We start from the raw sequence: 113,954 nt of genomic DNA, 5'->3' as shown, positions 1-113,954 counted from the left end.
CACGGAGTCCGGCGAACCGGTCGGCACACGCACGGCTACGGTACGGTTGTCGATGCCCCAGCTCGGCGAATTCGGTACATAGAACTGCGCGCCGAAGCGACGGTACGAGTTGACGTTCGGGCAAAGGAACGCCATCTGCGCCGGCAGGGTCTCGAGCACACCGCCGATCGCGTGACGCAGCGCGGCGTTCTGCTCGGGATCCTCGCTGGCAAAGATGTTGTTGCCTTCTTTGTCGAGAATCGAAATGTGGACGTGCAGACCGTTACCCGCCTGGCCAGGATACGGCTTGGCCATGAAGGTGGTGTCCATCTCGTGGTCGTAGGCGATGTTTTTCACCAGACGCTTGAGCAGGACGGCGTAGTCGCAAGCCTTGATCGGGTCGGCCACGTGGTGCAGGTTGACCTCGAACTGCGCCGGGGCGCTTTCCTTGACGATGGCGTCAGCCGGGATGCCCTGCTCTTTCGCGCCTTCGAGGATGTCTTGCAGGCAGTCCACGTATTCGTCGAGGTCGTCGATCAGGTACACCTGAGTCGACATCGGACGCTTGCCGGACACCGGCGAACGTGGCGACTGAGGCCGACCGTTCACGTTGTCCTGGTCGATCAGGTAGAACTCCAGTTCGAACGCGGCGCAGATGGTCAGGCCCATTTCGTCGAACTTGCGTACCACGTTAGCCAGCACTTCACGCGGATCGGCGAAGAACGGCTGTCCTTCGAGTTCGTGCATGGTCATTAACAGTTGCGCAGTTGGGCGCTTCTGCCATGGCTCGATGCTCAGGGTGCCGGGGATTGGGTAGCAGATCCGGTCGGAGTCGCCGATGTCCAGACCCAGGCCGGTGCTTTCCACCGTAGAACCATTGATATCCAGAGCAAACAGAGATGCCGGCAGGTTAATGCCTTTTTCGTAAACCTTATGAAGACTGGTGCGTTCGATGCGCTTGCCGCGCACCACACCGTTCATATCCGCAATCAGAAGGTCGACGTACAAAACCTCAGGATATTTCTTAAGGAATGCGTTTGCTTCGTTGAGTTGAACGGTACGCAGAGGGACCGACATGATGCACCTATTTAGCTGTTAATTATTATGTTCACTACCCTTTCACGAGCCCAGTCAATCCGAAAGGCAAAGTGAAGTCAATAGCGAACACTCAGCCTTTCAGCGTTTATTTTCGGGCCTTTCAGCGGCACGAGAGTGCCACATCACCCCTGAAACACGCGTAAATCCTCAACTTCAGACGTATGGCGTTTAGAATTTTTTACATGAGAGTTGTTAATTAAAATCAACAAGGCTAAGCTCCGGAAAAGCTCGTTCAAGTGTGAAACTTCGAGGTGATAAAAATGGCACTCAAGCCATTGATCGGCGTTACAGCATGCGTCAAACAGATTGGTCTGCACCCCTACCACGTCAGCGGCGACAAGTACTTGCGTGCTGTCAGCGTTGCGGCGCTAGGGCTGCCCGTCGTCATTCCTTCCCTGGCTGAACTGACCGAAATCGATGATCTGCTCCCGCAGCTCGACGGTCTGTTGCTGACCGGCTCGCCGTCGAATGTGGAACCCTTCCACTATCAAGGCCCCGACAGCGCTCCCGGCACGGAACACGATCCCCAGCGGGATCGCACCACCCTTCCCCTGATTCGCGCAGCGATTGCGGCTGGCGTTCCGGTGCTCGGCATCTGCCGGGGCTTTCAGGAGATGAACGTGGCGTTCGGTGGCAGTCTGCATCAGAAGGTCCATGAACTGCCTGGCTTCCTCGATCATCGCGAAGCCAACCATCCGGACCTGGCGGTGCAATACGCACCGGCGCATGCCGTTAATGTGCAGCCGGGTGGCGTGTTCGAGGCACTGGATCTGCCAGCCGAGTTTCAGGTCAATTCGATTCACAGCCAGGGCATCGACAGACTCGCCCCCGGCCTGCGTGCCGAAGCGCTCGCGCCGGATGGATTGATCGAAGCGGTCTCGGTCGAACGCAGCAAGGCTTTTGCCCTCGGCGTGCAATGGCACCCGGAATGGCAGGTTCTGTCGAATCCTCCTTATTTGAGAATTTTCCAGGCGTTTGGCGAAGCGTGCCGGCAACGAGCGGCGCTGCGTAACTCACGCTGACGACTCAATACCCGCATTCAACGATTTCACTGCCCCCGTGGGCCAGTCGGGCGCGCCTGTGTGCGCCCGCCCCTCACGACAACAACACACTGCAATAACAACAAGCACTACCAGGCAGCCAGGACGGCGGCGCCGAATAAGCCCGAGCGGAGTGTCCGTCAGGCATGCGCAATACCCTGTAGGAGCGAAGCTTGCTCGCGAAAGCGGTACATCAGGCAACGAATATGTCGACTGACACTCCGTCTTCGCGGGCAAGCCTCGCTCCTACAGGGAACCGCATTCCGATTGACCCGCACTGCACTGCTCGGGTTTGCAATCAACTATTAAGTCAGGCCGCGTTGGCCCGGCGAATGAAACCTGTTGGGAGTTTCACATGGCAAACGCCTCCAGCATCTACCGGAAGGCTCTTGAAGGTCACCAGGCACCGAAAAAGGTGTTAGTGAAAATCGACCGCGTCACCAAGAAATTCGACGAAACCACCGCTGTGGACGATGTGTCCCTGGAGATCTATCAGGGCGAAATCTTTGCCCTGCTCGGTGGCTCCGGTTCCGGTAAATCGACGCTGCTGCGCATGCTCGCCGGCTTCGAGCGCCCGACCGAAGGCCGCATTCTGCTGGACGGTGTCGACATCACCGACATGCCGCCCTACGAGCGGCCGATCAACATGATGTTCCAGTCGTATGCACTGTTCCCGCACATGACCGTCGCACAGAACATCGCCTTCGGCCTCAAGCAGGACCGTTTGCCCGCTGCCGAAATCGACGCCCGTGTTGAAGAGATGCTGCGCCTGGTGCACATGACTCAGTACGCCAAACGCAAACCCCATCAGTTGTCCGGTGGTCAGCGTCAGCGTGTGGCATTGGCTCGCTCCCTGGCCAAGCGTCCGAAACTGCTGTTGCTCGACGAACCAATGGGCGCGCTGGACAAGAAACTGCGTTCGCAGATGCAGTTGGAACTGGTAGAAATCATCGAGCGCGTCGGCGTGACCTGCGTGATGGTGACCCACGACCAGGAAGAGGCCATGACCATGGCCGAGCGCATCGCGATCATGCACCTGGGCTGGATTGCCCAGATCGGCAGCCCGGTCGACATTTATGAAGCACCGGTCAGCCGTATGGTCTGCGAGTTCATCGGCCATTCGAACGCCTTCGACGGCACCGTCGTGGAAGACCTGGAAGGTCACGCGATCATCCACAGCCCGGACCTGGAACAGAAGATCTACGTCGGTCACGGCGTCAGCACTTCGGTGCAGGACAAGTCGATCACCTACGCCATCCGCCCGGAAAAAATGCTGGTCAGCACCACCCAGCCGGACACGCGCTACAACTGGTCCAGTGGCAAGGTGCACGACATCGCCTACCTCGGTGGTCACTCGGTGTTCTACGTCGAGCTGCCTGGCGGCAAAATCGTGCAGTCGTTCATGGCTAACGCCGAACGCCGCGGTGCACGTCCGACCTGGAACGATCCGGTCTTCGTGTGGTGGGAAGACGACAGCGGCGTGGTACTGCGCGCATGAGAACCTTCAATCAGCAATTCCTGCGCCTGGTGCCCAGCGGACGAAAACTCGTCATCGGCATTCCGTTCCTGTGGCTGTGTCTGTTCTTCCTGTTGCCGTTCTTCCTGGTGATGAAGATCAGCTTTTCGGAAGCGGCCCTGGCCATTCCGCCCTACTCGGAGATCTACACTTATGCCGAGCAGAAATTCCAGCTGCTCCTGAACATCGGCAACTACACCTTGCTGGGCGAAGATGAGCTGTACCTCTCCGCCTATCTGGGTTCGTTGAAGGTCGCGCTGTTCAGCACATTGATGTGCCTGGTGGTCGGTTTCCCGATGGCCTACGCCATTACCAAGGCGAGCAAGGAAGCGCAAAACGTCCTGATGCTGCTGATCATGATGCCGACCTGGACCGCTATCCTGATCCGCGTTTATGCGTGGATGGGCATCCTCAGCAACAACGGTTTGCTCAACGCGTTCCTGATGTGGACCGGGCTGACATCGCACCCGATCGAGATCCTCAACACCAACACCGCCGTGTATATCGGCGTGGTGTATGCGTATCTGCCGTTCATGATCCTGCCGCTGTATGCCAACCTGGTGAAGCACGATCAAAGCCTGCTGGAAGCCGCGTCGGACCTGGGTTCGAGCACCTTCAACAGTTTCTGGAAAATCACCGTGCCGCTGGCCAAGAACGGCATCATCGCCGGTTGCATGCTGGTGTTCATTCCAGTGGTCGGTGAGTTCGTGATTCCTGAGCTGCTGGGTGGCCCGGAAACCCTGATGATCGGCCGTGTGTTGTGGCAAGAGTTCTTCAACAACCGCGACTGGCCGGTGGCGTCTGCCCTGGCGGTGGTGATGCTGTTGATCCTGATTGTGCCGATTCTGCTGTTCAACCGCAGCCAGGCCAAAGAGATGGAGGCACGGGGATGAAACGTTTCGGATTTTCAAAGTTGATGCTGGTGCTTGGCCTGTCGTTCATCTACATGCCGATGCTGATTCTGGTGATCTATTCGTTCAACGCCTCGAAACTGGTAACGGTATGGGGCGGCTGGTCGGTGAAGTGGTACGTCGGCCTGCTCGACAACACGCAACTGATGGGCTCGGTGGGACGTTCGCTGGAAATCGCCTGCTACACGGCAGTGGCAGCGGTGGCACTGGGTACGCTGGCGGCATTCGTGCTGACGCGCGTTACCCGCTTCAAGGGTCGTACGCTGTTCGGTGGCCTGGTGACTGCGCCGCTGGTAATGCCCGAAGTGATTACCGGTCTGTCGCTGTTGCTGCTGTTCGTCGCGATGGCGCAGTTGATCGGCTGGCCAATGGAACGCGGCATCGTGACGATCTGGATCGCTCACACCACGTTTTGTGCCGCTTACGTTGCAGTGGTAGTCTCCGCCCGCCTTCGCGAGCTGGACCTGTCCATCGAAGAAGCGGCCATGGACCTGGGCGCGAAGCCGTTCAAGGTGTTCTTCCTGATCACCATCCCGATGATCGCGCCATCCCTGGCGGCCGGCGGCATGATGTCGTTCGCCCTGTCGCTGGATGACCTGGTGCTGGCGAGCTTCGTGTCCGGTCCGGGTTCCACGACCCTGCCGATGGAAGTGTTCTCGGCGGTACGTCTGGGCGTGAAGCCTGAGATCAACGCCGTGGCCAGCCTGATCCTGTTGGCGGTATCGATCGTGACCTTCATGGTCTGGTACTTCAGCCGCCGTGCCGAAGCCACCCGTAAACGTGCGATCCAGGAAGCCATGGACCAGACCGCCAGCGAATCCTGGCAGCAACCTAAAAAGCAAATACTGGAAGCCACCGCCTAATGTAGGAGCTGCCGCAGGCTGCGATCTTTTGATCTCGCTTCTTAAAATCAAAAGATCGCAGCCTCGTTTCACTCGACAGCTCCTACAAGATGAGAGGCTTGTGTTCACTGCAATTGCTTTGCGTATTTGAATAAAAAAGAAATGGAGTTGTACCGATGAAAATGTTTGGCAGGACTCTGCTGACACTGTCCTTATTGGGCGCGATCACCACCGGCGCCCAGGCCAATGACAAGGTTCTGCGTGTCTACAACTGGTCGGATTACATTGCCCCGGACACCGTCAAGAAGTTCGAAGACGAGACCGGCATCCAGGTGACCTACGATGTATTCGACAGCAACGAAACCCTTGAGGCACGCCTGCTAGCGGGCAAATCCGGTTACGACATCGTTGTGCCGTCCAACAGTTTCCTGGCCAAGCAGGTCAAGGCCGGCGTTTACCAGACACTGGACAAATCCAAGCTGTCGAACTGGAAAAACCTCAATACCGTGCTGTTGAAAAACGCTTCCGCCAGCGACCCGGATAACGCCCACGCCTTCCCGTACATGTGGGGCTCGATCGGTATCGGCTTCAACCCGGAGAAGGTCAAGGAAGTGCTTGGCGCCAACGCCCCGACCAATTCCTGGGACCTGCTGTTCAAACCGGAAAACGCTGAAAAACTGAAAGCCTGCGGCATCAGTTTCCTCGATTCGCCAACTGAAATGCTCCCGGCCGCCCTGCACTACCTGGGCTACCCGGTGAACGATCAGGACAAGCAACACATTGCCGAAGCCGAAGCGTTGTTCATGAAGATTCGCCCGTACGTGGCGTACTTCCATTCGTCGAAGTACATCTCTGACCTGGCCAACGGCAACATCTGCGTGGCTGTCGGTTACTCCGGCGACGTCCTGCAGGCCAAGGCCCGCGCCCTTGAAGCCGGCGACAAAGTGAAGATCGACTACAGCATTCCGAAAGAAGGCGCCGGCAGTTTCTACGACATGGTCGCCATCCCACGGGACGCCACCAACGTCGAGAACGCCTACCTGTTCATGAACTTCCTGATGCGCCCGGACATCATCGCCGAGATCACCAACAGCATCGGTTACAGCAACGCCAACGCCGCCGCTACGCCGCTGGTGGATGAAGCGATTCGCAACGAACCGGGCTCCTATCCTTCAGAGGAAGTGATGGCGACTTTGTATGCCATTCCTGACATGCCGATTGGTGTGCAACGGGTGATGACCCGGGGCTGGACCAAGGTAAAACTCGGCAAGTAACCCTGCACCTGTAGGAGCTGCCGCAGGCTGCGAGCTTTTGATCTTGTTTTTAAAAGCAACGTCAAAAGATCGCAGCCTGCGGCAGCTCCTACAGGGAGTGAAAAAACCTTTTGTTCATGCAGCGCCTTACCACCGCTGCATTGCTCACCTGGCTCCTCGGTTAAGGTGAAGTTTGGCGCCCTCGGGCGCCTTTTTTTGTTTGGGCTTACGCAGTGCCCAGCGGCCAATCGGCCAGTGCCCGATAGCGGCCCTTGTGCGATTCGAACAGGGTGAAGCGATCGGCGCGCAGGAAAAACTCCGGCGGTTCCGAGGCTTCCGGAACCGGTGCCCGATAGTCTCGGGCCAGGGTCACGTGCGGACGAAATTCCCGTGGCGCATCTTCCAATCCGAACGGCAGCAAGGCCTGCTCAAGGTCATACACCAGGCGCAATAACCCTGGCGGTGCCTGCTCCGGCGCCAGTACCAACACCCCGGCCCGGTGCCACACATCCATTCGATCAAGCACCACCGTCATGCGGGCAGCCGGCGTGCGCACAGACGCCGCAGCCGCGCAAATGTCGGCAATCTGCGCAGCGCCCACTGAGCCCAAGAACTTCAGCGTCAGGTGAAAGTTCTCCGCCGGCACCGGCCGCCCGCTGCGCAGTTGCAAGGCGCTGCGCCACTGGGCGATGGCCTTGCGCTGCGCGGGTACACAGTCCAGCGCAAAAAACAGCCGTTTGAACGGCTCACGGGATTCGTCAGTCATGCATGACACCTCTGCGGGATCACCTGTAGGAGCGAAGCTTGCTCGCGAAAGCGGTTTTGCATCATGCAGAAGTGCTGAATGTTCCACCGCTTTCGCGAGCAAGCTTCGCTCCTGCAAGGATCGCGTACATGGCGCATTTCTGGCAGCTCCCGGCATGCAAGTTATAGTTGAGGCTAGCGAATTATTCGGAGGGGGCCATGCGACAGATCATCAGCAAGGAACCATGGTGGGCCGCGCCGCCCAAGCCTGGCCAGGACGAGTTCGAGCTGGAATGGGGCTGGCTGGTGCATTACAGCGAAGGCGAACCGCGTTTCGAGTTCATCCGAGAGCGGCCGACGGACAGCGAGATCCGCAATCGCAAGAGCTGCAGGATCACTCCGGCGTCGGAGTGATCCCGGGGTTCGCATCAGGCTTTGACGAACATCTCAAAACCGCCGAACACCATGCGCTGACCGTCAAATGGCATCGGATTGACGTCCGGCTTCATGCGTTGGTCTTGCATCATTTTTTCCATCCCGGCATTGCGGGTGGCCTTGTCCGGCCAGATGATCCAGCCGAACACCACGGTTTCGTCTTCCTTGAGTTTCACCGACATCGGGAACGACGTGACCTTGCCCTCCGGCACGTCATCCCCCCAGCACTCGGCCAGACTCAACGCGCCGTTTTCCTTGAAAATCACCGCTGCGATTTCGGCGTGCTTCTTGAATTTTTCGCGGTTGGCGGTGGGTACGGCAGCGATAAAACCATCTACATAGGACATGGGTATTCTCCTTGGGTCACGGGTTGATCTGCTGGTTAGTCGATTCCGTCGGGCTCCAATCGACAGATTCCCCGCTCGAACCGACCGGCGGTGCGGCACTCTGCGCCAGGTTCCCTTCGATCTGCGCCGCCATGTACAACGTCCCCGCCATGACTCCGGTTCTCGGGTCTTGCACGAGCTTCAACCAGGCTTTGTCGAACGTGTTGCCCAGGCTGCTGCGAATCAGCGCTTCGCTGTCCGGTCGGTCGCTGGCCTGAATCAATGCGCGTATCCCCGCCACCCCCACGGTAATCAAGCCGCCAGCGAGTTTGCCTGCTGCCGCCGCCACCGCACTGGCCGCACCACGCGGGGCCATTTCGGCTTCCATTCGTTGGCTGGCGCGCTTGGCCACCGGCGCCATGGCGGTGTCGGTCGAGCCGACACCTTTATCGCCACCAGCCGTGTGGATCTTGTCGATCAGCGCCGCGTACGCCGGCAATGTGTTCAGGGATTCGGTGTGCACGACCTGATACAGCGACGCGTCCCGGGGCGGTGGCGGTCCGAGGGCAATCGCGGGGATTTTCTGGATGCGGCCATTGAGTTGGGCCATCGGCACGCCATGGCGCTGGGAGATCTTCTGCAATTCTTCCTTGAGAATGTCGACGTAGAACGCCGCTGCGAGGCTGAGGATCGCATCCGGGTCAATTTCCACTGCGGCAGGTGCCAACACCTTTTCCTGGTATTGCTCCAGCAGATAAGCGGCCAGACGCTTTTCCGAAGCATCCTGCTCGCCCTTGGCACTGATGGTGTACCAACTGACCTTCATCGACAGCCATTCCTGGGTCCAGTAACTGCTGAACCATGGGATGAAGTTCTGTTCGGTCAGCTCGTAGACCCGCGTGCGCCAGTAGTCCATAGCGCCTCGGGCGTAGATTCTGGTCTGCTCGGTGGCCGATTGCGACGCCTCGACAATCTCCCGATCGACTTGCTGCCAGGTACTCGGGGAAATCATGACTTGCGGCACTTCCACCGGCGCGCGCGGTGCCGTGACGCAGCCCGCCAACACCACCAGCACGGCGACGATCAGCGAACGCAGGTTCAAGATCGCGGTTTCCCAAGTCTGTTCCGGACAGGATGTCCGGCGTTCAAAAGGTCCTGATTTGAGTATAGGTGCCAGTATTTTTCGGTGCTTTTCCGGGCCCCTTCGCGGGAAAGCCTCGCTCCTACAGGCGCATGTGCGTCCACAGATCCGGTGAACGACACAATAGCTGTAGGAGCATGGCTTGCCCGCGAAGGGGCCCGGAAGAATACCGACAAAAACGACCATCACTTGCGTCGATATTCACCATCGCCACGAATGCCTTCCGCCCACCTACCGTCAGCGTAGGATCGACCTCAACCCAATACGAAACCCTGTAGCGGAGGGTCGAATCATGCTTATCCATCTCCTGACCTGTCTGGCCCTGACGGCCTTCACGTTGAGCGTGTTTGGCTGGTTCGTCCTTTCCGAGGAGCGCACGTCATGTTCAACGCAATAACCCTGTCCGTGAGCTTCCCGGTGTTCGGCAGCAACTATTACTCGCAACCTTTTGAGTCTCGTAAAGTGTTGACCCTGGTGTTCGACAAAAAATTCGCCGCGATGCTGATTCCAGCCGCCGACAACCACTTCAACAATGAAGTGGTCGGGCTCAATGATCAGTTCCGGTTCTTGAACGATGTGCTGGCGGAGCACCTGCTGGCGACCGAAGTCGCCTCTACCGGCCGCCGCAATCAATATTTCTGAGCATTAGCGACTTTCCTGAGCCGTGGCGGTTGCCCGATCAATGGCGATGAAGTCCCCCACCTGCTCCATGAATTCACGGCTGTCAGTGAGCATCTGTTGCCAGTCGGTAGGGAATCGAACATTCAACGGCAGTTGATCGATTCTCCAGCGCGCTGGCAGCGGGCGATCAAACCGGGCAGCAACCTGCAAGCCCATTTCGCTGGCAGCGAACGGCCCGCGTAACACCGTCGGCGTGCGACCGGCGCTGTCCACTGCCTGGACAACATGGGCATTGAGCCAGTCACCATTGGGCATGCGCACACGCAGCGGCTGACCAATGCCGGCGTAGGTGATGTTCAGCGGCTCCAGATAGATCCACAACAGCGGGTCCTCCTGTCGCTCAATGCGCATCAGTAGCGTCCCGGCACCGACGTTTTCGCCGGGGTTGACCAACACTTCTGCAACCCGCCCGCTCTGCGCGGCTTTAACCGGCAACGCGGCGAGGCGCGTCTTCAACCATTGTTGTTCGGCGTTCTGTTGAGTCACCTCACGCTGCTCGCTGACCGGCGCCTGACTGGCCAGTTGCTCACGACGCTCGAACGCCAGCAAATCGGCTCGAAAGCTGTCGAGTTCGGACTTGGCCGCCAGCACTTCACCCGGAGAGACAGCGCCTCGTAACACAAGGTCTTCAAGTACCCTTATGTGCTCTTGCGCCCTGCCTATGCGCGTGCGGAGCAACTGGCGCTCGCTGCCGCCCAATTTGTTGACGGCCGGTTTCGCTGGACTGGTCGGCATCGCCGCCAGTTGCGATAGCCGGGCGCGCCATTCGGGGTTGTCGAGATTGACCAGTGGCTGATCGACCCGCACCTGATCACCGGTAATGACCAACAGTTGTTCGACCCGACCGGCATCCCGTGCGCGCACTTCAAGAATCGGCAAGCGCAACTGCGCCGGCGCGTCAATCATCAACATGCCGTAGGCCAACTTGCCGCCCAGCCAGATCAAAGGGCTCGCAACCAAAAACAGGATCAGATACCAGCGCACGCGAAACGCCGTGCGCTTGCCCGGCGCGTAGAGCACGCTCAAACCCTGCTCCTGAGTCGGGCTCAGTTCCTTACGACTATCAAAACGAATCTTCATAACCGTTCACCGTTTTGGAAAGTCTTGCCAGGCTTGCCAGTCAATGCCGGCAATGCCCAAGGGTTGCAGTTGATCCCGCCAGGCGCTGTTCTGGTGTTGCAACTGCTCGGTTGACGCGCCGGCCCAGCTTTCCGTGGCCTCCAGTTGCGGCTCGGTGCTTTGCGCCAGGCGAAATTGCAGATCAGGCCAGCGCCTGGCGATTTGTTCTGCCAGTTGCGCGCTGTTTTTTGGATTGCGGGTGTAAATCATCAGGCTGACCTGACGCACGCCTGCGTCGGGAAGCGCACAGGGCACGCAGGTTTGGCCGGCCTTCTTTTCGGCGAACCAGCGATGATGACTGGAAATCTCGACCGGCCATGGGCTCTCCCGGGCGGCCATGCGCAAGGTCTCGAGCCAGTCTTTCAAGTGCTGATCCGGGACGGGTACACCCAGTTGCTCGACCTCCAGGTCGAGGTGCAGGCTGATGAAGGCAAGGCCCTTGAGTTTGGTCAGCAAGTCTGTGAGCTGGTGGCGCTCCTGCGGCTCGATCCAGCTTGGGTCGCCCAGCAACAGGCTGACTTGCACCCCGCTGCGCTTCGCGTCCTGAAGCAGTTGCTCCAGGCGTTGGCGCGTGGTGGCAAGGTCCTTGATCTGTGCGGCCTTGAGACCGAGGTAAATCTTGTCCATCCCGGCGCTGCGCAGCGCCTCAAGCTCGGCCGGCCGCTGTTCGGGATCGAGCAACGCTTCGCTGTCCCACACATAGCTGGCCTGGGACCATTTCCCCGACGGCGCGGCCTGGAGCATCACGGGTTGTACCACCAGCAACAGGGCCAGAAGTATCGATCGCATATCAAAACCTCGTGGCTCGCTTAAGCACCCACCACGGTGCCATCGAACTTTCCTCATGCCCGCGCCGGAACATCTCGTTGAGCATGGCGACCACGCTCCAGCAGCGCAGGAGCAGCATGAACAGCGGGAAGAACGGCACCAACAACCCCAGGGTCATGTCCTGTCGAGGACGATCGGAGACCATCAACAACATGGCGCAGAACATCAGCACGGTGATCGTCAGGTACAACGCATAAATCAGGGAAAACAGAAACAGCAGCGTCGTGCCCGGCAGGATAAAAATCGCCAGCAAGGTGTAGCTGAAGATGATGAACGGCAGCACCAACTGGAAGAAGAAACCCGTGACCAGAATCATCAGGAAGGTTTTCCAGCCCAATAATTTCGGGTCGATGTTGCGGTTGTGCTTCCTGATGTAGAGGAAAAACAGGTCCCCGTCCCAGCGCAAACGCTGCATCAGAAACTGACCGAGCGTCGCCGGTGCATCGGTATGACCAATCGCCTCGGGTTCGAAGGGGATCTTCAGGTCATGGCGCTTGAAGTAACTCTTGATGCGCAACGTCAGGTCCAGGTCCTCGGCGGTGTGGGTATTCCAGCCACCGATCTTCACCAGGAAACTGCGACGGAATGCCCCGAAGGCACCCGAGACGTTGTTGACCAGGTTCCATTCGGCCAAACCGATTTTCGACATATGAATCGACAGCAGGTATTCCAGCGCCTGCATGGCCGTCACCCAGGAACTCCAGACATTGCGCACCCGCAGGCTACCGGCAACCGCAGGCACTGAAGGGTCCTCGAAATGCCGCACGATGGCGCTGACCATGTTGTTATCGAACGAGGTATCACCATCGAGCGCCATCACGATTTCACCGCCGGCAAGCGACAGCCCGGCGTTCAATGAAGACACCCGCCCGCCTCGCTGCCATTTGGCAATCGGGCGCAAATGGCGCCGGGGATACAACTGCGGGTCCACGTTGAAACTGCGCACGGCAGCCAGCGTCGACTGGTTCACCGTGGCGCCGTCCACCACCGGAATCATCTCGATGTGGCCGCAATAGGTCTGCTCGCACAAGCTCAGCAGCGTGGTCTGGACGTCCATGCCTTCGCTGTAGCACGTGATGATGCAAGAAACCTTGGGTCGATAAACACTGATCTTCGGCACTCGCGTACGTCGGCGGGCGAACCAGCGCAGAACGCCCAGCATCACCATGATCATCATGGGCAGTTCAAAAATCAGAAACGACGGGAAAAGCATGAAGAACAAGCGGCTCAAGCCATCCGGCCCGACCAGCCCGCCGAACGCGTTGTAGAGAAGTTCCAGTAAAGGCGTCATCACACCAACTCACCGGCCAAACGGGCCAGCAATAGTTCACCATCTTCCTGGTCGAGAAGATCGTGGGGCGCGGTGATGCTGACGACACGCAGGGAAATGTCGCTGACCTCCGGTGCCGAGAACAGCTCGGCGACCCGGCTCAAGCGTTGTTTGACGCATTCCAGTCCCTTGCCATCGGTATGCGGCAGCATGATCCAGAAAAACTCTTCGGTACTTCGCGAGCAGCGGTCCGTTGTCCTGACGGTTTCCTCCAGTCGATCGGCGACGCTATCAATGAAGGCATGCCCGCGTTGCTCACCCAAGTGCGACAAGGTGCCGGCCAGGTTGACGAAGCGCAGGCCGATCAGCGAAAAGGCAGGATCGGGGTGGCGGCGCACGACCTGTATCTGCCAGCTCAGCAGATCATAGAAATCCTTGCCGCCCAGCAGGTTGAGTCGACCAAAGTGCTGACCCGATTGATCACTGAACTCCTGGCGACAGCGGAAGCGCCCGGCCTCGGCCAGGCGGAAATCCCGTACCTCGCGTACCCGTAACTTGTCAGGCGTATGCGACAGGCCACAGTCCAGGCAGCGCGCCTGCACTTCGGCATCGACAAAAAACGCCTGGCATGACCGACAACGATAGTTCTCCATCGGGCGGTCATAATCGGTGCCAATGTGGCGAAGGCGGTTCAGACAATTGGGGCACAACAACACCCCGTCCTTGAGAAAGGATTCCTGCGGTCCGACATGACCACACGTGAAGCAGTGCAGCGACGGTTGCCGCGAAATGTCCAGGGCGTGACATTCGGCACACACGTCGATGTAGTTGAGCCGGCCGGAACCACAATCCGAACAGAGCCGCACGCGATCGACCAGCACGCCCTCTTCCAGCCAGTCCTGCTGTGCCATGAGGCTAAGCCACGCAAACGAGTTGATCTGCTCGTTATCAGCCAGTGCGTCGAGCAATGGATAGCGATAATGCTGCGGCACTTGCGGGTCTCGCAGGGCATAGATGTGCGCGTGGTCGCGCAACCACAGCCAGGCCAGCACACGGCTCTCAAAACGCTCGGGGCCGCTACCGCGCTCGAACAACCTGAAGCGTTCTCGCCATGCGCCCCAGAAATTTTTTATTTCACTGGCGTTGACCGGGCACGCGCCATCGCCCAAGGCCTCACACCAACCATCCTGGTCGCGACAACAGTAAATGAGGGTGTAACGGTAAGAAGAGGCCGAGCGCAACTTTCGCAGCACCCTCCCCGCATAGGCAGCGGGCAAATCCAGCAATACGACATCAAATGCGACGGCAGCCAACAAGCTGCCCAAATCGGCAAAATGTTCAAATTCTGGAAGATCCAGGTTTGGCACTCTATTACCGAGTATCGCAATCCGCGGAGTTGAGGTTGGCATGACGCACGTCCTCTACAGACAGACAAGTGCGGTTAATTGGAGTAACCAACACTAGCACCGCCTCAGAAAATCGCGCAGGTAATTATAAGTTTATTTTGATATTTAAAACGGCACACTTTATGACCAGCTTCAACTGTCCAAATGGCGACGACAACCCCATGAAACCCAAGAAAAAAGATCACCAACAAAAAATATGTTTTTGTTTAAATTCAATTACTTAAATAGTATTTAGCTTAAATAAACACAACTATCAGCCCTAACATTCAATTGCCACTATTTGATAGCCTTGGGCCAGTTTTAGACATTTGCGACATATTGCCACTTACAGAAAAGTTCTTTCGCTGACCGCAATACATTTTCAATTATCGAAAGTTCAAATTATTTTTATAGCAAAACACCCCGTCAATATTCCTAAAAAAACAAAAGCCACCCCCCACAAGTAGTTACATCAGCTTAACAACAACTGTACCAATATTGATCACTTCAAGGATTAAATCAAACCTGTGATTTCCCGATAATTCGTTATTGCGCACAAACATCACGAAGGCAACCACGTAACCAGCGATGTGCCGGATCGGCATCCAGGCGCGGATGCCAGAGCATCGCGACGGTGAAGGTCGGCAACGGCAACCCAAGGTCAAAACTGTGCATACCGACTCGCAGATTGGCGGTGTGGCGCTCCGGTACGCTGGCGATCAACTCGGTAGATCGGGCAAGTGCCAGCGCTGTCGAGAAACCCGCGACAATGGTCGAAACCTGGCGCTCCAGCCCAAGCGCTGCAAGCGCTTCATCTATCGGCCCTTTGTCCCGTCCACGGCGGGACACGCTGATGTGACTGCCCGCCGCATAACGCTCAGGCGTGATCTCTTCATGACAAAGAGGATGGCCGTTGCGCACCACGCCAATGAAGCGGTCGCGGAACAAACCTTGAGTCCGCAGCTCCGGGCTGGTGCCCTTCCCGACTACGCCGGTTTCCAGATCGACAGTGCCGTCACGCAGCGACGTGCTGTCCTTGTCCGGTTTGTGCACGAAACGCAAGCGCACACCCGGCGCTTGTTCGGCGATGCGCGCAATCAGTTGTGCTGCAAAATTTTCGACAAAGCCTTCGCTGGTACGCAGGGTGAAGGTGCGCACCAATTGCATGAGGTCGGGTTGCTCGGCCGGACGCAATACCGCCTCGACTTCCTGCACCAGTTGACTGACCCGTTCGCGCAACTCAAGTGCTCGCGGGGTCGGCACCAATCCGCGCCCGGCCCTGACCAGCAGCGGGTCCCCCGTGGTTTCGCGCAATCGCGCCAGCGCCCGGCTCATTGCCGACGGGCTCAGGCCCAAGCGTTTAGCGGCGCGCGCCACGCTGCCTTCAGCCAGCAACACATCAAGGGTGATCAGCAAGTTGAAATCGGGAATGAGCATGCATTGCCCCTGAATTTTTTGATATGGCGTTCTACACACGTATTACGTGCAAACGGTGCGCCTACCGCCATGTTAGGTGTGGGCGTAGATTTCTGATAGCTCCAATCGGGAGTGGCCGCAAAAGAGGCACGGCATGACAACTACACCGACAGCTATAGAACCTGCGCAACGCACACGCTCAATCAGATGGGCGCTGGCCAGTCTGTCGCTCTCGATGTTGTTGTCCTCCCTCGGCACCAGCATCGCCAACGTGGGCTTGCCCACGCTGGCTCAGGTGTTCGAAGCGTCCTTTCAGCAGGTGCAGTGGGTTGTCCTGGCGTATCTGCTGGCGATCACCGCGCTGATCGTCAGCGTTGGCCGGCTCGGTGACCTGTTGGGTCGGCGGCGTCTGCTCCTGTCCGGGATCGGCCTGTTCACGCTGGCATCGGCATTGTGTGGCCTGGCGCCAACCCTCGGATGGCTGGTTGGTGCCCGAGCGCTGCAAGGCCTTGGCGCGGCAATCATGATGGCCCTGACCCTGGCGTTCGTTGGCGAGACAGTGAGCAAGGACAAAACCGGTAGCGCCATGGGCTTGCTCGGGACGATGTCGGCGATGGGCACGGCGATGGGGCCATCGTTTGGCGGACTGCTGGTGGCGGGATTCGGCTGGCGGGCGATTTTCCTGATCACCGTACCGTTAGGTTTGCTGACGTTACTGCTCGCGCATCGCTTCTTGCCTGTCGATCGTCAGAAGGCGAAAACCGAACGTACCGGTTTCGACCCGTTGGGCACCCTGCTGCTGGCGCTGACACTCGGCGCTTATGCGCTGGCCATGACCCTCGGGCGCGGTCATTTCGGCCCGCTGAACATCGGCCTGTTGCTCGCAGCTTGCATGGGTATCGTCTTGTTTGTCCGGGTTGAGAAACGCGTCGCTGCACCGTTGATACGCCTGGCGATGTTCCGTGACCGCCAGTTGAGCGGCAGCCTCGCCATGAGTCTGCTGGTGGCAGCCGTGATGATGGCGACGCTGGTAGTCGGGCCGTTCTATCTGTCGCAGGCGCTTGGATTGGACGCCGTTGAAGTCGGGCTGGTGTTGTCCGTCGGACCCTTGGTTGCCGCATTGACCGGGGTGCCAGCCGGGCGCATTGCTGACCGTTTCGGCGCGCGGCGCATGACCTTAACCGGCCTCATCGCCATCGCACTGGGCTGCATCATGTTGTCGACGCTGCCGAGAGCGGTCGGTATCGTCGGCTACCTTACGCCGATGGTCATCATCACCCTCGGTTATGCAGTGTTTCAGACGGCCAATAACACGGCAGTCATGGCCGATGTTCCGCCGGATCAACGGGGCGTGGTTTCCGGTCTGCTCAATCTGTCGCGCAACCTGGGGCTGATCACTGGCGCATCGGCATTGGGGGCGGTTTTCGCCCTGGCCTGCGCGGCGGTCGACATCAATACTGCGCACCCGCAGGCCGTTGCCAACGGCCTGCGCATGACCTTTGTGGTCGCGTCGGGGCTGATTGGCATCGCCTGTCTTGTCGCGGTGATCTGCGGGCGGAACCAGCGGGTCTGAAATTATTTTCAGTGTTGCTGATACCTTTTCGGCCGTCGTTCGGTGTGTAGAGGAATTCACATTTTTCCTTTGCATCCGCAGGCATTGCCGAATGACATCCCGATCGCTCCCGCCCCTTTCCAATCTCAGTCCGACCCGCATTCCTTTGAGCGCCCTGAGCCTGGCCGTTGCCCTGTGCGCCATGGCCCCGATGCATGATTCGCTGGCGGCCGATGTCGCGCAAAGCGCTGCGGTGCACAGCTACGCTATCGGCCCCGGTTCGCTGTCCAGCGTACTGGCACAGTTCGCGGTGACGTCGGGCGTGCTGTTGTCGTTCGATGCCGACTTGCTCAACGATAAAACCAGCCAGGGCATGAATGGCAGCTACACCGTGCAGTCCGGTTTTGCCCAACTGCTCCAGGGCAGCGGCTATTCGTTGGTCAGTACGGGGGCCGATAGCTACACCGTGGCGCCACAGGTCAGCAACGGCGCGGCACTTGAATTGGGGGCAACCACGGTCAGCGGCGTGAGCAACGAAACGGTGGACACCTACGCCGGTGGCCAGGTGGCACGTACGGCGCGTCTGGGTGTGCTGGGCAATCGCAGTATCAATGACGTGCCGTTCAGCGTCGTCAGCTACACCGCCAAGACCATCGAGGATCAGCAAGCCAGAACCGTGGGCGATGTGTTGCTCAACGACGCTTCGGTGCGTCAGTCCGCCGGTTTCGGCAACTTCTCCCAAGTGTTCACCATTCGCGGACTACCGCTGACCACCGACGACATCTCGTTCAACGGCCTGTACGGTGTGCTGCCACGTCAGATCATCACCACCGAGGCGCTGGAACGGGTCGAGCTGTTTAAAGGCCCGAATGCGTTTATCAACGGTGTAGCGCCAGGCGGCAGCGGCATTGGCGGCAGCGTCAACCTGGTGCCCAAACGCGCTCAAGACACTCCTACCCGCAGCGTGACCCTGGATTACGCCAGTGACAGTCAGGTGGGTGGGCACATCGACCTCGGCCAGCGCTTTGGCGAAGACAACCGCTTCGGCGCACGGGTCAACCTCGCGCAACACGGCGGCGACACGGCCATCGATGACGAAAACGAACACTCGCAATTGGTCGCCGTCGGGCTGGATTTTCGCGGTGATCGCCTGCGCGTCTCCACCGATCTGGGCTATCAGAAACAGCGCATCAACAACGGTCGCTCGGTGGTCTACCCAACCGGCACCAAAGTTCCGGACGCGCCATCGGCCAAGGACAATTACGCCCAGGACTGGACCTGGTCGCAGCTCGAAGACACCTACGGCATGGTCAACGGCGAATACGACCTCAACGACAACTGGACCGCCTACGCCGGCGGTGGCGCCAAGCACACCCGGGAAAACGGCGAATACTCGTCGCTGTACGTGAACAACGACGGCAGCGGCAAAGTCGGCTTTCTCTACTCGCCCCATGACGAAGACAACAAAAGCGCCATCGCTGGTTTGAACGGCCATTTCAACACTGGCCCGGTCACCCACCAGATGAACTTCGGCTTGTCGGGCACCTGGGGCGAACAACGCTCGGCGTTTGAAGCGATCCTGGTGGCCAACCGCGTCAACGGCAATCTGTATAACCCAGTGCAAGTGCCGCGACCGACCAAGACCTACTTCGGCAGCGACATCCACGACCCCCGCATCGTCGGCAAAAACCAAGTCAAAAGTGTGGCGGCTTCCGACACCCTGGGCTTCATCGACGACCGCGTCCTCCTGACCCTCGGCGTGCGCCGTCAAACCATCGAAGTCGACGGCTGGAACACCACCAGCGGCGCGCGCACGGCCAATTACGAGGAGTCGATCACCACGCCTGTTTATGGTTTGGTGGTCAAGCCGTGGGACCACGTGTCGTTCTATGCCAACCGCATCGAAGGCCTGCAACAAGGCCCGACTTCACCGTCCACCGGCGTGACCAACCCCAACGAAGTGTTCGCCCCCAACCGCAGCAAGCAGACCGAAGCCGGGGTCAAGCTGGATTGGGACAGCTTCGGCGCGACGCTGGGTGTGTATCGCATCGAGCAACCGAACAGCTCGACCTCGACCGTCTCGGGCGCACGACTGCCAACCTTCAGTGTTGACGGCGAACAAGTGAACAAAGGTGTGGAGTTGAACCTGTTCGGTGAACCGATCGATGGCCTGCGCTTTTTGACCGGGGCGACCTGGATGAACACCGAGCAGAAGAAAACCTCGAACGGCGTCAACGATGGCAACCGCGCCGCCGGCGTGCCGCGCTTCCAGTACAACCTCGGTGCCGACTGGGACGTTCCAGGCATTCAAGGCGCGGCGCTCAGCGGTCGCATGCTGCGCACCGGCGGTGAGTACGTGAACGCGGCCAACAGCCTGAGCATCCCGGCCTGGACCCGCGTCGACCTCGGCGCCCGTTATGGCTTTAAGGCCGACGACAACTACATCACCCTGCGCGCCAACGTCGAGAACGTGGCGAACAAGGCGTATTGGTCCTCGGCATCGACCGCCAACAATTATCTGACCCAGGGCGAACCACGGACGCTGAAGTTGTCGGCGACGGTGGATTTCTGAGCGTCAGTCACCACGCAAGCTACGCCGATCAACGGGTTAGGGCGTAGCAGCGCGTGCCCTTGAACATTGTCACTCACGCCATCAACAGGCTTTTAAGAACATCAGGCCTCATCTCCCGCGAAAGGAGATTCCCTTGCGTGATTGCAAAATCACGCTCGGTTCGCAACTGATTACTGTACTGCAACCTCCGACCGCTGCGCATGTAGCTGGCGGGCAGCGGAAAATCTCGAGCGTCATCGGTATCCGTAACCCGTTCGAATGTAAAAAGTCCGCTGCTGCGATTGATAAAGCAGGCTGGCAGACCCACAGGATCAATGATGCATACATGCTGACGATCAAGCTTGGGAGCGTGAAAAACATAGTCTAACCAGTCGCACATCTGCTCCCAACGCGGATGCACGTGTTCCTCTGCTGACTCTGGCGTAATGCCCAACATTTTCTGTATCAAGGAACGGGGTACAACATAACTGATTGAACGACCTTCCCGTACATAGAGGCAAATTTGAAGTAGCTCATAACAGCGCCCGAGAACGCCAGCAGCCACCGCTGCACAATGAAGAGGCCGGTCCTGCGGGCAGGGAGCCCTGGGTAACACCGCACCGTCTCGAATGAGTTCTCGAAAGAGAGCGACGGGTAAGTAACTACGAACCAGTAGCTCGGGATCGACAGTCGCTTTTCGTTCCGCCCGGACTAAATCGCCGATGGCCTTGGCGACGCAAACCCCGTTAGGCAACCCCCCTCCGTCACTTTCAACCCATTGCAGAACTCTGTCCCATGGCTGCCCCATTGGCACACCGAGAAAATACAACCCGATGCATGCACCTGCGAGCAATTCCACGTACAGATGATCCGCTTCCTCTACAGTAATTTGCTCTCCAACATCCCTTAATTGTTCACTGCGCTGGCTTAACAGCGTCCGTGTAGCCGCCATAAAAATATCAGCCATTTTTTCTGGATCCCTTCCCTGAACCGACAATTGGCTACGAATGATCAGCGCGATAGGAGGAGCATCTTCGTTGCGAAGAAATTTGGGCACGATCACTTGATGAACGACATCAGCCAGACACTCCAGGGACTCAAAGAAAATCTTCATTGCAGTACCTTCGCAAGCAAATATTCCGGTTCAAAACGAGAAGTATCAATATCTCCAGTTTTAACTTGAGACTCTCCGATGACCTCGAGAAACCCCTCTAACAACTTCACACACCTCTTTTTCGCCGTTGCGTCGTCTAGTCCTACATTGAACCGAGATTTCTCTTTGCACCACTCATCCCCTCCCAACTGAGCGATAATAGATTCAAGACTAAACATCTTTATCTTTTTTTCGTCGGTTTTTTTCATGGCAACTCTGGCGATCAAAGCACATATATACTCTTCAGCATCCTGACCTCGCGATGCCGTCTCTCTTACTTCACGGCGCGCCCACTCAACCACACGACCGTCCTTATCTCCCATTTCATATGTCAGTTCCCTGACCCTGAGCCGATCTGGAAATTCACCAATAATTTGAAACACCGCATTATCAATTACATGAACCCATAAAGATGTGTACGCGGTGACAATACGATAATTGAAAACCTTGTCATTCTGACGCTGCAACAGTTGAAGCTTACGCAAGACCATCCAGTACCACACCAGGCCTATGAAATTATGAAACTCTTCGGCCTTGTTTGCCCCCCTGCCATCCATATAAGGAAGTTGTATTGGTGATACGATCAGCACATTCTCTCTGTTACCTCTTTGCAAAGCAGTAAAAAGTCCAAGTTGCTGACTGTTGACAATACTGTCCCATTCACCTGTGGCCCACCACGCTTTGTCGATTTCGAAGTGATGATAAAAGGCGTAAATCCCCCGATCACTTGCCGAAGAGTCTGGGTCCGCGAATGCTCTGTAGATTTGCTTTTGCCCTTCCGCCGTTCCCAGCGCATTCTGAATACTGCCCACCGCTTCTTGAATATCGTTAACTTGGTTATCCAACTCCAACTTAACTTTATTTAATTCCTCCACCTGTTTGTCAAGTGAGTCTTTCTGGCTCTCGAGCGAGGCAAAATGCTCACCCGCAACATAGATTGCGGCAATAGCCATTACCAGCACGGCCGAGTCCGGGTGGTGATGCATTACTTGCGTCGCAAAAAAAGCCAACGCCGGCAATAAAAAAAACACGCAGACGACAAACAACTGCGATCCAAATACCCGCCTTAACTTCTCTGACTTTACTTTAGATGTAGAAACACTCAATTTACCCGAGGCAAAATCATTTGCAACCAAATGAGAAAGAAATGCAAGCGCAGTAATGCCGACAGAGATAAAGGCAAGTACAATGCTGGCGGACGCACTTACATGTTCTTCAGATACATTACGATGTTCGGCGAGAATATTTGCAAGAACCCCTAACGGTTCGCCACCGCCATCTTTATTCTCACTGACTTTTAGTTTATCCGGACTGTGCAGAACAGAACCATCTGTTGAGAGAGTCGTGTGATTACTGAACGCACCACCCTCCTGAACTCCGTACCCATACACGCCACACAACGCCAGCGTTAAGACCCAGATAACAACCGTACCCATCAATCGTAATCGTCGATAGTTCTTCACGATTAAACCTCCGGATTGCGACTATCCAATGCGAACGCCATCACCCTTACCGACGAAAATCGCGCAGCACTTGAGGGAAACCCGCACTTAAAACTTAACATTGCCGAATACGACCGGATTTCAGTGTAGTTCACGAACCTTTATACGCCGGGCGTTCGAAAGCACCTGCCAGATTTTTTCACAATAGACATTATTATTTTGTGGAATATCGTCTCTACAACTTTACATCAGGCAAAACAAAAGCCCGATTAGTGTTTCATCGCTGAGAAAAAACAAAATTAGAAAACTGCGAAAACCCTAAAAAACCAGACCATTCATTAGCGAAGTTATGCGAAAAAGGAAAAACAAACAGCCATTATTTATACAAAACAGGTGGCCTTTATTTGATCTTGCCGGAGTGACGGAGTGATTAGGGCCCGCCCTCAAACACCTGAGGGCAGGCTCCTCGTTCATGACTCAATGCGGAGCGCGGTGAATGGTCTTGAGCAAGTCTTCAGGGCTGATGTAACCCACGACTGGCTGCACGCTGCCCGGTTGCGGCAGGTCAAGGATGTGGCCCTTCATCTTGCCGATTACGTGCATTTCACAAGGCTTGCAGTCGAATTTCAACGTCAGCACTTCATCGCCGTGAATCAGTTGCATCGGCGCAACCTTGGTGCGCACGCCGGTGACGCCTTTGGCCTGTTTCGGGCAGAGATTGAAGGAGAAACGCAGGCAGTGCTTGGTGATCATCACCGGCACTTCGCCGGTTTCTTCATGCGCCTCGTAGGCCGCGTCGATCAGCTTGACGCCGTGCCGATGGTAGAAATCGCGGGCCTTCTGGTTATAGACGTTGGCCAGGAACGACAGGTGCGATTCCGGGTACACCGGCGGTGGGCTGGTTTCGGCTTTGCGGCCGCCTCGTGGGTGAGCGGCGATGCGGGCCGCCGTCAACGCTTCAATCACCTCGCGGCGCAAGGCCTTGAGCTGTGAGTTGGGAATGAAGTAGGCCTGCGGCGCGTCGAGCTCGATGTTTGTGGCGTGGTACTCGGTGGTGCCTAATTGACCGAGCAGATCGTGCAATTGCTCCAACGCTTGTTCCGGCTTGTTGGCCGCACCGAAAGGACCGTCCAGCACAACGCTGGCGTTGATGCCCTCCTCGCTGCTGGCGGTCAGTTCCAGGCGTTCTTCGCGCAGACGTACTGCCCAGGAAAGGCCGATCCGGCGTTCGGCGGACGTCTTGACCAGCGCCTGCGCCCAGTTGTGATCCAGGTTGCGGCTCAGCGGATGGTTGGGCCGTAGCTGGTGCAGGCCTTTGGGCATTTCGTTGGGTTCGACGCGATAGCGGTAGCGCTTTTCGCCATCCTCTTCGAATTCGCCTTTAGGTTCGGCGATGTTGGTCCGCCAGCCCACGACCTCGCGCTTGACCAGCACATTGAGGCCGTCGCCGTTGGACAACGGTTCGTGGGTGACCACCAACAGGTCGCGCTTGCCGACTTTTTCCACCACGCCCACCGGCAGGCCGGTGAAGGTCGGCGAGTCGAAGGCACCGATGTCGATCTTGCGGTCGCTGACGAAGTAGTCAGTGCTGCCACGGTGGAAGGTCTTGTCCGGGTCAGGCACGAAGAAGTGCGCGGTGCGGCCGCTGGACGCGCGGGCCAGGTCCGGGCGGTCTTCAAGGACGTCGTCCAGGCGCTGGCGGTAGTAGGCCGTGATGTTTTTCACATAGGCCATGTCCTTGTAGCGCCCTTCGATCTTGAACGAGCGCACGCCGGCTTCCACCAGGGCGCGGATGTTGGCGCTCTGGTTGTTGTCTTTCATCGACAGCAGGTGTTTTTCGAAGGCGACGACGCGACCCTGATCGTCTTTCAGGGTGTACGGCAGACGGCAAGCCTGGGAGCAATCGCCACGGTTGGCACTGCGGCCAGTGTGCGCATGGGAAATATTGCACTGCCCGGAAAAGGCTACGCACAACGCGCCGTGAATGAAAAACTCAATCGCCGCGTCAGTTTCGTCGGCGATGGCGTGAATCTCTTGCAGATTCAGCTCGCGGGCCAGTACCAATTGCGAGAAGCCGGCCTGGTCGAGGAACTTCGCTCGCTCAAGCGTGCGGATGTCGGTCTGGGTGCTGGCGTGCAGCTCGATCGGCGGAATGTCCAGTTCCATCACACCCAGGTCCTGGACGATCAGCGCATCGACACCGGCATCGTACAGTTGGTGGATCAGCTGGCGGGCCGGCTCCAGCTCGTTGTCGTGCAGGATCGTGTTGATCGTGGTGAACACCCGCGCGTGGTAACGATGGGCGAACTCCACCAACCGGGCGATATCGCTGACTTCGTTGCAGGCGTTGTGGCGGGCGCCGAAGCTCGGGCCACCAAGGTACACGGCGTCAGCGCCATGCAGGATGGCCTCGCGGGCGATGGCGACGTCGCGGGCGGGGCTGAGCAATTCCAGGTGATGCTTGGGTAGGGACATTTTTTTTAGTCTGGCTTGTCACGGTCAAGGCACGCATTGTAGCGGCGAAACACCGGACCGGCATCCGGGTGCTGCCCGGTGGTGCCTGAGGAAGCTGGATTGACCAAAATCCTTGTGGGAGCGAGCCTGCTCACGATAGCGTCGGTTCAGTCACCCTTTATGCTGGATGTGCTGGCGCCTTCGCGAGCAGGCTCGCTCCTACGGGTGTAAAAACCGCTGAATTCAGGCTTTTGCCGCCATCGCAGTGACTTCCACCCGCATACCTTCAACCGCCAGAGCGGCCACGCCAACGGCGGCGCGCACTGGCCACGGCTTGGCGAAGAAGCGTTTGTATACTTCGTTGAAGGCGGCGCGGTCGGCCATGTCGGTGAGGTAGATGGTCAGGTGCAGGACGCGATCCATGGAACTGCCGGCACGCTCCAGTGCAACTTTCAGCGCCTGCAGGGTGCATTCGCTTTGCAGGGTAATGTCGCCAAGCTCCAGGCTGCCGTCGGCGTGGGTAGGGATCTGCGTGGAGACCAGCAGGCCACCGAAACCGGCAACGTCGGAAGAGATGGAGTCCGCGTCGGGATCGGGCAGAAAGGAGATGTCTTGATTTGCCATGGGGGAACTCTTGCTTGAGAAGGTAAAAGGGCCGTCGTGATTTCGGCGGCCAGTTTACCGGCTCATCGTCAGGCCGTCCTTGAATGAGCGAATTGATCCATGAGTTGCACGAATTCCGCACCCGGCAGCGGCACCGAGAAGAAGTTGCCCTGCCCGATTTCGTAGCCCTGAGCCTTGAGAATGTCGCGCTGAACGGCGCTCTCAATGCCTTCGGCTACAACCTTCAAGGAAAGTCCCTTGCCGATGCCGATGACGGACTCGCTCAAGGCGCGGCAAGAGGCGTCATGTTCCAGATCGTCCACAAAACTCTTGTCCAGCTTCAGCTCGCTGATAGGCAGATGCCGCAAATAACCGAGGCTGGAATAGCCTGTGCCGAAATCATCAATGGCCAGCCGCACGCCCAGCGCATGCAGGTCGCGGATAGTTTTGTCGGTCCCCGGACTGTTACAAAGCAGTACGCCCTCGGTCACTTCCACGCACAAGTCACTGGGCCGCAAGCCGCAGCGCCGCAATTGCCCGGCAATCAGTTCTGCGAGGTTGAGGTTGTGAAAGTTGATGGGCGACAGGTTGATCGACAAGGACGGGATTGCCAGCCCTTGCTGACGCCACTCGGCGAGCTGGTCACAGGCTTCTTGCAGCACCCATTGACTCAAGTCGTTGATCAGCCCGCACTCCTCGGCAAGCGGCACGAATTGCGTGGGCGAGATGTCGCCCAGTGTCGGGTGTGTCCAACGGGCCAGCGCCTCGACGCCAACCAGGCAGCCGCTGGCGAGATCGATTTGTGGCTGATAGAACAGACGCAGGCTTTCGCTGGCCAGGGAATTGCGCAGTGCCGTTTCCAGCACCAACCGATTTTGCGCGATGCGGTTCATGTCTTCGACATAGAAACTGAAGCTGCCGCGTTCAGTGCGTTTGGCCTGGTACATCGCAATATCGGCGCGGTGCAGCAGGCTCTCCATGTCCTGGCCGTCCGCCGGGAACAGACTGATACCAATGCTGGCCGAAACAACGACCGAGGTGCCGGCAATCGTGGTCGGGCGGCTCAGGAGCGTCATCAACCGCTCAAGAAAATTCGTCAGCTGTGTCGCGTTCATTCGTGGCAGGACCAACACGAATTCATCACCGGACAGACGGCCGACCAGGTCAGACTCGCGCAACACGCTGCGCAGCCGTTGCGCCATGACGCGCAGTAATGCATCTCCCGAGGCATGCCCCAGCGCATCATTGATTTGCTTGAAGCGGTCCAGATCAATAAACAGCACGGCCAGCTCGGCCTGCTCCCGTGCCATTTCGACAATGCTGCGCTGCGCCTGGGCCAACAGGAAGCTGCGGTTTGGCAGGCCGGTCAAGGCATCGTAAAAGGCCATTCTGCGGATGGATTCCCGTGCTTCCTCGCGCTCCAGCGCCAACATGCACAGGTGCGTGCCGGCGGTGACCAGGTGAGCATGCAGGGGATCGGGCCCACGGCTTTCCCTGAAATAGAGGGCAAACGTCGCCGCGATGCGCCCGGAGCCATTGCGCACAGGCATGGACCAACACGCTTGCAAACCGGACTTCTGCGCCAGGAATTTGTAGTCGGCCCAGAGTGGGTCGTTATTGATGTCGGTCACCAACACTGGCTCGCCGCGATAGGCCGCCGTACCGCAGGACCCCGCCACCGGACCGATGGACAGCCCTTCGATGGCCCGGGAATAGTCCGTCGGCAAACCCGGGCTGGCCAAGGGATGCAGAATCCCTTCCGGGTCCACACTCAGCACCGAAACAATCACTTCGGGAGCAATGCGCTCAATTTCATGGCACAGCAAGGTCAGCACATTTTCCAGGGATTCCTCTTTGAGCAGTGCGCCAATGACCTTGTCCTGTAACACCTCATGCAGTTTTGACTGCGTGATGTCGGTCAGCACGATCACAAAATTCTCGACCTGGCCTTGTGCGTCGAAAACCGGTGTCGAAGAGACATGCACCCACAGCCGCTGCCCGTTGCGCTTACTGATCAGTGCGCTGAATTCGTGAGGTTGGCCACAGAGGATTTTGTCCAGCCCCGGCTCCGCGTGTGTTTCCGTCCGCGCGTCAGACACAAAAAACATCATCGGCGATTGGCCGATCACTTCTTCACGGGAATAACCCAGCAACTGAACCAGGCCGTCATTCACGTAGATGAGTTGCGACTGGGTGTCGACGATGCACGTCGCCGAATGGCTGGCATTGACCGACATCGACAGCAGCCGGTGCTCGATGTCTTGCAAGCGCAGTTGCGTGACATCCTTGAGGAACGCCGCGTAGAGGGTTCGGTCTTGCATCGCGATTTTCGAAACGGTCATCACGCCCCAGCGTTCCTGAGCATCCTTGCGCACGATCCGCACATCCCGGCTGATGCCTGCGATCTTGCTGACGCCGCCTTCCTGGTTGATGCTGACGAAACCATCGTGGTGCAGGCTCAGGGCCTGGGGAACCAGTGAATTGACATCACTGCCCAGCACTTCTATGCGCGAGCAGCCCCAAAATCGCTCGGCCGCGGCATTGAAAAACACCACCAGATTGTGATCATCCACAACCACAACAGCATCGATAGCCTGCTCCAGTGTCTGCACAAAAAAGTCTTGCGCCTCTTCGCCACTCGTCAGCTCGACTCTTGTGTTCATCGTTGCCACTTTTATCCATGCAGCCACGGCCTTTCGTCCATAAAAGCCAGTGGGACGCCATAAGACCCCTCATGACCGGAGGGGACCTATCATCGAAGCAACATTTGATGCCTGAGACTCAGGATAGCCTCGAAGCGCAAAAATCACAGGTCAGGTGACCTCCTCGACCTTTTCTGTACGGCTCTTCTTCGCGCCTCCATTCCAGCGCGTCAAAATGACTCGAACGGCCTTGTTCCAGACATAACCCACCGCAATGCCACCGATGATGGCAATCACCACCGCGAGCGCCGGCTGGTCAGAGAGGCGACGGGCCACGGACTGAAACTGAAAATGCGTCAGATAAATAAACAGTGTCGATGCCGCTATTGAAGCGAGACCTCGCGCGAGGATGCCTGGCACCGGAATAGACTTGATCCAGATCAGCGCGAGAATGGCCGGCACGCCTACATCGACGTATTCGCTCATTCCAGGTATGGACGGCAGCCCATGGCCGTAGATTTGCAGAAGGTCTCGCCCCAGGATCACAACAACTGCCACCGCGCTGGCGACCCACTTCTGGGCATTTGAATGGGCATAGTGGATTGCCATGCCCAGCACCATGATCGCCAGGTAATACTGCGGCACTCGGTTGTCGAGTACTGAGGCATCGAACACATAGGCATTAATCAAGATGTCTGCGACGGCCAAAGCACAGGACGCCGTGATCAAGGATCGAAACGGATTCGAAACTATTATTTTTCTAACCCGCTCAAACGACAATGCGAAGCCAATGATGACGATCATTTGCAACAGCACTTCAATGTACCAATAGGTAAAGCTGCCGATGACGCTCGGCGGATACCAATTGGAAATCATCAATAATGATTGCCAATGAAACGTGTCGAACAGCACCTGAGTCAGCGCCGTATACAGGATTGTCGGCACCGCGATCGTGGCAATGGACTTGCCAAGCGTACGTGCATCACCGCGTTCATTAATGGCTTGAAACTGGAATCTCGCCAGGCTGATACCTGACACGACAAATAACACTGCCGTCTCGCCGAAAAACGGCCAATTCTGAAAAACATGAAAATGCCCGACAACGATAAGCACGATAGAAAACACGCGCAGCAACACGGGCAGTTCCATTGCCCGAACGGCAAATCTTGATGGTTTGGTGGTGTTTACCCGTTCACACAGTTCACGAACCGGCATGACTTCCCATTGATCCGGGAGATGCCCGATAAGCTGCTCAAGGACCATGGACGCCTGAACGAACGAGAGCGAATCCCCACCCAGTTCCACGAACGACAGATTTGTGTCGATATGCGGGACTTCGAGTATCTCAGCCCAGGCATTCGCCAGCTTCAGCCCAAGCGGTGACAGAGCCTGCTTCGAGCTTGTGGGCGTCGCCTGCGGGTTACCGACCACTGGCGGCAATGCTCGCTTATCGATCTTGCCGTTGGGTGTCAGTGGTATGGCGTCCAGAAAACCAAATAGGGCGGGCACCATGTAGTCTGGAAGTTCATGACTGACATGCTCACGCAATTCAGCAGCTGAAACAGGTCCTGTTGAAACGCAATAGGCCACCAGCCTGACGTTCGAACCTTCATTGTTGGCGATCACAACGCACTGTTTGACACGGGAATGGCGCGACACTGCGTTTTCAATTTCAGCCAGCTCGATCCGATGACCGCGAATCTTGACCTGACTGTCGCCCCGTCCCAGAAAACTGACACTGCCATCTGAAAGATAAGTGCCGAGATCGCCGGTTCTATAGCAAATGTCGTGCTCTGCATGAGTAAAGGGGTTCACCACAAACTTTTCCCGGGTTTGTGTTGTGTCGCCCCAGTAGCCCATCGACAAATAAGGGCTGCGAATCAGAATCTCGCCGACCTCCCCTTCGCCAACCAACTGATTGGTTTCATTCACGAGCAGCAGTTGTGCGCCTTCAATTCCTTTGCCGAGCGGAATCCTGGCGTTATTGGCATCAGGGTCAACCTGGTAGTACGCCATTGCTTGCGGAGTTTCGGTCGTGCCGTAAAAGTTCACGCTGGTGGCATTGGGTGCAATGACGCGTATTTGCTCATACAGCGTATTGCTTAATGCATCCCCACCCCAAAACAGATAACGCAGGGCGTGGAATCTTGACCCGCTAATTTTCGCCCCGGTTTCTATCAGTTTTCCCAACGGGGGCGTCAGGTGAATGATCGATATTGCATGCTGATGCAACCACGCCGCCAGCGCGCCAGGGTCTATGACCGTGGTCTGTGCCGGAACAACAACTTTCGCACCGATTGAGAGTGGCGTGAACACGTCCCTGTAGACAGGGTCATGACCCAGCCCGGAAAGCAGGGAAAAACGATCGTCTTTTGATAATGCGTGCTGCCGGACATGCCACTCGACGAAATGAACCAAGGGCGCATGATTCGTCACGATCCCCTTCGGTTCACCGGTGCTGCCTGACGTGAAGGTGATGTAGGCCGGCTTGCCAGGATCGACCTCTGGCAATGGCTTTGAATCAGCGGCGAACTGATGCAGCGACTCGGCGGGCGATTCAGGAATTCTGACGACTTGCGGATAACTGCCCGCCGCCGTTGGCTCCAGGTGCTCCAGGTCGAACGTCGCCTCACCGCATAGCAGAATAAACGCAGGCTCCAGCGCTCGAATGATTTGCTCTATGCGCGTGGCCGGATAGGCCATGTCAGCCACGGTGAAGGTCAACCCGGCACGCGATGCACCGAGCATTGCGTAGACCAGAGCCGCACAACGACTCGAAACAATCACCACCCGGTCGGATGCAGTGGCGCCCTGTGCAATCAGGAAGCAGGCAAGGCGCTGACTGATCTGTTCAAGCTGGCCATAACTGCACATCGCATCGTGAGAGATGACAGCCGTTGCATCCGGCGAGTGGGCCGCCTGCTGCAAAAAATCAGTGAATATCGGACGCTCGACACAATATTCCAGGGGAAGTGTGGGGTTTGGACGCACATCCTGCATTTTTCTTGTTAACTCCGCTTGGGGTCGATTGCGGCCAATCAGGAATGACCGCAATCGACCCGACTCGGTTACTCCTTGGTCAGCGCGCCGGGTAATGCAGCGCCCTGCTGGAAGATCACTGTTTGTGCCGGCATCGGTGCCGGGAAGCCTGCTTCGCCAAGAGCATCCTTTATAGTGCGGTTCGTGTCGAAATACACCTGCCAATAATTCTCGTTGTGGCAGTAAGGACGCACCGCCAGCACTGGCCCCACCAGGTTGAACTCCAGAATTTCCACGTCTACCGCAGGTTCGGCGAGCACATTGGGAATGGCCGCGATTTTCTCCTTGAGCAAGGCCGCAGCGGCTTTCCAGTCGGCAGCGCCAGACAGCTGCGCCTTCAGTTCGACGCGGCGGAACGGGTTATGGGTGAAGTTCTGGATGTTGTCGCTGAAGATCTTGTTGTTGCCGACCAGGGTCAACACATTGTCCGGGGTGTTGATCGCGGTCGCGAACAGGCCGATCTCGGTGACTGTACCGACCACCCCGCCAGCACTGATGAAATCACCGACCTTGAACGGACGCAGGACAATAATGAAAGCCCCGGCCGCCAGATTGGCCAGCAACCCCGACCAGGCCATGCCAATCGCCAGGCCGACCGCAGCAAGCAGCGCGGCGAAGGTGGTGGTCTGCATCCCGAGGTAGCCGAGGATGGCAATCACCAGAATAATATTCAGCGTCACGGTGATGGCCGAGCCGACATAGCGCAGCACGGTCGGATCGACCTTCTGCTTGCCCAGGCCTTTCTGCACCATGCTGACTGCAAACCCGATCAGCCAGCGCCCGACGATCCAGAAGGCGATAGCGCCCAGAATCTTGACCGCGAAAGCGACACCGTAGGCCTGTATCACTGCTATGAGTGCGTTGAACTTTTCGGTGGTTACGTTAACGATCGTCTCGTCCATGGCTGGAGCTCGCAAATGAGGGTTGACCTCAAGACGCTAGCACAGCCCGTGAACCCCGCCAGTCAATCGATAAGTGCTCTGACGCCTGCCCTAACGGCCCGGGCCTGCGCCAGGCGACGGAGCGAACGACGCTTATGAAGGACGCAGACAAACAAATGCCCCGATTGGTCGGGGCATTTGATCCTGGCAGCTGCATGTGTCCAGTTGCACAGGTAGGCTTCGAGAGCCAAGTAGGTGGCCAGCGCTGGTCTCTGGCTTACAAGGTTTATCAGGCTTCCCACAGAACAGACATGAAGCTACGCACTGTCCTGCTTCACACGGCATAAGGGCTGGATCTCAGCGCGGAGATCTTTCTAACCGTGTACCCTTCGGGGCGCGCCCCACGCCTCCTCGCTATCCGCTTGCGCATCAGTCTGCGTTTTCACCTACACCTTCAGAGTAGCAAAGCGCTCAGCGTGTGGGTCCTTGTTTTTAGACCGATTTCATCCTGCAAAACCCACGATAAAACGCAATGAAACTATGGCCCATGTGGGTGCTGCCGAAGGCTGCGATCTTTTGATCTGGTTTTTGATTTGGCGCCTCTGGAATTGCTGAAGATTAAAAAGATCAGATCAAAAGATCGCAGCCTGCGGCAACTCCTACAGGTTGTTCATCGGATTAGTATCTTGGCGTGATCAAGTGCTGCGAAAATGCCCATTCGCTGCGATATCGCAGCATTTCAGCTTTGACGCGCGCTCAACGGTCAATATTCATTAGCGTTTCAGTTGGCATGCGATATGCCCTGTCCAGACACCCCTACGCCAAATCGAGCCGATCCATCGATGGATATCCTGAATTTACTGGCCAAGAAAGCTCAGCCCCTCGCAAGCACCATCAGCGCCGACGGGCAATTGCTCAGCCTGTCCGCCAGCCTGAGCGATCAATTGGGCTATGCGCCCGAAGCACTGCTGACGCAACCGATCGAACGCATCTTCAGCGTCGAGTCGGTGCGCACCTTGCAATCACTGTTTGCCAACCCGCCAGCCGACGAACACGTCCAGAGCCTGGAACTCACCCTGATTCGCCACAACGGCGGCCTGCTTCACGTCGTCGCCAGCGGCCTGCTGGAATGGCGCCGCGTGCAACCGGCGCGTCTGCATCTGCTGAAAATCCCCCTGGGGACGCTGGGTCATCGACTGCGGGAAATGCAAAACGCCAACGAAGTGATGAGCCAGATGCTGCAAAGCGCGAAGGTCGCCTACTGGTGCATCGAGTTCGCCGAGGCGGTGGACATCAACAATTCCCCGGACGAAATCGTCCGCCAAGTGTTCGAAAACGACTCCCACTGGCGCATGTGCAACCGCGCCATGGCCGAGGTTTACGAGATGCCGTCGGATGTCGACTTCAACCATCAACCGGTGCGTCTCTACTGGCCGCGCAGCCCGGCCAACGAAGAGTTCGTGCGGCGCTTGATCGAGTCCGGGTTCAGCGTCGACTGCGCGCTTTCGGTGGATCGGCGCCACGATGGCTCGCCGGCCTACGTTGAGAACGACGTACGAGCGACCATTATCAACGGGCAGCTGTTGCGGATGTGGGGCAGTATCCGCGACGTGAGCCAGGAACTGCGCATGCAGCACGACGCCGAGCAGCGCATTGATGCCCTGCGCCGGGTATTCGATGCCGTGCCCGACGCCGTACTGGTGATCGATGAACACCTGCAACCGCAATGGCGCAACGCGGCGTTCGAAGACACCTTCGGCATCACCCATGGTGCCGGTATCGCCCGCTTGCTACTGGGCTCTGCCCTGCCTGAGCGCACCTGGCACAACCTGCCGTTGCCGGATCTGAACGGGCGCGACCGCAATTTCAATGTGCATTGCTCGCGCATCCTGATTCGTGACGGGGTGGCCTGGAAGGTCGCCGTCTTTCGCGAAAGCCAGGGCGTTCGTCACGTCGAAGAGTTGCACCCATGAAAGACTCGAACCTGCCGCCCACATTGCAGATGGGCATGCGTTCCTCGGTCAACGCCAGCAGTGAAGTGTTGGGTGCCTTGCTGGAAACCCCCGCGTTGCACGCCTTGCTCGACAGCTTCAGCGAAGCATTGATTGTCACCGACGGTGAAGGCCGGGTGCGCTTTCTCAACCTGGCCGCCGAGCGCGTCAACCGGCTGTCGAAGCAGCAAGCTGTCGGTTTGTCCGAGAGTGATTTTTACCAGCGTTCAGCATTGAATTACGACGACTTGCTCGGTGCTCTGAATCGCGGCGGCAACAGCGCCCTGACCCGCTCCCGGGAAGGTCGCGTGCTGCTCAGCAGCACCCACGCCATTCCCACGGGCGCCTACGAAAAACCGTTCAGGATGTTGACCCAGAAAGACTTCGACGGCAGCCAGCCGCAGCGTCGAGCGTCACTTGGCAGTCGCCCGGTGGAACCACAAGGCCTGCGCGATCCACAGGACAACGCCCTGCACCTGTCACCGCAGCTGTCGAGCATTGCCGACACCGGCGTGCGCGCATTCCGTCGGCGTGCGCGGCTGTTGCTGCTGGGCGAACCCGGCGTCGGCAAGACCGCCATTGCCCGGCATATTCACCGTGCGGCCGGTTGGGGTGATCGCCCGTTCATACACGTCAACTGCGGGAGCATTCCCGAGAGCCTGTTCGAGTCGGAAATGTTCGGCTACGAGCGCGGCGCCTTTACCGGTGCGTTGCAGGGCGGCAAGCAAGGCTATATCGAGGCGGCATCCGGTGGGACGCTGTTCCTCGACGAGATTGGCGAGATCCCGTTGCACGTGCAGGCCAAGCTGCTGAAGTTTCTTGAAGACAGCACCATTCAGTCGGTGGGCTCGCCGTTGAGCAAAACCGTGCAGGTGCAAGTGATTGCGGCCACCAACAAGGATCTGCGCCACTCGGTGAGTACCGGAGAATTCCGCGCCGACCTTTACTATCGCCTCGCTGTGCTGCCGGTAGAAATTCCGCCGCTGCGCCAGCATCGCGATGATCTGCCGTTTCTCATCGACATATTGCTCAGTCGAATCAACGGTGATCGCGAGCCTTCACTGAGCCTGTCCGCCGGTTGCCGCAAGCGGCTGATGAGCTATGACTACCCGGGCAATGTTCGTGAACTGGTGAACATATTTGAACGGTTGGCGGTGCTCGCTGACGATGAAGCGCAGGAGCATCATCTGCCGGCCGAGTTGCTGCAACCGGCGCGCGTTCAGGAACGATTGAAACCGCCGATCGCAGACGATGACACAGACGAAACCCCTGAACAGAACCTCAAACTTCAGGTCCAGCAATTCGAACGCCAGATCATCCTCCAGGCCGTGGACCTGTGCGGCAGCAAGCGCAAGGCTGCGCAGCACCTGGGCATCGACATCGGCACATTGATTCGCAAGCTGCAACGCGACTAACTGGTTGAAACGCCCCCTGTAGGCGCTGCCGCAGGCTGCGATCTTTTGATCTGATTTTCGGCGCGGCTGGAAGTGCAGAAGATCAAGAGATCGCAGCCTCGTTGCACTCGACAGCTCCTACAGAAGCGCCTGCCAGCCACACGCCCCCTGTAGGAGCTGYCGCAGGCTGCGATCTTTTGATCTTGTTTTTCGGCGCAGCTGGAAATGCAGAAGATCAAGAGATCGCAGCCTCGTTGCACTCGACAGCTCCTACAGAAGCGCCTGACGCCCACACGCCCCCTGTAGGAGCTGCCGCAGGCTGCGATCTTTTGATCTTGTTTTTCGGCGCAGCTGGAAATGCAGAAAATCAAAAGATCGCAGCCTCGTTGCACTCGACAGCTCCTACAGAGGGTGTTTGTTGCGTGTCACCGCTGCAAAAACGCCTACAACCGTGGTTATTTTTGCCTGCATCGCTTTCGCAAAATTATAATTTATCCTTTAAATTCAACATCTTGAGTTTATGGCACGCCCTGTGCTCCTGCTATTGGCAACCCACCATCGTTGGGCTTTGCATCAGAGCCGGCTTTCATCAGCCGCGCCGATAGCCAGGAGGAAAAATAAGAATGTTGATCACCGGGATCAAAAGCCGACCGGTCTATGACCAGTTGCAACCGCTGCCGGGAGGCTTGCGGCACATCATCGTCGGGCAAGGCAGTGGCGGTCGCGCCATGTTGCGTCTGTTGGGCGAAATGGCCGGACTGGATCGGCCCATCACCTTGCTGTACTCCCAGGAATCCTTTTCCGGCCAGGACTTCCTTGCCGAGTTGCAACAGCACCCAGGTCATCAATTGCAGGTCTACGCCAGCAACCAGGCGTTAATCGATGACCTTAACGACCTGCTGTTCGATGCGCGCATGGGCACACGCTTGTACATGGCCGGTTCCGAAAGCTTCCTGGGCAGCGCCATGCAGGTGGCCACCCGTTTCGACCTCAATCGCGATGAAGTGCTGCGCGAACACTCCGGCACCCTCGTGCGCCGCGTCTGGTGCGTGCACTGCGATACCTACACCGAAAACGTCACCCAACGCGTCTACGACTGCCCCGGCTGCGGTGTGACGCTGGTGGTGCGCGACCACTACTCCCGGCGATTGGCGGCGTTTCAGGCGGTCAAGGCCGATGCCGAAGTGCCGGGTGAACTGCCCCCAGCCGAGGAGCTCGACACATGAGCCAGAACAACGGGACTTTGAATCTGCGTGTGGCCCGAATCGAATCGGTGACCCCGGAAATCAAGCGTTTCACCCTGGTCTCCCCGACCGGCGCACACCTGCCGGCCTTCTCCGGTGGCAGCCATCTGGTGGTGCTGATCGACAACGACCGCAACACCTTGCGCAACCCTTACTCGCTGCTGAGTTCACCCTACGACACCAGCAGTTATCAGATTGCCGTACGCCGGGTCGAAACCGGTCGTGGCGGCTCGGTGTCGATGCACGACACTGTCAGCGAAGGCGATGTGATCGAGGTCACCCCACCGGTCAATCTGTTCCCGCTGATCAAACAGGCGCGCCTGCACCTGTTCATCGCTGGCGGTGTCGGCATCACGCCAGTGATTTCGCAACTGGAGGAATTGCGCCTGAGCAAGGTGCCTTTTGAACTGCACTACGCGGTTCGCGGCGAAGAGCATGCGCAAATCGGCAAAGAGTTGCAGGCGACCTACGGCGAACAGGTTCACCTGTACCGCAAGGGCATCGAAGTGCGCATGGACATCGGGCTGATCCTCAAAAACAGGCCGCTGGGTAGCCATGTCTATGCGTGCGGCCCGGACAGCATGATTGACGCCACGCTGGACTGCGCCCGCAAGCTTGGCTGGACCGACAGCCATGTGCACTTCGAACGTTTCCTTGAGCAAAGCAGCGGCGGCGAAGCCTTCAGTTTCACCCTTGGCCGCAGCGGCACGACCATCGACGTCTCCCCCGACCAGACCATGCTCGAAGCGGTGGAAGCCGCCGGTTTCAGCATGCCTTACCTGTGCCGTGGCGGTGCCTGTGGCCACTGCGAAACCGAAGTACTGGAACTCGACGGCGAACTGCTGCACAGCGATGACTGGCTGTCCGACGAAGACAAAATCAGTCGCAAGAAAATCATGCCCTGCGTATCCCGCGCCAAGTGCAATCGCCTGGTCATCGACCTCTGATCGACGGAGACATAACAATGAATATCAAATTCAATCCCGACGAAACCTATCGCGACGACTACACCTTCGCCAACAGCCCGGAAACCATCGCCCGCGCGCCCTTCCCGTTCCCCGATGACGACTACATGTACTCGATGAACCTCGAACCGCATGTGTCGGTGGGCGATGGTGCGTTCCGCGCCGCGTTCGATATCGACGAGCACTACATCAGCGAATGCCGCGACCGCGCGATCACCCTGGAGAAAGATCCAGGCATGCACTACGTCTCGGCACCGCACATGATGGAAGCGCAATGGGACCTGCTGGAACTGATCATGGAGTCCTACGCCCGGGACTACCCGCAGTATTTCAGCCTGGAGCGTGAAGGCCGGGAATGGCACTGGACCAACACGCTGCTGAACATCGACGATCGCTTCATCTTCGGTGACCCGACCACCCTGCCCTATGAGCCGATGGAATACGTGACTCGCCAGGCCCAGGGCGACTGGGTGTTGCAGGAAGAGCGTGATGGCACGCTGTATTGGGGCGCCGGGATTGCCACCCAACGCGCCGATTATTCGCTGCGTTTCAACCTCGGCATGAGCTGGGAAGAGTTCCACGGCCCGGTGCCGCTGGTGAAGGAAATCGGCATGCTCGACCGTGCCTTGAAGTTCCTGCTGCGCCTGCGCACCGGGCACCCGGTGCGTCGCCTGAACTGGTCGCTGACGGTCAACCCGCGCCTCGAAGTCTCGGCTGAAAGTCTGCCGGAATGGGCACCGGACCGGACCATGGTCACCGCTGAAAACGCCGGCCAAATGGTCTACCTGCGCATCGAGTTGCAGCCGTTGCACCGCCTGCCGCGCAGCAACGCCATTGTCTTCCCGATCCGCACTTACCTGCTCAGCCTCGAAGATATCGCCACCAACCCGGCATGGGCGCGGCGCATGCATCGGGTACTGCGGGATTTGAACCAGCAATTGGTCGATTACAAGGGCTTCAGCCGCTACCGCGATGCGGCGGTCGAGTGGCTTTCGCAGTACGACGATGGTGGTGATAGCAAAACCAAATCCTGACGCGATCCCCCTGTAGGAGCTGGCTTACCAGCGAAGGACTTGAAAACGCCGCGTTTATCCAGAACGCACTCGTTTTCGTTGACGACCTTCGCTGGCAGGCCAGCGCCTACAGAAAAAATTGAGCGGCGTTCTTAAGACAACCCGCCAGCACTGCAATCCACTGCCATTGATAATGAGGAAACAACATGAGTGGCTCATCCAATACGCGTGCAAGCGCCAGTGCCGATCAGGATGCGGAACAGCTCCGCGCCCTCGGCTACAGCTCGGATTTCAATCGCAGCATGAGCCTGTGGGAGAACTTTTCCCTGGGCTTTACCTACCTGTCGCCGGTCGTCGGCGTCTATACCTTGTTCGGTTTGTGCCTGGCCGCTGGCGGCCCGCCGATGTTTTGGTCTTACCTGCTGATCGGCGCCGGGCAAATGCTGGTGTGCCTGATCTTCGGTGAGGTGGTTTCACAGTTTCCGATTTCCGGCGGTGTTTACCCATGGGCCCGTCGCCTGGTGGGCAAACGCTGGGCGTGGATGGTCGGCTGGGTGTATGCCTGGGCGTTGTGCGCCACCATTGCCGGGGTCGCCGTAGGTGCAGGGCCGTATCTGGCCATTTTGCTTGGTTTCAAACCCGGTCCCGAGTCCAACATCCTGATCGCCCTGTCGATCATTCTGCTCTCCACCGCGTTGAATCTGGTGGGTACCAAGTTGTTGGCGCGGGTAGCGATGTTCGGCTTCCTGTGCGAGTTGGTCGGCGCGATTCTGGTCGGCGGCTACTTGCTGATCTTCGAGCGTCACCAGCCGTTCAGTGTGCTGTTCAACACCTTCAACCTTGAAGTGAATGGCTCGTACTTGCCGGCATTCCTCGCGGCGTCGCTGGCGGGTCTGTTCCAATACTACGGCTTCGAGGCGTGCGGCGATGTGGCCGAAGAAACGCCGAACCCGGGCAAGCGCATTCCAAAAGCCATGCGCATGACCATTTACATCGGCGGTGCGGCGGCAATGTTCGCCTGCCTGGCGCTGATTCTCTCGGTGCCGGACATGGCCAAAGTGCTGGCCGGTGAAGACACCGATCCGGTCGCCACCATCCTGGCCAACGCCTTCGGCCCGGTCGGTTCGCGCCTGGTCATGGCGGTGGTGATGGTGTCGTTCATCTCCTGCGTGCTGAGCTTGCAGGCTGCCGCCAGTCGTCTGTTGTTCGCCTATGCGCGGGACGAAATGATCGTCGGCAGCTCGCTGTTCAAACGCCTGTCGGCCAATCACGTGCCGTCATTTGCGTTGCTGGTCAGCGGCCTGGTGCCGGCGGCGATTGTCTGCCTGGGGTTATTCATGGCCGATGCCGTGGCGACCATCGTCGGCTTCGCGGCGATTGGTATCTACGTGGCCTTCCAGTTGATCGTGGTAGCGGCGTTGATCGCCCGCGCCAAAGGCTGGCGTCCGAACGGTCAATTCACCCTCGGCGCCTGGGGCCTGTGGGTGAACCTGGCCGCGCTGATTTATGGCGTGTGCGCCATCGTCAACATGGTCTGGCCGCGTACGCCGGATGCGCCGTGGTACATCAACTACGCGATGATCCTGACCACGCTGGTGGTGATGGGCGCGGGCGTTGTTTATATGCTGCTGGGCAAGCCATATGACAAAGGCACGGCGCCGGCGGGTGATGCGTGGAAGTTTTCAAAACCACGGGCCACGTCTGCTGGGCGTTCCGGTGCGTCCGTAAACAGCCCCGTAATCTGACAACCCCCTGTAGGAGCTGCCGAAGGCTGCGATCTTTTGATCTTTTAGCGCCCATGCGATTGCCGAAGATCAAAAGATCGCAGCCTTCGGCAGCTCCTACAGGGTTTGCGCCAATCGCTACAACGTTCTCTGACTATTGCCGATGCCTTTGGCAATATCGATGCCCCAATCCATCGCCGCCTCCATGTCCAGCATGTGGGGCTTGGGATCGTGGTCTTCGTCAATTACCGTGCCGTCCGGCCGGTAGACACCGATGAACATCCCCAGCGAACCGTCCCTCAGTATCTCGGCTTTCACCTCGATATTGCATCCGTTCGAAAGCGTTTCCTTATGGACCAGATGGCGCTCAGTCATTGTGGCATTCCTCCCATTGCTGGATTTCAACCCTACCCGCCATGCTAGCTCAGCCCAGCTGATCAGCGCTTATTCACAGGACCAGAGGCTCGCCCTGACAGCGGCGTAATGCCACCTATACTACAAGCCACCTCCCCCCAGGGGTCTGCATTTCCAACAATAAAAAGCAGAGGTGGAACATGGTCTGGCAGCAAATCTACGATCCGTTCAACAACCCAGTGCTTTCAACCGTAATGGCCGCTGTGCCGGTAGTGGTGATGCTGGCCTCCCTGGCGTTCTTCCACGTCAAGGCACACCTGGCGGCGCTGCTCGCCCTCGCCTCCGCGTTACTGATTGCAATCTTCGCTTTCGGCATGCCCGCCAACATGGCGGGGTCGGCCGCGTTATATGGCGCAGCCAACGGTCTGCTGCCGATTGGCTGGATCGTGTTGAACATCATCTTTTTGCACCGGCTGACCACTGAGAATGGCTCGTTCAAAGTGCTGCAGGATTCCCTGGCACGGATTACCGACGACCGCCGCCTGCAATTGCTGCTGATCGCCTTCTGCTTTGGCGCGTTTTTCGAAGGGGCCGCGGGTTTCGGTACGCCGGTGGCGGTGACCGGGGCAATTCTGATCGGGTTGGGTTTCTCGCCGCTGGCCGCCTCTGGCCTGGCACTGATCGCCAACACCGCGCCCGTGGCGTTCGGCGCCTTGGGTACGCCGATCATCACCTTGGCCAAGGTCACCGGGCTGGATGAGATGGAACTGTCGATGATGGTCGGGCGGCAGCTGCCGTTCTTCTCGGTGATTGTGCCGTTCTGGCTGATCTGGGCGTTTGCGGGGTGGCGCAAAATGCTGGAAATCTGGCCGGCGATCCTGGTGGCAGGGGTCAGTTTCGCGGTGCCGCAATTCATCGTTTCCAACTATCACGGCCCCATGCTGGTGGACGTGATCGCCGCACTGATTTCCATGGCTTGCCTGACGCTGTTCCTGAAAGTCTGGAAACCCGCCACTGTGCACACCTCAGCCGCGCTGTCCGGACGGGTCGACAACTCGAAAATCGATGCCGAGCACGACGCCAAACCCGAACCAACCGCAGCCTTCGCCAGCGATGCCAAGCCTGCCGTGATGCGCGCCTGGATGCCGTGGATCATCCTCACCATTTTCGTTTTCGCCTGGGGCACCCAGGGTTTCAAAAACATGTTTGATGTTCGCCCGGCCATGGACCCTGCTACCCACTCGGCCAAGCTTGACCCCCAGGGCAAACCCGTGAGTGAAGCGAATCCGGTGTTTGCGCCGATCCTGACCTTCAGCACGATTCACCAACAGATCGAGAAGGTGCCACCCGTCGTCCCTGCGCCAAAAACCGAGGACGCGATCTACAAATTCACCTGGTTCACCGCCACCGGCAGCGGCATCTTCCTGGCGGCGGTTCTCGGCGGATTGCTGATGGGCTACTCCATCCCGCAATTGATCAGCCAGTACCTGCGCACGCTGTGGGTGGTGCGCTATTCGCTGATCACCATCACCGCCATGCTCGCCCTTGGTTTCCTCACGCGCTATTCCGGGCTGGACGCGACGATGGGCCTGGCCTTCGCCGCGACGGGGATTTTCTATCCGATGTTCGGCACCCTGCTCGGCTGGCTCGGCGTCGCGCTGACCGGCTCGGACACGGCGTCCAACGTGCTGTTCGGCGGCTTGCAGCGGGTCACTTCCGAACAGCTTGGGCTGAGCCCGGTGTTGATGGCCGCCGCCAACAGTTCCGGCGGCGTCATGGGCAAGATGGTTGATGCCCAGTCAATCGTGGTCGCCTCTACCGCCACCCGCTGGTATGGCCATGAAGGGGAAATCCTGCGTTACGTGTTCTTCCACTCGATCATCCTGGCGATTCTGGTCGGCGGATTGGTGACGTTGCAGGCCTACGTCGCGCCGTTCAGTCATATGGTGGTGGGCGGGCATTGATCCCCGTAGCCCAGCATCCCCGGGCCTTGCTCGCGATGGACGGTAACGATTACGCGTATTCGCAGGATGAACGCGTAGCCCTCACGTCCCTCGCGAGCAAGCTCGCTCCTACAGTTGCCTAAATGGCCCGGGCTTTCGTGAAGGGAGTATCGTAAAGCGACTATGAACATTCTCTACGACGAACGCGTCGACGGCGCTCTGCCTGACGTGGACAAGGCCGGTTTGTTGCAGGCTCTGCACGTGCAGTGGCCGGACCTGGAGGTGCTGCACCAACAGGAAGAGCTCAAACCGTACGAATGCGATGGGCTCTCGGCGTACCGCACCACGCCCATGTTGGTGGTATTACCGCGTGACATCGCCCAGGTTCAGGGCGTGCTGCGGCTGTGCCATGAGCGGCAAGTACCCGTGGTCGCCCGTGGTGCCGGGACCGGTTTGTCCGGTGGTGCCTTGCCCTTGGAAAAAGGCGTGCTGCTGGTGATGGCGCGCTTCAATCAGATCCTGCACATCGACCCCGCCGCCCGGACCGCACGGGTCCAGCCGGGGGTGCGCAATCTGGCGATTTCCCAGGCCGCGGCCCAGTACGGTCTCTATTACGCACCAGACCCTTCTTCGCAAATCGCCTGCTCCATCGGCGGCAACGTCGCCGAAAACGCTGGCGGCGTGCATTGCCTGAAGTACGGCCTGACCGTGCACAACGTGCTGAAGGTCGACATCCTCACCGTCGAGGGCGAATGCCTGAGCCTGGGCTCGAACGCCCTCGACTCCCCCGGCTTCGACCTGCTGGCCTTGTTCACCGGCTCCGAAGGCATGCTCGGGGTGATTACCGAAGTCACGGTCAAGCTGCTGCCCAAACCACAATCCGCCAAGGTGCTGCTGGCGGCGTTCGATTCCGTGGAAAAGGCTGGCAGAGCGGTTGGCGACATCATCGCGGCGGGGATCATTCCCGGTGGCCTGGAGATGATGGACAACCTGGCCATCCGCGCTGCCGAAGACTTTATCCACGCCGGCTACCCGGTCGAGGCCCAAGCCATTCTGCTGTGCGAACTCGACGGAGTTGAAGCCGACGTGCACGACGACTGCAATCGCGTGCGCCAGGTGCTGGAGAGCGCTGGAGCCACCGAAGTACGCCAGGCCAAAGATGAAGCCGAACGCGTGCGCTTCTGGGCCGGGCGCAAGAATGCCTTCCCGGCGGTGGGCCGCCTGTCGCCGGATTATTACTGCATGGACGGCACGATTCCGCGCCGCGAGTTGCCCGGTGTTTTGCACGCTATCGCCCAGTTGTCGGCGGAATACGGATTGCGGGTGGCCAACGTATTCCATGCCGGTGACGGCAACATGCACCCACTGATTCTGTTCGATGCCAATCAACCGGGTGAACTGCAACGCGCCGAAACCCTGGGCGGCAAGATTCTGGAGTTGTGCGTGAAAGTCGGCGGCAGCATCACCGGGGAACACGGGGTCGGGCGCGAGAAAATCAACCAGATGTGCGCGCAATTCAACAGCGATGAGCTGACGCTGTTTCATGCCGTCAAAGCGGCGTTCGACCCCAGCGGTTTGCTCAACCCCGGCAAGAACATTCCGACCCTGCACCGCTGCGCCGAGTTTGGCGCCATGCACGTGCACGCGGGGCAACTGCCCTTCCCTGACCTGGAGCGTTTCTGATGCACGGAACAGGCGATATCGATGACAGCAGCCTGCTGCTGGAGCAGATCAACCAGGCGCTGGAAAACGCCACGCCTCTGCGCATTCAGGGTTCCAACAGCAAGGCCTTTCTTGGGCGCATCGTCGCGGGGGAAATACTCGACACTCGCTCACACCGGGGCATCGTCAGCTACGACCCGACCGAACTGGTGATCACAGCTCGCTGCGGCACGCCGCTGGCCGAGCTGTCGCACGTGCTGGACGCCGCGCAGCAGATGTTGCCCTGCGAACCGCCCTCGTTTGGTGACGACGCTACCGTAGGCGGCATGATTGCCTGCGGACTTTCAGGGCCGCGTCGTCCATGGTCAGGCTCTGTCCGGGACTTTGTGCTGGGCACCCGGGTAATCACCGGCCACGGCAAACATCTTCGCTTCGGCGGTGAAGTCATGAAGAACGTTGCCGGTTACGACCTGTCGCGACTGATGGCCGGCAGCTACGGCACCCTTGGGCTGATCACCGAAGTGTCGCTCAAGGTCCTGCCCAAACCCCGGAAATGTTTGAGTATCAGCCTGGAAATGAACAGTGAACGCGCCTTGCTGCGCCTGGCTGAATGGGGCCAGCAACCGTTGCCGATCAGCGCCGCGTGCCATGACGGTTTGCGCCTGCACTTGCGGCTTGAGGGAGGTGAAGGCTCAGTGGCGGCGGCCCATGATCGCTTGGGCGGCGAATTATTGGATGCATCCTACTGGCTCGACCTCAATGAACATCGCTTGAGCTTTTTCGATGAAGACCAACCGCTTTCGCGCCTGTCGCTGCCCAATAACACGCCGAAACTGTCGCTGCCGGGCCAGCAACTGATCGATTGGGGCGGCGCCCAGCGCTGGCTCAAGTCCGACGCCGAAGCGGCATTCATTCGCCAGGTCGTCGATGAAGTCGGCGGGCACGTGACCTGCTACAGCCACGGGCTGACCGACAGCCCATTCCAGCCGCTGCCCACCGCACTGATGCGCTTGCACCAGAACCTGAAGCAGCAACTTGATCCACGGGGCGTTTTCAACCCCGGTCGCCTGTACGCGGAGTTCTGACCCATGCAGACCACTTTGAGCGAAAGCGCCCGCCGACTGCCCCGTGCTGAAGAAGCCGATAGCATCCTGCGCACCTGTGTGCACTGCGGTTTTTGCAATGCCACTTGCCCGACCTATCAATTGCTCGGCGATGAACTGGATGGCCCACGGGGGCGTATCTACCTGATCAAACAGGTGCTGGAAGGCAACGAGGTCACGCAAAAAACCCAGCAACATCTGGATCGCTGCCTGTCGTGCCGCAACTGCGAAACCACCTGCCCGTCCGGTGTCGACTACCACAACTTGCTGGACATCGGCCGCGCAGTGGTCGATGCGGCGGTGCCACGCCCAATGGGCCAGCGACTGCTGCGTGAAAGTTTGCGCACATTGGTGCCGCATCCGGATCTGTTCAAAGGGTTGGTCAGCAGCGGCCAGGTATTCCGGGCGTTGCTGCCCGATGCGCTGCAAAGCAAATTACCGCGCAGTGTACCTGCGACCAAACTTCGCCCCGCCACCCACCATGCGCGGCAAGTGCTGATGCTCGAAGGTTGCGTGCAACCGGGCCTGTCGCCCAATACCAACGTGGCCGCCGCACGGGTACTGGATCGACTGGGGATCAGCGTCACGCCGAGCCGCGAAGCTGGCTGCTGCGGTGCAGTCGACTATCATCTGGATGCACAGGCTGCCGGCCTCGATCGTGCCCGGCACAACATTGACGCCTGGTGGCCGAGCATCGAAAAAGGCGCAGAGGCCATCGTGCAGACCGCCAGCGGCTGTGGTGCGTTCATCAAGGATTACGGCCATTTGCTCAGCAGCGATCCGGCCTATGCCGACAAGGCCAAAACGGTGAGCGCACTGGCCAAGGACCTGGTTGAAGTGTTGCGCGACGAGCCGTTGGCGCAACTGGGCATACACAGCGCCCAGCGCCTGGCGTTCCATTGCCCGTGTACCTTGCAGCACGCGCAAAAACTCGGCGGTGCGGTGGAATCGCTGCTGATTCGCCTGGGTTTCAACCTGACGTCCGTGCCTGACAGCCATTTGTGCTGCGGCTCGGCGGGCACTTACTCGCTGACCCAACCGGTATTGTCCAGGCAACTGCGTGATAACAAGATGAATGCGCTGGAAAGCGGCTACCCCGAAGTGATTGTCACGGCCAATATTGGCTGTCAGGCACACCTCGACGGTGCGGGTCGAACGCCGGTCCGGCACTGGATCGAAGTGCTCGAAGACGCGCTACGTTAACTCAATCCTGGAAGATGCCCATGAACAGCAAAGCCGTGTTAAGCCAGAGCGAAGTCGGCCAGATTCTCGCTGCCGCCCGCACCGAAGCCCAAAGCAACCAGTGGGCGGTGACCATCGTTGTTGTCGATGACGGTGGGCACCCGCTGGCCCTCGAACGTCTCGACGGCGCATCGCCCATCAGCGCCTACATCGCCACCGAAAAGGCCCGCACCTCGGCACTGGGTCGGCGTGAATCCAAAGGTTATGAAGACATGGTCAACGGCGGGAGGCATGCCTTTTTGTCGGCACCGTTGCTGACCTCCCTTGAAGGTGGCGTGCCGATCATCGTCGACGGCCAGGTGATCGGCGCGGTCGGGGTGTCCGGGGTCAAGGCCGAGCAGGATGCGCAGGTGGCTAAAGCCGGGGCGCAGACTCTCAAATGATCACAAATCCACTGTAGGAGCTGCCGCAGGCTGCGATCTTTTGATCTTGTTTTTTGGTGCCGTTGGAATTGCTGAAGATCAAAAAATCAGATCAAAAGATCGCAGCCTGCGGCAGCTCCTACAGGGGAATATTTTTTTCGATTAAGAGGATGCATACCAATGCCCCGCCTCACCGCCAAAGACTTTTCCCCGCAACTGCTGGAACTCTACGACTACTACGCCCATGGCCTGATCAACCGGCGCGAATTTCTCGACCGTGCCGCGCTGTTCACCCTCGGCGGCTTGACCGCCAGTGCGTTGCTGGCCTCCTTGAGCCCCGATTACGCCCTGGCCGAACAAGTCGAGTTCACTGACCCGGATATCCTCGCCGAGTACATCACCTACCCTTCACCCAAGGGTCACGGCCAGGTTCGTGGCTATCTGGTGCGCCCGGCCAAGGCCAGCGGCAAAGTTCCGGCGGTGGTGGTCGTGCACGAAAACCGTGGTCTCAACCCTTACATCGAGGACGTCGCCCGGCGGCTGGCCAAGGCCGGTTTCATCGCCCTCGCCCCGGATGGCCTGACGTCGGTCGGCGGTTATCCCGGCAACGACGACAAGGGCCGGGAGTTGCAGGCGACGGTCGATCCGGAAAAGCTCATGAATGACTTTTTCGCCGCCGTCGAATGGCTGATGAAACACGACGCCGGCAGCGGCAAAGTCGGCATCACCGGTTTCTGTTACGGCGGTGGCGTGGTTAATGCGGCAGCTGTGGCTTATCCGGAACTGGGGGCTGCGGTGTCGTTTTACGGGCGTCAGCCGGACGCCAAGGATGTCGCGCGAATCAAGGCCCCGGTGATGCTGCACTATGGTGAGCTGGATACACGGATCAATGAGGGATGGCCGGCGTATGAGCAGGCGTTGAAGGCTGGGGGCAAGACGTATGAGGCGTTTATCTACCCCGGCTGTAACCATGGTTTTCACAATGATTCCACGCCGCGTTATGACGAGGCGGCAGCGAAGCTGGCGTGGGAGCGGACGTTGGGGTGGTTTAAAAAGTATCTGGTTTGATGGGCATTTTTTTGGCCAACAGGGTTGGCCTCATCGCGAGCAAGCTCGCTCCCACATGGCGCTGGTGTCGTAAATCAATTTTGTGAACGATACCGCCCCTGTAGGAGCTGCCGCAGGCTGCGATCTTTTGATCTGTTTTTAAAGATCAAAAGATCGTCCGAACGCGGCCCGAGCCTTCGGCAGCTCCTACAGGGTTGATCGTTGATGATTATTTAGGCTGTGCCACGGTCCGCAGATACGGCTTCAGCGTTTTGAAACCCTCCGGGTATTTCTTCTTCGCATCTTCATCGGACACCGACGTCGGGATGATCACATCTTCACCCGGACGCCAGTTCACAGGCGTTGCCACCGTGTGCTTGGCATTGAGTTGCAGCGAATCGAGCAAACGCAGCACCTCGTCGAAATTGCGTCCGGCACTCATCGGGTAGATCAGCATCGCCTTGACCTTTTTGTCCGGACCGACAATGAACACCGAACGCACGGTGGCGTTGTCCACGGCGGTACGCGAGCCGCCGCTGGCATTGGGGTGAATCATGTCGTAGAGCTTGGCCACCACCAGGTTTTCGTCGCCGATCAGCGGATAGTTGACGGCGTTGCCTTGGGTTTCTTCGATATCACCGACCCATTTGTTGTGGTCACTGACCGGGTCGATGCTCAGCCCGAGGATCTTGGTGTTGCGCTTGTCGAACTCCGGTTTGAGCTTGGCCAGGTAACCCAGCTCAGTGGTGCAAACGGGGGTGAAATCCTTCGGATGGGAAAACAGGATGGCCCACTTGTCACCCACCCACTCATGAAAGTTGAGCGTGCCTTCGGTGGTTTGCGCGGTGAAATCCGGTGCTACGTCGCCAATACGGATGGACATGTTCGATCTCCTTGCAGGGATGGTCGGGGCGCCGTTATGGGACCGGATGCGGTTTCAACGGCATGGGGAGTCGGCTAACGCGAAACAGTATAGGAGAGGTTCCACGACACGCCGGTCCCTACTCCACTAGAGCAATCAACTGATGACGCTGCGCATCAGTAAGCATCGGGCCGAAACCGGCGCCGGCGTTTTCCGCCATGTAGCGCGGGTTGCCAGTGCCGGGGATCACGCAAGTCACCGCCGAATGCGACAACAGGAACTTCAGCGCCAGTTGTGGCCAGCTCTTGACCCCGACTTGCGCCGCCCATCCGGGCAACGGTTTGTCCTTGAGGCGACCGAGCAGGCCACCGCCGCCGAACGGCCGATTGCAGATCACCGCCACGCCCCGTTCACGGCACAGCGGCAGGATGCGTTTTTCCACGCCACGATCGTCCAGCGCGTAGTTGATCTGCAAGAAATCCAGCGGTTCGGACTTGAGCACCGCCTCCACTTCCTCATAGGCCGAGGCGGTGTAATGGGTGATGCCGATATAGCGAATGCGCCCCGCCTCCTTCCAGTGGCGCAACGTCGGCAGATGGATTTGCCAATCCAGCAGGTTGTGAATCTGCATCAAATCTATGCAGTCGGTCTGCAATAGCGCGAAGGACTGCTCCATTTGCGCAATGCCCTCTTCGCGGCCACGCGTCCACACCTTGGTTGCCAGAAACGCTGGCGAACGCGGTTCATGGATCGACAGCAATTCGCCGGTGGTCTGTTCGGCACGACCGTACATCGGCGAGCTGTCGATCAGGGTTCCGCCCTTCTCGAACAGCGCATCCAGTACATCGGGCAGGGCTTTGTAGGCTGGATCGCCAGGGGCAACATCAAAACCGCGATAGGTGCCCAACCCGACAATGGGCAGTGCTTCGGCGCTGGAAGGAATGGCGCGGGTCTGCATGGTCTTGCCTCCTGTTCCCGTCGACGGCGTGGATTGCGCCCCGGCCGGACCGAACGTGAAGGCCGCCGAAGCACCGGCAGCCAGCGTAAGTATTTCCCTGCGAGTGAAACCATCGGGATGGCTCATGACCTTGCCCTCATCAGTCGGCCGGCCCCGCCGTCGATTGACTACACTCTGACAGCGATCCAGCGCTAGCCGTGTTCACACCCCGAGCCGTCAATGTCGTCCACTAACGTTAGCCGAATGTCACGCAACCTGATGCTACTCGTCGTTATCCTTGCCGCGTTGTACCTGATGCTTTGCGTTGCGCTGTTCGTATTTCAACGCGCGCTGATCTACTACCCGCAGCCTCGCGCTGTCGGGACCGCCGCGTCATTGCTCACCCTGGCCGTCGACGACGCACAGGTGCAGGTTTGCGTCAGACCACACGACGGTCCCAATGCACTGATTTATTTTGGCGGCAATGCCGAGGACGTTTCGCGCAACCTGCCGGAGTTCGCCCAGGCGTTCCCCGACTACGCGCTGTATTTGCTGCATTACCGAGGCTACGGTGGCAGCAGCGGTTCGCCCTCCGAGGAGGCGATAGCCCACGACGCCCTGGCCTTGTTCGACAAGGTCTACGCCACCCATCCACACGTCGCGGTGGTCGGGCGCAGCCTGGGTTCCGGAGTTGCCATACGCCTGGCCAGCCAACGCCCGGCAGCGCGATTGGTGTTGATCACCCCCTACAACAGCCTTGAAGGACTCGCCGCCCGTCAGTTCCGCTGGTTTCCGGTGAAGTGGCTGTTGAAGGACAAATTCGAATCCTGGCGCTACGCGGCGCACATCTCAGTGCCGACACGGCTGATCGCCGCCGAGCACGACGAAGTGATACCGCGTTCAAGCACGCAGCTGCTCTTTAGCCACTTTGCCAAGGGCGTGGCGACGCTGCAGGTGATTGCAGGGACGGGGCACAATTCGATCAGTGACAGCCCTGATTACCTCAAGGCATTGAGGGACGGTTTGTAAAGATCAAAAGATCGCAGCCGGTGTACGCATTCCCTGTAGGAGCTGCCGAAGGCTGCAATCTTTTGATCTCCAAAGACTGGCAAAAAAATGGTCCGAGGCGCGACCAAACACGCTCGGACCAAAGGTCTACACGCAATCAAAAACGCGGTTTAACGGCCTTCCAGTCCGGCTTGTAACGCCGCATCTGCTTGACGTCATCGCGCTGGCGAATGCCGCAGGTCAGGTACTGATCATGCAACTTGCCCAATTGATCGTGATCCAGTTCCAGGCTCAGGCCCGGTGCACGGGTGATTTTCACGCAGCGATCGACGATCGGTAGCTTGCCGCCCTTGATCACTTCCTCATCCGGTTCCTGCCACGGGTAATGGGTGTCACAGGCGTAGTCGAGGTTCGGCACCGAGGCGGCAACGTGAGCCATGGCCATCAGGCTGATGCCCAGGTGTGAGTTGGAGTGCATCGACACGCCAAGGCCAAAGGTCTCGCACATCTTCGCCAGCGCCTGGGTATCGCGCAGGCCGCCCCAATAGTGGTGATCGGCGAGGACGATCTGCACACTGTTCTGCGCCACACTGCGGCGGAATTCGTCGAAATCGGTGACCACCATGTTGGTCGCCAGCGGCAGCCCGGTGCGTTTGTGCAGCTCGGCCATGCCGTCCAGGCCCGGCGTTGGGTCTTCGTAATACTGCAGGTCGTCGCCCAGCAGTTCGGCCATGCGGATCGACGTTTCCAGCGACCAATTGCCATTGGGGTCGATGCGCAACGGGTAGTCGGGGAAGGCTTTTTTAAGTGCCTTGATGCACGACACTTCATGCTCCGGCGGCAACGTGCCGGCCTTGAGCTTGATGCTCTTGAAACCGTATGCCTCGATCATCCGTCGCGCCTGGGCGACGATTTGTTCCTCGTTCAGCGCCTCGCCCCAATTGTCCGGTTTGTAGGGTGAATCAACATGCTGTGCGTATTTGAAGAACAGATACGCGCTGAACGGAATCTCGTCGCGGATCGCCCCGCCCAGCAAGTCCACCAACGGCACGTTCAACGAATGCGCCTGCAAATCGAGGAACGCCACTTCGAACGCCGAATAGGCATTGCTCACCGCTTTACTCGCATGAGAACCGGGCGCCAGTTCCGCCCCGGCAATGCTTGCCGGTTTGTTCGCCGCTACCGTCGCCTGGACGATGGCGCGCAACTGATTGAGGTTGAACGGGTCAAGGCCGATCAGCTGGCTTTGCAGTTGCTGCTGGATTGCCAGCGCCGGGGCATCGCCATAACTTTCACCGAGGCCGATGTAGCCATTGTCGCTTTCGATCTCGATGATCGAGCGCAGCGCGAAGGGTTCGTGGATGCCGCTGGCGTTGAGCAATGGCGGATCACGGAAGGCGATGGGGGTGACGGTGACTCGGATGATTTTCAAGAGGCTGCTCCCGTTGGATCAGATTTCAGGGCGTGATGACTTAACGGCTTTTTTGCGGGCAAGGTCTCGGCCGACGTGCTCAGGGCATTGCCGCGAGGTGAGGTGCGAGCGAAGAAGATCACGATGGCTGCCAGCAATGAAGTGGCCGCCAAACCGTACAGACCACCTTCAATGGACCCGGTGGTTTGCTCCAGGAAACCGAACGTGGTCGGCGCAACGAACCCGCCGAGGTTGCCGATCGAGTTGATCAGGGCGATCACTGCCGCCGCGATCCGCGCATCCAGATAGCCTTGCGGAATTGGCCAGAACAACGCCGAGGCAGCCTTGAAACCGATGGCGGCAAAACAGATGGCGACGAAGGCGAAGATTGGACCACCGGTTGTGGACATGAACATGCCGAACGCGGCAATCACCAGCGTTACCGCGACCCAGGCCTGCTGGTATTTCCATTTGCTGGCCATGGCAGCGAAGCCGTACATCGCGATGATGGAGATGATCGGGATGACAACGAGCTACGGGTGAATGTCGATTACACCTGGAAGTTGTGGTGAGGAGCAGCTCGCTGAGCCGCTAGTAGTCATGGATTGAAGTGTGCCCCGGTGTCTTTCGCGACACCGGAACACACCAGTCAATCAGAGGTACTCGACGTTCCCGTCAACACTGATGGCCTGGCCAGTGACGTTCACCGCCGCTTGAGACGACAGGAACAACGCCATCGCCGCCACATCCTCCATCGTTACCATCCGGCGTAAGGAGATTTTCTCCAGGTACTGCTCGCGCATGGCTTCGAAGCTGATGTCCAGCGTCTTCGCCCGTGCATCAATCACCCGGTCCATGCGCTCGCCCGCCACAACGCCAGGCAAGATCGCATTGACGCGGATGTTGTGCGGCCCGAGTTCGTTGGCCAGCGACTTCATCAACCCGACAATCGCCCACTTGGTGGAGGCATAAGGCGTTCGGAATGGATACCCCAATCGCCCCGCCACCGACGACATGGCAATGATGTGCGGGTTCTGCTTCGACTGCTTCAAGTACGGAACCGCTTTGCTCAGGAAGTAATATTGGCTGTTGAGGTTGGTCGAAACCGTCTGTTCCCAGGCGTCCGAATCCAGCGCTTCGATATTGCCGGTCGGCCCCGCTATGCCTGCGTTGTTGACCAGGACGTCGACACCGCCGAGCAGGGCAATCGCCTCATCCATGATCCTGTCGACATGCTGCTTGATGCCAACATCCACGACACCGCCATGCATGCCGGGGTACTCGCCTTTCATGCGTTCAACGGCGCTGGCGTTGATGTCACAAATGTAGACTTGCGCATCGACTTCATAAAAAGCCTTGGCAATGACCGCGCCGATTCCTGCCGCACCGCCGGTGATGATGACTTTCAACCGCGCTGGCGGTGTCAGCAAATCAACGATCTTCATAACCCTCTCCTTTTACTCTGTGACCGGCGTTGCAATGGGACTCACTTCAGCATCAATCGCCTTAGCCAGCAGTGGCACCAACAGTAGACCCAACACCGCGGCGGACACGATTACATAGAAACCGGACGAACTTAAACCCGAGGCCTTTTCGGCCAGGCCGAACAGATACGGCCCGGCGAAACCACCCAACAGGCCAATGGTATTGATGAACGCCAAACCTGCGGCGGCCTGAATGCCTTGCAGCCGTTTCATGGCAATGGCCCAGTAGATCGGCAGCACGCCGCCAGCGAAAAAGGCTGTGGCAGTGAACAACGCTATGCGCGCCGACGCATGTTCAATCAGGGTAAACGCCACGGAACTCGCGATCAGGCCGCCAGTGAACAAAGCAAGGCAATAACAATCACGGGCGATTTTGCGGTGAATCCTCGGCAGGATCAAAACGCCGGCCAGGAAACCGATCCCGACGCTGCTGGACAACAAGCCTACGGTCAGTGGCGAGGTAATCTGCATCTGCTGGATAATCGATGGGGTAAAGAATACCAACCCGACGAAAGCCACCTGGTTCAGGAAGTAGATCAGACCGATCAGAATCGTCGTCGGACGCTTCAGTGCCTTGACCCAATGGCCGGAGTATTCATGGGAGTTCTCATGGCCCGGCAGCAACGCATGGGCCTCCAGAGACTCAGCCTCCGCTTTGGTCAACCAGCGTGCATCGCGGGGACGCTCCGGCAGTTTGAACCACAAAATCACGCCGACAATAATGCTTGGCAGACCTTCGAGCAGGAACATCCACTGCCAGCCATGCAAGCCGCCGATGCCGTCCATCTTCATCAGCGCGCCACCAATCGGATTGCCGATGACGAGTGCCAGGGCTGGCGCGATGTAAATCCAGCCAATGGCAATCGCGCGATCCTTGGGTGCAAACCACAGCGTGACCATGTACATCAGCGCCGGAAACAGGCCGGCCTCGGCAATACCGAGCAGCACCCGCAGCAGATAGAAAGACCATTCGCCCTGGACAAACATCATGGCCGAAGACAAGGCGCCCCAGGTCACGGCGATTCTGGCGATCCAGCGACGCGGCCCGATGCGGTGCGCCAACAGATTGCTGGGCACCTCCAGCAACGCATAACCGAGGAAGAAAATCCCGGCACCGAGGCCATAGGCGGCGGCGCTGATACCGAGGTCGGCGCTCAAGGCTGCCTTGGCCAGCGCAACGTTGGTGCGGTCTAGATACGACATGAAGTAAATGGCGCACATCAACGGTATCAGTCGAGCCATCGCCCGCCGGGTGGCTAGCCAATGGATCTCAGCGGTACTGAGCATGATTGTCATGGTGAAACCTCTTTTTTATTTTTTTGGCGGGTTCAAGCAAAAGGCTTACAGGTGAACGTTGTGCTTGCCTTTGAGACCAAGCATCTGACGGGCCTCTTCAGGCGTGGCAATTTCGTAAGACAACTCCTCAAGGATGTGGCGGATTTTTCGCACCTGCTCGGCGTTGGTCTTGGCCTTCACGCCTTTGGCCAGGTAGATGCTGTCTTCCAGGCCGACGCGCACATTGCCGCCCATGATCGCGCCCATGGTCACGAACGGCAGTTGATGACGGCCAGCGCCGAGGATCGAGAACTCATAGTTCTGGCGGCCAAATAGCCGGTCAGCAGTGGATCGCATGATTGCCAGGTTTTCCGGATCAGCACCCAGGCCGCCAAGAATGCCAAAGCAGGACTGAATGAACAGCGGTGGCTTGACCAGCCCTTGTTCGACGAAATACGCCAGGTTGTAGAGATGGCCGACGTCGTAGCATTCAAACTCGAAACGCGTGCCGTATTCACCCAACTCCAGCATGATGTTCTTGATGTCCTTGAAGGTATTTTTGAACACCACGTCTTCCATGCCTTCGATGTGCTCTTTTTCCCAATCATGATTCCAGGTGGAAATTTTCCGGGCGATCGGATGGATTGAGAAGTTCATCGAGCCCATGTTCAGCGAACACAGTTCAGGCTTGGCAATCAGCGGATACGCAAGCCGTTGCGCCAGGGTCATCCGAGTGCTGCCACCGGTGGTGATGTTGATGATCGCGTCCGTAGCCTGGGCAATCGCCGGCACGAACTGGCTGAAAACCCTTGGGTCCGGTGTCGGCCGCCCGTCCAATGGATCACGGGCATGCAGGTGCAGGATCGCCGCGCCTGCTTGCGCCGCTTCGATCGACTGCTTTTCGATTTCAACCGGGGTGAGCGGAAGGAACTCGGACATCGACGGTGTGTGTGTCGCGCCTGTAATCGCGCAGGAAATGATGACTTTGCGGTTCGGCTGACTCATGAAGTGACCTGTATTGTTATGGGCTTTGCAGGCGCGATGACGATTGTGCAATTCGCAGCCGCTGCTTGCAGGACGAAGCTTATTGAATTTTCGCTGCGCCGGTAAGATCATTAACGGACATCAATGAATCCCTAAGGGACAGCGACAGGAATCTACCGATGCCACCGAAAATGCCGTTGCTTAATGATCGGATCTACGCCCCTTACAAAATTGCCGCACTGGTTGAAGTCCTCAGCGAACAAGGCATCGCGCCCGTCGACAGTCTGAGAGGCAGCGGTGTCGACGAGGACCACATCTATGACGCAACGGCACTCACTTCAGTGCGCCAATACGCAGCGGTCTGCGGCAATGCCGTGTCCCTATCGAAAGACCCGGCCACACCGTTCAAGACCGGCTCGCGCCTGCATCTCTCCGCTTACGGGATGTATGGCTACGCGCTGATGTCCTGCCTGTCACTGCGGGACTACTTCCGGCTGGGCGTGAAATATCACTCGCTGGCAACGCCGACACTGACCATCGAATGGCATGAATATGAGGACGAGGCGGTCTGGACCTTTCCCGATGCGTCCAACCCAAGCCCTTCGCGGGAGATCAAACAGTTTCTGATCGAGCAACAATTCACCCAGCACGTCACCCATCTCCAGGATGTCTTCGGCCAAAGCTGTCCGCCGACCAAGGCTTGTTTCTCCTACCCGGCACCGGCCCATGCCGCCATCTATCAGGAATATCTGGGTTGCCCGTGCGTTTTCGATCATGACCAGTGCGAGCTGCATTACGACAGCGCGATCCTCGATCAAAAACCGCATCTGGCCCACCGACTCACTGCCACGGTGCTGCAGGAGACCTGTGACCGCTTGATTGGTCAGGCAAAGGTATCTTCGGGGATTTCTGGCGAGGTATATCAGATGATGATGCAAACACCCGGCGAGTTTCCGAGCATGGAAGTCGTGGCGGACAAGCTGCACATGACCACCCGCAGCCTGCGCCGCAAACTTCAGGATGAGGACACTTCGTTCGTGGCGATTACCGACGACGTGCGCTGCTCGCTGGCTATCGAATACCTGAAAACCACGATCATGAGCACGGACGATATTGCCTTGTTGCTGGGCTTTTCCGAACCGACCAACTTTCGCCGTGCCTTCAAGCGCTGGACCGGGAAAACCACCAAAGACTATCGCCAGGGCTGAAGCGTTACTTCAGCCCTGGCGCGGCGTGTCGGTCTTATAAAATCGACAGCGGATAACTGATGATCAGTCGATTCTCGTTGAAGTCAGCCAGGCTGAAATCGCGCTTGATCACCGAGTTGCGCCAGCGCAGCGAAAGATTCTTCAACGCGCCACTTTGTAAAACATAGGACAGCTCGGACTCGCGCCCCCATTCCTTGCCATCGGTAACGCCACCAGAGTGAACATTTGAACCGCTGATGTAGCGGTTCATCAATGTCAGGCCTGGCACGCCCAAGGCGACAAAGTCATAGTCATGGCGCAGTTGCCAGGAACGCTCGTCGGCAAAGTCATAGCTGTTGCTGAAGCTGTCGTTCGCCAGTGTCGCCCCGCTCGTCCCGTTCAAACGCATCCAGTTATCGCCGTCGACTTTTTGTAGCCCGACGTAAAACGTGCTGGCCTGGTAACGTGCGGACAGCAATGCGGAATACGTTTTGTTATCCAGTTCTCCCGCTAGTTTTTTCCCATCGTCCTCACCGCTGAAAAATCCGAGGTTTGCGCCTAATAGCCAATCTCCCATTTTTTGACTATGGGTGAAGCTGAAATAACGCTGATGGTAGATGTCTTCCAGTTGCGCATACCAGGCGCCCACCTGACTCTGATTGTTATTAAACGCGTATTCCACACCGGAAAAATTGAAGCGATCAGATGTCACACCTGGTCGGTTAAACATCGACATCCGGTCCATGCTCGCATCGTTACGCGGGCTGTTACCGCGAAACTGCCCGCCATAAAACGTGAAGTTATCAAGGTCCTTTGAAGTGATTTGCGCACCGCGAAAGGTTTGCGGCAGCGAACGGCCATCGTCGGAGCGCACCACTGGCAAGGTCACCACCCACTCCCCGATACGCGCCTGGGTCTTGGCGAAGCGTATTTTTGCCGCCAGCGCCAGACGACCGAAATCATCCGCCGGGCGCCCGTCATCGTGCACCGGCAGCAATTGCGTGTTGGTGGTGCCTTTTCCGCCGTCGAGCTTTTGCGAATAGAGGCCCAGGGCGTCGAGGCCAAATCCGACGGTGCCTGTCGTGAATCCGGAGCGCGCGTCCATGATTACACTTTGCGTCCATTCTTCCGCCTTGGCCTGCGGGTATTGGCTTTCAGTGAAATTACGGTTGATGTAATAGTTTCTGAAGTTGGCATTGATGTGTGCATCTTCGAAAACGCCTTCCGCAACAGCAGGAACGGAAGTTAACGAAGCGCTCATGATCAGCAACGTTAAACACCTAGAAACAGCCTTAGCATTGACCAGGGCGCAATATCGCATACGGACTCTCTTTTATTTTTATTTAGAGCGAGATGGTTTCATCCAGAACTTTCGGCAGCCTTTAGCAGGCGTAACTTTGCTCTGGTCAGACGTCTGTCAAAGACGTCGCCAGAGCCTTTACCGACTGTTTTGTACGAGGCGATATTAACGGCATTGCGCCGCACTCATAAGATCCGTAGCAGACAGCATGGGATCTTTAAAGGACATTCTGTCAATCCATGACCGCTGATCAGAGAGTTCAGACCAAAATCATTAAAAACATATTTTTATGCCTATATTGATATTGTTGAACAATCCCACCACACGAGGGTGCCGTCATGAATATCAAAACACTGGCTCTGATCCTGCTGGCTTTCTGTGCGCAACCGGTCTGGAGCCAGACGCCCGGCGCCTCTGCGCCCGCTGCCGATAGCGCTGCACTGAGCACGCGCCTGGCATTGCGCGACTTGTGGGTCGAGCATATTTTCTGGATCAGGAACTACGCGCTGGCCAATCAGGCTGCCGACCAAAAACAAGCCAAAGTGGCGGCGGATCAGGTGGTCGATAACGCCACCAAAATCGCCAACAGCATTGCCCCGCTCTACGGCCAGCCCGCTGCTGATCAACTGCTCAAGCTGCTTGCCGGTCATTGGGGCGCGGTGAAACACTACAGCGACGCCACGGTCGCCAAAGACTCGAAGGGTAAACAGGTCGCCGTCACTGAATTGACCAGCAATGCCAAGGCGATTGCGGCGTTCCTGGCCAGCGCCAACCCCAACCTGCCGGAAGCCACGCTGGTGAATATGCTGTCCGCCCATGGCGGTCATCACATCGCGCAGATCGATGAGTTTGCCGCGCACGATTACGCCGGTGAAGCGCGGACCTGGCAGATGATGCGCACGCACATCCTGGCACTGGCCGACGCGTTGACCGCAGCGCTGGTCAAGCAATTCCCGGACAAGTTCTGACACCGCACGAGGGCACACCATGCTGGAAGGACTGGGCCGAACTCAGCAGGACTTGCTCAATGCGCTGCTGCACCACGGGGGCGGCATGAGCATTGACGAGTTGGCCGAGCATTTGGCCGTCACGCGCACGGCGATTCGCCAACATCTGGCGGCGCTGGAGCGTGACGGCCTGGTGCTGCGCGGCGACACCCGGCCGACGGGGCGGCGGCCGGAGCAGTTGTATCAGCTCACCGACCATGCCAAGGAACAGTTTCCGCGCCAGTATCAGATGCTCGCCCGTGTGCTGATCGATGAAGTCGCCGACATCATCGGGCCCGAGGCATTGGCGACGCTGATGCGTAGCCTGGGCCGCAAACTGGCCCTGGACCGCGAGCATCAGGTGGTTGATGAAGCGAAAATCGTGCAGCACATGAATCAGGCGGGATACGAGGCCGAGGTGTTTTTTCGCTCGTCCGATGCCCCGGAAATCGTTGCGCACAACTGCGTGTTTCACCGTTTGGCTGCGACGCACCCGGTGGTTTGCGAGTTGGACCTGGCGTTGATCGGGGCATTAGGGGGCGGTGAAGTCGAGCACACTGAGTGCATGGTTCGGGGCGGGCATGTGTGTCGCTTCAAACTGCGGCCAACGCAGACGCCGGAACCTGATGCCTGAAGCATTCGCGTCAATTGCGGGTTGAATGCCTGCGCGCCAGGCGTTGCTGCCAGTTTCCGGCATTGGCGCGCTGGCATTGTTCTTCAGAATCGAACTGCACGTGGGCTGCAATCGGTCTGAGCTGAACATCCGCCTCATAGAGTGCCGCGCTGGTTAACTCAATCATGCGTTCGCGTTGCCCGCTCGCCAATGCGAGGTTCATTTGCGCCTGCGTATCGAAGACCCAAATCACCCTGAGACTGGATGGAAAATCGTTGTAGTCGACCTCGTGGGTCAGCCACTCGAAACCGACGATTTCAGCTTTGGCCGTCTCGCACGCCTCGGTCAGGGTAACCACCAACAGACGTTCGATCTGCGCCTGTTCGCGTTTGTTTAATGCCATGCCTGGGTCCTTCTTGCGAGCAAAAAAAACATCATACGTTACGTCTGTCGGATGTAGGCCTTAGTCAACGAATATGCCCTCCCCCCGCGTGAACCAAGTCCCGGAACACCAGTCTTAAACCGGCGCCAATTCCTTCCCCCTAATCGTTGTCATCTCATCAGAGCTGTCCGCCCCATGCGCCATACCTTGCGCTTCACTTCGCTGTGCCTGTTTTCCTTGCTTCCCTTCGTTACCAACCCTGCTCACGCCGGTGCGGAACGACAACTGGTGGAAGCCATCAACGATTACCGCGCTCACCCCCAGCATTGTCAGCGGCCCGCCCAACGTTTGTCGCCACTGGCGCTGAAATCCAGCCTGGCGTTGCCGATCGGCTACGGCGGCGGCTTGCGGGACCAATTGAAAGCTAACGGGTATCAGGCGGTGGCGGTGCGCAGCATCCGCGTGGTAGGTGCGCAAGACGCCGAAGAGGCGTTCGACCTGCTGCAGGATGAACACTGCACCGCGTTGCTCGATAGCCAATACGCGGACATTGGTGTCAGTCGCAGCCGCGGCGAATGGCAAGTGGTGCTGGCGCAGCCAGTGCTGGATAGCCACATGACCGATACCCGGTCTGTCAGCAAAAGCTTGCTGGCACAGGTCAATGCTGCGCGGGCAAAACCGCGCCTGTGTGGTCGCCAACGCTTCGCCGCCGCACGCCCGCTCGCATGGAATGCCAACCTTGGCGCAGCGGCGCAAGGCCACAGCAAAGCAATGGCCTACGGTAACTACTTCGCTCACCAGGACCCGGATGGCGAGATGCCTGCCGACCGAGCCCGAGCCGCTGGTTTCCGTGGCCGCCAAATCGGCGAAAACATCGCCGCCGGCCAAGGCTCACCAAGCAAGGCGATGGCCGGCTGGCTCGCCAGCCCAGGGCATTGCGCCAACCTGATGAACCCGATGTTTACCCAGGTGGGGGCAGCCTACGCGACCGACGCGCGCAGTGATGAGGGGGTTTACTGGACGATGTTGTTTGGGGCGCAGTGAGGGGGCGGCGAGCGGATATTTGTAAGGAATATGGAACGTAAATGGCCGGTGTCAGGCCTCCTGCCGATGACTTGGAGCACCACAATCTTTGCGGGAGCGAGCTTGCTCGCTCCCGCAGGTCTGGTGTTTTAGCTGATCAGCATAGGGCGCCAGACCATCAAGGCCGGCGCACCACCCTCACCTTCCCGCTGCCGCCACCGCCGCAGAAAAACCGCTCGCCGCCATCGTATTCAAGCCCCGACACGCCAATGCCCGTTGGCATCGTCAGGCTCTCCAGCACCTCGCCGGTTTTCGCATCGATCCGGCGCAGTTCACTCTCTTCGCCTTCCCACGTGCCATGCCACAACGCGCCCTCAACCCAAGTCACGCCGGTGACGAAGCGATTGGATTCGATGGTGCGCAGAATGGCGCCATTCTCGGGGTCGATCTGATGGATTTTGCGCTCGCGGTACTGCCCTACCCACAGCGTGCCTTCGGCCCAGGTCAGTCCGGAGTCGTTGCCCCCGCCGGGGGCCGGGATGGTGTTGAGTATCTGGCCGGTGCGCGGGTCGATTTTATGGATTTGGTCCTCGGCGATCTGGAATAGGTGCTCACCGTCGAAGGCGGTGCCGGCATGGGCGGCGACGTCGATTGAACGCAGGGTCTTGCCGCTGTCGGGGTCGAGGGCGTTGATTTTTTCTCCGCTGGCAAACCACACCTGCTGCCCGTCCCAAGTGACGCCGCAGACGTCGTCGACATCGGCAAAGGGACCATATTCACGGAGTATTTCGGCGGCTGACTGTTTCATGCGGGTGTTCCTCGAAAGGGGCTGGTGGGGTTCATCCTAGCCACCCGGCAGCGGAACCGGGAGTAACAAGGTCGTCGCGAAACCGGGCACTGGCGGGGTCATCCAGCGCCGCGCTCGCCCGGTGCCGTACGACTGCACCTTGCCTGTCGCCGCTAATGTATCGAGGGCCCGTTGCACAGTGCGCTGGCTGTTACCCAGCGCCAGCGCCAGGGCAGAACTCGACCATGACTGGCCGTCGGCGAGCAGGGCGAACACTGCCGCATGCGGCTCCTCGACCGGTTGCGCGAGCACCACGACTTCGGTTGAAACCTGAGCGACCAGAACAAATCCGCGCCGGGTTGCGGTTACGCCGGCCAGGGGCTTCAACGCTGCGCGCAGACGCCCGATTTCGACACGTAACCGGGCGCGGTGGGATTCATCACTGAGCCTCAGGCGAAAAGCTTTGGCGATGAGTGTTTCCCTCGGCACGTCCGCCGGCCAGGCTTCGGCAAGCGTGCGCACGAGGGTAAACAGGACCGGACGCGTAGCCAGGGACACCGACATGCCTACACCGCGCACGGCATAGCGGCAAGCATCCACCACCAGCGATGTCGAGGCGAACAACGCCTCTACGTCGTCGAGCAACAATGGCCGTGCTGTTCCATGGGAAATCAGGCGTGCAGCGGGAGCGTTCAGAATCAGCGCTGCACAGTCGACTTCTGCGCTCAATGCGGGAATACCGGACTGTTGAGCGGCGAGTTCGGCCCTGGCGAGTGCATCACGTGCAATGTGCGATTCCAGGCGTCGCATGGCGATGCCGGCCACCACCAGTTCATGGGTGGCCCGCAATGCTGGTGGCAAAATCGTCGGAGCGAGTTCAGCGAGCAAGCCCTGCGCCTCGTCGAGCCGTCCGATCAGTACCAAACGGCGGATTTCCAGGTACCGCGCATGGGCCGCATTGACCACGTCACCGTGAGCCTCCAGCGTTATCCGGGCAGCATCAAGTGCCTTCACCGGCCAGCCCAGATCCCGCGAGGCCAGCGCAATTTCCGCCTCGGCAACGATGCACCGGGCCCGGGCCAACGGCTCCTTCGGTCCGAAGGCCTGCGCCGCCCTGCGCACCAGCGCTTTGGCTCGCAGCAGATCACCCAGTTGCGCCATGGCGATACCGCGTAATGCCAACGCCGGTGCATCGTCGCGCAACGCAACCCGGTTCAGCGCACCCAGCGGATCACCCGCTGCCAGTGCATGCGCGGCGGCGGTGATCAGCGAATCCATTGCAATCGCGCCACATTTGTCACTCCCATCGTTTGATACATCGTGTTTAGTCTAAATCACGACCCTCCACCAGGAGCATGCAGCGATGAACAGATACATCACCGCAACACGAGAAGATTGGCTGGCGGCGCGCCTTGAGTTGCTGGAGGCGGAAAAAGCCCTGACCCGGCTCAGCGACGAGGTGGCGCGCCAACGTCAGGCCCTGCCGTGGGTTCGGATCGACAAGGCATACCGCTTCGACACCGAGACAGGCAGCGCGCCGTTGGCCGACCTGTTCGAAGGCCGCTCGCAGCTGCTCGTCTACCACTTCATGTTCGGTTCCGATTACACGGCCGGATGCCCGTCCTGCTCAGCCATTGCGGACGGCTTCGAAGGCATCTTTACCCATCTCGCCAACCACGACGTCACGCTGATGGCGGTGTCCCGCGCACCGCTGGCGAAGCTGCAGGCGTACAAACGGCGAATGGGCTGGACGTTCCCGTGGGTGTCGGCGGGGGCCAGCGACTTCACCGCCGACTTCAACGTCTATTTCACCGATGCACAACAGCGCGAAGGGCTCGTCGAATACAACTATCAGCGCGGCGGCCATGCGATGGACGCCACACAGATTCCAGAACCCGTCGCCCGCTTCGCCGCCACCTGTGGCACCGACGCGCCGACCTACACCCGCGACAGGCCTGGCCTGAGTGCGTTTGTGCTTGAGGATGGCGAGATTTACCACACCTACTCGACTTATGCGCGCGGGCTGGACGGGCTCTGGAACATGTATCAGTGGCTGGATCGCGCGCCCAAGGGCCGAAATGAAACAGGACCGTGGTGGCGGCGGCATGATGAGTACGAGGGTTGATTGGCGGTGACGACACTGACGTCATCGCGGGCAAGCCTCGCGCCTACGGGGTTTTGCATCGTTCGAAAATTACCGATCGAACCTGTTTCCTGTAGGCGCGAGGCTTGCCCGCGAACAGGCCGGCACAGACAACCATCATCCATCCTGTCTATGCTCAATCCCACCGCAACCTGCCGGAAGCCACGCCATGAACACCTACCAACCGATGAACTGCGACCTGTATGACTATCTGGAAATCGCCTGCATGCGCGGCTATCAACTGGACATCGAGTTGAAGGATGGAACACGCCTGGTCGCCAAGGCGCTGACCACCCGAACGTCCAGCGACAAGGAAGAATTCCTCAGCCTGGAAACGGCTGACGGCCCGCGGGACATCCGCCTGGACCAACTGCTGGCCGTCACGCCACTGGACGCTAATGCACAGTTCGGCCGGGTGGTTTTTTCCGATTCCGTGTGCACGTTCTAACGTCGGCGGACCACCAGCAACCTCCCTGCTTGTGGGTGGCGTCAAGCAGCACTAACAGCCTGTGCTAGGCTCCTTCGTCTAACGTGCGTCGATGCATTTGCATGAAGCACGTCCCCCTGGATGATGGAGTTCGACATGAAAACCACTGCTTCCTGGCTAACGATGATGCTTGCAAGTCTGGTGCTTACCGGCTGTGCCGCTGTGGGTGCCGGGGGCGGAGGGGCTGGCGAGATGGAGATTCGCTCGGGGAAAATCGAGCAGATCACCTTGACCCAAATGCAGACCAACCATGACAGCGGGGTTGGCGCCATCCTCGGCGGTATCGCCGGTGTAGGCCTGGGGAGTCTGATCGGTCGAGGGACCGGCCGGGACGTCGCCATGGTTGCCGGCGCACTCGCCGGCGCGGCGGGCGGCAACTACGTCGAGAAGAAAAAATACGACCAGCCCAAGGAAGCCCAGCAGATCATCGTGCGAACCAAAAGCGGCGTACTGGTTTCGGTGACTCAGCCGATCAACCCTGCGCTGACAAATGGCTCGAATGTTTATATTGAAGGCACCGGTAACGATGCCCGTGTGGTGCCGCAAGGCTAGACGTAAAGCGAAGGGGGCCAGCCATCAGCCAGCCCCCTTTTGCATGAGACAGACATCAGCATGACCTCGCAGGCAGAGTGGGTTGCCCACCAGGAGGGAACATGTCACGTGCACCACTCACGCTGCTGTGGACTTTGCCACTGTGGCTGCAATGTGGCTTGAGCCACGCCGACGACTCGGCAGAGCTGGCCAAAAAAGCCCTCAACCCGGTCGCCGCGATGTACAGCCTTCCGGTGCAATACAACTGGGACCAGAAGATGGGTTCGACCGGCGACGGCATGCACAGTGTCACCAATATTCAGCCGGTGCTGCCCTTCCGATTGAACGACGACTGGAACCTGATCTCGCGCACCATCCTGCCGGTGATCGACCAGCACGGCCTGGCACCGAATGGCGCGGCGGACAAATCCGGCATCGGCGATATAACCCAGAGTTTTTTCTTTTCCCCGACAAAACCTACCGACAGTGGCTGGATACTCGGCGCCGGTCCTGCGCTGCTGATTCCCACCGGCAGCGATAAATTGCTGAGCAACAAACAATGGGGGCTCGGTCCTACGGCCGTCGCGCTCAAGCAGTCAAACGGCTGGACCCGCGGCATTCTAGCCAACCATATCTGGGGCCTGGACGGCAGCCCTCCGGATGACAAGGACAAGGTCAACCAGACCTTCTTGCAGCCCTTCCTCTCCTATACCAACGCGACCTACACCACGTTCGGCGTGAACACCGAATCGACCTATGACTGGCAAACCAGGCAGTGGTCAGTGCCGGTCAACTTGACCGTCACCCAGCTGCTGAAAATCGGCGGTCAACCCCTGACGATCCAGGCCGGACCACGGTATTGGCTCGACAGCCCGGACGATGGCGCACAAGGCTGGGGCTTTCGCATGGCGGTGACCTTGCTGTTTCCACGGTAAGGGCCCCCATCCATATCCTGTGGGAGCGTAGCTTGCGTTAGCTCATTGTTGCCCTCGACCGTTCGTCGCCAAAGTAGACATCTACCCCTTGACGCGGATTAGGTTCTGCGGGAATATTATTTACATCGCATACGATGCAAGCGAATGCGACACTAAATCCAATTAAATGCAGCTTCGAGGATTCACCCCCCATGAGCAAGATCGAAAAAGTCCTGGTTACCGGTAAAACCCACACCACCCTGAGCAGCGCTGGCCGTACTTCGCGCGGCCATAACGGCAACCTCGACATCGAACTGTCGTCACCCGGCTCGAACCAGCCAGCCCATGTATTCGCTGCCACTCAGCCGCACCCGAAAGCAGAGCAACTGTTCGCCGGTGCATGGTCGGCCTGCTACACCGCCGCGGTCGGGCTGGTAGCCCAAGAGCGCAACATCGTGCTGCCGGCGGATCTGTCCGTCGACATCGAAGTCGACCTGGGCCAGACTGGTCCGGCCTACTTCCTTCAGGCCCGACTGACCCTTCGCGTGCCGGGGTTGGCACACGATGTCGCGACCGAACTGGCGCACATTGCTGATTCCATCTGCCCGTACTCCAAAGCTACACGCGGCAATATCGACGTTGCCCTGAACGTAATGACGGCGTGATGTCTGAACCCATCATAAATATCGCATGCGATTAAAGCGCACACGAACTGCAAACTTTTAACACCTGAGGGAATCATCATGAGCAAGATCGAAAAAGTACTGGCCTCCGGCAAAACCCACACCACCCACAACGCCGCGAGCAACACTTCACGCGGCCATAACGGCAACCTCGACATTGAGCTGTCGTCGCCCGGCAGCGCCACACCGGCGCATGTGCTCACCGCCGTCCAGCCACACCCGAAAGCCGAGCAATTGTTCGCCGGAGCTTGGTCGGCCTGCTACATCGCGGCGGTGGGCCTGGCTGCCAAGCAGTTGAATGTGACATTGCCGACAGACACAGCGGTCGACATCGAGGTTGATCTGGGCCAGACCGGTGAGGCTTACTTTCTCCAGGCCCGACTGACCCTTCGCGTGCCAGGGCTGGAACAAAATGTCGCGACTGAACTGGCCCACATCGCCGATTCCATCTGCCCTTACTCCAAGGCAACACGCGGTAACATTGACGTTGTCCTGAACGCAGTCACCGCGTAACGCACCGCACGGCCGGTCCGCCAGGGTCATCCCCAGCGAGCCGGCCGTCGGCCTTTACGGGTCTGAAGTGCAAGCATGACAACTGCCAAGTTTCGCGCCCTTCCGACACCATCGCATACGACGTATAGTTTCGGTCTTGCAAGTTTGGCCAATGAGAACTCCCATGAAAAACACCGAGAAAACAGCCGCGCTGGACCTCAAGCTCTCCGACTTCCTGTGTTTTGCGGTCTATTCCACCAACCTGGCGTTCGGCAAGGCTTACAAGCCGATGCTCGAACAGCTTGGGCTGACCTATACGCAATACATCACCCTTGTTGCGTTATGGGAGCAGGACAACCAGACCGTCGGCAGCCTCGGCGAAAAGCTGTTTCTCGAATCCAACACCCTTACACCGATTCTGAAAAAGCTTGAGGCAATGGGTTTTCTGCTGCGCCAACGCGACCCGGAAGACGAACGCCAAGTGCGCATCAGCCTGACGAAAGAAGGTCGAAAGCTGCGCGAAGGCCTCAGCGAAGAAGGTTTCCCGCAAACAGGGCTTGATCCTGACGATTTTGTGCAAATGCAAAAGGCAATCGTCGCACTGCGCAACAACCTGATTCGAACCACACAAAAACTGTAGGAGCCGAGTTTGCTCGCGATAGCGGCCTGACAGTCAACACAGTCGTTGAATGTTATGGCCTCATCGCGAGCAAGCTCGGCTCCTGCAGTTGTTTGGTGTTTGCAACGCGGGTTATTTATCCGACTTGATGCTGGTCCAGACCCGTGTGCGAACCCGCTCCAGCTTTTGCGGCAACGGCTGCACCACATAGAGTGTTTTCAGGGCTTCGCTGGTCGGCGTCAGGTTCGGGTTGCCGGTGATGTCCTTGTTGATCAGCGCCAGCGAGTCTTTGTTGGCGTTGGGGTAACCGAGAAAATCACTGATCGGCGCGATGACTTTCGGCTCCAGCAAGGTATTGAGGAATTCGTGGGCCTCCTCGACGTTCTTCGCGCTTTTTGGAATAGCGAAGGTATCAAACCAGATCGGTGCGCCCTCCTTCGGCAGACGCCAGTCTACGACCACCCCGTTGCCCGCCTCCTTCGCTCGATTGCCGAACTGGTAGAAGCTTCCCGAATAACCGATGGCGACGCAGATATCGCCATTGGCGATGTCGGTCATGTACTTGGCGGAGTTGAAGTAGGTCACGTAGGGACGAATCTTCAGCATTAGCGCCTTGGCTTTTTCGTAGTCGTCCGGGTTCTGGCTGTTCGGGTCCAGCCCCAGATAGTGCAGGGCCAGCGGCAGAATTTCCGAAGGCGAGTCGAGCATCGCCACGCCGCACGACTTCAGCTTCTCCATGTTCTCGGGTTTGAACACCAGATCCCAACTGTCCACCGGCGCATTGTCTCCCAGTGCAGCCTTGACCTTGGCCGGGTTGAAACCGATCAGCACGGTGCCGTACATGTAAGGCACGCCGTACTGGTTGCCGAGGTCGTTCTTGTCCAGCAGTTTGAGCAGTGCCGGGTCCTGATGCTGCCAGTTGGGCAGTTTGGACTTGTCCAGTTTCTGGAACACGCCGGCCTTGATCTGGGTTTCGATGAACTGATTCGATGGCACCACCAAATCGTAACCGGAGTTACCGGTCAGTAACTTGGCCTCCAGGGACTCGTTGGTGTCGAAGGTGTCCCAGGTCACTTTGATGCCGCTTTGCGCGGCGAAGTCCTTGGGCACGGACGGCAAAATGTAGTCCGCCCAGTTGTACACCCGCAACTCGCGCTGTTCGGCGTGCACGGCGCTGGCCAGTAACGTCAGCCCACAAACCGTGGCGCCCAAAATGCGTTTCATAGTGTCCATGGATCAGTTCCCCAATGTCAGCTCGATGGTTTTTATGTTTTGTACACGGCATGCGGCCCGTAGATGGCCAAGGGCAAGGAAGATCAACGATTCTGGTTATTGGAATGGTTGGGCGGTGTTGCGTCGGCAACCCGCTTCGATTCTTGCTGACAGCCTGGACGGTTCACAGCGTTAGGTTGGCCAAAAGGAGATCGTAATGGCCATTATCCGTGTCCGGATGGATCAAAGCGGAGGCAGATCGAGGGGATTTTCAGCGGACATAAAAAAACGCCAGTCCGATCGGGACTGGCGTTTCTGATAAAGCCGATCATCCTGGCGCCGCACCTGCTGGCTGAGGCAGGCCTGGATGAACGTGTAGAAAATGGCAGGGGCGGCTGGATTTGAACCAACGCATGGCAGGATCAAAACCTGCTGCCTTACCGCTTGGCGACGCCCCTGAAACTGTTGCTTCAAGCCCGGTAGGAGCCTTTGCAAGAGCGGGCGGAAATTTATCAACTTTCTCGCCGTCTGGGAAGCCCAATCAGAAAATATTTGTTTTAAAACAGCCAGTTAATATTTATTCACGTTAAACGCAATCCCACGAGCGGTTTTTTTGGGCGGGAATTCGGTCAAGGCGTTCCCGCCCGTCAACAACCTCATGCATGTGAGGCAAAGTGCGGCAAGACGTACTCACCGAGCTCGTCGAGGATTTCGCCGTAGGGTTGCAGGCTGACCTTGGGGTTGAGCGCGATGTGCGAAACACCGGCCGATTGCGCCTGCTCAAGGTAATTGCGCAGGCCGTTGCGTCCCGCCCGAAAGCCGCCCTGAATGCGCTGGAACGGCTGATCCGGGTTGTCGCTAAGGTCGAGATAGCCGCCAAGTCCTAACGGTTTGAACGCGTTCCGACCTTCGGCCGCTCGCACTGTGCTGTGCCAGCTTTCGCCCAACGATGCCAGGCGTTCGGGACTCTGGACGCCGGCAAGGTAGCCATCCAGGTGCTGAGCCAACCATTCAATAGTCTGTTGTGCCTGGCCGACTGCGATCGAGGGCACGCGTCCGTACGGCGCTTTCGGCACCAGGTCGAGGGTGCCAGGCGAGCCGCCGAATCGTTCGGATTTGAAGCGAGGAAAGCTCTGCTCGGTCAGGGTTCGAAACACCGAAAAGGCATCACGGTAGCGATCACCACGGGTTTCATAATCGATGCCCAGCATCGGGTAATCACTGAATCGATCGCCCGAAGAGAGCCCCAACACCAGGCGACCTTCGCTGAGTTGATCCAGCGATGTCGCTTGCTTGGCAAGGTACATTGGCTCATGCGTGGGCAATACGATGCCGGTGGTTCCCAAGACAATGCTGCGTGTAGCGGCAGCCAGGAAGCCGATGTAGACCAGCGGCTCAAAAATGTGCGCCACGTCGCCATACCCCGGATCATAAAACGGAATGTCACGCATCCATAACGCACCAAAGCCAAGCGCTTCGGCGCGTTGCGCCATTTCCACGTGACCGCGCATGGTCGGCGCCGGTCGGCCGGCATGGGTTTCAAGGGGCAAAATCAGGCCAATTGTCAGCGCCTCTGGCTGAAACAAACGTTGAAAACCAGGGTGACGTTCAAGCGACGGATGAGGGGTTGGTAAGGCAACAGGCGGCGGCGCGACGTGTGTGGCAGTGGTCATGATGGCAGTCTCGTGAGTGGCGATGACTGACATCTTTATTGAATCCAAAGCGCGGATAAACAGCACCTGAAGCCCCGTACAGGGTCCACGGAATCCCCAATCGATTCAGGTTTCCCACGGTACGCCTGACTCCCAACGCTCAACCAACAGATCAATAAATCTGCGAACGCGTGGGGACAGATGACGCTTGTTGGGATAGACGACTCTGATGGGGTCGGGAGGTGCACGGTAGGGTTTCAGTACCTCCACCAGCGTTCCGTCGCGCAGGTCGTCACCCGTGATGTAAGTCGGCAAGTGAATCAGGCCGATGCCCGCGAGCGCCGCTTCGCGCATGGCTTCAGAACTGTCGATGTTCAAGCGCCCCGGCTGTTCGTGTAGATGAAGGCCGGCAGCTGTCTGGTAACGCCAGACAATGGGTCGCTCGCGGCTGATGAACGCGATGGTGTCATGCCGGGCCAGTTCATCAGGTGTTTGCGGTACGCCGCAACGGTCCAGGTAAGACGGCGAGGCACACGTTGCGAACTGCTGCCAACCGACGGTGCGGGTCAGTAATTGTGAATCATCTTTTGGCTCACCGATTCGAATGGCGATGTCGACGCCCTCCTCGACCAGATCGACAAAGCGATCGGTAAACCAGACGTCCGCACGCAGTTCAGGCCACTGCTTCAGATACGCATCCAGAATCGGCAGGATGTGGCGCTGACCAAAGGACAGGGGTGCCGTCAGTTTAAAGGTGCCCGTCGGCCGCCCACGACGCAGGGCCATGGTCGCGTCCACTTCATCCAGATCCTCGAGAATCTGCCGCCAGCGATCAAAGGCCACCTGCCCCTCGTCCGTCAGGCTCAATTTGCGCGTGGTGCGATTGAGCAGTCGTGCACCCAACCGGGCCTCCAGGCGAACAATGCTTTTGCCCACTGCCGATCGAGTCAAGCCGAGCGAGGCCGCCGCTGCGGTAAAACTCCCGGCCTTCACGGCGCAGACGAATGCGGCAATGTCTCCGAATCGGTTGGCTTCCATCAGTCGCGGCTCCCGAACTTATCGACTCAAAAAATCAATTTTCTCGAGTTTGGTTCTCGATAGATGTCCTTGCGAAACCACCTGAATAAGCCGTTTCATGGTGGTCATGGTCTCTTCTGTATCTGAACCCTTTTTTGGCGACATTCCCATGAAAAAAATCGGCTTCCTCTCTTTTGGCCACTGGAGCAACTCTGCGAGCTCGCGGACACGCTCGGCGTCCGATGTTCTTCTGCAATCGATCGACCTGGCAGTAGCCGCCGAGGCACTGGGCGCAGATGGGGCGTTCTTTCGCGTCCATCATTTCGCGCAACAGCTTGCATCGCCCTTTCCGCTGCTCGCGGCGATCGGCGCGAAAACCAGCCGGATTGAAATCGGCACGGGTGTTATCGACATGCGATACGAAAACCCGCGCTACATGGCGGAGGATGCCGGGGCAGCAGATCTGATTGCCGGCGGACGGCTGCAACTGGGTATCAGCCGTGGATCGGGCGAACAGGTGATCGACGGATGGCGTCACTTTGGCTACACACCTGACGAGGGAGAAACCGATATCGATCTTGCGCGCCGCCATACCGAAGTTTTTTATGAAACGCTGCGGGGTAAAGGCTTCGCGCAGCCGAATTCACGGCCGATGTTTGCCAACCCGCCTGGGCTGCTGCGGGTTGAACCGCATTCCGAAGGGCTTCGTGAGCGCATCTGGTGGGGTTCGGGCTCCGATGCAACGGCGGTTTGGGCCGCCAACATGGGTATGAACCTGCAAACCTCGACCTTGAAGAACGACGAAAGCGGCCGCCCGCTTCACATCCAGCAGGCCCAACAGATCCGCGCCTACCGCGAGGCCTGGAAAGCAGCCGGGCATTCGCGGGAACCGCGCGTGTCCGTTAGTCGCAGTATCTTCGCGCTGATGAACGACAGGGACCGCATGTACTTCGGTCGCGACACGCAGAGCAACGATACGATCGGCTTTCTGGACGACGATGTTCAAAAGATTTTCGGTCGGAACTACGCCGCACAACCGGATGTACTCATCGCGGAACTCGCCAAGGATGAGGCCATTGCAGCGGCCGACACCGTGCTCCTCACCGTGCCAAACCAATTGGGTGTTGAGTACTGCGCGCACGTTATCGAGTCGATTCTTACCCATGTCGCGCCCGAACTTGGCTGGCGCTAGGGCTGGACTAAACTGAACAGGCTCAACAGGCAGGTCATGCACCTGCTCCCGTTCATTTATCAACAGGACTGACCATGATCCTCAAGCGCGTAGGCTCGCAGCCATCCATGAAAGGCCCTGAGCAATACTTCACCGGCACCGTGCGTATGGACCCGCTTAATTCCCCGCCGGAACCGGCCCGGGTTTCTGTCGTCAGCGTCACCTTTGAACCCGGCGCACGCAGCGCCTGGCATACCCATCCGTTGGGCCAGACGCTGATTGTCACCGCAGGCTGCGGCTGGACTCAGTGTGAAGGCGAACCGATCGTGGAAATTCGTGCTGGCGATGTCATCTGGTGCCCGCCTGGCCACAAGCATTGGCACGGTGCCAGCGCCACCACATCGATGACCCATATCGGGGTTCAGGAAGCACTGGACGGGGTGAGTGTCGTCTGGATGGAAAAAGTCACCGACGCAGAATACAACGTCGGCCCTCCTGCTCAGTGAAGGTGCTGGCCGGCACTCAATGTCTGGACATCAGGCCATGCAGAACGCCGAACCTCAAACCGGGCTCGGAGGGTGTCATGTGGGAAACACCAAACACCTTGAACGCTGCCAGCATGACCACAAGGCCGCCCGGCAAGATACTCAGGCGATGGGCCTGCAAGCCCGCCAACTTGAGCTGCCTGACATGCCCGGCTTCAAGCAGGCGTAACGACAAACGCAACAGCCCGGCGTAGGTGACGCCACTTTGACTACTGTCGTTGAGCCCATTGGCTTTCAGTATTTTGGCCAGCATGCGGGCGGTGCCTGAAGAGCCGATGACCTGCTGCCAGCCCAACGCGCGATAGCGTCGAGCAATTTTTTCAAACTGCAGCGTGGCGACTCGTTCGGCTTCAAGCAGCGCCTGGGCACTGATCGCCCCATCCGGAAAGTAACGCGCACCAAAGGTGCCGCTGCCAATGGCAATACTTTCGGTGAGCAGCGGCTGAGAGCCTTTGCCCAAAATCAGCTCCGTCGATCCGCCGCCGATGTCCACGACCAGTCGCATGCTTTGCGGATCAGGAAGGGTATGGGCCACACCGGCGTACACCAGTTGGGCCTCTTCATGCCCGGAAATGACATCAATGCGAAAACCCAGGTGCCGCTCTGCGCTGGCGAGGAACAGTTGTGCATTGTCAGCCTCACGCACCGCGCTGGTCGCCACTGCCCGCACTCGCCCCGCTTCAAAGCCGCGTAATTTCTTGCCGAATCGCGCGAGCGCCTGCCATCCGCGATCCAATGCCATTTCGTCCAGCGCTCCGCCCTGAAAACCCTCCGCCAAACGGACCGGCTCGCGCAGGGTTTTCACTTCCTGGATCACCATTTGCTGATTCCGCTTCACCGACTGGCCAATCATCATGCGAAACGCATTGGAGCCCAAATCAATAGCCGCAAATAGAGAGGCGTCGCCTTTCATGGTCGGGATTCCTGGCAAATTCGACAGCCCGTGAACCGAGCGCCACAGGCTGCTCAACGCGGTCTGCGAGGATGTTGCCATGGGTTCAATGACACCCAGATGACACCGCTATTATTGTCTGCTGAATCCCGCCGTCACTATGTCGTCACATCCGCAGGCCTAGCATCGACACTTCCACCTTCGTCGGGAGTTCCAACATGCTTTTGACCAATGAAAACCTGATGCAACGTATCCATCGCGAATTGCTCGATCACAGTGACGAAGAGTTGGAACTGGAGTTGATGGAGGACGATCACGACCTCAACGCCCTGTTTGATCATCACGTCGGCGACAGCAGTGAAAAAGAAGAAAGACGCCGCTACTTCAGCGAACTGTTCCGTCTGCAAGGCGAGTTGGTGAAGTTGCAAAGCTGGGTGGTGAAAACCGGGCACAAAGTGGTGATCCTGTTCGAAGGGCGCGACGCGGCGGGCAAAGGTGGCGTGATCAAACGCATTACCCAGCGCCTCAATCCGCGCGTGTGCCGAGTGGCCGCCCTGCCCGCCCCAAATGACCGCGAGCGCACCCAATGGTACTTCCAGCGTTACGTTTCACACTTGCCGGCGGCGGGGGAAATCGTCCTGTTCGACCGTAGCTGGTACAACCGCGCCGGTGTCGAACAGGTCATGGGGTTCTGCAACGAGGACCAATATGAAGAGTTCTTCCGCACCGTGCCGGAGTTCGAACGCATGCTCGCGCGCTCCGGTATTCAATTGATCAAATACTGGTTCTCGATCTCTGACCAGGAACAGCACTTGCGCTTCCTGAGTCGCCTCCATGACCCGCTCAAGCAGTGGAAACTCAGCCCGATGGACCTGGAATCCCGTCGGCGCTGGGAGGCCTACACCAAGGCCAAGGAAATCATGCTCGATCGCACTCACATCGCCGAGGCGCCTTGGTGGGTCGTGCAAGCCGACGACAAGAAAAAAGCCCGGCTCAACTGCATCCATCATCTGCTGGGGCAAATGCCCTATGAAGAAGTAGAGCTGCCGGCGATCGAACTGCCCGAGCGCGTGCGCCAGGAAGACTACTCGCGCAACCCGACACCGCCGGAAATCATCGTGCCGCAGGTCTACTAAAACCCTGAATCATGGTTCTGGATTCTTTCTTACGCGTTCAAACCAATCCAGCCATGAGCACCGACGTAGAGCCCGACACCGATGATCAGTGCGCTGGAAAGGTAAGGTGCGCGACGAGCAACGGTGCCCAGCCAGGGCCAGCGGTTGGAGGCCTGTTTGGCGCCAATCGCTGCCGCCACTCCGACCGTTACCAACGTCAGCGCCAGACCAATGCTGAAGCACAGGACGAGCGCACCGCCCAAGGCGATTTCCTTCACCTGAAGGCACAGCAGCAGAACGGTGATCGCCGCCGGGCAAGGAATCAGCCCTCCCGTTAAGCCGAACACAATGATCTGCCCGGTGGTCACTTCACGATTTGTGAAGCGCTTACGGATATCGTTGGCGTGCGCACGCTCATGGGCATCTTGATAACCATCGACCGACAATTCCAGGCCTTCGAGTTCAGCGTGCGCATGCCCGTGGGCATGCTCCTGAAAGTCCAGATCGTAGTCGTGGGAATGGCCAGCGTGCCCAAGACTCAAGCGGGCACTGAATTCATGGGGTTCAGGGATGTCAGCGGTCGATTCCAGGAAGCCTTCACGCTCAATAAATGAAAACGCTTGGGTGCTGCCGTCTGGCCGGGTTGTCAGCAAACGCACGTTGGAAGCCGGCCAGGCGTGCCCGCTCAACGTTTTGAGGCGCCAGTGAGGGGGCATGCCCGTTTCGAAGATCGACAGTTCAATACGCCCATGGCCGGTATCGATCCGATGGGTTTCATCAGCGTGATCGTGGCCATGCTCGCCGTGGTGGTGAGGGTCACCCTGCTCGAACTTGAACATCTGTTCGCCACGCCAGGTGCGCCACAACATCCAGAGCGCAATCGCGATGATGAGCGCAGAGGATGCGAGCTGGAAGTAAGGCTCAGTGGTTTGCGCATCGAGTCCGCTGCCCAAGTACATGCCACCGATGGCGACCAGCCACACCACTGCCGTGTGCGAAAGCGTGGCCGCCAGCCCTAACAACACGGCCTGTTTGACCGAGCCACGGACCGCCACAATGAACGCCGCCATCATGGTCTTTGAATGGCCTGGCTCAAGCCCGTGCAGCGCACCCAACAGGATCGCGCTGGGAAAATAGAGCCACGCGTGGGCGCCACCCTGTTGAAGCAGCTCTGCAAAATCTGGCATCACGGGACCTATTTCGAGTAACGACGGATGGCTTCGAGCAAGTCGGCAACGCCTTCGGCGCGCTCTTCATCGCTCAATTCAGGATTGGCGACGTGAGCATGAGCATGCGCCTCGATAATTTCGTCCATCAAACCGTTCATTGCCCCACGGGTGGCTGCCGCAAGATGCAGCGTTTTGGCGCAGTCCGCATCTGCCTCCAGCGCTCGCTCTATCGCTTGCACCTGCCCAGCGATGCGTCGAACGCGTTTCAATAAATCGTCTTTTTGCCCATGCACGTGCGACATACCATACCCCCCCTACCTATCAAGACGCACATCATCACTTGGATTGGAACCGATCACAAGCCACACGCGTGTACCTGGCAAGGAAAGCGGATAACCGCAATTGCCCTACGCCCAACTTGGTGCAAAATACAACGCTCAGTTTCAGACCCAGACTCCGACGCGTAACGCCGTGCAACGAGAATCGATATGAACACCTATTTCAAAAATAATGATGTCCCTGTCCTCATGACCTCGCGTAAGGGAAACCTTGACCGAGTCACCCACCAACAATCGGCGGTGACGGCATGATTGAAGTTACCGAAGTTTCCATTGCTCAACTGCGTGCGGCGCTGAAGTCTGGTCAGACGACATCGGTTGAGCTGGTCCAGGCCTACCTCGCACGGATCGACGCCTATGACGGCGCAGACACCGCCACCGCGCTCAATGCCGTGGTCGTTCGCAACCCCGAAGCGCTCGCCGAAGCGCAGGCTTCCGATGAACGCCGCGCCAAAGGTCAGACGCTGGGGCCGCTTGACGGCATTCCTTACACGGCCAAGGACAGTTATCTGGTCAAAGGCCTCACCGCTGCTTCGGGCAGCCCGGCATTCAAGAATCTGATTGCCTATCGTGATGCGTTCACCATCGAGCGTTTGCGCGGTGCCGGGGCGATCTGCCTGGGCAAGACCAACATGCCACCGATGGCCAATGGCGGCATGCAGCGCGGTGTCTACGGCCGTGCCGAGAGCCCCTACAACGCCGACTTCCTCACCGCCCCTTTTGCTTCGGGTTCATCAAATGGTGCGGGCACTGCCACTGCCGCCAGCTTCGCGGCGTTCGGTCTCGCGGAAGAAACCTGGTCAAGTGGCCGAGGCCCGGCTTCGAATAATGGTTTGTGCGCGTACACGCCTTCGCGCGGGGTGATTTCGGTGCGCGGCAACTGGCCGTTGACGCCGACGATGGATGTGGTGGTGCCGTTTGCCAGAACCATGGCCGACCTGCTCGAAGTGCTCGACGTGGTGGTGGCGGACGACCCCGACACTCGCGGCGACTTGTGGCGCCTGCAACCCTGGGTGCCGATCCCGAGTGTTGCCTCTGTGCGCCCTGCTTCCTATCAGGAACTGGCTGTGAAGGCCGATTCACTCGCAGGCAAGCGCTTCGGCGTTCCACGGATGTATATCAATGCTGATCCTGAAGCGGGCACCAGTGAAGCGCCGGGTATCGGTGGCCCGACCGGGCAACGAATCAACACCCGTGACACGGTGATCGGGCTCTGGAAAGCAGCGCGCAAGGCGCTGGAAGCCGCCGGTGCCGAAGTCATAGAAGTTGATTTCCCGCTGGTCTCCAACTGTGAAGGCGATCGCCCCGGCGCGCCGACCGTGTTCAATCGCGGGATCGTCTCCAAAGAGTTTCTGCATCATGAACTGTGGGACCTGACGGCCTGGGCCTTCGATGACTTCCTGCAGGCCAATGGCGATCCAAAACTCAACCGTCTGGTCGACGTCGACGGGCCACTGATCTTCCCCCACGACCCGGGGACGCTGCCAAACCGTGAAGGCGACCTTGTCGCTGGCATGGACGAGTACGTGAAGATGGCCGAGCGCGGCATCACGCAGTGGAACCAGATCAGCACCGTGCCCGACGGACTGCGCGGGCTGGAACAGACCCGCAAAATTGATCTTGAGGACTGGATGGATCGTCTGGGTCTGGATGCGGTGCTGTTCCCGACCGTCGCCGACGTAGCGCCGGCCGATGCCGACATTGAGCCGAAATCGGCCGACATCGCCTGGAGCAACGGCATTTGGGTCGCCAACGGCAACCTCGCTATTCGCCACCTGGGTGTGCCGACAGTCACGGTGCCAATGGGCGTGATGCCGGACATCGGCATGCCCGTCGGCCTGACCTTTGCCGGCCGTGCCTACGACGACTCGGCGCTGCTGCGTTTTGCTTAGGCGTTTGAGTCGACCGGGTCCAAACGAATGATCCCGCCTCGTACTCCGCCGCTGGCTAACAAGTAACTGGATACAGGCTCCCACAGGGATCTACGGTGATCACAAATTTCGCGTACGCCGAAGATCAAACTGTAGGAGCGAGCTTGCTCGCGATGGCGGTCTTACATCCAACATCAATGTTGACTGTTATGGCCCCTTCACGAGCAAGCCCGCTCCGACAAAAGCTCCAGCGTTCGGGCCCTTGGTTACAACAGCGAAAGCGTGTAGTTGATGATAAAGCGACTCTGATCAACATCCCGCCCCGCGTCGGTGTTTGACTGGCCGTTACGCAACGAGAAGCCGACGTTTTTAAACGTGCCCGACTGAATCACATAATCCAGCGTCATATCACGCTCCCACTCCGACTGATCGCCCGCGTTTTGCGCCTTGATGTCAGTCCCCTTCAGATACACGATCGAAGCTTTCAGACCCGGCACGCCCAAGGGTGCAAAGTCATAGGTGTATTGACCGAAATTCGTCTGCTCGCCCGCGCGCGCAAAGTTCTGGATCATGCGGTCGGTGGGCAAGTAGACGCTGCCGCCACCGGCGCCTTTATCCGGAAGACTGCCCTGGTTGGGCTGGACGAAGTTGCTGCCATCGCCCACACGTTGATGCCCCACTGTCACCGCGTGGCCACCGTTGGTGTAGGTGACCATTGCGGCCCAGGTGCTGTTATCGATTTCACCGTTGTTGTCGTCGGTGTAACCCGACACTCGATAGCCTTGCGCCCTACCGGCCGCCGAGCTGTTTGCCCCGCTCGACGTGGTACGGAAGTAGCGCAGGTCGGTGGTGATGGCGCTCGCGCTGTCGATCGGCAGAACATGGGTCAGGCCCAGGAAGTTCTGGTTGTAGAAATCCTCCAACTGCGCAAAGTAATACTGTGCCTTCAACGTTTTGGTGACTTCATAATCGCCACCGGCGAAGTAGAACTTGTTGCTGTCCCGAGTACCGCCGGCGACCGACAGACCGGTGCGGTCGGTCGAAGCGCGACCCACCGCCTGCTCAAGCAAACCACCGGTCAGGGTCAGGCCATCGATGTCTTTCGACGTGACCTGGGTGCCGGTGAACGACTGCGGCAACACACGGGCATCGTTGGCGAGCAGGATCGGCAACTTTGGCAACAAGGTGCCATAACGCAATTCGGTTTTTGCAATGCGCATCTTCGCGGTCGGGCCGAAGCTGCTCCAGGAATCGGCAGCACTGTCGCCATCAGTGGGGATCATGCCGCTACCGACGTGGCGGCCGGCGCCGCTGTCCAGCGTAATGCCGAGCAACGCCTGGGCGTCGAGCCCGAATCCCACCGTGCCTTGAGTAAACCCGGACTCATAACGCAATACAAAGCCCTGTGCCGTCTCCTCGGTTTTCGACGGATCTGCAGCGCCGTCGCGGTTGTCGCTGTTGAAGTACAAGGTTCGCATCGACAGCGTGGCTTTACTGTCTTCCAAAAAACCATGGGTACCAGGCTCTGCTGCCTGTACGCACATTGAACCTGCAGCCAGCAAGATCGCGGTGGGGATTGCTCGTTTGAACATACGGTGCTCCGGGTGATTTTTTATGTTTTTCTGGAGGGTTCGACGCTGAAACCGGGCGCGCAAGCATCCGCGCCCGATGGATGTCCATGGGCCTCAAGCGTTCGATGAATCGGGTTAAGTGTGTGAGCCGCCAATGCTCAAAGGCGCTGGCTAGATCAGGTAAGAAAGGCCCACGGTCAGACCGAAAGCGACGAGCGAGATCAGGGTTTCGAGCACGGTCCAGGTCTTGAAGGTCTGGGCCACGGTCATGTTGAAGTATTCCTTGATCAACCAAAAGCCGCCGTCGTTGACGTGCGAAAAGATCACCGAGCCCGCGCCTGTCGCCAGCACCAGCAATTCCGGGTGCGGATAGCCCAGACCAATGGCCACCGGCGCCACCACGCCTGACGCGGTGGTCATGGCCACGGTGGCGGAGCCGGTAGCAATACGCATCAACGCCGCGAACAACCAGCCCATCAATAATGGCGACAGATGAAAGTCGTGAGCCAAACCGACGATCTGGTCGGTGACGCCAGCGTCCACCAGAATCCGGTTCAGGCCGCCACCGGCACCCACCAGCAGCGTGATGCTGGCGGTCGGTGCCAGGCATTCGTTGGTGAACTTGAGGATCGCTTCGCGATTAAAACCCTGGGCCAGACCGAGGGTCCAGAAGCTCAGCAAGGTCGCCAACAACAGCGCGATCACCGAATTGCCGATGAACAACAGGAACTGGTTGAAACCRCTGCCCGGCGTGGAAATCAGGTTGGCCCARCCACCCARCAGCATCARCACCACCGGCAGCAAAATGGTTGCCATGGTGATGCCGAAGCCTGGCAGGCGGGCACGCGGTTCGCGGTCGAGGAACTGCCGCTCCAGCGGGTTTTCCRCYGGCAACTGAATGCGCGGCACGATGAATTTGGCGTAGATCGGGCCGGCGATGATCGCGGTCGGAATGCCGATCAAAATCGCATACAGCAAGGTCTGCCCCACCGACGCCTGATAGGCCTGTACCGCMAGCATCGCCGCCGGGTGCGGTGGCACCAATGCATGGACCACCGAGAGCCCGGCGACCATCGGCAAGCCGACCATCAGGATCGACACGCCGACCCGCCGCGCCACCGTGAACGCAATCGGCACCAGCAACACAAAACCGACCTCGAAGAACAACGGCAGCCCGACCAGAAAGGCAATGCAGACCATCGCCCAGTGCGCGTTCTTTTCGCCGAAACGGTCGATCAACGTGCGCGCCACCTGCTCGGCGCCACCGGACTCGGCCATCATCTTGCCGAGCATCGTGCCCAGCGCCACYACCAGCGCAATGTGCCCCAAGGTCTTGCCGACCCCAGCCTCGTAAGAACCGACGATACCGGACGGCGGCATGCCGGCGACGAGCGCCARGCCCACGGAAATCAGGGTGATGACRATGAACGGATTGAGCCGGTAACGGGCGATCAGCACGATCAGCGCGATGATGGCAACGGCGGCATACACCAGCAGCCAATAGCCGAAGGACAGGGTCATGCGGTACTCCTCGAGAGGGTCACGTCGAAAATTTGTGAAACTCTTAAAACATTTCGAGGCGCGATTATCAAACGAGGTGAAAGTAGTTTTCGTGCAGGGATAAGGGTTGTCGTACAGAGGTATGGTGAGCCACCGGTTTTGAAAATCGGGCAGGCGGGTTTTCATGGCTCCCGGTCTGTTCGTCCGCCCGTCGCGTGTGCCCACCGGCCATGGTCAATACTGCAAAGGTTGCCTTGTTTGCAGGAGTTGAAAGATGCCGCTGACTCTTTACTACCACCCGCTTTCGTCGTACTGCCACAAAGTGCTCATCGCGCTGTACGAACACGGCGTCGATTTCGAACGGCGGATGATCGATCTTTCCAACGACGCCGACCGATCAGAGCTGCAAGCGCTGTGGCCGCTGTGCAAGTTTCCGGTCATACGCGATCACACCCGTCAGCGCGACGTGCCGGAGTCGAGTGTGATCATTGAATATCTGGACCGTTTCCATGCAGGCCCACAGCTACTGATTCCCGGCGATTGGGACACCGCGCTGGAGGTACGTCTGTGGGATCGTTTTTTTGACCTCTACATCCAGACGCCGATGCAGCAGATCGTCGCCGATCGGATTCACGCAACCAATGGCGACCTGAGCAGAGAGCGCGCCATGCTGACGACGGCCTACGCCATGCTTGAGCGCCAGTTGACGAGCAGGACCTGGGTGGCCGGCGCGGATTTCAGCCTGGCCGATTGCGCCGCCTGCCCGGCACTTTTCTATGCCAGCACGCTGCTGCCGTTTCCCGACGATCACAGGCACTTGCGCACTTATTTCGAGCGGCTGGTGCTCAGGCCGTCTTACCACCGGGTGATCGACGAAGCCAGGCCCTGGTTTTCTTACTATCCGTTTGCCGAGGCCATCCCGGAGCGATTTCGCTAGCAGCCGCCAGACAGTTGGCCCGCGCCTTGCTTTGGCCCTGTTTGGGCAATGGCGCAATCGGGCAGTGGAGATTGTTCATGACGGTACAAGCAATGGTGGCAGTGTTCATTAGTACGCTGACGACAATAGCGATCATCGTCGCGGCGGTATCAGCGGCAGCAGCGGTAGCATGGGTCACCGCCGCTCTATTTACGGCAATCGGCATCGTGGAGAAGGTTATCCCGGGCTTTCAGCTACTGGAGGCCCTGGCACTCACGCCCAACCAGGTCATGATCATGGCAGCCATGCAAACCGGGAGCCTGGCAACGATCACCGGCCTCATGCAGGAGGTTAACCTGGTGATGATCACGGCAACCCTGTAAGCCACTTCTCCCCCACATGATCAACCCAGCAAAGGGCAATCCCCCGACATCGGGGGTAGTAGCCACCACCGCAGAAACGGATAACTGCCCAAAATCAAAAAACCCGCCCGGAAAAATCCGGGCGGGATTCGTTTAGTCAGACAGCGCTATTGAGCCAACGCCATCAACCACTCAGGCAATCGGAATCAGCGGATCCGCTGCCGCCCAAGCCGTGTGACGATCAGCCGCCGGCGGATAGATCCACACGGTATTGATCTGAGTCTTCAGCGCCTTGCCTTCCTGCTTGATCAGCTTGACCTGACGATCCCAACCTTCGGTGTAAACCGCGCCCCAGGCGCCCAGGTCCAGGCAGGTAACGTATTTCGGCTGGCTGTACGGCGTCGGGTCCACACCCAGGATCTGCGCAGCGACGTTGTTGCCGGCATGGCGGCCCAGGACAATGGCGTGCTGGCAAGTCATCAGCGCGTGGTTACCGATGTCATCACTCGCCGCGTAAGCCACGTCGCCGGTCGCGAAGATGTCTTCCTGGCCGATGACTTTCAGGTGGGCATCGACGTGCAAGCGGCCCAGTTGATCGCGTTCGGCAGGGATTTGCTCGGTCAACGAACTGGCGCGCACACCGGTGGTCCAGATCACCGTTTTGGCGTCGATGCGCTGGCCGTCGGACAGCGTCACACCGTTTTTATCAACGGCGACAACCGACGCGTTCAGGTGCCATTTCACGCCAGTTTCGAGGCTGGCTTCAGCAATTTTTTCGGCGATCTCAGGGCCCATGGAGCCACCCACTTTGCTGCCGCGATCAACGATGATCACGTTGAAGTCGGCACGATCACCCAGGATGGCGCGCAAACGCGTCGGCATTTCAGTCGCAGTTTCGATGCCGGTGAAGCCGCCGCCGGCAACGACTACGGTGTTGCGGGCCTGGCTTTCTGGCTGGTTAACCAGGGATTTAAGGTGATGTTCCAGGCGCACAGCTTGCTCGATTTGATCGACGTCGAACGCATGCTCGGCTACGCCGGGGGTGTCAGGCAGTGCCAGGCGACTACCGGTGGCCAGAACGAGTTTGTCGTAGATGCACACGTGTTTGTTGCCCGACGCATCGGTATAGCCAACCCGTTTTTGCGCCACGTCGATGGTCTCGGCGGCACCCTTGATGAATTTGACGCCGATGGCATCGAACAACTCGCCGATCGGCGCGGCCAGTTGGTGGGCATTCGGCTCGTAAAAGCGCGGACGCACACGCAGTTCGGCCTGAGGCGCCAGCACCGTCACTTCCACGTCGTTGTGACCGTGAATATCGAACAGTCGCGTGGCGCTTAAAGCAGTCCACATGCCACCAAAACCTGCGCCAATTACCAAGATGTGCTGTTTCATTTTTAACTCCAGGGGAAAAACCAGGCATTGAATCGGGTTAAAGGCTCAAGAGGTGGGTGCGAGTTCTCTCTTCAGAACCGCCATCCCTCCTGATCTGACAACGGCGACTCTATTGGTCTGAGTTACATGCCGCAAGAGATTTTTTTCAATGCTTGCCATCGACACAATCGATACTCCGCCGAAGCTGGCCAAAACCCGCACCTGCAAAGGCTTTGCCGATAGAAAAGAAAAACCGGCGCGTTCGTTGTCTGGCTAACTGTCTGCTGTTAACATTTGCGACAACATTAGTCGGAGATCGAGATGTCTCTTTACAGCGCAGGCGTTGAATACGGTATTCACTGCCTGATTTTCCTGGTGGGTAATTGCGGCGATACGCGCGAAGCGAGCGTGCGCGACCTTGCTGAACTGCAAGGCGTACCTCTGGACTATCTGGCAAAAATCTTCACCAAACTGGCCAAGGCAAAACTGGTGGTTGCCACCGAGGGCGTGCGCGGCGGCTTCAAGTTGGCCCGACCGGCCGACGAAATCACCCTGCTGGACATCGTCAACGCCATCGATGGGCGCAAGGCTATTTTCGAATGCCGGGAGATTCGCGGGCGCTGTGCGTTGTTTGAAGGCGATGCTCCCGACTGGGCACTGGATGGGCTCTGCTCGGTGCATGGCGCGATGATGACCGCGCAGAAGCGCATGGAAGAAGCCCTCGCCCAGCAGACCATTCTGGACATTGCCAGAAGGGTCGGGCGCAAGGCCCCGGCGGAGTTCACCGCGCAGGTCGATAGCTGGATGAATGATCGTCGCGAAAAGAAAGGTACTTCTAGTGCCCAGACAAGCGACGATCAGCTTATCCAAGTCACTGATATTTCCGACTGAATCCTACAGACAGTGACGCACCGCCTCGCGCATTGCCCCGGACTTTGCCCAGGGTGGCCCCTGATAAAGCGATACGCGGCTGCCATCCTTGTACTTGACGATGTCCAGAATTTCATCCGCGGTAACGATACTTGGCGCGGTGATCCGGTAGCCGTTGGATATCGACATTTGCGTCGTCTTGGAAATCTCTTTTTGCCAGGCAGGCAGCACACACGCTGCCAGTTCCTTGGGTGCCTTCTCGCTGTACTTGCTTACATTCGGTTCGCCTGGCACCAAAGACGCCGGCAACGAACAACCTGCCAGTAACGCCAACACCAATCCCCCCATCAACATCCGGCTCTGCATAAAGCATCCTTATCCTGAAAACATGAAATGTAGCGCGTCGCTGCCCTGTCATCCATCGGATGCACCGGAAAATCAGCGACTGGCGTTATTATCGCCGGGGTCGGGGTAGGACCTTGTATTGAGATAGGTCATCCATCGCTCATAGGCTTCGTGTTGCCATTGCGTGACCCGCTCCCATTCCGGGCCACTGAGCTGGTGCTCGGAAATGAGCTTCATCATTTCGCTGGTGGCCGCGTCCAGATCGGCAATCAGCCCATGAGCCTGCGCCCTGAAGTCATCAGTAGTGGTCATTTGAACTGTCCCCGCCCAGGCGAAAAATCGTTACTTCAATACGACAGCGGATTTTGTCGAACGCGCAAATTTCCCGACCAAAGGAAATGCCCCAGGATCAGACAAACACAACGCCCCGCCGGAAAAATAGGTCTAAAATTTCCTAGCGCAGACATTCAGGAGGTCATCATGTGGCTCAACGAGTCGGAACAAGAACTTCGCCGCGATTTGCAAGGGCTTGCATCGGATCTGCGCTGGTCCGCCGTAGAGCTGTTGCGCATCGCACAACAGTTGCGCGAGGCCGGAAACGAAGTCGATGCACAAGCCGTCCAGCGACTGTGCGATTTATTCCAGGGTGATGAAAAACGATTGACGGGCTATGCCGAGGAAGTCAAAGCCAAGACCATCAGCCGTAACACAGCCAGCTAATGGGAGCGCAGCCATGTACAAGCGTTTCTACATGCTCGTCAGCCTGATGACTCTGTTGGCAGGCTGTTACACCGACTCCCATGTTTATAGAAACCAGCCCTTGGTGGCCGAGGTCGACACCGGCATGACTAAAGAACAGGTCGTGCAAATTGGCGGACCACCGTTATCGATCACGGAGCGCACCGCCGTGCCCGGCACCTGTTTTGACTACACGTTCATCCAGTCCGGCCAAAAACAGCCGTTCAATGTCAGCTTTAATGGGCAAGGCAAGGTCGACCACACCAGTTTCATTTCCTGTGCGCAATGGAGCCACATCCAGCAAAAGGCCAGGAAACCTTCCCACTCCAGTGGAAGTCACGGTTACTAATGCCCGTTCGCCTCCTGTAGGAGCTGCCGAAGGCTGCGATCTTTTGATGTTGATTCAGAAAAACAAGATCAAAAGATCGCAGCCTTCGGTAGCGACTACAGGGTTTTACTGGCTGTGCGCTTGCCGGTTCGACCGAGACTTGTAGCCAGGAAGCGCTGCTGCAAACGCCAGTGCCTCTTCACGACTGCCAAATGACCCAAGCCGGTCACCTTTGGTGCAAACCCGCCAAGGGCCATTGTTCACGCTGAGGACGTCATAACCGTTCATATGCATTTTATTCAGCATCGGTACGCTCATAGTCACCTCCATTTCGGGTGATATCCAAGGTTGACGTGCCTACCTTACACCCACCTTCCGCCAAAATGCCGACCAGACGTCGTGTCAGGATTACGACTTTCGAGGGCACTTTCCGGAGTTTCCGTACCTCCAAATCCCCAGATAACGGCAATCCGTCTGCGGCCTGAATATTGCATTTTCATGACTGTTTTGTGACAGGCGACCAATTGGGTAACACATGAAAGTACGCGCAACCGTCATTTGCGAACAGGACCGGCACGTTTTGCTGGTGCGTAAACCAAGGTGTCGCTGGACCTTGCCCGGTGGCAAAGTCGAGCGTGGTGAAACCATCGCTGGTGCCGCCGTACGTGAGTTACAGGAAGAAACCGGCCTCGATGTCGACGACATGCTGTACCTGATGGAACTGGATGCGGGCGATACCCGCCACCATGTCTACGAGGCCTCCGTGGTCAACCTGGATCAGGCCCGACCGCAAAATGAAATTTTCGATTGCATCTGGTTTCCGCTGGATGCGGTACAGAACCTGAGCATCACCGACGCGACGCTGCAAATTGTCAGAGCATTTCAGCGTCGCCTGTAGTTTCTGCTGCTTCAGCCCTGATCGCCGCCGCCCACCGGCATGACCATGCCAGTGATGTAGGACGCATCGTCGCTGGCCAGAAACAGAATCGCCCCGGCCTGTTCATCCAGCGTGCCGTAACGCTTCATCAAACTGCTGTCGAGGGTCTGGTCGACAATCTGCTGATACCAGACTTTCTCTTGCGCGCTCTGCTCGGCACTGTTGCGCGGAATAACCCGTGGCGGCGCTTCGGTGCCACCGGGTGCCGTGGCATTGACCCGAACCCCGCGCCCGGCGGTTTCGAACGCCAAACACGCAGTCAGCGCATTAACCCCGCCCTTCGCCGCGCCATACGGCACGCGGTTGACACTGCGTGTGGCGATCGACGAGACATTGACGATTGCGCCGCTGCCCTGCTGAAGCATGAACGGCAGCGCGGCATGGCAACACCACAACGTCGGGAATAGCGAGCGGCGGACTTCGGCCTCGATCTGCGACGCTTCGTAATGCTCGAACGGCTTGGCCCAGATCGTCCCGCCAACGTTGTTGATCAGCACGTCCAGCCTGCCGAAACGCTCGACGGCGGTTTGCATCACCCGGTCGCACTCATCGTATTGCTCAAGGTCAGCGGTCAGGGCCAAGACCTGGCTGCCCTGCCCCAGCGCTTTCTGGACTTCAAACACCAACTCGGAACGATCGACCAGAATCAGCTTCGCGCCCTCTTCAGCCATGCGTTCGGCCACCCGCCGGCCGATACCTTGGGCAGCCCCGGTGATCAGCACGACTTTGTCTTGGAATCTGTTCATGGACACCTCTGAATGATGCACTCCCTCATGTAGGAGCTGCCGATGGCTGCGATCTTTTGATCTTGTTTTTTTAAAATCAAAATCAAAAGATCGCAGCCTTCTCCTACAGGGAACTTGCGTTGTTATTCACGCCGCGCTGGCGGCAAATTTTTCGTAGTAGAAATTCGCCGGCGCAATGCCTTGGTCGCGAATGAACTGGCTGACCGCCTCGACCATCGGCGGCGGGCCGCACAGGTAGACGTCGACATTGCCGTCGTTCAAATGCTTCGGCTCGATGTGCTGAGTCACGTAGCCCTTGAGCGGGTGCTGACTGTCCGGGCTGGCCACGCAAGCGCTGTAGCTGAAATTCGGGATGCGCGCGGCAAAGGCTTCCAGGCGATCGAGCTCCACCAAATCGAAATCGTGGGTCACGCCGTAGATCAAATGCAGTGGATGATCACTGCCTTGTTCGGCAATTTTCTCCAGCATCGCGGTGAACGGCGCCAGCCCGGTGCCGCCCGCCAAAAGCAACAGCGGCCGACGGATTTCGCGCAGATAAAAACTGCCCAGCGGCCCGGCCAGGCTCATGCTGTCGCCGGCCTTGGCCATGCCGGTGAGGAAGCTGCTCATCAAGCCGCCGGGCACGTTGCGAATCAGGAAACTGACTTCACCGTCACGCTGCAACGAGCTGAACGAGTAGGCGCGAGTCTGTTCGCTGCCTGGAATCCCGAGGTTCACGTATTGGCCCGGCAGGAACGCCAGCTTGCTCAGGGCATCGCCCTTGATCGACAGTGCGATGGTGCTGTCGGACAACTGGCGCACGGCGCTGATGGTCGCCTCAAAACTGGACTGTCGAGTGCGGCACACTTCAGAAGAAGTCGGCACACGAATCACGCAATCGCTCTGTGCACGCATCTGGCAGGTCAGGACAAAACCCTGCTCGGCCTCTTCCGGGCTGAGGGCGTCTTCGATGTATTCCTCGCCGAGATCGTAACGGCCAGCCTCGGCAAAACACTTGCAAGTGCCGCAAGCGCCGTCGCGGCAGTCCAGCGGAATATTGATGCCCTGGCGGTACGCGGCATCGGCCACGGTTTCGCCGGCGTTGGCGTCGACGAACCGGGTGACGCCGTCTTCGAAATTGAACGCAATGGAATGGGTCATGACGGCAGCCTCACAAGTGATAAACATCGATGACCTGGCGAACGTAGTCGTTCTTCAGGATCACTTTCTTGGCCTTGATCAACGGGTTCTCACCGCGCACATCAAGGGTGTAGAAACTGCTGCCGAAGTAGCTGTCGACGGTCTTGTAGCGAAAGCTCAAGGTGTGCCAGTTGAAGCGCACCTTGCACAGGCCGTCAGCCTGTTCGAGCAGCTCGATGTTGCTGATGTTGTGCGAAGTGCGAGTGTCCGGAATGCTTGCACTGGAACGCTCGGTCTTGATGCGGAATACCCGGTCTTCGAGGCCGGTGCGGTTGCCGTACCAGATCAGCGAGATTTCCCGCTGCGGATCCTCGGTCAGCTCGTCGTTGTCATCCCACGAAGGCATCCAGAACGTCGCGTCGGGGGCGTACAGTTCCAGCCATTCATCCCATTGTCGGTCATCGAGGTAGCGCGCTTCGCGGTAGAGAAAGTCGCGCACACTGTCGTAAGTGATGGTCATTGCACGGCCTCCACTGCGATCAATTCGGACTGCTCGGCGGCCAGCGCCTTGAGCATGGTTTGCTGCCAATATTTGTGTTGCAGCACGAACAGGCCTTCGTCCTCGGTGCGTACGCCGCTGAGCAACGGGTGCAGGTCGATTTCTTTGGCGGCCTCATCGGCGCCTTCGATCCAGTGTTCGGCGCCACGGGACATGTCGTTCCAGGTGGTCACGCTGCCCTGATAGCTGGTCTGGCAGGAACGGAACTCTTCCAGATCGTCTGGCGTAGCCATGCCGCTGACGTTGAAGAAATCCTCGTACTGACGAATCCGGCTCGACCGGGCGGTGTCGCTCTCGCCTTTGGGAGCGATGCAGTAGATGGTGATTTCCGTACGGTTGACCGAGATCGGCCGGGCAATGCGGATCTGCGAACTGAACTGGTCCATCAGGTACACGTTGGGGTACAGGCACAGGTTGCGCGAGTTCTCGATCATCCAGTCGGCGCGGGCCTTGCCGAAGTCCTGGGCAAGTTCGTCGCGACGTTCGTACAGCGGACGATCCTCGGGGTTGGACCAACGGGTCCAGAGCAGCATGTGGCCCTTGTCGAAGGAATAGAAACCACCGCCTTGCTTGGCCCAGGTGCCGGCGCTCATGGTCGGGTTCTCGTCACCGCATTCGCGCTGCTTGCGCTGGTTCTGGGTGGCCGCGTAGTTCCAGTGCACGGAGCTGACGTGGTAGCCGTCGGCGCCGTTTTCGGCGGTGAGTTTCCAGTTGCCTTCGTAGATATAGCTGGAAGAACCCCGCAGCACTTCCAGGCCGTCGGCAGACTGGTCGACGATCATGTCGATGATCTTCGCCGACTCGCCCAGATGCTCAATCAGCGGCAGCACATCGGCTTTCAGGCTGCCAAACAGGAAACCGCGATAGGACTCGAAGCGCGCCACTTTGGTCAGGTCGTGGGAGCCTTCGCAGTTGAAACTCGCCGGGTAGCCCGCCGCCGCCGGGTCTTTGACCTTGAGCAGCTTGCCGGAGTTGTTGAAAGTCCAGCCGTGGAACGGGCAGGTGTAGGAGCTCTTGTTGCCGGACTTGTGCCGGCACAGGGTCGCGCCGCGATGGCTGCAGGCGTTGATGAAAGCGTTGAGCACACCGTCCTTGTTGCGCGCGATGAAGATCGACTGGCGCCCCATGGTGGTGGTGTAGAAATCGTTGATATTGGGGATCTGGCTTTCGTGCGCCAGGTACAGCCAGTTGCCTTCGAAGATGTGCTGCATCTCCAGATCGAACAACCGAGGGTCGGTGAACATCTCGCGTTTGCAGCGATAGATGCCCTGTTCTTTATCATCTTCAAGCAGGGAGTGAAGGTATTCGGGTCGCAGGGTCATGGCCGCCGCCTCCATTGTTTTTATTCAGGCAGGGCCATGCTAGGACGGGGAGATGCGGCGGACTATCCGCGGGGTGCAGACCAGTATCCGTTTAGTGCAAAACACACAAAACCCCTGTAGGAGCTACCGCAGGCTGCGATCTTTGATTTTGTCTTTTAAAAACAGAATCAAAAGATCGTAGCCTGCGGCAGCTCCTACAGGGGTTGTGATTCAGTTACGGCGTTTGAGGGTGTCGGAGGGCAATTCGCCGAACTGTTTGCGGTAGCTGTCGGAGAACCGTCCCAGGTGCAGGAAGCCGTAATCCATCGCGACTTCGGTAACGTTGCGCACATTGCAGGTCGGGTCGCTCAGGCAAGCGTTGATGCGTTCCAGGCGTTTCTGGCGGATGTAGTTTTTTGGCGTGATACCGGCATTGCGCTCGAACAGGCCATACAACGAACGAAGGCTCATGCTCGCCTGGCGCGCCAGTTCTTCGCTGTCGATCTCTTGCTTGAGGTGGCGAGCGATGTAGTCGGCAATCACCTCGAACGTCGCCGCCGGTGAGCCGAGCGCGGTGCGGCTGACGTTGGTTTTCATCAGGCTGAGCATTTTGCTGACGATGATCTGCGCGTAGTGCTCCTGCACCCGGGGAATCTGCTCGGTGGCTTCAGCCTCCTGGCAAATCATCGCCAGCAGGTTGACGAAACCTTCCAGCTCATCGAGCTGGTAGCGGTTCTCCAGAAAGCGCACGCCCTGCCCCGGATAATGCCAGCGCTGCTCATCGCAGACCGACTCAAACAATCGGGTGGGGACTTTGAGGATGAATTTTTCGCAATCGGCGGAATACGTCAGGTCCACCGGATCGTCGGGGTTGATCAGCAGCAATTCGCCGGGAGCGAAGTAATGCTCCGCACCGTGCCCGCGCCACAGGCAGTTGCCGCGCAACAGCACTTGCAGGTGATAAATGCTCTCCAGCGCACCGGAAGTCACCCGGACACTGGCGCCGTAGCTGATGCGGCACAGGTCGAGGCTGGCGAACTTTCGGTGATCAAGGCTGGCCAGTGGTCGGCCGGCGCGGGGCATCAGAATGCAATGGTTACCGACGTGCTGATTGACGTAGCCGGACACCGCATAGGGGTCGGCGTGGTCGAATACTCTGCTGCGCTGACTCAACAGTTGCGCTTGCATCATCACGGCACTCTCGTTGTTGTTATGGTTTGCTTCGGGTCATTCTAAGGCAGTACTCGCAGCGATGTGTCAGCAGACTGACCTGTGGAGAGTCCGGCGCGCATAACCCTGTAGGAGCTGCCGCAGGCTGCGATCTTTTGATCTTGTCTTTTAAAAAACAAAGTCAAAAGATCGCAGCCTGCGGCAGCTCCTACAGGGCCACGGAAGCTATCAGTCTTCCAGCGCGCGCACTCGCTCGTGGCGCTGCTGCTCCTCAGGCTGGGCGGTCGACTGCAGGGTGAAGTCGAACTCGATTTCAGCGAAACGACCGCTGACACCATGAGCCGCTGCACGCGCCTGGTCTTCGCTGAAGGTGATCTTGGCGATCAACTCGTCACGGGTGGCATAGGCGAAATCGTCGTGCAGGTATTGATCGCCGTCGAGGTTGATCTGAGTAGTCAGGTGACGATGGTCCGGCGCGGAAATGAAGAAGTGCACGTGTGCCGGGCGCTGACCGTGACGGCCCAGTTGATCGAGCAATTGCTGGGTCGGACCGTCCGGCGGGCAGCCATAACCCGACGGCACGATGCTGCGGAAACGGTAGCGACCTTCAGCATCGGTGACGATGCGGCGACGCAGGTTGAATTCCGATTGCGTGGCATCGAAGTACGAGTAGGTGCCACCAGTGTTGGCGTGCCAGACGTCTACCACGGCGCCCGCGAGAGGTTCGCCGGCGGTGTTGAATACGCGGCCCTGCATGAACAGCGTGACGCCCGGATCGACGCCGTCGTCGAGACGCGCTTCACCTTGCGACAGTGGCGCACCGGCCACGTACAGCGGGCCTTCGATGGTGCGCGGCGTGCCACCGGATTTGCCGGCCTGCTCGTCTTCGGCGTCCATCAACAGGTCGAGGTAATGTTCCAGACCAAGCCCGGCAACCACCAGCCCGGCCTCTTGGCGTGCACCCAGCACGTTCAGGTAGTTAACCGCTTTCCAGAACTCTTCCGGGGTCACGGCGAGGTCTTCGATGATGTTCACCGAGTCACGCAGGATGCGGTAGATCAGCGCTTTGGTGCGCGGGTCGCCGGCGTCGTTGTGCAGGCCGCTGGCCTCTTCGAGAAATTTCTGGGCGCTGGCAGTGTGGGAAATCTTGACGTTCATTTTGGTGGGTTCCTCATCTTGTAATTATTGGCGTAGCGAGCTGAGCAGGCTGGGCTCAGCGGTCATCGTCACGGATCGAAGAAGGATGCCGGCACATCGCGTCGATCTCGATCGCCATGTACGGAAACAACGGCAATTGCATGAGCAGGTCGTGCAGTTCCTGGACGCTGTCGACATCGAACACGCTGTAGTTGGCGTAGTGCCCGGCGATGCGCCACAGGTGACGCCACTTGCCTTGTTCTTGCAGGCGCTGGGCCAGGGCTTTCTCGTCAGCCTTGAGTTTGGTGGCCGCTTCCGGGTTCATGTCGACCGGCAAATTCACGGTCATTTTTACGTGGAACAGCATAACGCTCTCCTCAGGCTTGATGAATGGCAGTGGATGTCTTGTCGCGGCGGAAAAACGCCAGGCGTTCTTCATCCAGGCTCAAGCCCAGACCCGGTGTCTTCGGCACGTGCAGTTCGAAATCGCGATAAACCAGCGGTTCGCTGAGAACGTCTTCGGTCAGCAGCAGCGGGCCGAACAGCTCGGTGTCCCACGCCAGTTTGTTCAGGGTAATAAAGGCATGGGCCGAGGCCATGGTGCCGATACCGCCTTCGAGCATGGTGCCGCCGTACAGGCCGATGCCAGCCGCTTCCGCGATGGAGGCGGTACGCAACACGGCACGCGGGCCGCCGTTCTTGGCGATCTTCAAGGCGAACACCGAGGCGGCACCGTCGCGCGCCAGGTTGAAGGCATCTTCGACGCATTCGATGGATTCATCGGCCATGATGGGCGCCGGGCTCATGGCGTTCAGGCGCACCATGCCGCCGCGATTGTTGCGCGAGATTGGCTGTTCGATCAGGTCGATACCATTGGTGCCGAGGATGCGGCAGGCACGCAGTGCGACGGCTTCATCCCAGGCCTGATTGACATCGACCCGCACGCTGGCGCGGTCGCCCAGGGCTTTCTTGATCGCGATCACGTGGGCCAGATCGCGATTGACTTCGCCTGCACCGATTTTCAGTTTGAAGATGCGGTGGCGGCGCAGGTCGAGCATTTTTTCCGCTTCGGCGATGTCTTTCTCGGTGTCGCCGCTGGCAAGGGTCCAGGCCACGGGCAGCGCATCGCGAACACGACCGCCGAGCAATTCGCTGACCGGCAGACCGAGGCGTTTGCCCTGGGCGTCGAGCAGAGCGGTTTCGATACCGGATTTGGCGAAGGTGTTGCCACGGATGCTGCGCTCAAGGCGAAGCATGGCGGCATTGACGTTGCTACTGTCCTGGCCGATCAACAGCGGAGCGAAGTGCGTGTCGATGTTGGTCTTGATGCTGTCCGGGCTTTCGTTGCCATAAGCCAGGCCACCGATGGTGGTGGATTCGCCGATGCCTTCGATGCCGTCGGCGCAACGCACACGAATGATCACCAGGGTCTGGTTCTGCATGGTGTGCATCGCCAGTTTGTGCGGGCGAATGGTTGGCAGATCGACGATGATCGTCTCGATCGATTCAATGGCTGTTGCAAGCATTTCGATACCCGTCAGGTTCTTGAAGTTCTGGTTTCGATTCTCGTACGGCTTTTTTCGGGAAGCCAATATAGAATTGGTCTGACTTGATACCTTAAAGGTATGCAACTGTTTGGCGTCTGGAGGCCCCATGGAACTGCGTCACCTGCGTTATTTTCAGGTTCTGGCTCAAACCCTCAATTTCACTCGCGCGGCCGAATTGCTGCACATCGCCCAACCGCCGCTGAGTCGGCAGATCCAGCAACTGGAGGACGAACTGGGCGTGATCCTGCTGGAACGTGGGCGGCCGCTGAAGTTGACTGATGCCGGGCGGTTTTTCCATGAACACTCCACCGCCCTGCTCGAACAGCTGAACAAGGTTTGCGACAACACGCGGCGCATCGGTTTAGGGGAAAAGACCTGGCTGGGCATCGGTTTTGCGCCGTCGACGCTATACGGCGTGCTGCCGGAACTGATTCGCCGTTTGCGCAGCGGCGAACCGCTGGAGCTGGAGCTGGGGCTTTCGGAAATGACTACCCTGCAACAAGTGCAGGCGCTCAAGGCCGGGCGGATCGACATTGGCTTCGGCCGCATTCGCATTGACGACCCGGCCATCGTCCAGACCGTGCTGACCGAAGACCGTCTGGTGGCTGCCCTGCCCGCCGGCCATCCCCTGCTCGCGGGCCCCATCAGCCTGCGCGACCTGGCCAGAGAACCTTTTGTGCTGTACCCCGGCAACCCGCGTCCGAGCTACGCCGACCATGTCATCGCGCTCTTCGAATCCTATGGCGTGAGCATTCATGTGGCGCAGTGGACCAACGAATTGCAAACAGCAATCGGGCTGGTAGGGGCTGGGATCGGCGTGACCCTGGTGCCGGCTTCGGTGCAGTTGTTGCACCGCGACGACATTGGCTTCACCCCGTTGCTGGAAGACAACGCGACCTCGCCGATCATTCTCAGTCGGCGGGTGGGCGATGTTTCGCCGGGGTTGAATCATTGCTTGCAGATGATCGAAGAATTACAACCACCGAGCCCCCTGTAGGAGCCGCCGCAGGCTGCGATCTTTTGATTTTAAATAACAAGATCAAAAAATCGCAGCCTGCGGCAGCTCCTACATAGAGCGCGGTGTTAGCCAGCGAAGGCCCGGCGTCCGGCACTCATCTCCGTTCGTAGTTCGCCAATGAAATCGGAGATGGCCCGCACGCTGGTCAGTTGTTCGGTCGAAACGCCGCTGATCATCAGTTCGACTCGACCGCTCGCGGGTTCGTAAACCTCGATTCGCAGCAATCCGCCGCTCTCCGTGCACTCACAGGACAGTGGCTCAAAACCGGACTCGACAATGTTGCAAAGGACTGAAATAGGGACCATGGCCGGTGCCTCGGACGGCAGTTGATCGGATCGGATCCAATGAGCATAGATGTGCTTTGCCGATTTTGCGCCCGCCAAAAATGTTATCTGCCTCTCACTTTGAAGTATTTTTTCACTCGGAATCGCTTTTCCAGATCCAATTCCAGATGCCTGGCAATTCAACTGGCTGTGAACTGTCGTGCACGGTACGCGCCATCGCAGCACGTTGCAGCGCGGCGGTGTCGTTGTAAAACGCTTGCTCTGCGACTTTCACACCGGTCGCCTGGGCACTGTCGAGCAGGATATGCAGGTACTCACGGGTGTGCAGGGCGGTATAGCGATTGAGGTCGTGGAAGGTCACCACCACCGGAATCACCCCGTCCACCACCGGCAGTTCGCCCAGGGCGATGCGTTCGCGCACTTCGGACATCGAGCGCAGCATGTGCGACCGACGGCGGGGACTGGCGTTGAAGCCCCAGATTTTGCCGTCATTGGCGCTCAGGTCGGTCAGTAACACGTGCAGGCCATGTTGCTGATACGCGGCAAAGGTCCGTTTGTCGTAGTTCCAGAATGGCGGGCGCAGCAGCGTTGGAGGAGCACCCGTGATTGCGGCAATGTCGGCACAACCATCGGTGAGCGACTGTTCCAACTCCTGCGGATCGAGGGAGCGATGGTTGGTGTGCGAAGGCGTAGCGGTATGGAAACCCAGAATATGCCCGGCATCCCGTTCGTGGTGCATGATCTGGCGCCCTACTTCACTGCCGCCGGCCCGTCTGGCCCGTGTCTGTACGAAGAACACCGCTTTGATATCCGGTTGCAGCGAGTTGCGCGCCAGGCTATCGAGCACGATCTCTGTGGGGTTCCAGTAACTCGATGAGCTGGGACCGTCATCGAAGGTCAGCAGAAAGCGGATCGGTGGCTGTGCGCGCAGACGCTGTTCGGTCTGCGGCGTCATTTCGATGGGCGCTGCGATACAGCCCAGCAGACTGACTGCCATGGCGCACGCCGCGAGAACCTTGACCAACTGTTTCATGTTTTGCCTTGGGCCAGACCGTTTCGGTCACCACTTCAAACGGCAAAAATCCTTCGCCCGTTCATCCTTCGTCGGCCCGCAGGTTGCTGCGAGCCGAGGTTGGATCAGGGTACACAGTGTTTGGTTCCGGTGCTGCCCGGCGTCATGGGTTACTGGGTATATGACTGCTGGAATGAGTTGTCGATGATCGGCGCGGTGGCCAACTCGTTGGGCAGTGCCTTGACCTTGAACAGGAAGTCCGCGGTGCTCTGCAGATCCTTGGCTGCCTGCGCATCCACCGGGCCGACGGACATGTGGGCCTGGCGTAACCAGTGACGGGATACGTCCTGATCGAGGTTGGCCTTCTTCGCCCAGAGGTCGGCGTATTCGTCAGTGTGGTTATCCACCCAGGCCCGGGCCTTCTTCAGGCGACCGAGAAAATCGGCGATGGCTTCGCGCTTGCTGTCGATTGAAGGGGTCGATGCCGCGATGGCACTCAGGCCGGGCATCAGGTTCTTGGCGGTAAGAATCGGCCGCGCACCGGAGAACAGGATTTGTTGGGAAATGTACGGTTCCCAGACCGGGAAGGCGTCAATGCTGCCCTGAGGCAACGCGGCGGCGGCATCGATCGGCATCAGCTTGATGAAGTCGACGTAGTCTTCCGGCAGGTCGGCTTTTTCCAGCGCGCGCAAGGTCAGTTGCTGGCTCCAGGCGCCGGGCCAGTACGCGACTTTTTTGCCCTTCAGATCGGCAATGGTTTTTACCGGCGAGTCTTTGGGCACCAGCAAGGCGATGGTGTCCGGGTTCTGCCGCGACACGCCAATCAACTTGACCGGGGCCTGTTTGGCGGCGAGGAACAGAAACCCCGAATCGCCGAGAAAACCCAGGTCCAGCGCGCCGGTGTTCAGCGCTTCCGCCAACGGTGCAGCGGCCTGGAAGTGTTTCCAGTCGACGGTATACGGTGCCCCTTCCAGTACGCCGGAGGCTTCGACCGAGGCGCGCACGTTGTAGTAGTTCTGATCGCCGACGTGCAGGACGACGGGCTCGGTAGCGTAAGCCAGTGGCGCGGCAAACAGCCCACTGGCCAGCAGACTGCGTACGAAACGTGACAGGTTCATCGGGGGCTCCTTGAAAGTAATTGCGATAGACCATAACGCTCTTACAAGGAGCTTTTTAAATTCTATTTATGCATATGCTAATGACCTGTCCCGCACAGTGTTGGCCCGGCAACAGTGACTCAACAGACTGTTTTCTGGTGTACATCCCCTGCTCCCAATCACCTGGCAAAAACCCTGAAACAGCCTGACTTCGGGAACATGGCACAGAGCCTGCAATATTCCTTTTATGCAGGAAGCATTGGAAACAATTAATTTTTTGGACATAAGAATCCCGACGCCTTGCCCGGAGCAGCCCCATGAAACCCATCGTTCGCTTTCCCACCTTCAGGTACCTGCTCAGCGCCTGCGCCCTGGCCCTGAGCCTCCAACCCGTGGCCCAGGCCGCTGAAGCGCCTCCGGCCGAAGTCCACCTGGATTACGCCTACTATTCGCCAGTCAGCCTGGTGCTTAAACATTTCGGTTTCCTGGAACAGGCTCTGCCACAGACCAAGGTCAGTTGGGTACTGAGTCAGGGCAGTAATCGTTCGCTGGAATACCTCAACAGCGGCGGCGTCGACTTTGCTTCGTCCGCCAGCCTCGCCGCCGTGCTCAGCCGCGCCAATGGCAGCCCGATCAAATCGGTTTACGTCTACAGCCGCGCCGAATGGACCGCGCTGGTCGTGCGCAAGGATTCCCCGTACAAAACTGTGGCCGACCTCAAGGGCAAGAAGATCGCCGCCACCAAAGGCACTGACCCGTACCTGTTCACCCTGCGCAGCCTGCAACAGGCCGGCCTGAGCAAGGACGATGTGGAACTGGTGCATTTGCAACACCCCGATGGCCGCACCGCATTGGAAAAAGGCGACGTTGACGCCTGGGCCGGGCTCGATCCGCACATGGCCGCCAGCCAGGTCCAGGCCGGTTCGCGCCTGCTTTACCGCAACACCAACTTCAACAGTTATGGTGTGGTGAGCGTCACCGACAGCTATGCCAAGGAACATCCGCAGACCATCGAAACCGTCCTGAGCGCCTATGAAAAGGCCCGTGACTGGGCGGTTAAAAATCCAGAGGAACTGGCAAAACTGCTCGCCACTGAATCCGGCCTGCCGCTGGAAGTCGCCAAGCTGCAACTGTCGCGTACCGATCTGAGCAGCCCGCAATTGACTGCCAAGGACGTCATCGCCTCCAAGGCCGCGGCGCCGATTCTGGTGTCCGAGGAACTGGTACGTCGCGGGGTGAATGTTGATCAGGTCATCGATCAGTTGATCGACACGGGTTTCAAAGAAACCGTCGCCCGTCAGTGAACACAAAAGATCGCAGCCTGCGGCAGCTCCTAAATGGGATATGCGTTTCCCTGTAGGAGCTGCCGCAGGCTGCGATCTTTTGATCTTGTCGTGACCGGAGAAAATCATGACCAGCAAGAGCAAAAACCTGCCCACCCACTTGGCATTGCCCACACCGCCCCCATTGAGCAATGCCTGGCAATTACGCCTCAAGGGCCTGGCCCTGCCGGTATTGATTCTCCTGGTGCTGGAATTCGTCGTGCGCATCGGTTGGCTGCCGTCCTACCAAATGCCCGCACCAAGCGAAATCGCCCTGACCCTGCGAGATCTCGGCGAAGGTGCATTGTGGAAACACATCAGCGCCAGCCTGTTGCGGGTGTTGCTGGGTTTTGCCATCGGCGCCAGCCTTGCGCTGATGTTCGCCGCCTGGGTCGGGTTGAGTCGCGAAGCCGAAGCGTGGCTGGAACCGACCTTCGCCGGCCTGCGCTCGATTCCGAGCCTGGCCTGGGTGCCGCTGTTGCTCCTGTGGCTGGGCATCGACGAGACCTCGAAAATCGTCCTGATCGCCATCGGTGCTTTCTTCCCGGTGTACCTCAACGGCGTCGCAGCGATCCGCGACATCGATCGCAAACTGGTCGAAGTCGGGCAAATGTATGGTTTCAGCCGTCGTCGTCTGGTGCGACGGATTCTGCTGCCCGCCGCCCTCCCCGGCCTGTTCACCGGACTGCGCAGCGGCATGAGCCTGGCCTGGATGTTTCTGGTGGCCGCCGAACTGATCGCGGCCACCAAAGGCCTGGGTTACTTACTCAGTGATGGTCGCGAGACATCCCGCCCGGACATCGTCCTGGCGGCAATCATTGTGCTGGCGCTGCTGGGCAAACTCAGTGACGGCATTCTTGCCAGCCTGGAGAAACGCTTCCTGGCCTGGCGTGACACTTTCAATGGCCAGAGCGCGGGAGATTGAGCCATGAGCGAACACTTGCTGGATATACGCGTCGAACGCAAAACCTTCGCCAACACCATCGTGCTTAACAACGTCCACTTGCAGTTGCAGTCGCGGGAAACCGTGAGCCTGCTCGGCCCCAGCGGCTGCGGTAAAAGCACGTTGCTGCGGATCGTCGCGGGCCTGGAAAAAGACTTTCAAGGCGAACTGCGCAACCGCGCCGGTGAAGTCGCTTTCGTGTTCCAGGAGCCCCGTTTGATGCCTTGGCTGACGGTGGAGCAAAACATCGGTTTCAGCGCCGACGAGCATTACGACAAAGCCTGGGTCGCACAGTTGATCGAAGAAGTCGGTCTCAACGGTTTTGCTCAAGCCTTGCCCAAAGCCCTGTCCGGCGGCATGGCACAACGGGTGGCCATCGCCCGCGGCCTCTATTCGCGGCCGCAAGTGCTGTTGCTCGATGAACCCTTCAGCGCAGTGGACGCTTTCACCCGCATGAAATTGCAGGACCTGCTGCTACAACTTGCCGAGCGTCATGCCATCGCCCTGCTGCTGGTGACCCATGATGTCGACGAGGCGCTGTACCTCAGTGATCGCGTGCTGGTGATGGGCAATCGCCCCAGCAGCATTCGCCAGGAACTGGCAGTAGAACTGGCGCATCCCCGGGATCGCCGGGACCCGTTGCTGGCACAACTCAAGGCACTGTCGTTGACCGAGTTGCAACGGGCGCACGTGATCTGAGACACCGACAGCAAGCATCTATGCTGAACACTCCATGCGGAGGATTCGATCAATGTGCGGACGGCTGTCGCAATACAGGGGCATTCACGATTTTGTCGCGGCGCTGAGCATTCCCGACGCGCTGATCAATCATGTCGGCAATGAACCATTGGCCCGTTATAACGCCGCGCCCACCACGCAACTCGCGCTCCTGCATCTGGAAGACGATGGCCTGCACGCCGATCCACAGCGCTGGGGTTGGCGCCCGCACTGGGCGAAGGATCGCGCGGCACCGATCAATGCGCGGGTAGAGAAAGTCGCTCACGGTCCGTTCTTCCGGTCGATCTGGCCGCACCGCGCGATCTGTCCGATCGACAATTGGTTCGAATGGGTCGATGCCGGTGATTCGACGCGGCAACCCTGGCTGATCAAGCGGCGTGATCAAGGGCCGATTTTCTGTGCCGCCATCGGCCAGTTTCCCGTTGCGGGTGCCGCACCTCGGGACGACGACGGCTTTGTCATTATCACCGCCGACAGCGCTGGCGGTTTGCTGGATATTCATGACCGCCGCCCTGTAGTGCTATCAGCAGAACTGGCACGCGAATGGCTTGATCCGGCCACGCCGAAGGAGCGGGCGGAGCAGATGGTACTTTTTCAAGGTGAAGGCAGCGATGCGTTCCAATGGCACAAAGTCGCAAAAGCCGTTGGGAATGTCAGAAACCAGGAAGCGGCATTGATTTTTGAAATAACTTGAGCCTGTCAATAACGACAGGGGCATCGACATAAATAACAATTGTATAGACAAGAGAAAGTACAGGTATTTCACCTACTGTTTCATTCAATTAACACTTATATGTCCGCACGTCTGTGCGAATTAACCGCTTGTCCGACAATCCCTTCGTCGTACATACATTTATAAAAACTACCGATAGCATTCGCGCCGCATTTCCATTGGCGTCACCCAGTTGACCAAAGAGTCAACAACTAAGGAAATCCATCAACACAAGCCTTGCAGAGAACTAAATTGCGCGACGATTTTACAATGAATCAAGTCGTGAGTCTGACGTGCGTGTATCTTTCGCCGACAGAACACTACCAACTCGACTGTTTTATCGGACAATACAAAAACACCCGAAACCTGCAAACAGTCCACAATATCAATAACCTACTGAGTTCTACTCTTGAAAGTTATCCGGGCAATCCGCCGGTGATGGTCAACGAGTTGAATGCCTGGCTCGACAAGACCCTGGGTTATCGGGCTGCTCACCCCGAATTTCTATTGGACGACGCTTGATCGATGCCCGGGGCCTTTTGGCAGAAGAACTGAACGAACCCGGCGTCGAAACACTCCCAATACCAGAGGCTCACTGAGCCTCTCCTTCTTTCAGCCTCCCTATTTCTGCACGCTGTTGACGCAGATCTCTCTGAATCCTTCCTCAATATCGCGCCAGGGCCTCGTTTAGCCTCGGAGGAATCCATGAGCGAACTCGTTCCTTATGCCGTGCATTACCTGCTGGACGGAGTGCGACAGCACTTCTTCAAACTGGCGGTTAAATTCTCGGAGGTGGACGCCATTCATTCGGCGTCCGCCCATGCCTTTCCGGAATACGGGCATCACATCGCCGCACACACGACCCTTGAAACCGCACGCAGCAAGGCGCAACAACTGGGGATTACCCAGATTCGCTGGAATGAAGCAGTTTGATCGAAATCACAAGTCCCCTGTAGGAGCTGCCGCAGGCTGCGATCTTTTGATCTTGAAAAACCAGATCAAAAGATCGCAGCCTGCGGCAGCTCCTACAGGGTTTATTTCAGGGTTTCAGCGGACGCTCCATGTCGCGGTCCGACAACTCTCTGCTGTCGTCATGCTTCCACGTCTGTTCCGAATGTTTCTGCTGCTCAATCTCTTCTTCCGTGGGTTCATCCATGTCTTCATCCGGGTCCGGACGTTTAGGGTCATTTGCCATGTTCACCTCTCTTCCTGAAGGGATCGGTCATCAAATTTAAGCGTAGATCAATTTCCCGTTCCCGGCTCACAGCCACCATCGCAGCAAAAAGAAAAAGCCCATGCTCAACAGCATGCTGAGCAAGGTATTGCGGGTGTACAGCACCAGGCCAACGGCCACCAGCGAGCTGATCAGGTACGGATTATCCCACTGCAAATTCAGCTGCTTGTCCGGCATGAACACAATCGGCCCGCAGATCGCAGTCAACATGCCGGGCACGGCAAAACCAAGGAACTGCCGGGCATTGCTGCTCAAACGCACCGGCAGTCGTGGCTCCAGAAACACATAACGGTTGAGGAAGACCAGCACGCCCATCCCGAGAATCACAGCCCAGACCATCATGTGCGTCCACCGTAGAATTTATTGCAGATAAACCCGGCGGTCATGCCCGCCAGGCCGGAAAGCACCAACGCCGAGCCCCATTGCCAATAGCTGAACAGCACCGAGCAAAACAATGACACCGCCACACAGATCACGGTCGGCACGCTACGCACCACCGGAGTGATCAAGGCGATAAACGTGGCCGCGATGGAGAAATCCAGCCCCAGGTGTTCCAGGCCCGGAATGCTACTGCCGAGCACTATCCCGGCCAGGGTGAAGAGGTTCCAGGCGATGTAAAACGTCAGGCCGACACCCAGCGCGTACCAACGGTTGAACTGTTGTTTATCGTGTTGGCTGGTCAAGGCGAACAACTCATCGGTGAGCAAAAAACCCAACCCTATCCGCCAGCGTCCCGGCAACGGTGAAATCACTGAACGCATGCTCATCCCGTAAAGCAGATGCTGGGACGTCAGCAACAGCGTGGTCAGCAGAATCGAAAAAATCCCGGCCCCGCCCTTGAGCATGCCGATGGCCACCAGTTGCGCCGCACCGGCAAACACGATGCTCGACAGACCCTGGCCTTGCAAAGGGGTAAGATTGGCTTCGATGGCCATGGAGCCGGCCAGCAGGCCCCACGGCGCGGTGGCCAGGGACAACGGCATGATCGCCGCGGCGCCGCGAAGAAACGCGCTGCGCGGCATGAGTGAGTTGGACATAACGCTCTACAACCAGGGAAAGACCTGAGACTGTGCCAGCCGCCGCGCCGAATGGCTTGAACAATCTTGCGCAATTGATCATTCATCGGCGCAGATTTTTCCCGATTGACAAATACCGCGCCGGCTTTTAAAACTGAGCGCCTCATTCAGGGTGTAAGTAAAAATGTCCGCAAGCTCCAACCTCAACTCTGTCGTCATTGGCTTGAATGCCAAGGCGCAAGGTTGCGTTGCGAACGCCCTCAAATCGAAGAAACAGTCGCTCATGTGACCGGGGCGCGCTGTCCCGTCAGATGAGCTGACAGGACATTGAGCGCGACGGACCACCCTCCCTCTGCCAACTGCCTTCTACGCTTCTGACGGTGACGAAATCGGTCAACCATCAGGAGAAAGCGCATGTCATCGTTTCAAGGTATCTGGGTTCCACTGATCACACCGTTCCACAACGGCGCCATCGATTTCGTCGGGCTGCGGAGGCTGGTCAGCCATCTCCTGGAAAAAGGCGTCGACGGTATCGTGGTCTGCGGCACCACCGGGGAAGCCGCTGCACTGGGCAAACACGAACAACTGGCGGTGCTTGATGCCGTGCTGGAGCTGGTGCCAGCCCATCGCGTGGTCATGGGCCTGGCTGGCAATAACCTGACTGAACTGCTGCAGTTCCAGCGCGAAATCCTCCAGCGTCCCATTGCCGGTTTGCTGGTGCCGCCGCCGTATTACATTCGGCCGTCCCAAGCGGGGCTTGAAGCATTTTTCCAGACCGTCGCCGATGCCTCCAGCGTTCCACTGATTCTCTACGACATTCCTTATCGCACCGGCGTGGCCTTCGAACAGGCGACCCTGCTCAACATCGTCGCCCACGAGCGGATCGTCGCGATCAAGGACTGTGGCGGCAATCAGGCCAACACCCTGGCATTACTGGCCAGTGGCAAGGTCGATGTGCTGTGCGGCGAAGACCACCAGATCTTCAGTGCCCTGTGCCTGGGTGCCAAAGGGGCGATTGCGGCATCGGCGCATGTTTATCCCGATCGCTTCGTTGCGTTGTATCAACAGATCCGTGACAACCAATTGGCCGCCGGCCGCGCGACATTCTTCAGTCTGCTGCCGCTCATTCAATGCCTGTTCATTGAACCTAACCCCGCCCCAGTAAAAACAGCGCTGGCTCTCGAAGGCCTGATCGGCGATGAGCTTCGCGCGCCCATGCAACGCAGCAGCGACGCTATGGTGGCGCGCTTGAAGGCAGAACTCGGCGCGCTGAACAATCGTTAGAACGCCCACCACCGGCCCGCGTACCATGGACCGATTCAACTGACGCCTGCGGGAGTCGACATGCTCTACCGAATCGCCGCCGATGGGCTGGTGCTGTTTCATCTGTTGTTCATTGTGTTTGTGTTGTTCGGCGGCCTGCTGGTGCTCAAATGGCGCCGCCTGATGGGGTGGCACCTGCCTGCCGCGGCGTGGGGGGTGGCGGTGGAATTCTTTCACCTGCCCTGCCCGCTGACACAGTGGGAAAACCTCATGCGCCATGCTGCCGGGCAAACCGGCTATGGCGGTGGCTTCATTGAACATTACGTCTGGCCGATTATTTATCCGGCTGGGTTGACGCCTGACATTCAACTCGGTTTGGGCAGTGTTGTGCTGGTGCTTAACGTGCTGGTCTATCTTCGGTTGATCCGGCATCGGTAGTGCCCCCAAAAGATCGCAGCCTTCGGCAGCTCCTACACTCGATGTAGGCGCTGCCGCAGGCCGCGATCTTTTGATCTTCACTCTTTCAAGGATTTGCGAACATGCTGTCGACTGAAGATCTGGCCTTGCTGCAAGCCATCCGCGAAACCGGCAGCCTGTCGCGCGCAGCCGCCCAGCTCGGCAAGGCCCCGTCCACGGTGTCCTATGCCGCACGGCAACTGGAAGAACGCTTCGATGCGTTGCTGTTCGACCGTCGCCGCTACCGCTTGCAACTCACTCCGGCTGGCGAACTGCTGGTGAATGAAGCGGCGCGGCTGATGCAGGACGTCTCGCGCCTGACCCAACGGGTACAGCAAGTGGCCAACGGCTGGGAGAGCCGACTGTGGATCGTCACCGACGAACTGCTCGAGTTCGAAGCCTTGATGCCAGTGATCCATGAATTCGATGCCCTGGGTTCCGGCGTCCCGCTGCGCATCACCCAGGAAGTGCTGCGGGGTGTCTGGGAAGCGCTGCGCGAAGGCCGGGCCGACCTGATCATCGGCGCCACCAACGAGCCGCCGGCGATCCCCACCCTGCGCTGGATGCAATTGGGGGCAATGGAGTGGGTATTCGCAGTTTCGCCAAAACATCCGCTGGCAAAGGCCAGGGAACCGATTTCACGCGCCATGGTGGCGCAGCACCGGGCGATTGTCGTTGCCGACTCGTCCCGCGCCACCGAGGGCAGCACCTACGGCGTTTCCGGCGGGCAACCGGTTCTCGCGGTGCCGACCATGCGCGCAAAAATCCTTGCACAGTGCGACAGCCTGGGCGTGGGTTGGCTGCCAAGGCACCGAGTCAGCTCGTTACTGAAAAACGGCACGTTGATTGAAAAGCAGATGGCCGACCCGCGCGAGCCCAACATTTTGTATGCCGGTTGGCGCGGCGATCATGACGGTCGCGCCCTCGGCTGGTGGCTGGAAAAACTCAAGCAGTCGTACCTGTCCACCAAACTGGTCCAAGGCAGTGACCGGTTTGTCTGAGCGTCAGTTGGCAATCACACTCATGTTGCGCCCGCTGGCCTTGGCCACGTACAGCGCCTTGTCGGCGGCACCGATCAAGTCTTCGCTCTGCGCCTGCGATGCCGGATCGTAACCGCAGACGCCCACGCTCACAGTCACCATGCCTAACGGGCTTTCATCGTGCAGCAAGCCGGCCGCCTGCACCGCGTTACGGATTTTCTCCGCCACCAGAAACGCCCCGACATAGTCAGTCCCCGGCAGCACCACGGCGAACTCTTCACCACCGAAGCGGGCCGCCAGATCACCGGGGCGCTTGATGTTGTCGACGATGATTGCACTGATCCTGCGCAAGCACTCATCACCGGCCAGGTGACCGTATCGATCATTGAATGCCTTGAAATGGTCGACATCGATCATCAGCAGCGCCAGCCCCGTCACGTTGCGCCGCGCGCGGCCCATTTCCGAATGAATGAACAAATCGAATTGGCGCCGGTTGGCCAGCCCCGTGAGCGCGTCTTCCAACGCCAGCAATTCCAGGTTGCGGTTGAGTTCAAGGAGCCTTTCCTGAGTGCCAAGCAACTCAAACTGAATGCGATCCTGCTGCTTCATCAGCTTGATCAGGCGATAACCGAGCACACCTAGAAACCCCAGCAGCAACAGGACGATCCCGGCACTGAGCAGGGTCTGCTTGCGCCAGCCGGCCAATACTTCTTCCTTGTTCAGTGCAGCAAACACGATCAGCGGATAATCATCGACCCGGCGATACCCGACCACCCGCTCGACGCCATCGATTACCGACCTGATGGTAGCCGTCCCTGACCGGGCGCTGGGGAGCAGTTGGGTGAACAGCGGGCTCTTGGCCAGATTGGCGCCGATGTCCGCCTCATTGAACGGTCGACGCACGATAATGCTGGCATCGTCAGCGATCAGGTTGATCACGCCGTTATGCCCCATATCGATGCTGTCGTAGAGTTGCAGGAAATGGCTGAGATAAATCGTCGCCAGCGCCACCCCGGCAAAACTGCCGTCCGGGTGATTGACCCGACGCGACACGGTCATGATCCATTCGCCGCTGGAACGGCTCTTGATCGACGGCCCGATGTGCGGCCCGCGATCGGGATGATCGCGGTGGAATTTGAAATACTCACGGTCGGAATTGTTGGGGATGCCCACCTCGGCACCGTTTGAATTGGCGACCCATTGCCCGTTTTCGTCATACACGAACAGACCGTGGATCTGGCTCAATTCACTGCGCTGGGCGCTGAGCAAACGTTGCAGACGATGCAACCGGCCCGGGTCGACGCCGTCGCTCTCCAGGCGATCGACCAGCGTAAACAGCAGCGTATCGGCCTGTTTGATCGTCGATTGCGCCTGCGAGGCCAAAGTCTGCGCAAGGTTGGACATTGCCACTTCCTTGTCATGCAGATGGTACTGGCGCGAGCTCCAGGCTTCCCAGATCACGATCAACGTCATCGACAGGCATACCGCAACCATCAGCGTCAGCGCCGAGCGAACCTTGAGCCTTGCAACGCCAGGTCGGCTGTTTTCAATATGCTCGTGAATAGAGGGATGCCCCATGTCGCTCGCTCCTTGAATCTTGTGAAAAGCGATGCTTCCTGCCCGCATTTGTCGCTGACTATGCCTGATCAGGGATCAGATTAGTGAGAGGCCAACCTCCACGCCAGCGGATTACCGTGCGCCTTGCTTCACTGCCTCCAGCCACGCCGGATCCAGTGTTGTCTGCTCGGTGTCGATGCCCAGCGCTTCCATCCGCGCCTTGTGCTGCTCCATTTCCCGGTGCAATTGGCCGTGATCGCTGGAGTTGCCATCCAGTTGGTGCATTTGGCTCAACCCCAGATGATAGAAGCGCAGCAGCTTCATCGCACTCGGATCATCCTTTTCTACAGCGGCCGTAACGTGATGCATGACGTTCGTGACGCTCATCAGGCTGCGCTTCAATTGCCAGCTGTAGACCGCCGGTGCCATCCATTGCCGGGTCCAGAATACCTTGCGCATCAGTGCCGCCATCACCAGCACCGCGGCAAACACACCCCCGATGTTGAACCGCAGATTGTCCCCGCCGGGCTCGCCGAACACCGCCACCGCCACGGTTGAGAACGCCAGCGCCAGCACGAGGAAAATCAGCGCGATAATCAGCGTGCTGCGCCGTGTTTGCTGCCGATAGATGTCGGCGTTCATCGGCTGGATTTCGAACATTACGTCGGGTTTCCTTCAGTTGCAGGCAAAAAGAGTGCGGGCATTATCGCCTCTGCGAGGGATTTAGCTATGCTGGGGCTCCTTTTCATCTTTTCATCGTCAAACGGGGACATGGCGAGACCACGCAGTTCGTGCCATCTTCTTTCATGGATACACTCTATTCGGATGCCATTCGTTGTTTTCTGTGGGAATGACATCGTTTTAAGGATCATTGAATGACCCAACGACAAGTAATCAATGCATCGGTCAGCCCGAAAGGCAGTCTGGAAACACTCTCCCAACGGGAAGTCCAGCAACTGAGCGAAGCCGGATCCGGCAGCACTTACAACATCTTCCGCCAATGCGCCCTGGCCATCCTCAACACCGGCGCCCATGTCGATAACGCCAAGACCATCCTCGAAGCCTACAAGGACTTCGAAATCCGCATTCACCAACAAGACCGTGGCGTACGCCTGGAACTGCTGAACGCCCCGGCCGACGCCTTCGTCGACGGCGAAATGATCGCCAGCACCCGTGAAATGCTGTTCAGTGCCCTGCGCGACATCGTCTACACCGAAAGCGAACTCGACAGCCAACGTATCGACCTGAGCAACTCCCAGGGCATCAGCGACTACGTGTTCCACCTGCTGCGCAACGCCCGCACCCTGCGCCCCGGCGTCGAGCCGAAGATCGTGGTGTGCTGGGGTGGCCACTCGATCAACACCGAAGAATACAAATACACCAAGAAAGTCGGCCACGAACTCGGCCTGCGCAGCCTCGACGTCTGCACCGGTTGCGGCCCCGGCGTGATGAAAGGCCCGATGAAAGGCGCGACCATCGCCCACGCCAAACAGCGCATCCATGGCGGTCGTTACCTGGGCTTGACCGAACCGGGGATCATCGCCGCCGAGGCACCGAACCCGATCGTCAACGAACTGGTGATCCTGCCGGATATCGAAAAACGTCTTGAAGCCTTCGTCCGCGTCGGCCACGGCATCATCATCTTCCCGGGCGGCGCCGGCACCGCCGAAGAGTTCCTGTACCTGCTCGGCATCCTGATGCACCCGGACAACGAAGGCCTGCCCTTCCCGGTCATCCTCACCGGCCCGAAACACGCGGCGCCCTACCTGGAGCAACTGGACGCCTTCGTCGGCGCCACTCTGGGGGACGCTGCCAAACAGCATTACGAAATCATCATTGACGACCCGGCCCAAGTTGCACGGCAGATGACCCAGGGCCTCAAAGCCGTCAAACAGTTCCGACGCGAGCGCAATGACGCCTTCCACTTCAACTGGCTGCTGAAAATCGACGAAGGCTTTCAGCGCCCGTTCGATCCGACCCACGAAAACATGGCCAACCTCAAACTGAGCCGCGACCTGCCGGCCCACGAACTGGCCGCCAACCTGCGCCGCGCGTTCTCCGGCATTGTCGCCGGCAACGTCAAGGACAAGGGCATTCGCCTGATTGAAGAACACGGGCCATACCAGATCCGTGGTGATGCGGCGATCATGCAACCGCTGGATCAACTGCTCAAAGCCTTCGTCGCCCAGCACCGGATGAAACTGCCGGGTGGCGCGGCTTATGTGCCGTGCTATCAAGTTGTTGCGTGATTTTGATGTGAAGCGTGATTCAGCGAACCGAAGCCATTGCTTCGGTTCGCTGCTTCTGCGATAGAGAATTGATCTAAATGCCGGGGAAGATAACCTATCCAATGTAGGAGTTGCCGCAGGCTGCGATCTTTTGATCTTGCGTTTCGGTGGCGTTGACAACCCCTAAGATCAAGATCAAAAGATCGCAGCCTTGGCAGCTCCTACGGGAACGGATGTCGGCTCCCACGGTTTGAAAGCGAATAATAAGAGGACCAGAGCAATGGACCACGTCAACCACATCCTGATCGTCGATGACGATCGCGAGATTCGTGAACTGGTCGGCAACTATCTGAAGAAAAACGGCCTGCGCACCACTGTGGTCGCCGACGGCCGGCAAATGCGCAGCTTCCTCGAAGCCAACCAGGTGGACCTGATCGTGCTGGACATCATGCTTCCCGGCGATGACGGCCTGGTGCTGTGCCGCGAATTGCGCGCGGGCAAACACAAAGCCACGCCGATCCTGATGCTCACTGCACGCAACGACGAAACCGACCGCATCCTCGGCCTGGAAATGGGTGCCGACGATTACCTGACCAAACCTTTTGCCGCCCGTGAACTGCTGGCGCGCATCAATGCCGTGCTGCGTCGCACCCGGATGCTGCCGCCCAACCTGCTGATCAGCGAGAGCGGGCGGATGCTCGCCTTCGGCCGCTGGCGCCTGGACACCACGGCCCGTCATTTGCTGGACGAAGACAGCACCCTGGTGGCTCTCAGTGGTGCCGAATATCGTTTGCTGCGGGTATTTCTCGATCACCCGCAAAGAGTGCTGAGCCGTGACCAGTTGCTCAACCTGACTCAGGGCCGCGATGCCGACCTGTTTGACCGTTCCATCGATTTGCTGGTGAGTCGCCTGCGCCAACGGTTGAAGGATGACTCGCGGGAAGCGACCTACATCAAGACCGTGCGCAGCGAGGGCTACGTGTTCTCTTTTCCGGTGGAAATGCTCGACGCCCAGGCGTGAAAGCCAAAGGCAATATGTATCGCACTGTATCGGAACCCCCGCGAGATACGCAGAAGCCGATTTCACGTCGTTTACGCACACAACAGCGATACACCCCGGCGTTTAACTGTGACAACCAGATAGCACGAGCTACTGACCCCTCACACTTAAGCGCACGGAGAATTACCCATGTTCAACTTCTCGAAAGTTTCGTCCCTGGCACTCGGCCTGGCACTGGTGGGCGGTCTTGGCCTGTCTAACCTTGCATCGGCGAACACCCCGGTTACTGCACCCACCGGCCAGATCCAGGCTCTGCTGGCAGAAGGTGGTTCAGACCGCTTGCATCAGAATCGCGTGGCAGAAGGTGGCTCTGATCGCCTGATCCAGAATCGTGTCGCTGAAGGCGGTGCCGATCGCCTCCAGGAACTGCATGAGCGCGTGGCCTCGATCCCGGGCAACGCAGTGCTCGGCGGTGTGATCGTCGCCGAGAACCGTGCCGAGTTCGGTTCGAAATATCAGCGCTACTGATCACGATCTTCAAGACAAAGAGACCCACTGTGGGATCGCGCCTGCTCGCGATGAGGGCGTGACATTCAACATTTTTGTTGCCTGTCAGTCCGCCATCGCGAGCAGGCTCGCTCCCACAGGTTTTGCACTCCAACGCAAAAATCCCGCTGACCAAAGATCAACGCTCTCGATAACAACTATGCGCAAGGGTGTTTTTTCATCGCGGCGCTCCAGCACTACAGTGGCCACAACTTCTCCCCACCCTCTGGAGCAACATCATGAAAAGCATCATCGGTCTTGGACTCGCCCTTTCGGTTCTTGGCGCTACTTCCGCCATCGCCGCCCCACACGCCACTTCGCAAGTCGTTGCAGCGGCTAAAGTCAGCCAACCCGCGACACTGAACGTCAACACCGTGGGCGTCGACCATCAGGATTCGCTGAAAGCAAAGCTCTACGTCGCGGATAACCGCCCTGAGTTCGGCTCGAAATATCAGCGCGATCAATAAGCTTGGGCTGCTTTAAACGAGAAACCCCGCCAAAAGCGGGGTTTCTTGCATCTACCTATCCTGTAGGAGCTGTCGAGCCCCGGCGAGGCTGCGATCTTTTGATCTTATCTTGCGGGTAAAAACAAG

Annotated in this window: 111 protein-coding genes, 1 tRNA gene and 2 pseudogenes (1 of these 114 running past the window's edge); 57 read left to right on the top strand and 57 right to left on the bottom strand. The window is 58.6% G+C overall.

Going from position 1 to position 113,954, the window contains the following annotated elements; translation table 11 throughout:
• Positions 1-1,056, bottom strand: the 5' portion of a protein-coding gene (locus KUF73_RS17125) for a glutamine synthetase family protein (RefSeq protein ID WP_218439240.1). 321 nt of this gene lie to the left of the window's left edge; 1,056 of the gene's 1,377 nt are visible here — the first part of the coding sequence; it begins with the start codon at positions 1,054-1,056; its stop codon lies beyond the left edge, outside the window.
• Positions 1,057-1,337: 281 nt separating this feature from the next.
• On the opposite strand from KUF73_RS17125, the gene KUF73_RS17120 reads away from it, so the two are divergent.
• From KUF73_RS17120 to KUF73_RS17100, 5 genes are all read left to right on the top strand, one after another.
• Complete coding sequence (locus KUF73_RS17120) at positions 1,338-2,099, top strand: gamma-glutamyl-gamma-aminobutyrate hydrolase family protein (protein ID WP_218439239.1); 762 nt, start codon at positions 1,338-1,340, stop codon at positions 2,097-2,099.
• A gap of 373 nt (positions 2,100-2,472) precedes the next feature.
• Positions 2,473-3,615 carry an ABC transporter ATP-binding protein gene (locus KUF73_RS17115; RefSeq protein ID WP_218439238.1) on the top strand — a complete coding sequence of 381 codons (1,143 nt, stop codon included), beginning with the start codon at positions 2,473-2,475 and terminating at the stop codon, positions 3,613-3,615.
• A 29-nt stretch (positions 3,616-3,644) separates the two neighbouring features.
• Positions 3,645-4,526 (top strand): ABC transporter permease subunit, encoded by an 882-nt coding sequence (locus tag KUF73_RS17110; protein WP_218439376.1) that lies wholly within the window; start codon positions 3,645-3,647, stop codon positions 4,524-4,526.
• Complete coding sequence (locus tag KUF73_RS17105; RefSeq protein WP_218439237.1) at positions 4,523-5,407, top strand: ABC transporter permease subunit; 885 nt, start codon at positions 4,523-4,525, stop codon at positions 5,405-5,407. The genes KUF73_RS17110 and KUF73_RS17105 overlap by 4 nt, the downstream gene beginning before the upstream one ends.
• A gap of 155 nt (positions 5,408-5,562) precedes the next feature.
• The gene (locus KUF73_RS17100; RefSeq protein ID WP_218439236.1) at positions 5,563-6,660 is read left to right on the top strand and encodes a polyamine ABC transporter substrate-binding protein; all 1,098 of its coding nucleotides are present in this window, start codon (positions 5,563-5,565) and stop codon (positions 6,658-6,660) included.
• 205 nt (positions 6,661-6,865) lie between these two features.
• Here the strand turns inward: KUF73_RS17100 and thpR are convergent, their stop codons facing one another.
• Positions 6,866-7,405 (bottom strand): RNA 2',3'-cyclic phosphodiesterase, encoded by a 540-nt coding sequence (thpR, locus tag KUF73_RS17095; RefSeq protein ID WP_218439235.1) that lies wholly within the window; start codon positions 7,403-7,405, stop codon positions 6,866-6,868.
• A 197-nt stretch (positions 7,406-7,602) separates the two neighbouring features.
• Here thpR and KUF73_RS17090 point away from each other — a divergent pair, with 197 nt between their 5' ends.
• Positions 7,603-7,797 (top strand): hypothetical protein, encoded by a 195-nt coding sequence (locus KUF73_RS17090; RefSeq protein ID WP_218439234.1) that lies wholly within the window; start codon positions 7,603-7,605, stop codon positions 7,795-7,797.
• 14 nt (positions 7,798-7,811) lie between these two features.
• On the opposite strand, the gene KUF73_RS17085 is transcribed toward KUF73_RS17090, so the two are convergent.
• Together KUF73_RS17085 and KUF73_RS17080 are read right to left on the bottom strand one after the other, a co-directional pair.
• A complete protein-coding gene (locus KUF73_RS17085; RefSeq protein WP_218439233.1) occupies positions 7,812-8,165 on the bottom strand; it encodes a DUF1428 domain-containing protein in 354 nt (117 codons plus the stop codon).
• A gap of 16 nt (positions 8,166-8,181) precedes the next feature.
• Positions 8,182-9,246: a hypothetical protein gene (locus KUF73_RS17080; protein ID WP_218439232.1), complete on the bottom strand. Its 1,065-nt coding sequence runs from the start codon at positions 9,244-9,246 to the stop codon at positions 8,182-8,184.
• Positions 9,247-9,666: 420 nt separating this feature from the next.
• On the opposite strand from KUF73_RS17080, the gene KUF73_RS17075 reads away from it, so the two are divergent.
• Entirely contained in the window at positions 9,667-9,927 is a 261-nt protein-coding gene (locus KUF73_RS17075; protein WP_218439231.1) for a hypothetical protein, read from the top strand.
• Between the two features lie 3 nt (positions 9,928-9,930).
• Here KUF73_RS17075 and KUF73_RS17070 read toward each other — a convergent pair whose 3' ends face one another.
• From KUF73_RS17070 to KUF73_RS17050, 5 genes are all read right to left on the bottom strand, one after another.
• On the bottom strand, positions 9,931-11,046 hold the full coding sequence (locus tag KUF73_RS17070; RefSeq protein WP_218439230.1) for an HlyD family secretion protein: 1,116 nt from the start codon (positions 11,044-11,046) through the stop codon (positions 9,931-9,933).
• Positions 11,047-11,052: 6 nt separating this feature from the next.
• Complete coding sequence (locus KUF73_RS17065) at positions 11,053-11,874, bottom strand: hypothetical protein (protein WP_218439229.1); 822 nt, start codon at positions 11,872-11,874, stop codon at positions 11,053-11,055.
• 1 nt (position 11,875) lies between these two features.
• Entirely contained in the window at positions 11,876-13,204 is a 1,329-nt protein-coding gene (locus tag KUF73_RS17060; protein ID WP_218439228.1) for a glycosyltransferase, read from the bottom strand.
• Positions 13,204-14,592 (bottom strand): diguanylate cyclase domain-containing protein, encoded by a 1,389-nt coding sequence (locus KUF73_RS17055; protein WP_218439227.1) that lies wholly within the window; start codon positions 14,590-14,592, stop codon positions 13,204-13,206. Before KUF73_RS17055 ends, KUF73_RS17060 begins: the two co-directional genes overlap by 1 nt.
• Positions 14,593-15,114: 522 nt before the next feature.
• On the bottom strand, positions 15,115-16,005 hold the full coding sequence (locus KUF73_RS17050; protein WP_218439226.1) for a LysR family transcriptional regulator: 891 nt from the start codon (positions 16,003-16,005) through the stop codon (positions 15,115-15,117).
• A gap of 133 nt (positions 16,006-16,138) precedes the next feature.
• Between KUF73_RS17050 and KUF73_RS17045 the strand changes: the two genes are divergently transcribed.
• Positions 16,139-17,557 carry an MFS transporter gene (locus tag KUF73_RS17045; RefSeq protein ID WP_218439225.1) on the top strand — a complete coding sequence of 473 codons (1,419 nt, stop codon included), beginning with the start codon at positions 16,139-16,141 and terminating at the stop codon, positions 17,555-17,557.
• A 91-nt stretch (positions 17,558-17,648) separates the two neighbouring features.
• Positions 17,649-20,108 (top strand): TonB-dependent receptor, encoded by a 2,460-nt coding sequence (locus tag KUF73_RS17040; protein ID WP_218439224.1) that lies wholly within the window; start codon positions 17,649-17,651, stop codon positions 20,106-20,108.
• Between the two features lie 73 nt (positions 20,109-20,181).
• On the opposite strand, the gene KUF73_RS17035 is transcribed toward KUF73_RS17040, so the two are convergent.
• From KUF73_RS17035 to KUF73_RS17005, 7 genes are all read right to left on the bottom strand, one after another.
• Positions 20,182-21,201: a hypothetical protein gene (locus KUF73_RS17035; RefSeq protein ID WP_218439223.1), complete on the bottom strand. Its 1,020-nt coding sequence runs from the start codon at positions 21,199-21,201 to the stop codon at positions 20,182-20,184.
• Complete coding sequence (locus KUF73_RS17030; RefSeq protein ID WP_218439222.1) at positions 21,198-22,703, bottom strand: hypothetical protein; 1,506 nt, start codon at positions 22,701-22,703, stop codon at positions 21,198-21,200. Before KUF73_RS17030 ends, KUF73_RS17035 begins: the two co-directional genes overlap by 4 nt.
• Before the next feature lie 456 nt (positions 22,704-23,159).
• Complete coding sequence (locus KUF73_RS17025; RefSeq protein WP_218439221.1) at positions 23,160-25,157, bottom strand: U32 family peptidase; 1,998 nt, start codon at positions 25,155-25,157, stop codon at positions 23,160-23,162.
• Positions 25,158-25,379: 222 nt separating this feature from the next.
• Complete coding sequence (locus tag KUF73_RS17020; protein WP_218439220.1) at positions 25,380-25,760, bottom strand: RidA family protein; 381 nt, start codon at positions 25,758-25,760, stop codon at positions 25,380-25,382.
• A gap of 68 nt (positions 25,761-25,828) precedes the next feature.
• Positions 25,829-28,402 carry an EAL domain-containing protein gene (locus KUF73_RS17015; RefSeq protein ID WP_218439219.1) on the bottom strand — a complete coding sequence of 858 codons (2,574 nt, stop codon included), beginning with the start codon at positions 28,400-28,402 and terminating at the stop codon, positions 25,829-25,831.
• 150 nt (positions 28,403-28,552) lie between these two features.
• A complete protein-coding gene (locus tag KUF73_RS17010; protein ID WP_218439218.1) occupies positions 28,553-31,381 on the bottom strand; it encodes an amino acid adenylation domain-containing protein in 2,829 nt (942 codons plus the stop codon).
• A gap of 68 nt (positions 31,382-31,449) precedes the next feature.
• A complete protein-coding gene (locus tag KUF73_RS17005) occupies positions 31,450-32,322 on the bottom strand; it encodes a mechanosensitive ion channel family protein (RefSeq protein ID WP_218439217.1) in 873 nt (290 codons plus the stop codon).
• 821 nt (positions 32,323-33,143) lie between these two features.
• Here KUF73_RS17005 and KUF73_RS17000 point away from each other — a divergent pair.
• From KUF73_RS17000 to KUF73_RS16975, 6 genes are all read left to right on the top strand, one after another.
• Positions 33,144-34,274 carry a PAS domain-containing protein gene (locus tag KUF73_RS17000; RefSeq protein ID WP_218439216.1) on the top strand — a complete coding sequence of 377 codons (1,131 nt, stop codon included), beginning with the start codon at positions 33,144-33,146 and terminating at the stop codon, positions 34,272-34,274.
• Positions 34,271-35,707, top strand: coding sequence for a sigma-54-dependent Fis family transcriptional regulator (locus KUF73_RS16995; protein WP_218439215.1), 1,437 nt, complete (start codon positions 34,271-34,273; stop codon positions 35,705-35,707). Before KUF73_RS17000 ends, KUF73_RS16995 begins: the two co-directional genes overlap by 4 nt.
• A 602-nt stretch (positions 35,708-36,309) precedes the next feature.
• The gene (locus tag KUF73_RS16990) at positions 36,310-36,912 is read left to right on the top strand and encodes a dimethylamine monooxygenase subunit DmmA family protein (RefSeq protein ID WP_218439214.1); all 603 of its coding nucleotides are present in this window, start codon (positions 36,310-36,312) and stop codon (positions 36,910-36,912) included.
• Positions 36,909-37,877, top strand: coding sequence for a PDR/VanB family oxidoreductase (locus KUF73_RS16985; protein WP_218439213.1), 969 nt, complete (start codon positions 36,909-36,911; stop codon positions 37,875-37,877). The genes KUF73_RS16990 and KUF73_RS16985 overlap by 4 nt, the downstream gene beginning before the upstream one ends.
• Positions 37,878-37,894: 17 nt before the next feature.
• Positions 37,895-38,929 (top strand): DUF3445 domain-containing protein, encoded by a 1,035-nt coding sequence (locus KUF73_RS16980; protein WP_218439212.1) that lies wholly within the window; start codon positions 37,895-37,897, stop codon positions 38,927-38,929.
• Between the two features lie 185 nt (positions 38,930-39,114).
• Complete coding sequence (locus KUF73_RS16975) at positions 39,115-40,653, top strand: APC family permease (protein WP_218439211.1); 1,539 nt, start codon at positions 39,115-39,117, stop codon at positions 40,651-40,653.
• A 117-nt stretch (positions 40,654-40,770) separates the two neighbouring features.
• Here KUF73_RS16975 and KUF73_RS16970 read toward each other — a convergent pair whose 3' ends face one another.
• Positions 40,771-41,007 (bottom strand): hypothetical protein, encoded by a 237-nt coding sequence (locus tag KUF73_RS16970; protein ID WP_218439210.1) that lies wholly within the window; start codon positions 41,005-41,007, stop codon positions 40,771-40,773.
• Positions 41,008-41,186: 179 nt separating this feature from the next.
• Between KUF73_RS16970 and KUF73_RS16965 the strand changes: the two genes are divergently transcribed.
• From KUF73_RS16965 to yghX, 6 genes are all read left to right on the top strand, one after another.
• Positions 41,187-42,950, top strand: coding sequence for an L-lactate permease (locus tag KUF73_RS16965; RefSeq protein WP_218439209.1), 1,764 nt, complete (start codon positions 41,187-41,189; stop codon positions 42,948-42,950).
• Between the two features lie 162 nt (positions 42,951-43,112).
• Entirely contained in the window at positions 43,113-44,612 is a 1,500-nt protein-coding gene (gene glcD / locus KUF73_RS16960) for a glycolate oxidase subunit GlcD (protein ID WP_218439208.1), read from the top strand.
• Complete coding sequence (gene glcE / locus KUF73_RS16955) at positions 44,612-45,676, top strand: glycolate oxidase subunit GlcE (RefSeq protein WP_218439207.1); 1,065 nt, start codon at positions 44,612-44,614, stop codon at positions 45,674-45,676. The genes glcD and glcE overlap by 1 nt, the downstream gene beginning before the upstream one ends.
• Positions 45,677-45,679: 3 nt before the next feature.
• On the top strand, positions 45,680-46,897 hold the full coding sequence (gene glcF / locus KUF73_RS16950; RefSeq protein WP_218439206.1) for a glycolate oxidase subunit GlcF: 1,218 nt from the start codon (positions 45,680-45,682) through the stop codon (positions 46,895-46,897).
• Between the two features lie 20 nt (positions 46,898-46,917).
• The gene (locus KUF73_RS16945) at positions 46,918-47,319 is read left to right on the top strand and encodes a heme-binding protein (protein WP_218439205.1); all 402 of its coding nucleotides are present in this window, start codon (positions 46,918-46,920) and stop codon (positions 47,317-47,319) included.
• A 159-nt stretch (positions 47,320-47,478) separates the two neighbouring features.
• Complete coding sequence (gene yghX / locus KUF73_RS16940; RefSeq protein ID WP_218439204.1) at positions 47,479-48,366, top strand: YghX family hydrolase; 888 nt, start codon at positions 47,479-47,481, stop codon at positions 48,364-48,366.
• 208 nt (positions 48,367-48,574) lie between these two features.
• Here yghX and KUF73_RS16935 read toward each other — a convergent pair whose 3' ends face one another.
• Together KUF73_RS16935 and KUF73_RS16930 are read right to left on the bottom strand one after the other, a co-directional pair.
• Entirely contained in the window at positions 48,575-49,228 is a 654-nt protein-coding gene (locus KUF73_RS16935) for a peroxiredoxin (RefSeq protein WP_218439203.1), read from the bottom strand.
• 118 nt (positions 49,229-49,346) lie between these two features.
• Positions 49,347-50,291 carry an aldo/keto reductase gene (locus KUF73_RS16930; RefSeq protein ID WP_218439202.1) on the bottom strand — a complete coding sequence of 315 codons (945 nt, stop codon included), beginning with the start codon at positions 50,289-50,291 and terminating at the stop codon, positions 49,347-49,349.
• Positions 50,292-50,384: 93 nt separating this feature from the next.
• On the opposite strand from KUF73_RS16930, the gene KUF73_RS16925 reads away from it, so the two are divergent.
• Positions 50,385-51,173: an alpha/beta hydrolase gene (locus tag KUF73_RS16925; RefSeq protein WP_218439201.1), complete on the top strand. Its 789-nt coding sequence runs from the start codon at positions 50,385-50,387 to the stop codon at positions 51,171-51,173.
• Positions 51,174-51,309: 136 nt separating this feature from the next.
• On the opposite strand, the gene KUF73_RS16920 is transcribed toward KUF73_RS16925, so the two are convergent.
• The 5 genes and pseudogenes from KUF73_RS16920 to KUF73_RS16900 all read right to left on the bottom strand — a co-directional run bounded on the left by KUF73_RS16920 (position 51,310) and on the right by KUF73_RS16900 (position 56,327).
• Entirely contained in the window at positions 51,310-52,584 is a 1,275-nt protein-coding gene (locus KUF73_RS16920) for a glucarate dehydratase family protein (RefSeq protein WP_218439200.1), read from the bottom strand.
• Positions 52,581-53,081 (bottom strand): annotated as a pseudogene (locus KUF73_RS16915) (MFS transporter); the annotation flags it as partial. The pseudogene KUF73_RS16915 and the gene KUF73_RS16920, both read right to left, overlap by 4 nt.
• 135 nt (positions 53,082-53,216) lie before the next feature.
• Positions 53,217-54,008 (bottom strand): SDR family oxidoreductase, encoded by a 792-nt coding sequence (locus tag KUF73_RS16910; RefSeq protein WP_218439199.1) that lies wholly within the window; start codon positions 54,006-54,008, stop codon positions 53,217-53,219.
• A 12-nt stretch (positions 54,009-54,020) separates the two neighbouring features.
• Entirely contained in the window at positions 54,021-55,343 is a 1,323-nt protein-coding gene (locus tag KUF73_RS16905; RefSeq protein WP_218439198.1) for an MFS transporter, read from the bottom strand.
• A 45-nt stretch (positions 55,344-55,388) separates the two neighbouring features.
• Positions 55,389-56,327, bottom strand: coding sequence for a 3-keto-5-aminohexanoate cleavage protein (locus KUF73_RS16900; protein WP_218439197.1), 939 nt, complete (start codon positions 56,325-56,327; stop codon positions 55,389-55,391).
• A gap of 158 nt (positions 56,328-56,485) precedes the next feature.
• Here KUF73_RS16900 and KUF73_RS16895 point away from each other — a divergent pair, with 158 nt between their 5' ends.
• Positions 56,486-57,514, top strand: coding sequence for an AraC family transcriptional regulator (locus tag KUF73_RS16895; RefSeq protein ID WP_218439196.1), 1,029 nt, complete (start codon positions 56,486-56,488; stop codon positions 57,512-57,514).
• A gap of 34 nt (positions 57,515-57,548) precedes the next feature.
• Here the strand turns inward: KUF73_RS16895 and KUF73_RS16890 are convergent, their stop codons facing one another.
• Complete coding sequence (locus tag KUF73_RS16890; protein ID WP_218439195.1) at positions 57,549-58,754, bottom strand: OprD family porin; 1,206 nt, start codon at positions 58,752-58,754, stop codon at positions 57,549-57,551.
• Positions 58,755-59,131: 377 nt separating this feature from the next.
• Between KUF73_RS16890 and KUF73_RS16885 the strand changes: the two genes are divergently transcribed.
• The gene (locus KUF73_RS16885; RefSeq protein WP_218439194.1) at positions 59,132-59,761 is read left to right on the top strand and encodes a hypothetical protein; all 630 of its coding nucleotides are present in this window, start codon (positions 59,132-59,134) and stop codon (positions 59,759-59,761) included.
• Positions 59,762-59,780: 19 nt separating this feature from the next.
• Positions 59,781-60,413 (top strand): metalloregulator ArsR/SmtB family transcription factor, encoded by a 633-nt coding sequence (locus KUF73_RS16880; protein WP_218439193.1) that lies wholly within the window; start codon positions 59,781-59,783, stop codon positions 60,411-60,413.
• 10 nt (positions 60,414-60,423) lie between these two features.
• Here the strand turns inward: KUF73_RS16880 and KUF73_RS16875 are convergent, their stop codons facing one another.
• Complete coding sequence (locus KUF73_RS16875) at positions 60,424-60,795, bottom strand: hypothetical protein (protein WP_218439192.1); 372 nt, start codon at positions 60,793-60,795, stop codon at positions 60,424-60,426.
• A 174-nt stretch (positions 60,796-60,969) separates the two neighbouring features.
• Here KUF73_RS16875 and KUF73_RS16870 point away from each other — a divergent pair, with 174 nt between their 5' ends.
• The gene (locus KUF73_RS16870; RefSeq protein ID WP_218439191.1) at positions 60,970-61,818 is read left to right on the top strand and encodes a CAP domain-containing protein; all 849 of its coding nucleotides are present in this window, start codon (positions 60,970-60,972) and stop codon (positions 61,816-61,818) included.
• A 157-nt stretch (positions 61,819-61,975) separates the two neighbouring features.
• Here the strand turns inward: KUF73_RS16870 and KUF73_RS16865 are convergent, their stop codons facing one another.
• Together KUF73_RS16865 and KUF73_RS16860 are read right to left on the bottom strand one after the other, a co-directional pair.
• On the bottom strand, positions 61,976-62,605 hold the full coding sequence (locus tag KUF73_RS16865; protein WP_218439190.1) for a PQQ-binding-like beta-propeller repeat protein: 630 nt from the start codon (positions 62,603-62,605) through the stop codon (positions 61,976-61,978).
• Positions 62,606-62,641: 36 nt separating this feature from the next.
• Entirely contained in the window at positions 62,642-63,862 is a 1,221-nt protein-coding gene (locus KUF73_RS16860) for a helix-turn-helix domain-containing protein (RefSeq protein ID WP_218439189.1), read from the bottom strand.
• An 85-nt stretch (positions 63,863-63,947) separates the two neighbouring features.
• Here KUF73_RS16860 and KUF73_RS16855 point away from each other — a divergent pair, with 85 nt between their 5' ends.
• From KUF73_RS16855 to KUF73_RS16825, 7 genes are all read left to right on the top strand, one after another.
• Positions 63,948-64,709: a thioredoxin family protein gene (locus KUF73_RS16855; RefSeq protein ID WP_218439188.1), complete on the top strand. Its 762-nt coding sequence runs from the start codon at positions 63,948-63,950 to the stop codon at positions 64,707-64,709.
• A gap of 187 nt (positions 64,710-64,896) precedes the next feature.
• Positions 64,897-65,175 (top strand): Rho-binding antiterminator, encoded by a 279-nt coding sequence (locus tag KUF73_RS16850; protein WP_218439187.1) that lies wholly within the window; start codon positions 64,897-64,899, stop codon positions 65,173-65,175.
• 135 nt (positions 65,176-65,310) lie between these two features.
• On the top strand, positions 65,311-65,766 hold the full coding sequence (locus KUF73_RS16845; RefSeq protein WP_218439186.1) for a glycine zipper 2TM domain-containing protein: 456 nt from the start codon (positions 65,311-65,313) through the stop codon (positions 65,764-65,766).
• A 101-nt stretch (positions 65,767-65,867) separates the two neighbouring features.
• Positions 65,868-66,680 (top strand): transporter, encoded by an 813-nt coding sequence (locus tag KUF73_RS16840; RefSeq protein ID WP_218439185.1) that lies wholly within the window; start codon positions 65,868-65,870, stop codon positions 66,678-66,680.
• Between the two features lie 191 nt (positions 66,681-66,871).
• The gene (locus tag KUF73_RS16835; protein ID WP_218439184.1) at positions 66,872-67,324 is read left to right on the top strand and encodes an Ohr family peroxiredoxin; all 453 of its coding nucleotides are present in this window, start codon (positions 66,872-66,874) and stop codon (positions 67,322-67,324) included.
• A 78-nt stretch (positions 67,325-67,402) separates the two neighbouring features.
• The gene (locus KUF73_RS16830; RefSeq protein WP_218439183.1) at positions 67,403-67,855 is read left to right on the top strand and encodes an Ohr family peroxiredoxin; all 453 of its coding nucleotides are present in this window, start codon (positions 67,403-67,405) and stop codon (positions 67,853-67,855) included.
• Between the two features lie 163 nt (positions 67,856-68,018).
• Positions 68,019-68,474, top strand: a complete 456-nt coding sequence (locus KUF73_RS16825) for a MarR family winged helix-turn-helix transcriptional regulator (protein WP_218439182.1) — start codon at positions 68,019-68,021, stop codon at positions 68,472-68,474.
• A 111-nt stretch (positions 68,475-68,585) separates the two neighbouring features.
• Here the strand turns inward: KUF73_RS16825 and KUF73_RS16820 are convergent, their stop codons facing one another.
• The 4 genes from KUF73_RS16820 to KUF73_RS16805 form a co-directional block, all read right to left on the bottom strand.
• Positions 68,586-69,686, bottom strand: coding sequence for a polyamine ABC transporter substrate-binding protein (locus KUF73_RS16820; protein ID WP_218439181.1), 1,101 nt, complete (start codon positions 69,684-69,686; stop codon positions 68,586-68,588).
• Positions 69,687-70,048: 362 nt separating this feature from the next.
• Positions 70,049-70,123, bottom strand: a tRNA-Gln gene (locus KUF73_RS16815).
• Between the two features lie 198 nt (positions 70,124-70,321).
• Entirely contained in the window at positions 70,322-71,338 is a 1,017-nt protein-coding gene (locus KUF73_RS16810) for an LLM class oxidoreductase (RefSeq protein ID WP_256345658.1), read from the bottom strand.
• 105 nt (positions 71,339-71,443) lie between these two features.
• Positions 71,444-72,355 (bottom strand): LysR family transcriptional regulator, encoded by a 912-nt coding sequence (locus KUF73_RS16805; protein ID WP_218439179.1) that lies wholly within the window; start codon positions 72,353-72,355, stop codon positions 71,444-71,446.
• Between the two features lie 97 nt (positions 72,356-72,452).
• Here KUF73_RS16805 and KUF73_RS16800 point away from each other — a divergent pair, with 97 nt between their 5' ends.
• Together KUF73_RS16800 and KUF73_RS16795 are read left to right on the top strand one after the other, a co-directional pair.
• The gene (locus KUF73_RS16800) at positions 72,453-73,526 is read left to right on the top strand and encodes an LLM class flavin-dependent oxidoreductase (RefSeq protein WP_218439178.1); all 1,074 of its coding nucleotides are present in this window, start codon (positions 72,453-72,455) and stop codon (positions 73,524-73,526) included.
• Positions 73,527-73,600: 74 nt separating this feature from the next.
• Positions 73,601-74,011, top strand: a complete 411-nt coding sequence (locus tag KUF73_RS16795) for a cupin domain-containing protein (RefSeq protein ID WP_218439177.1) — start codon at positions 73,601-73,603, stop codon at positions 74,009-74,011.
• A 16-nt stretch (positions 74,012-74,027) separates the two neighbouring features.
• Here the strand turns inward: KUF73_RS16795 and KUF73_RS16790 are convergent, their stop codons facing one another.
• Positions 74,028-74,963, bottom strand: a complete 936-nt coding sequence (locus KUF73_RS16790; RefSeq protein WP_218439375.1) for a Ppx/GppA family phosphatase — start codon at positions 74,961-74,963, stop codon at positions 74,028-74,030.
• A gap of 221 nt (positions 74,964-75,184) precedes the next feature.
• Between KUF73_RS16790 and ppk2 the strand changes: the two genes are divergently transcribed.
• Positions 75,185-76,078: a polyphosphate kinase 2 gene (gene ppk2 / locus KUF73_RS16785; protein ID WP_218439374.1), complete on the top strand. Its 894-nt coding sequence runs from the start codon at positions 75,185-75,187 to the stop codon at positions 76,076-76,078.
• Positions 76,079-76,107: 29 nt separating this feature from the next.
• Here the strand turns inward: ppk2 and KUF73_RS16780 are convergent, their stop codons facing one another.
• Positions 76,108-77,244: a nickel/cobalt efflux protein RcnA gene (locus KUF73_RS16780; RefSeq protein WP_218439176.1), complete on the bottom strand. Its 1,137-nt coding sequence runs from the start codon at positions 77,242-77,244 to the stop codon at positions 76,108-76,110.
• A gap of 8 nt (positions 77,245-77,252) precedes the next feature.
• A complete protein-coding gene (locus tag KUF73_RS16775; RefSeq protein ID WP_218439175.1) occupies positions 77,253-77,528 on the bottom strand; it encodes a metal/formaldehyde-sensitive transcriptional repressor in 276 nt (91 codons plus the stop codon).
• Between the two features lie 284 nt (positions 77,529-77,812).
• Between KUF73_RS16775 and KUF73_RS16770 the strand changes: the two are divergent.
• A pseudogene (locus tag KUF73_RS16770) lies at positions 77,813-79,522 on the top strand (amidase).
• Positions 79,523-79,701: 179 nt separating this feature from the next.
• Here the strand turns inward: KUF73_RS16770 and KUF73_RS16765 are convergent.
• On the bottom strand, positions 79,702-81,027 hold the full coding sequence (locus tag KUF73_RS16765) for an OprD family porin (protein ID WP_218439173.1): 1,326 nt from the start codon (positions 81,025-81,027) through the stop codon (positions 79,702-79,704).
• A 150-nt stretch (positions 81,028-81,177) separates the two neighbouring features.
• The gene (locus KUF73_RS16760) at positions 81,178-82,527 is read right to left on the bottom strand and encodes a gluconate:H+ symporter (RefSeq protein WP_218439172.1); all 1,350 of its coding nucleotides are present in this window, start codon (positions 82,525-82,527) and stop codon (positions 81,178-81,180) included.
• Between the two features lie 253 nt (positions 82,528-82,780).
• On the opposite strand from KUF73_RS16760, the gene KUF73_RS16755 reads away from it, so the two are divergent.
• A complete protein-coding gene (locus KUF73_RS16755; RefSeq protein ID WP_218439171.1) occupies positions 82,781-83,443 on the top strand; it encodes a glutathione S-transferase family protein in 663 nt (220 codons plus the stop codon).
• Positions 83,444-83,520: 77 nt separating this feature from the next.
• The gene (locus tag KUF73_RS16750; protein WP_218439170.1) at positions 83,521-83,805 is read left to right on the top strand and encodes a hypothetical protein; all 285 of its coding nucleotides are present in this window, start codon (positions 83,521-83,523) and stop codon (positions 83,803-83,805) included.
• 171 nt (positions 83,806-83,976) lie between these two features.
• Here KUF73_RS16750 and KUF73_RS16745 read toward each other — a convergent pair whose 3' ends face one another.
• Entirely contained in the window at positions 83,977-85,179 is a 1,203-nt protein-coding gene (locus tag KUF73_RS16745) for an NAD(P)/FAD-dependent oxidoreductase (RefSeq protein WP_218439169.1), read from the bottom strand.
• Between the two features lie 300 nt (positions 85,180-85,479).
• Between KUF73_RS16745 and KUF73_RS16740 the strand changes: the two genes are divergently transcribed.
• Positions 85,480-86,049 carry an Rrf2 family transcriptional regulator gene (locus KUF73_RS16740; RefSeq protein WP_218439168.1) on the top strand — a complete coding sequence of 190 codons (570 nt, stop codon included), beginning with the start codon at positions 85,480-85,482 and terminating at the stop codon, positions 86,047-86,049.
• A gap of 3 nt (positions 86,050-86,052) precedes the next feature.
• On the opposite strand, the gene KUF73_RS16735 is transcribed toward KUF73_RS16740, so the two are convergent.
• Positions 86,053-86,394: a hypothetical protein gene (locus KUF73_RS16735; RefSeq protein WP_218439167.1), complete on the bottom strand. Its 342-nt coding sequence runs from the start codon at positions 86,392-86,394 to the stop codon at positions 86,053-86,055.
• A gap of 72 nt (positions 86,395-86,466) precedes the next feature.
• Complete coding sequence (locus KUF73_RS16730; protein ID WP_218439166.1) at positions 86,467-86,685, bottom strand: hypothetical protein; 219 nt, start codon at positions 86,683-86,685, stop codon at positions 86,467-86,469.
• 168 nt (positions 86,686-86,853) lie between these two features.
• Here KUF73_RS16730 and KUF73_RS16725 point away from each other — a divergent pair, with 168 nt between their 5' ends.
• Complete coding sequence (locus KUF73_RS16725) at positions 86,854-87,093, top strand: hypothetical protein (protein WP_218439165.1); 240 nt, start codon at positions 86,854-86,856, stop codon at positions 87,091-87,093.
• Between the two features lie 13 nt (positions 87,094-87,106).
• A complete protein-coding gene (gene osmE, locus KUF73_RS16720; RefSeq protein ID WP_218439164.1) occupies positions 87,107-87,460 on the top strand; it encodes an osmotically-inducible lipoprotein OsmE in 354 nt (117 codons plus the stop codon).
• A 105-nt stretch (positions 87,461-87,565) separates the two neighbouring features.
• On the opposite strand, the gene KUF73_RS16715 is transcribed toward osmE, so the two are convergent.
• On the bottom strand, positions 87,566-87,757 hold the full coding sequence (locus tag KUF73_RS16715; protein ID WP_218439163.1) for a DUF2188 domain-containing protein: 192 nt from the start codon (positions 87,755-87,757) through the stop codon (positions 87,566-87,568).
• A gap of 217 nt (positions 87,758-87,974) precedes the next feature.
• Here KUF73_RS16715 and KUF73_RS16710 point away from each other — a divergent pair, with 217 nt between their 5' ends.
• Positions 87,975-88,337, top strand: coding sequence for an NUDIX hydrolase (locus tag KUF73_RS16710; protein ID WP_218439162.1), 363 nt, complete (start codon positions 87,975-87,977; stop codon positions 88,335-88,337).
• Positions 88,338-88,348: 11 nt separating this feature from the next.
• Here the strand turns inward: KUF73_RS16710 and KUF73_RS16705 are convergent, their stop codons facing one another.
• The 8 genes from KUF73_RS16705 to KUF73_RS16670 form a co-directional block, all read right to left on the bottom strand.
• Complete coding sequence (locus tag KUF73_RS16705; protein ID WP_218439161.1) at positions 88,349-89,122, bottom strand: 1,6-dihydroxycyclohexa-2,4-diene-1-carboxylate dehydrogenase; 774 nt, start codon at positions 89,120-89,122, stop codon at positions 88,349-88,351.
• Positions 89,123-89,248: 126 nt separating this feature from the next.
• Positions 89,249-90,262 (bottom strand): benzoate 1,2-dioxygenase electron transfer component BenC, encoded by a 1,014-nt coding sequence (gene benC, locus KUF73_RS16700; protein ID WP_218439160.1) that lies wholly within the window; start codon positions 90,260-90,262, stop codon positions 89,249-89,251.
• Between the two features lie 10 nt (positions 90,263-90,272).
• Positions 90,273-90,761: a benzoate 1,2-dioxygenase small subunit gene (gene benB, locus KUF73_RS16695; protein WP_090323279.1), complete on the bottom strand. Its 489-nt coding sequence runs from the start codon at positions 90,759-90,761 to the stop codon at positions 90,273-90,275.
• Positions 90,758-92,122 carry a benzoate 1,2-dioxygenase large subunit gene (benA, locus tag KUF73_RS16690; protein WP_218439159.1) on the bottom strand — a complete coding sequence of 455 codons (1,365 nt, stop codon included), beginning with the start codon at positions 92,120-92,122 and terminating at the stop codon, positions 90,758-90,760. Before benA ends, benB begins: the two co-directional genes overlap by 4 nt.
• Positions 92,123-92,332: 210 nt before the next feature.
• A complete protein-coding gene (locus KUF73_RS16685) occupies positions 92,333-93,292 on the bottom strand; it encodes an AraC family transcriptional regulator (protein WP_305516108.1) in 960 nt (319 codons plus the stop codon).
• 207 nt (positions 93,293-93,499) lie between these two features.
• The gene (gene catA, locus KUF73_RS16680) at positions 93,500-94,429 is read right to left on the bottom strand and encodes a catechol 1,2-dioxygenase (RefSeq protein WP_218439158.1); all 930 of its coding nucleotides are present in this window, start codon (positions 94,427-94,429) and stop codon (positions 93,500-93,502) included.
• Positions 94,430-94,484: 55 nt separating this feature from the next.
• Positions 94,485-94,775, bottom strand: a complete 291-nt coding sequence (catC, locus tag KUF73_RS16675) for a muconolactone Delta-isomerase (RefSeq protein ID WP_056723542.1) — start codon at positions 94,773-94,775, stop codon at positions 94,485-94,487.
• A gap of 10 nt (positions 94,776-94,785) precedes the next feature.
• The gene (locus KUF73_RS16670; RefSeq protein ID WP_218439157.1) at positions 94,786-95,934 is read right to left on the bottom strand and encodes a muconate cycloisomerase family protein; all 1,149 of its coding nucleotides are present in this window, start codon (positions 95,932-95,934) and stop codon (positions 94,786-94,788) included.
• Between the two features lie 127 nt (positions 95,935-96,061).
• Between KUF73_RS16670 and KUF73_RS16665 the strand changes: the two genes are divergently transcribed.
• Positions 96,062-96,952: a LysR family transcriptional regulator gene (locus tag KUF73_RS16665; protein ID WP_218439156.1), complete on the top strand. Its 891-nt coding sequence runs from the start codon at positions 96,062-96,064 to the stop codon at positions 96,950-96,952.
• Between the two features lie 86 nt (positions 96,953-97,038).
• Here KUF73_RS16665 and KUF73_RS16660 read toward each other — a convergent pair whose 3' ends face one another.
• The 3 genes from KUF73_RS16660 to KUF73_RS16650 all read right to left on the bottom strand — a co-directional run bounded on the left by KUF73_RS16660 (position 97,039) and on the right by KUF73_RS16650 (position 99,387).
• Entirely contained in the window at positions 97,039-97,278 is a 240-nt protein-coding gene (locus KUF73_RS16660; RefSeq protein WP_218439155.1) for a DUF1652 domain-containing protein, read from the bottom strand.
• A gap of 112 nt (positions 97,279-97,390) precedes the next feature.
• Complete coding sequence (locus KUF73_RS16655) at positions 97,391-98,290, bottom strand: polysaccharide deacetylase family protein (protein ID WP_218439154.1); 900 nt, start codon at positions 98,288-98,290, stop codon at positions 97,391-97,393.
• A 149-nt stretch (positions 98,291-98,439) separates the two neighbouring features.
• On the bottom strand, positions 98,440-99,387 hold the full coding sequence (locus KUF73_RS16650; RefSeq protein ID WP_218439153.1) for an ABC transporter substrate-binding protein: 948 nt from the start codon (positions 99,385-99,387) through the stop codon (positions 98,440-98,442).
• 296 nt (positions 99,388-99,683) lie between these two features.
• Between KUF73_RS16650 and KUF73_RS16645 the strand changes: the two genes are divergently transcribed.
• The 6 genes from KUF73_RS16645 (at position 99,684) to KUF73_RS16620 (ending at position 104,014) form a co-directional block, all read left to right on the top strand.
• Positions 99,684-100,670 (top strand): aliphatic sulfonate ABC transporter substrate-binding protein, encoded by a 987-nt coding sequence (locus KUF73_RS16645; protein WP_218439152.1) that lies wholly within the window; start codon positions 99,684-99,686, stop codon positions 100,668-100,670.
• Positions 100,671-100,776: 106 nt separating this feature from the next.
• Positions 100,777-101,613 (top strand): ABC transporter permease, encoded by an 837-nt coding sequence (locus KUF73_RS16640; protein WP_218439151.1) that lies wholly within the window; start codon positions 100,777-100,779, stop codon positions 101,611-101,613.
• Positions 101,614-101,616: 3 nt separating this feature from the next.
• Entirely contained in the window at positions 101,617-102,330 is a 714-nt protein-coding gene (locus KUF73_RS16635; protein WP_218439150.1) for an ABC transporter ATP-binding protein, read from the top strand.
• Positions 102,331-102,382: 52 nt separating this feature from the next.
• Positions 102,383-103,063 (top strand): SOS response-associated peptidase family protein, encoded by a 681-nt coding sequence (locus KUF73_RS16630; RefSeq protein ID WP_218439149.1) that lies wholly within the window; start codon positions 102,383-102,385, stop codon positions 103,061-103,063.
• A 270-nt stretch (positions 103,064-103,333) separates the two neighbouring features.
• Positions 103,334-103,603, top strand: coding sequence for a hypothetical protein (locus tag KUF73_RS16625; RefSeq protein WP_218439148.1), 270 nt, complete (start codon positions 103,334-103,336; stop codon positions 103,601-103,603).
• Between the two features lie 183 nt (positions 103,604-103,786).
• Positions 103,787-104,014, top strand: coding sequence for a DUF6555 family protein (locus tag KUF73_RS16620; RefSeq protein ID WP_218439147.1), 228 nt, complete (start codon positions 103,787-103,789; stop codon positions 104,012-104,014).
• Positions 104,015-104,120: 106 nt separating this feature from the next.
• Here the strand turns inward: KUF73_RS16620 and KUF73_RS16615 are convergent, their stop codons facing one another.
• The 3 genes from KUF73_RS16615 to KUF73_RS16605 all read right to left on the bottom strand — a co-directional run bounded on the left by KUF73_RS16615 (position 104,121) and on the right by KUF73_RS16605 (position 105,352).
• The gene (locus KUF73_RS16615; protein WP_218439146.1) at positions 104,121-104,276 is read right to left on the bottom strand and encodes a hypothetical protein; all 156 of its coding nucleotides are present in this window, start codon (positions 104,274-104,276) and stop codon (positions 104,121-104,123) included.
• Between the two features lie 66 nt (positions 104,277-104,342).
• Positions 104,343-104,654, bottom strand: coding sequence for an AzlD domain-containing protein (locus KUF73_RS16610; protein ID WP_218439372.1), 312 nt, complete (start codon positions 104,652-104,654; stop codon positions 104,343-104,345).
• A complete protein-coding gene (locus tag KUF73_RS16605; RefSeq protein ID WP_218439145.1) occupies positions 104,654-105,352 on the bottom strand; it encodes an AzlC family ABC transporter permease in 699 nt (232 codons plus the stop codon). The genes KUF73_RS16610 and KUF73_RS16605 overlap by 1 nt, the downstream gene beginning before the upstream one ends.
• A 393-nt stretch (positions 105,353-105,745) precedes the next feature.
• Between KUF73_RS16605 and dapA the strand changes: the two genes are divergently transcribed.
• From dapA to KUF73_RS16590, 3 genes are all read left to right on the top strand, one after another.
• Positions 105,746-106,615 carry a 4-hydroxy-tetrahydrodipicolinate synthase gene (dapA, locus tag KUF73_RS16600; protein WP_218439144.1) on the top strand — a complete coding sequence of 290 codons (870 nt, stop codon included), beginning with the start codon at positions 105,746-105,748 and terminating at the stop codon, positions 106,613-106,615.
• Positions 106,616-106,675: 60 nt separating this feature from the next.
• Complete coding sequence (locus KUF73_RS16595) at positions 106,676-107,032, top strand: DUF2784 domain-containing protein (protein ID WP_218439143.1); 357 nt, start codon at positions 106,676-106,678, stop codon at positions 107,030-107,032.
• 101 nt (positions 107,033-107,133) lie between these two features.
• Complete coding sequence (locus KUF73_RS16590) at positions 107,134-108,051, top strand: LysR family transcriptional regulator (RefSeq protein ID WP_218439142.1); 918 nt, start codon at positions 107,134-107,136, stop codon at positions 108,049-108,051.
• Positions 108,052-108,054: 3 nt separating this feature from the next.
• Here the strand turns inward: KUF73_RS16590 and KUF73_RS16585 are convergent, their stop codons facing one another.
• Both KUF73_RS16585 and KUF73_RS16580 read right to left on the bottom strand, forming a co-directional pair.
• Positions 108,055-109,608 carry a sensor domain-containing diguanylate cyclase gene (locus KUF73_RS16585; protein ID WP_218439141.1) on the bottom strand — a complete coding sequence of 518 codons (1,554 nt, stop codon included), beginning with the start codon at positions 109,606-109,608 and terminating at the stop codon, positions 108,055-108,057.
• A gap of 111 nt (positions 109,609-109,719) precedes the next feature.
• Positions 109,720-110,247 carry a DUF3087 domain-containing protein gene (locus KUF73_RS16580; RefSeq protein WP_218439140.1) on the bottom strand — a complete coding sequence of 176 codons (528 nt, stop codon included), beginning with the start codon at positions 110,245-110,247 and terminating at the stop codon, positions 109,720-109,722.
• Positions 110,248-110,462: 215 nt separating this feature from the next.
• Between KUF73_RS16580 and ppnN the strand changes: the two genes are divergently transcribed.
• From ppnN to KUF73_RS16560, 4 genes are all read left to right on the top strand, one after another.
• Positions 110,463-111,836, top strand: a complete 1,374-nt coding sequence (gene ppnN, locus KUF73_RS16575; protein ID WP_218439139.1) for a nucleotide 5'-monophosphate nucleosidase PpnN — start codon at positions 110,463-110,465, stop codon at positions 111,834-111,836.
• Positions 111,837-112,095: 259 nt separating this feature from the next.
• A complete protein-coding gene (locus tag KUF73_RS16570; RefSeq protein ID WP_218439138.1) occupies positions 112,096-112,836 on the top strand; it encodes a response regulator in 741 nt (246 codons plus the stop codon).
• A 168-nt stretch (positions 112,837-113,004) separates the two neighbouring features.
• The gene (locus KUF73_RS16565) at positions 113,005-113,343 is read left to right on the top strand and encodes a hypothetical protein (protein WP_218439137.1); all 339 of its coding nucleotides are present in this window, start codon (positions 113,005-113,007) and stop codon (positions 113,341-113,343) included.
• A 257-nt stretch (positions 113,344-113,600) separates the two neighbouring features.
• Positions 113,601-113,828, top strand: coding sequence for a hypothetical protein (locus tag KUF73_RS16560; RefSeq protein WP_218439136.1), 228 nt, complete (start codon positions 113,601-113,603; stop codon positions 113,826-113,828).
• Positions 113,829-113,954: the final 126 nt, after the last annotated feature.

Origin of the sequence: Pseudomonas sp. PD9R (assembly GCF_019200975.1) — a bacterium.
GTDB lineage: Bacteria > Pseudomonadota > Gammaproteobacteria > Pseudomonadales > Pseudomonadaceae > Aquipseudomonas.
The sequence above is the reverse complement of the archived record's forward strand: the minus strand, read 5'-3'. Positions and strand labels throughout refer to the sequence as shown.

Coding starts and splice junctions, on each gene's coding strand:
- KUF73_RS16875 (WP_218439192.1), bottom strand. CDS start 60,795: ATGGCATTAAACAAACGCGAACAGGCGCAGATCGAACGTCTGTTGGTG.
- osmE (WP_218439164.1), top strand. CDS start 87,107: ATGTACAAGCGTTTCTACATGCTCGTCAGCCTGATGACTCTGTTGGCA.
- KUF73_RS16935 (WP_218439203.1), bottom strand. CDS start 49,228: ATGTCCATCCGTATTGGCGACGTAGCACCGGATTTCACCGCGCAAACC.
- dapA (WP_218439144.1), top strand. CDS start 105,746: ATGTCATCGTTTCAAGGTATCTGGGTTCCACTGATCACACCGTTCCAC.
- KUF73_RS16830 (WP_218439183.1), top strand. CDS start 67,403: ATGAGCAAGATCGAAAAAGTACTGGCCTCCGGCAAAACCCACACCACC.
- KUF73_RS16975 (WP_218439211.1), top strand. CDS start 39,115: ATGAGTGGCTCATCCAATACGCGTGCAAGCGCCAGTGCCGATCAGGAT.
- KUF73_RS16930 (WP_218439202.1), bottom strand. CDS start 50,291: ATGAGCCATCCCGATGGTTTCACTCGCAGGGAAATACTTACGCTGGCT.
- KUF73_RS16795 (WP_218439177.1), top strand. CDS start 73,601: ATGATCCTCAAGCGCGTAGGCTCGCAGCCATCCATGAAAGGCCCTGAG.
- thpR (WP_218439235.1), bottom strand. CDS start 7,405: ATGACTGACGAATCCCGTGAGCCGTTCAAACGGCTGTTTTTTGCGCTG.
- KUF73_RS16895 (WP_218439196.1), top strand. CDS start 56,486: ATGCCACCGAAAATGCCGTTGCTTAATGATCGGATCTACGCCCCTTAC.
- KUF73_RS16750 (WP_218439170.1), top strand. CDS start 83,521: ATGACGGTACAAGCAATGGTGGCAGTGTTCATTAGTACGCTGACGACA.
- KUF73_RS16670 (WP_218439157.1), bottom strand. CDS start 95,934: ATGCTTGCAACAGCCATTGAATCGATCGAGACGATCATCGTCGATCTG.
- KUF73_RS16850 (WP_218439187.1), top strand. CDS start 64,897: ATGAACACCTACCAACCGATGAACTGCGACCTGTATGACTATCTGGAA.
- KUF73_RS16595 (WP_218439143.1), top strand. CDS start 106,676: ATGCTCTACCGAATCGCCGCCGATGGGCTGGTGCTGTTTCATCTGTTG.
- KUF73_RS16645 (WP_218439152.1), top strand. CDS start 99,684: ATGAAACCCATCGTTCGCTTTCCCACCTTCAGGTACCTGCTCAGCGCC.
- KUF73_RS16800 (WP_218439178.1), top strand. CDS start 72,453: ATGGTGGTCATGGTCTCTTCTGTATCTGAACCCTTTTTTGGCGACATT.
- KUF73_RS16900 (WP_218439197.1), bottom strand. CDS start 56,327: ATGAGTCAGCCGAACCGCAAAGTCATCATTTCCTGCGCGATTACAGGC.
- KUF73_RS16885 (WP_218439194.1), top strand. CDS start 59,132: ATGAATATCAAAACACTGGCTCTGATCCTGCTGGCTTTCTGTGCGCAA.
- KUF73_RS16710 (WP_218439162.1), top strand. CDS start 87,975: ATGAAAGTACGCGCAACCGTCATTTGCGAACAGGACCGGCACGTTTTG.
- KUF73_RS16610 (WP_218439372.1), bottom strand. CDS start 104,654: ATGGTCTGGGCTGTGATTCTCGGGATGGGCGTGCTGGTCTTCCTCAAC.
- KUF73_RS16965 (WP_218439209.1), top strand. CDS start 41,187: ATGGTCTGGCAGCAAATCTACGATCCGTTCAACAACCCAGTGCTTTCA.
- KUF73_RS16580 (WP_218439140.1), bottom strand. CDS start 110,247: ATGTTCGAAATCCAGCCGATGAACGCCGACATCTATCGGCAGCAAACA.
- KUF73_RS16810 (WP_256345658.1), bottom strand. CDS start 71,338: ATGACCACTGCCACACACGTCGCGCCGCCGCCTGTTGCCTTACCAACC.
- KUF73_RS16560 (WP_218439136.1), top strand. CDS start 113,601: ATGAAAAGCATCATCGGTCTTGGACTCGCCCTTTCGGTTCTTGGCGCT.
- KUF73_RS16765 (WP_218439173.1), bottom strand. CDS start 81,027: ATGTTCAAACGAGCAATCCCCACCGCGATCTTGCTGGCTGCAGGTTCA.
- KUF73_RS16905 (WP_218439198.1), bottom strand. CDS start 55,343: ATGACAATCATGCTCAGTACCGCTGAGATCCATTGGCTAGCCACCCGG.
- KUF73_RS16910 (WP_218439199.1), bottom strand. CDS start 54,008: ATGAAGATCGTTGATTTGCTGACACCGCCAGCGCGGTTGAAAGTCATC.
- KUF73_RS17015 (WP_218439219.1), bottom strand. CDS start 28,402: ATGAACACAAGAGTCGAGCTGACGAGTGGCGAAGAGGCGCAAGACTTT.
- KUF73_RS16820 (WP_218439181.1), bottom strand. CDS start 69,686: ATGGACACTATGAAACGCATTTTGGGCGCCACGGTTTGTGGGCTGACG.
- KUF73_RS16890 (WP_218439195.1), bottom strand. CDS start 58,754: ATGAGCGCTTCGTTAACTTCCGTTCCTGCTGTTGCGGAAGGCGTTTTC.
- KUF73_RS16650 (WP_218439153.1), bottom strand. CDS start 99,387: ATGAACCTGTCACGTTTCGTACGCAGTCTGCTGGCCAGTGGGCTGTTT.
- KUF73_RS16775 (WP_218439175.1), bottom strand. CDS start 77,528: ATGTCGCACGTGCATGGGCAAAAAGACGATTTATTGAAACGCGTTCGA.
- KUF73_RS17120 (WP_218439239.1), top strand. CDS start 1,338: ATGGCACTCAAGCCATTGATCGGCGTTACAGCATGCGTCAAACAGATT.
- KUF73_RS16635 (WP_218439150.1), top strand. CDS start 101,617: ATGAGCGAACACTTGCTGGATATACGCGTCGAACGCAAAACCTTCGCC.
- KUF73_RS17045 (WP_218439225.1), top strand. CDS start 16,139: ATGACAACTACACCGACAGCTATAGAACCTGCGCAACGCACACGCTCA.
- KUF73_RS16870 (WP_218439191.1), top strand. CDS start 60,970: ATGCGCCATACCTTGCGCTTCACTTCGCTGTGCCTGTTTTCCTTGCTT.
- KUF73_RS17105 (WP_218439237.1), top strand. CDS start 4,523: ATGAAACGTTTCGGATTTTCAAAGTTGATGCTGGTGCTTGGCCTGTCG.
- KUF73_RS16835 (WP_218439184.1), top strand. CDS start 66,872: ATGAGCAAGATCGAAAAAGTCCTGGTTACCGGTAAAACCCACACCACC.
- KUF73_RS17000 (WP_218439216.1), top strand. CDS start 33,144: ATGGATATCCTGAATTTACTGGCCAAGAAAGCTCAGCCCCTCGCAAGC.
- KUF73_RS16945 (WP_218439205.1), top strand. CDS start 46,918: ATGAACAGCAAAGCCGTGTTAAGCCAGAGCGAAGTCGGCCAGATTCTC.
- KUF73_RS16860 (WP_218439189.1), bottom strand. CDS start 63,862: ATGGATTCGCTGATCACCGCCGCCGCGCATGCACTGGCAGCGGGTGAT.
- KUF73_RS16590 (WP_218439142.1), top strand. CDS start 107,134: ATGCTGTCGACTGAAGATCTGGCCTTGCTGCAAGCCATCCGCGAAACC.
- KUF73_RS16980 (WP_218439212.1), top strand. CDS start 37,895: ATGAATATCAAATTCAATCCCGACGAAACCTATCGCGACGACTACACC.
- KUF73_RS16985 (WP_218439213.1), top strand. CDS start 36,909: ATGAGCCAGAACAACGGGACTTTGAATCTGCGTGTGGCCCGAATCGAA.
- KUF73_RS17085 (WP_218439233.1), bottom strand. CDS start 8,165: ATGTCCTATGTAGATGGTTTTATCGCTGCCGTACCCACCGCCAACCGC.
- ppnN (WP_218439139.1), top strand. CDS start 110,463: ATGACCCAACGACAAGTAATCAATGCATCGGTCAGCCCGAAAGGCAGT.
- KUF73_RS17090 (WP_218439234.1), top strand. CDS start 7,603: ATGCGACAGATCATCAGCAAGGAACCATGGTGGGCCGCGCCGCCCAAG.
- KUF73_RS16805 (WP_218439179.1), bottom strand. CDS start 72,355: ATGGAAGCCAACCGATTCGGAGACATTGCCGCATTCGTCTGCGCCGTG.
- KUF73_RS17050 (WP_218439226.1), bottom strand. CDS start 16,005: ATGCTCATTCCCGATTTCAACTTGCTGATCACCCTTGATGTGTTGCTG.
- KUF73_RS17020 (WP_218439220.1), bottom strand. CDS start 25,760: ATGGCAAATCAAGACATCTCCTTTCTGCCCGATCCCGACGCGGACTCC.
- KUF73_RS17100 (WP_218439236.1), top strand. CDS start 5,563: ATGAAAATGTTTGGCAGGACTCTGCTGACACTGTCCTTATTGGGCGCG.
- KUF73_RS16735 (WP_218439167.1), bottom strand. CDS start 86,394: ATGCAGAGCCGGATGTTGATGGGGGGATTGGTGTTGGCGTTACTGGCA.
- KUF73_RS16585 (WP_218439141.1), bottom strand. CDS start 109,608: ATGGGGCATCCCTCTATTCACGAGCATATTGAAAACAGCCGACCTGGC.
- KUF73_RS16970 (WP_218439210.1), bottom strand. CDS start 41,007: ATGACTGAGCGCCATCTGGTCCATAAGGAAACGCTTTCGAACGGATGC.
- KUF73_RS16605 (WP_218439145.1), bottom strand. CDS start 105,352: ATGTCCAACTCACTCATGCCGCGCAGCGCGTTTCTTCGCGGCGCCGCG.
- KUF73_RS17025 (WP_218439221.1), bottom strand. CDS start 25,157: ATGTCCCTACCCAAGCATCACCTGGAATTGCTCAGCCCCGCCCGCGAC.
- KUF73_RS16755 (WP_218439171.1), top strand. CDS start 82,781: ATGCCGCTGACTCTTTACTACCACCCGCTTTCGTCGTACTGCCACAAA.
- KUF73_RS16660 (WP_218439155.1), bottom strand. CDS start 97,278: ATGGTCCCTATTTCAGTCCTTTGCAACATTGTCGAGTCCGGTTTTGAG.
- KUF73_RS17010 (WP_218439218.1), bottom strand. CDS start 31,381: ATGCAGGATGTGCGTCCAAACCCCACACTTCCCCTGGAATATTGTGTC.
- KUF73_RS16745 (WP_218439169.1), bottom strand. CDS start 85,179: ATGAAACAGCACATCTTGGTAATTGGCGCAGGTTTTGGTGGCATGTGG.
- glcD (WP_218439208.1), top strand. CDS start 43,113: ATGAACATTCTCTACGACGAACGCGTCGACGGCGCTCTGCCTGACGTG.
- KUF73_RS17075 (WP_218439231.1), top strand. CDS start 9,667: ATGTTCAACGCAATAACCCTGTCCGTGAGCTTCCCGGTGTTCGGCAGC.
- KUF73_RS17060 (WP_218439228.1), bottom strand. CDS start 13,204: ATGACGCCTTTACTGGAACTTCTCTACAACGCGTTCGGCGGGCTGGTC.
- KUF73_RS17035 (WP_218439223.1), bottom strand. CDS start 21,201: ATGAAGATTTTCTTTGAGTCCCTGGAGTGTCTGGCTGATGTCGTTCAT.
- benC (WP_218439160.1), bottom strand. CDS start 90,262: ATGACCCATTCCATTGCGTTCAATTTCGAAGACGGCGTCACCCGGTTC.
- KUF73_RS16725 (WP_218439165.1), top strand. CDS start 86,854: ATGTGGCTCAACGAGTCGGAACAAGAACTTCGCCGCGATTTGCAAGGG.
- KUF73_RS16780 (WP_218439176.1), bottom strand. CDS start 77,244: ATGCCAGATTTTGCAGAGCTGCTTCAACAGGGTGGCGCCCACGCGTGG.
- catA (WP_218439158.1), bottom strand. CDS start 94,429: ATGAACGTCAAGATTTCCCACACTGCCAGCGCCCAGAAATTTCTCGAA.
- KUF73_RS16790 (WP_218439375.1), bottom strand. CDS start 74,963: ATGAAAGGCGACGCCTCTCTATTTGCGGCTATTGATTTGGGCTCCAAT.
- KUF73_RS16705 (WP_218439161.1), bottom strand. CDS start 89,122: ATGAACAGATTCCAAGACAAAGTCGTGCTGATCACCGGGGCTGCCCAA.
- KUF73_RS17070 (WP_218439230.1), bottom strand. CDS start 11,046: ATGAAGATTCGTTTTGATAGTCGTAAGGAACTGAGCCCGACTCAGGAG.
- ppk2 (WP_218439374.1), top strand. CDS start 75,185: ATGCAACGTATCCATCGCGAATTGCTCGATCACAGTGACGAAGAGTTG.
- KUF73_RS17055 (WP_218439227.1), bottom strand. CDS start 14,592: ATGCCAACCTCAACTCCGCGGATTGCGATACTCGGTAATAGAGTGCCA.
- KUF73_RS16845 (WP_218439186.1), top strand. CDS start 65,311: ATGAAAACCACTGCTTCCTGGCTAACGATGATGCTTGCAAGTCTGGTG.
- benA (WP_218439159.1), bottom strand. CDS start 92,122: ATGACCCTGCGACCCGAATACCTTCACTCCCTGCTTGAAGATGATAAA.
- KUF73_RS16925 (WP_218439201.1), top strand. CDS start 50,385: ATGTCGTCCACTAACGTTAGCCGAATGTCACGCAACCTGATGCTACTC.
- KUF73_RS16715 (WP_218439163.1), bottom strand. CDS start 87,757: ATGAGCGTACCGATGCTGAATAAAATGCATATGAACGGTTATGACGTC.
- glcF (WP_218439206.1), top strand. CDS start 45,680: ATGCAGACCACTTTGAGCGAAAGCGCCCGCCGACTGCCCCGTGCTGAA.
- KUF73_RS16995 (WP_218439215.1), top strand. CDS start 34,271: ATGAAAGACTCGAACCTGCCGCCCACATTGCAGATGGGCATGCGTTCC.
- KUF73_RS16655 (WP_218439154.1), bottom strand. CDS start 98,290: ATGAAACAGTTGGTCAAGGTTCTCGCGGCGTGCGCCATGGCAGTCAGT.
- KUF73_RS16685 (WP_305516108.1), bottom strand. CDS start 93,292: ATGATGCAAGCGCAACTGTTGAGTCAGCGCAGCAGAGTATTCGACCAC.
- catC (WP_056723542.1), bottom strand. CDS start 94,775: ATGCTGTTCCACGTAAAAATGACCGTGAATTTGCCGGTCGACATGAAC.
- glcE (WP_218439207.1), top strand. CDS start 44,612: ATGCACGGAACAGGCGATATCGATGACAGCAGCCTGCTGCTGGAGCAG.
- yghX (WP_218439204.1), top strand. CDS start 47,479: ATGCCCCGCCTCACCGCCAAAGACTTTTCCCCGCAACTGCTGGAACTC.
- KUF73_RS16730 (WP_218439166.1), bottom strand. CDS start 86,685: ATGACCACTACTGATGACTTCAGGGCGCAGGCTCATGGGCTGATTGCC.
- KUF73_RS16855 (WP_218439188.1), top strand. CDS start 63,948: ATGAACAGATACATCACCGCAACACGAGAAGATTGGCTGGCGGCGCGC.
- KUF73_RS16565 (WP_218439137.1), top strand. CDS start 113,005: ATGTTCAACTTCTCGAAAGTTTCGTCCCTGGCACTCGGCCTGGCACTG.
- KUF73_RS16740 (WP_218439168.1), top strand. CDS start 85,480: ATGTCTCTTTACAGCGCAGGCGTTGAATACGGTATTCACTGCCTGATT.
- KUF73_RS17005 (WP_218439217.1), bottom strand. CDS start 32,322: ATGGACGAGACGATCGTTAACGTAACCACCGAAAAGTTCAACGCACTC.
- KUF73_RS16880 (WP_218439193.1), top strand. CDS start 59,781: ATGCTGGAAGGACTGGGCCGAACTCAGCAGGACTTGCTCAATGCGCTG.
- KUF73_RS16570 (WP_218439138.1), top strand. CDS start 112,096: ATGGACCACGTCAACCACATCCTGATCGTCGATGACGATCGCGAGATT.
- KUF73_RS16865 (WP_218439190.1), bottom strand. CDS start 62,605: ATGAAACAGTCAGCCGCCGAAATACTCCGTGAATATGGTCCCTTTGCC.
- KUF73_RS16990 (WP_218439214.1), top strand. CDS start 36,310: ATGTTGATCACCGGGATCAAAAGCCGACCGGTCTATGACCAGTTGCAA.
- KUF73_RS17065 (WP_218439229.1), bottom strand. CDS start 11,874: ATGCGATCGATACTTCTGGCCCTGTTGCTGGTGGTACAACCCGTGATG.
- KUF73_RS16615 (WP_218439146.1), bottom strand. CDS start 104,276: ATGGCAAATGACCCTAAACGTCCGGACCCGGATGAAGACATGGATGAA.
- KUF73_RS17115 (WP_218439238.1), top strand. CDS start 2,473: ATGGCAAACGCCTCCAGCATCTACCGGAAGGCTCTTGAAGGTCACCAG.
- KUF73_RS16630 (WP_218439149.1), top strand. CDS start 102,383: ATGTGCGGACGGCTGTCGCAATACAGGGGCATTCACGATTTTGTCGCG.
- KUF73_RS16665 (WP_218439156.1), top strand. CDS start 96,062: ATGGAACTGCGTCACCTGCGTTATTTTCAGGTTCTGGCTCAAACCCTC.
- KUF73_RS16840 (WP_218439185.1), top strand. CDS start 65,868: ATGTCACGTGCACCACTCACGCTGCTGTGGACTTTGCCACTGTGGCTG.
- KUF73_RS16825 (WP_218439182.1), top strand. CDS start 68,019: ATGAAAAACACCGAGAAAACAGCCGCGCTGGACCTCAAGCTCTCCGAC.
- benB (WP_090323279.1), bottom strand. CDS start 90,761: ATGACCATCACTTACGACAGTGTGCGCGACTTTCTCTACCGCGAAGCG.
- KUF73_RS16620 (WP_218439147.1), top strand. CDS start 103,787: ATGAGCGAACTCGTTCCTTATGCCGTGCATTACCTGCTGGACGGAGTG.
- KUF73_RS16640 (WP_218439151.1), top strand. CDS start 100,777: ATGACCAGCAAGAGCAAAAACCTGCCCACCCACTTGGCATTGCCCACA.
- KUF73_RS17040 (WP_218439224.1), top strand. CDS start 17,649: ATGACATCCCGATCGCTCCCGCCCCTTTCCAATCTCAGTCCGACCCGC.